At 71.5% G+C, this 115343-nt stretch carries 103 protein-coding genes and 1 pseudogene (1 of these 104 cut by a window edge); 67 read left to right on the top strand and 37 right to left on the bottom strand.

Annotated features, from left to right (window positions below; translation table 11 throughout):
- The first annotated feature begins 208 nt into the window (after positions 1 to 208).
- From sigE to tatB, 4 genes are all read left to right on the top strand, one after another.
- A complete protein-coding gene (sigE, locus tag A4U64_RS16145) occupies positions 209 to 835 on the top strand; it encodes an RNA polymerase sigma factor SigE (RefSeq protein WP_006938796.1) in 627 nt (208 codons plus the stop codon).
- Positions 836 to 851: 16 nt separating this feature from the next.
- Positions 852 to 1205: a zf-HC2 domain-containing protein gene (locus tag A4U64_RS16140; protein WP_029542469.1), complete on the top strand. Its 354-nt coding sequence runs from the start codon at positions 852 to 854 to the stop codon at positions 1203 to 1205.
- A gap of 190 nt (positions 1206 to 1395) precedes the next feature.
- Positions 1396 to 2847: a S1C family serine protease gene (locus tag A4U64_RS16135; RefSeq protein WP_037201547.1), complete on the top strand. Its 1452-nt coding sequence runs from the start codon at positions 1396 to 1398 to the stop codon at positions 2845 to 2847.
- Positions 2848 to 2931: 84 nt separating this feature from the next.
- A complete protein-coding gene (gene tatB, locus A4U64_RS16130) occupies positions 2932 to 3312 on the top strand; it encodes a Sec-independent protein translocase protein TatB (RefSeq protein WP_006938788.1) in 381 nt (126 codons plus the stop codon).
- Positions 3313 to 3382: 70 nt separating this feature from the next.
- On the opposite strand, the gene A4U64_RS16125 is transcribed toward tatB, so the two are convergent.
- From A4U64_RS16125 to A4U64_RS16105, 5 genes are all read right to left on the bottom strand, one after another.
- Entirely contained in the window at positions 3383 to 4516 is a 1134-nt protein-coding gene (locus tag A4U64_RS16125; protein ID WP_006938786.1) for an Mrp/NBP35 family ATP-binding protein, read from the bottom strand.
- Positions 4517 to 4541: 25 nt separating this feature from the next.
- Positions 4542 to 5420 (bottom strand): lytic murein transglycosylase, encoded by an 879-nt coding sequence (locus A4U64_RS16120; protein WP_006938784.1) that lies wholly within the window; start codon positions 5418 to 5420, stop codon positions 4542 to 4544.
- Between the two features lie 159 nt (positions 5421 to 5579).
- Positions 5580 to 6569, bottom strand: coding sequence for a hypothetical protein (locus tag A4U64_RS16115; protein WP_050034866.1), 990 nt, complete (start codon positions 6567 to 6569; stop codon positions 5580 to 5582).
- Between the two features lie 88 nt (positions 6570 to 6657).
- Positions 6658 to 7185, bottom strand: coding sequence for a DUF1003 domain-containing protein (locus A4U64_RS16110; protein WP_006938782.1), 528 nt, complete (start codon positions 7183 to 7185; stop codon positions 6658 to 6660).
- The gene (locus A4U64_RS16105; protein ID WP_029542476.1) at positions 7178 to 8452 is read right to left on the bottom strand and encodes a magnesium transporter MgtE N-terminal domain-containing protein; all 1275 of its coding nucleotides are present in this window, start codon (positions 8450 to 8452) and stop codon (positions 7178 to 7180) included. Before A4U64_RS16105 ends, A4U64_RS16110 begins: the two co-directional genes overlap by 8 nt.
- Before the next feature lie 58 nt (positions 8453 to 8510).
- Between A4U64_RS16105 and A4U64_RS16100 the strand changes: the two genes are divergently transcribed.
- The 7 genes from A4U64_RS16100 to A4U64_RS16070 all read left to right on the top strand — a co-directional run bounded on the left by A4U64_RS16100 (position 8511) and on the right by A4U64_RS16070 (position 15368).
- Entirely contained in the window at positions 8511 to 9467 is a 957-nt protein-coding gene (locus tag A4U64_RS16100) for an HpcH/HpaI aldolase/citrate lyase family protein (RefSeq protein WP_029542478.1), read from the top strand.
- Between the two features lie 131 nt (positions 9468 to 9598).
- Positions 9599 to 10087 (top strand): general stress protein, encoded by a 489-nt coding sequence (locus tag A4U64_RS16095; protein ID WP_003936099.1) that lies wholly within the window; start codon positions 9599 to 9601, stop codon positions 10085 to 10087.
- Positions 10088 to 10223: 136 nt separating this feature from the next.
- Positions 10224 to 11558 carry an ABC transporter substrate-binding protein gene (locus A4U64_RS16090; protein ID WP_065922826.1) on the top strand — a complete coding sequence of 445 codons (1335 nt, stop codon included), beginning with the start codon at positions 10224 to 10226 and terminating at the stop codon, positions 11556 to 11558.
- The gene (locus tag A4U64_RS16085; RefSeq protein WP_006938769.1) at positions 11555 to 12520 is read left to right on the top strand and encodes a carbohydrate ABC transporter permease; all 966 of its coding nucleotides are present in this window, start codon (positions 11555 to 11557) and stop codon (positions 12518 to 12520) included. The genes A4U64_RS16090 and A4U64_RS16085 overlap by 4 nt, the downstream gene beginning before the upstream one ends.
- Position 12521: 1 nt before the next feature.
- Positions 12522 to 13358, top strand: coding sequence for a carbohydrate ABC transporter permease (locus A4U64_RS16080; protein WP_006938767.1), 837 nt, complete (start codon positions 12522 to 12524; stop codon positions 13356 to 13358).
- A 5-nt stretch (positions 13359 to 13363) separates the two neighbouring features.
- On the top strand, positions 13364 to 14533 hold the full coding sequence (locus tag A4U64_RS16075) for an ABC transporter ATP-binding protein (RefSeq protein ID WP_006938765.1): 1170 nt from the start codon (positions 13364 to 13366) through the stop codon (positions 14531 to 14533).
- A gap of 22 nt (positions 14534 to 14555) precedes the next feature.
- Positions 14556 to 15368, top strand: coding sequence for a hypothetical protein (locus tag A4U64_RS16070; protein ID WP_065922825.1), 813 nt, complete (start codon positions 14556 to 14558; stop codon positions 15366 to 15368).
- A gap of 10 nt (positions 15369 to 15378) precedes the next feature.
- Here A4U64_RS16070 and A4U64_RS16065 read toward each other — a convergent pair whose 3' ends face one another.
- On the bottom strand, positions 15379 to 16899 hold the full coding sequence (locus tag A4U64_RS16065) for an MFS transporter (RefSeq protein WP_006938761.1): 1521 nt from the start codon (positions 16897 to 16899) through the stop codon (positions 15379 to 15381).
- 124 nt (positions 16900 to 17023) lie between these two features.
- Here A4U64_RS16065 and A4U64_RS16060 point away from each other — a divergent pair, with 124 nt between their 5' ends.
- Entirely contained in the window at positions 17024 to 18130 is a 1107-nt protein-coding gene (locus A4U64_RS16060; RefSeq protein ID WP_065922824.1) for a winged helix DNA-binding domain-containing protein, read from the top strand.
- A 76-nt stretch (positions 18131 to 18206) separates the two neighbouring features.
- Positions 18207 to 18740, top strand: coding sequence for a DUF1360 domain-containing protein (locus tag A4U64_RS16055; protein WP_006938758.1), 534 nt, complete (start codon positions 18207 to 18209; stop codon positions 18738 to 18740).
- 154 nt (positions 18741 to 18894) lie between these two features.
- Here the strand turns inward: A4U64_RS16055 and A4U64_RS16050 are convergent, their stop codons facing one another.
- Together A4U64_RS16050 and A4U64_RS16045 are read right to left on the bottom strand one after the other, a co-directional pair.
- Entirely contained in the window at positions 18895 to 20598 is a 1704-nt protein-coding gene (locus A4U64_RS16050; protein ID WP_084648655.1) for a RecQ family ATP-dependent DNA helicase, read from the bottom strand.
- 189 nt (positions 20599 to 20787) lie between these two features.
- Positions 20788 to 21633 carry a ParB N-terminal domain-containing protein gene (locus A4U64_RS16045; RefSeq protein ID WP_006938754.1) on the bottom strand — a complete coding sequence of 282 codons (846 nt, stop codon included), beginning with the start codon at positions 21631 to 21633 and terminating at the stop codon, positions 20788 to 20790.
- A 94-nt stretch (positions 21634 to 21727) separates the two neighbouring features.
- Between A4U64_RS16045 and A4U64_RS16040 the strand changes: the two genes are divergently transcribed.
- Positions 21728 to 22315 carry a suppressor of fused domain protein gene (locus tag A4U64_RS16040; RefSeq protein ID WP_006938753.1) on the top strand — a complete coding sequence of 196 codons (588 nt, stop codon included), beginning with the start codon at positions 21728 to 21730 and terminating at the stop codon, positions 22313 to 22315.
- Positions 22316 to 22324: 9 nt separating this feature from the next.
- On the opposite strand, the gene A4U64_RS16035 is transcribed toward A4U64_RS16040, so the two are convergent.
- Together A4U64_RS16035 and corA are read right to left on the bottom strand one after the other, a co-directional pair.
- Positions 22325 to 24139: a hypothetical protein gene (locus A4U64_RS16035; RefSeq protein ID WP_082120213.1), complete on the bottom strand. Its 1815-nt coding sequence runs from the start codon at positions 24137 to 24139 to the stop codon at positions 22325 to 22327.
- Positions 24130 to 25197 carry a magnesium/cobalt transporter CorA gene (gene corA, locus A4U64_RS16030; RefSeq protein WP_029542492.1) on the bottom strand — a complete coding sequence of 356 codons (1068 nt, stop codon included), beginning with the start codon at positions 25195 to 25197 and terminating at the stop codon, positions 24130 to 24132. The genes A4U64_RS16035 and corA overlap by 10 nt, the downstream gene beginning before the upstream one ends.
- Before the next feature lie 123 nt (positions 25198 to 25320).
- Between corA and A4U64_RS16025 the strand changes: the two genes are divergently transcribed.
- The 4 genes from A4U64_RS16025 to A4U64_RS16010 all read left to right on the top strand — a co-directional run bounded on the left by A4U64_RS16025 (position 25321) and on the right by A4U64_RS16010 (position 29258).
- Complete coding sequence (locus A4U64_RS16025; RefSeq protein WP_006938750.1) at positions 25321 to 26175, top strand: PHP domain-containing protein; 855 nt, start codon at positions 25321 to 25323, stop codon at positions 26173 to 26175.
- Positions 26172 to 26591, top strand: coding sequence for a hypothetical protein (locus A4U64_RS16020; protein WP_065922823.1), 420 nt, complete (start codon positions 26172 to 26174; stop codon positions 26589 to 26591). Before A4U64_RS16025 ends, A4U64_RS16020 begins: the two co-directional genes overlap by 4 nt.
- A 445-nt stretch (positions 26592 to 27036) precedes the next feature.
- A complete protein-coding gene (locus A4U64_RS16015; RefSeq protein WP_029542499.1) occupies positions 27037 to 28230 on the top strand; it encodes an NAD(P)-dependent malic enzyme in 1194 nt (397 codons plus the stop codon).
- Between the two features lie 80 nt (positions 28231 to 28310).
- Positions 28311 to 29258 (top strand): glycine betaine ABC transporter substrate-binding protein, encoded by a 948-nt coding sequence (locus tag A4U64_RS16010; protein ID WP_065922822.1) that lies wholly within the window; start codon positions 28311 to 28313, stop codon positions 29256 to 29258.
- Here A4U64_RS16010 and A4U64_RS16005 read toward each other — a convergent pair.
- From A4U64_RS16005 to A4U64_RS15995, 3 genes are read right to left on the bottom strand one after another with little or no spacing between them, the layout of a single operon-like run.
- On the bottom strand, positions 29217 to 30134 hold the full coding sequence (locus A4U64_RS16005; RefSeq protein WP_050034871.1) for an alpha/beta hydrolase: 918 nt from the start codon (positions 30132 to 30134) through the stop codon (positions 29217 to 29219). The two genes, A4U64_RS16010 and A4U64_RS16005, sit on opposite strands and share 42 nt — an antisense overlap.
- Positions 30135 to 30144: 10 nt before the next feature.
- The gene (locus A4U64_RS16000) at positions 30145 to 30972 is read right to left on the bottom strand and encodes an SDR family NAD(P)-dependent oxidoreductase (protein WP_006938739.1); all 828 of its coding nucleotides are present in this window, start codon (positions 30970 to 30972) and stop codon (positions 30145 to 30147) included.
- Entirely contained in the window at positions 30969 to 32552 is a 1584-nt protein-coding gene (locus A4U64_RS15995) for a flavin-containing monooxygenase (protein ID WP_029542501.1), read from the bottom strand. Before A4U64_RS15995 ends, A4U64_RS16000 begins: the two co-directional genes overlap by 4 nt.
- Before the next feature lie 71 nt (positions 32553 to 32623).
- Between A4U64_RS15995 and A4U64_RS15990 the strand changes: the two genes are divergently transcribed.
- On the top strand, positions 32624 to 33256 hold the full coding sequence (locus A4U64_RS15990; RefSeq protein ID WP_065922821.1) for a TetR/AcrR family transcriptional regulator: 633 nt from the start codon (positions 32624 to 32626) through the stop codon (positions 33254 to 33256).
- Positions 33257 to 33374: 118 nt separating this feature from the next.
- Here A4U64_RS15990 and A4U64_RS15985 read toward each other — a convergent pair whose 3' ends face one another.
- From A4U64_RS15985 to A4U64_RS15960, 6 genes are all read right to left on the bottom strand, one after another.
- Entirely contained in the window at positions 33375 to 37145 is a 3771-nt protein-coding gene (locus A4U64_RS15985; RefSeq protein ID WP_084648654.1) for a multifunctional oxoglutarate decarboxylase/oxoglutarate dehydrogenase thiamine pyrophosphate-binding subunit/dihydrolipoyllysine-residue succinyltransferase subunit, read from the bottom strand.
- A gap of 107 nt (positions 37146 to 37252) precedes the next feature.
- Positions 37253 to 41053 (bottom strand): ABC transporter ATP-binding protein, encoded by a 3801-nt coding sequence (locus A4U64_RS15980; protein WP_065922819.1) that lies wholly within the window; start codon positions 41051 to 41053, stop codon positions 37253 to 37255.
- 125 nt (positions 41054 to 41178) lie between these two features.
- Entirely contained in the window at positions 41179 to 41964 is a 786-nt protein-coding gene (locus tag A4U64_RS15975) for an ABC transporter permease (RefSeq protein WP_006938729.1), read from the bottom strand.
- Positions 41961 to 43052, bottom strand: a complete 1092-nt coding sequence (locus A4U64_RS15970; protein WP_050034873.1) for an ABC transporter ATP-binding protein — start codon at positions 43050 to 43052, stop codon at positions 41961 to 41963. The genes A4U64_RS15975 and A4U64_RS15970 overlap by 4 nt, the downstream gene beginning before the upstream one ends.
- Before the next feature lie 43 nt (positions 43053 to 43095).
- Positions 43096 to 43935, bottom strand: coding sequence for an alpha/beta fold hydrolase (locus A4U64_RS15965; protein ID WP_029542505.1), 840 nt, complete (start codon positions 43933 to 43935; stop codon positions 43096 to 43098).
- A 1-nt stretch (position 43936) separates the two neighbouring features.
- Complete coding sequence (locus A4U64_RS15960) at positions 43937 to 44686, bottom strand: hypothetical protein (protein WP_029542508.1); 750 nt, start codon at positions 44684 to 44686, stop codon at positions 43937 to 43939.
- 116 nt (positions 44687 to 44802) lie between these two features.
- On the opposite strand from A4U64_RS15960, the gene A4U64_RS15955 reads away from it, so the two are divergent.
- Together A4U64_RS15955 and A4U64_RS15950 are read left to right on the top strand one after the other, a co-directional pair.
- A complete protein-coding gene (locus A4U64_RS15955) occupies positions 44803 to 45660 on the top strand; it encodes a helix-turn-helix transcriptional regulator (RefSeq protein ID WP_065922818.1) in 858 nt (285 codons plus the stop codon).
- Positions 45657 to 46058: a VOC family protein gene (locus tag A4U64_RS15950; protein ID WP_050034875.1), complete on the top strand. Its 402-nt coding sequence runs from the start codon at positions 45657 to 45659 to the stop codon at positions 46056 to 46058. The genes A4U64_RS15955 and A4U64_RS15950 overlap by 4 nt, the downstream gene beginning before the upstream one ends.
- Before the next feature lies 1 nt (position 46059).
- Here the strand turns inward: A4U64_RS15950 and A4U64_RS15945 are convergent, their stop codons facing one another.
- On the bottom strand, positions 46060 to 47088 hold the full coding sequence (locus A4U64_RS15945) for a glutathione S-transferase family protein (protein WP_006938718.1): 1029 nt from the start codon (positions 47086 to 47088) through the stop codon (positions 46060 to 46062).
- A gap of 28 nt (positions 47089 to 47116) precedes the next feature.
- On the bottom strand, positions 47117 to 47812 hold the full coding sequence (locus A4U64_RS15940; RefSeq protein WP_006938717.1) for a GNAT family N-acetyltransferase: 696 nt from the start codon (positions 47810 to 47812) through the stop codon (positions 47117 to 47119).
- Between the two features lie 38 nt (positions 47813 to 47850).
- Here A4U64_RS15940 and A4U64_RS15935 point away from each other — a divergent pair, with 38 nt between their 5' ends.
- From A4U64_RS15935 to A4U64_RS15915, 5 genes are all read left to right on the top strand, one after another.
- Positions 47851 to 49320 carry a DHA2 family efflux MFS transporter permease subunit gene (locus A4U64_RS15935; protein WP_065923512.1) on the top strand — a complete coding sequence of 490 codons (1470 nt, stop codon included), beginning with the start codon at positions 47851 to 47853 and terminating at the stop codon, positions 49318 to 49320.
- Between the two features lie 10 nt (positions 49321 to 49330).
- Entirely contained in the window at positions 49331 to 50128 is a 798-nt protein-coding gene (locus A4U64_RS15930) for an enoyl-CoA hydratase/isomerase family protein (protein ID WP_006938708.1), read from the top strand.
- A 66-nt stretch (positions 50129 to 50194) separates the two neighbouring features.
- A complete protein-coding gene (locus A4U64_RS15925; RefSeq protein ID WP_029542511.1) occupies positions 50195 to 51250 on the top strand; it encodes a class I adenylate-forming enzyme family protein in 1056 nt (351 codons plus the stop codon).
- Between the two features lie 105 nt (positions 51251 to 51355).
- The gene (locus tag A4U64_RS15920; protein ID WP_006938704.1) at positions 51356 to 52117 is read left to right on the top strand and encodes a crotonase/enoyl-CoA hydratase family protein; all 762 of its coding nucleotides are present in this window, start codon (positions 51356 to 51358) and stop codon (positions 52115 to 52117) included.
- Between the two features lie 55 nt (positions 52118 to 52172).
- Positions 52173 to 53096: an adenosine deaminase gene (locus A4U64_RS15915; RefSeq protein ID WP_029542515.1), complete on the top strand. Its 924-nt coding sequence runs from the start codon at positions 52173 to 52175 to the stop codon at positions 53094 to 53096.
- An 8-nt stretch (positions 53097 to 53104) separates the two neighbouring features.
- On the opposite strand, the gene A4U64_RS15910 is transcribed toward A4U64_RS15915, so the two are convergent.
- A complete protein-coding gene (locus A4U64_RS15910) occupies positions 53105 to 54430 on the bottom strand; it encodes a D-arabinono-1,4-lactone oxidase (protein WP_065922817.1) in 1326 nt (441 codons plus the stop codon).
- Between the two features lie 77 nt (positions 54431 to 54507).
- On the opposite strand from A4U64_RS15910, the gene A4U64_RS15905 reads away from it, so the two are divergent.
- Both A4U64_RS15905 and A4U64_RS15900 read left to right on the top strand, forming a co-directional pair.
- Entirely contained in the window at positions 54508 to 55152 is a 645-nt protein-coding gene (locus A4U64_RS15905; RefSeq protein ID WP_029542519.1) for a TetR/AcrR family transcriptional regulator, read from the top strand.
- 72 nt (positions 55153 to 55224) lie between these two features.
- Positions 55225 to 56400, top strand: coding sequence for an amino acid deaminase/aldolase (locus A4U64_RS15900; protein WP_065922816.1), 1176 nt, complete (start codon positions 55225 to 55227; stop codon positions 56398 to 56400).
- A 1-nt stretch (position 56401) separates the two neighbouring features.
- On the opposite strand, the gene A4U64_RS29015 is transcribed toward A4U64_RS15900, so the two are convergent.
- Entirely contained in the window at positions 56402 to 56701 is a 300-nt protein-coding gene (locus A4U64_RS29015; protein WP_250638188.1) for a DUF2252 family protein, read from the bottom strand.
- 130 nt (positions 56702 to 56831) lie between these two features.
- A pseudogene (locus A4U64_RS15895) lies at positions 56832 to 57584 on the bottom strand (DUF2252 family protein); the annotation flags it as partial.
- Positions 57585 to 57790: 206 nt separating this feature from the next.
- Here A4U64_RS15895 and A4U64_RS15890 point away from each other — a divergent pair.
- The gene (locus A4U64_RS15890; RefSeq protein WP_065922815.1) at positions 57791 to 58435 is read left to right on the top strand and encodes an alpha/beta hydrolase; all 645 of its coding nucleotides are present in this window, start codon (positions 57791 to 57793) and stop codon (positions 58433 to 58435) included.
- 64 nt (positions 58436 to 58499) lie between these two features.
- Here A4U64_RS15890 and A4U64_RS15885 read toward each other — a convergent pair whose 3' ends face one another.
- From A4U64_RS15885 to A4U64_RS15870, 4 genes are all read right to left on the bottom strand, one after another.
- Positions 58500 to 60302: an AMP-dependent synthetase/ligase gene (locus A4U64_RS15885; protein WP_065922814.1), complete on the bottom strand. Its 1803-nt coding sequence runs from the start codon at positions 60300 to 60302 to the stop codon at positions 58500 to 58502.
- Between the two features lie 160 nt (positions 60303 to 60462).
- On the bottom strand, positions 60463 to 61092 hold the full coding sequence (locus tag A4U64_RS15880) for a phosphoribosyltransferase (protein ID WP_065922813.1): 630 nt from the start codon (positions 61090 to 61092) through the stop codon (positions 60463 to 60465).
- 83 nt (positions 61093 to 61175) lie between these two features.
- Positions 61176 to 61607 (bottom strand): hypothetical protein, encoded by a 432-nt coding sequence (locus A4U64_RS15875; RefSeq protein WP_006938685.1) that lies wholly within the window; start codon positions 61605 to 61607, stop codon positions 61176 to 61178.
- 136 nt (positions 61608 to 61743) lie between these two features.
- Positions 61744 to 63018, bottom strand: coding sequence for a TrpB-like pyridoxal phosphate-dependent enzyme (locus A4U64_RS15870; protein WP_006938673.1), 1275 nt, complete (start codon positions 63016 to 63018; stop codon positions 61744 to 61746).
- 122 nt (positions 63019 to 63140) lie between these two features.
- Here A4U64_RS15870 and A4U64_RS15865 point away from each other — a divergent pair, with 122 nt between their 5' ends.
- The 3 genes from A4U64_RS15865 to A4U64_RS15855 all read left to right on the top strand — a co-directional run bounded on the left by A4U64_RS15865 (position 63141) and on the right by A4U64_RS15855 (position 66754).
- Positions 63141 to 63713 carry a TetR/AcrR family transcriptional regulator gene (locus tag A4U64_RS15865; RefSeq protein WP_084648653.1) on the top strand — a complete coding sequence of 191 codons (573 nt, stop codon included), beginning with the start codon at positions 63141 to 63143 and terminating at the stop codon, positions 63711 to 63713.
- Positions 63710 to 64750, top strand: a complete 1041-nt coding sequence (locus tag A4U64_RS15860) for an SDR family oxidoreductase (RefSeq protein WP_065922811.1) — start codon at positions 63710 to 63712, stop codon at positions 64748 to 64750. Before A4U64_RS15865 ends, A4U64_RS15860 begins: the two co-directional genes overlap by 4 nt.
- Positions 64751 to 64819: 69 nt before the next feature.
- Positions 64820 to 66754, top strand: coding sequence for a DEAD/DEAH box helicase (locus tag A4U64_RS15855; protein ID WP_084648652.1), 1935 nt, complete (start codon positions 64820 to 64822; stop codon positions 66752 to 66754).
- Between the two features lie 108 nt (positions 66755 to 66862).
- Here the strand turns inward: A4U64_RS15855 and A4U64_RS15850 are convergent, their stop codons facing one another.
- From A4U64_RS15850 to A4U64_RS15840, 3 genes are all read right to left on the bottom strand, one after another.
- A complete protein-coding gene (locus A4U64_RS15850; protein WP_006938668.1) occupies positions 66863 to 67666 on the bottom strand; it encodes a DUF1206 domain-containing protein in 804 nt (267 codons plus the stop codon).
- Positions 67667 to 67732: 66 nt separating this feature from the next.
- Positions 67733 to 68290 (bottom strand): mycothiol transferase, encoded by a 558-nt coding sequence (locus A4U64_RS15845; protein WP_065922809.1) that lies wholly within the window; start codon positions 68288 to 68290, stop codon positions 67733 to 67735.
- Positions 68287 to 70188: an ABC transporter ATP-binding protein gene (locus A4U64_RS15840; RefSeq protein WP_006938666.1), complete on the bottom strand. Its 1902-nt coding sequence runs from the start codon at positions 70186 to 70188 to the stop codon at positions 68287 to 68289. The genes A4U64_RS15845 and A4U64_RS15840 overlap by 4 nt, the downstream gene beginning before the upstream one ends.
- A gap of 193 nt (positions 70189 to 70381) precedes the next feature.
- Here A4U64_RS15840 and A4U64_RS15835 point away from each other — a divergent pair, with 193 nt between their 5' ends.
- A complete protein-coding gene (locus tag A4U64_RS15835) occupies positions 70382 to 70843 on the top strand; it encodes a PPOX class F420-dependent oxidoreductase (RefSeq protein ID WP_006938665.1) in 462 nt (153 codons plus the stop codon).
- 9 nt (positions 70844 to 70852) lie between these two features.
- Here A4U64_RS15835 and A4U64_RS15830 read toward each other — a convergent pair whose 3' ends face one another.
- The gene (locus tag A4U64_RS15830) at positions 70853 to 71455 is read right to left on the bottom strand and encodes an AMIN-like domain-containing (lipo)protein (protein WP_006938664.1); all 603 of its coding nucleotides are present in this window, start codon (positions 71453 to 71455) and stop codon (positions 70853 to 70855) included.
- 47 nt (positions 71456 to 71502) lie between these two features.
- On the bottom strand, positions 71503 to 72273 hold the full coding sequence (locus A4U64_RS15825) for a deoxyribonuclease IV (protein ID WP_065922808.1): 771 nt from the start codon (positions 72271 to 72273) through the stop codon (positions 71503 to 71505).
- Positions 72274 to 72411: 138 nt separating this feature from the next.
- On the opposite strand from A4U64_RS15825, the gene A4U64_RS15820 reads away from it, so the two are divergent.
- The 10 genes from A4U64_RS15820 to A4U64_RS15775 all read left to right on the top strand — a co-directional run bounded on the left by A4U64_RS15820 (position 72412) and on the right by A4U64_RS15775 (position 83345).
- Positions 72412 to 73170, top strand: coding sequence for an ABC transporter ATP-binding protein (locus A4U64_RS15820; RefSeq protein WP_029542537.1), 759 nt, complete (start codon positions 72412 to 72414; stop codon positions 73168 to 73170).
- Positions 73171 to 73182: 12 nt separating this feature from the next.
- Entirely contained in the window at positions 73183 to 75705 is a 2523-nt protein-coding gene (locus A4U64_RS15815; RefSeq protein WP_006938647.1) for an ABC transporter permease, read from the top strand.
- A gap of 227 nt (positions 75706 to 75932) precedes the next feature.
- Entirely contained in the window at positions 75933 to 77516 is a 1584-nt protein-coding gene (locus tag A4U64_RS15810; RefSeq protein ID WP_065922807.1) for an alpha/beta hydrolase, read from the top strand.
- The gene (locus A4U64_RS15805; RefSeq protein WP_006938643.1) at positions 77513 to 77998 is read left to right on the top strand and encodes an LppA family lipoprotein; all 486 of its coding nucleotides are present in this window, start codon (positions 77513 to 77515) and stop codon (positions 77996 to 77998) included. Before A4U64_RS15810 ends, A4U64_RS15805 begins: the two co-directional genes overlap by 4 nt.
- A gap of 129 nt (positions 77999 to 78127) precedes the next feature.
- Positions 78128 to 78559 (top strand): helix-turn-helix domain-containing protein, encoded by a 432-nt coding sequence (locus A4U64_RS15800; RefSeq protein WP_006938641.1) that lies wholly within the window; start codon positions 78128 to 78130, stop codon positions 78557 to 78559.
- On the top strand, positions 78556 to 79395 hold the full coding sequence (locus A4U64_RS15795; protein WP_006938638.1) for an alpha/beta fold hydrolase: 840 nt from the start codon (positions 78556 to 78558) through the stop codon (positions 79393 to 79395). The genes A4U64_RS15800 and A4U64_RS15795 overlap by 4 nt, the downstream gene beginning before the upstream one ends.
- 352 nt (positions 79396 to 79747) lie before the next feature.
- Positions 79748 to 80926 carry a cytochrome P450 gene (locus tag A4U64_RS15790; protein WP_006938636.1) on the top strand — a complete coding sequence of 393 codons (1179 nt, stop codon included), beginning with the start codon at positions 79748 to 79750 and terminating at the stop codon, positions 80924 to 80926.
- Positions 80923 to 81117, top strand: a complete 195-nt coding sequence (locus tag A4U64_RS15785) for a ferredoxin (RefSeq protein WP_050034893.1) — start codon at positions 80923 to 80925, stop codon at positions 81115 to 81117. The genes A4U64_RS15790 and A4U64_RS15785 overlap by 4 nt, the downstream gene beginning before the upstream one ends.
- A gap of 28 nt (positions 81118 to 81145) precedes the next feature.
- Entirely contained in the window at positions 81146 to 82291 is a 1146-nt protein-coding gene (locus tag A4U64_RS15780; protein WP_084648651.1) for an NAD(P)/FAD-dependent oxidoreductase, read from the top strand.
- Positions 82292 to 82385: 94 nt separating this feature from the next.
- A complete protein-coding gene (locus tag A4U64_RS15775) occupies positions 82386 to 83345 on the top strand; it encodes a LysR family transcriptional regulator (protein WP_065922806.1) in 960 nt (319 codons plus the stop codon).
- 37 nt (positions 83346 to 83382) lie between these two features.
- Here the strand turns inward: A4U64_RS15775 and A4U64_RS15770 are convergent, their stop codons facing one another.
- The gene (locus A4U64_RS15770) at positions 83383 to 83970 is read right to left on the bottom strand and encodes a TetR/AcrR family transcriptional regulator (RefSeq protein WP_050034894.1); all 588 of its coding nucleotides are present in this window, start codon (positions 83968 to 83970) and stop codon (positions 83383 to 83385) included.
- A 148-nt stretch (positions 83971 to 84118) separates the two neighbouring features.
- On the opposite strand from A4U64_RS15770, the gene A4U64_RS15765 reads away from it, so the two are divergent.
- The 7 genes from A4U64_RS15765 (at position 84119) to A4U64_RS15735 (ending at position 92082) form a co-directional block, all read left to right on the top strand.
- Positions 84119 to 85168 carry an aryldialkylphosphatase gene (locus A4U64_RS15765; RefSeq protein ID WP_029542549.1) on the top strand — a complete coding sequence of 350 codons (1050 nt, stop codon included), beginning with the start codon at positions 84119 to 84121 and terminating at the stop codon, positions 85166 to 85168.
- 47 nt (positions 85169 to 85215) lie between these two features.
- Positions 85216 to 86169 (top strand): phosphotriesterase family protein, encoded by a 954-nt coding sequence (locus A4U64_RS15760; protein ID WP_065922805.1) that lies wholly within the window; start codon positions 85216 to 85218, stop codon positions 86167 to 86169.
- 70 nt (positions 86170 to 86239) lie between these two features.
- Positions 86240 to 87367 (top strand): FAD-dependent monooxygenase, encoded by a 1128-nt coding sequence (locus A4U64_RS15755; RefSeq protein ID WP_006938622.1) that lies wholly within the window; start codon positions 86240 to 86242, stop codon positions 87365 to 87367.
- Positions 87368 to 87371: 4 nt separating this feature from the next.
- Positions 87372 to 88313, top strand: coding sequence for an alpha/beta hydrolase (locus A4U64_RS15750; RefSeq protein ID WP_065922804.1), 942 nt, complete (start codon positions 87372 to 87374; stop codon positions 88311 to 88313).
- A gap of 13 nt (positions 88314 to 88326) precedes the next feature.
- Positions 88327 to 89256, top strand: a complete 930-nt coding sequence (locus A4U64_RS15745) for an MBL fold metallo-hydrolase (protein ID WP_232334092.1) — start codon at positions 88327 to 88329, stop codon at positions 89254 to 89256.
- 23 nt (positions 89257 to 89279) lie between these two features.
- Positions 89280 to 91013 carry a CocE/NonD family hydrolase gene (locus A4U64_RS15740; RefSeq protein ID WP_065922802.1) on the top strand — a complete coding sequence of 578 codons (1734 nt, stop codon included), beginning with the start codon at positions 89280 to 89282 and terminating at the stop codon, positions 91011 to 91013.
- A 79-nt stretch (positions 91014 to 91092) separates the two neighbouring features.
- Entirely contained in the window at positions 91093 to 92082 is a 990-nt protein-coding gene (locus A4U64_RS15735) for a hypothetical protein (protein ID WP_065922801.1), read from the top strand.
- Positions 92083 to 92106: 24 nt separating this feature from the next.
- Here A4U64_RS15735 and A4U64_RS15730 read toward each other — a convergent pair whose 3' ends face one another.
- From A4U64_RS15730 to A4U64_RS15720, 3 genes are read right to left on the bottom strand one after another with little or no spacing between them, the layout of a single operon-like run.
- Entirely contained in the window at positions 92107 to 93084 is a 978-nt protein-coding gene (locus A4U64_RS15730; RefSeq protein ID WP_050034900.1) for a glycerate kinase, read from the bottom strand.
- Positions 93066 to 94004, bottom strand: a complete 939-nt coding sequence (locus tag A4U64_RS15725) for a hydroxymethylglutaryl-CoA lyase (protein WP_157127589.1) — start codon at positions 94002 to 94004, stop codon at positions 93066 to 93068. Before A4U64_RS15725 ends, A4U64_RS15730 begins: the two co-directional genes overlap by 19 nt.
- Positions 94001 to 95227, bottom strand: coding sequence for a CaiB/BaiF CoA transferase family protein (locus tag A4U64_RS15720; protein ID WP_006943021.1), 1227 nt, complete (start codon positions 95225 to 95227; stop codon positions 94001 to 94003). Before A4U64_RS15720 ends, A4U64_RS15725 begins: the two co-directional genes overlap by 4 nt.
- A 335-nt stretch (positions 95228 to 95562) precedes the next feature.
- On the opposite strand from A4U64_RS15720, the gene A4U64_RS15715 reads away from it, so the two are divergent.
- The 17 genes from A4U64_RS15715 to A4U64_RS15635 form a co-directional block, all read left to right on the top strand.
- Positions 95563 to 95754, top strand: coding sequence for a hypothetical protein (locus A4U64_RS15715; RefSeq protein ID WP_006941589.1), 192 nt, complete (start codon positions 95563 to 95565; stop codon positions 95752 to 95754).
- Between the two features lie 170 nt (positions 95755 to 95924).
- Positions 95925 to 96167 (top strand): helix-turn-helix transcriptional regulator, encoded by a 243-nt coding sequence (locus A4U64_RS15710; RefSeq protein WP_006941585.1) that lies wholly within the window; start codon positions 95925 to 95927, stop codon positions 96165 to 96167.
- A 5-nt stretch (positions 96168 to 96172) separates the two neighbouring features.
- Complete coding sequence (locus A4U64_RS15705; RefSeq protein ID WP_065923509.1) at positions 96173 to 97408, top strand: type II toxin-antitoxin system HipA family toxin; 1236 nt, start codon at positions 96173 to 96175, stop codon at positions 97406 to 97408.
- Positions 97409 to 97513: 105 nt separating this feature from the next.
- A complete protein-coding gene (locus A4U64_RS15700) occupies positions 97514 to 99598 on the top strand; it encodes a hypothetical protein (protein ID WP_050034901.1) in 2085 nt (694 codons plus the stop codon).
- 4 nt (positions 99599 to 99602) lie between these two features.
- On the top strand, positions 99603 to 101258 hold the full coding sequence (locus A4U64_RS15695; RefSeq protein WP_029542569.1) for a nuclease-related domain-containing DEAD/DEAH box helicase: 1656 nt from the start codon (positions 99603 to 99605) through the stop codon (positions 101256 to 101258).
- Positions 101255 to 101878 (top strand): hypothetical protein, encoded by a 624-nt coding sequence (locus A4U64_RS15690; RefSeq protein ID WP_050034902.1) that lies wholly within the window; start codon positions 101255 to 101257, stop codon positions 101876 to 101878. The genes A4U64_RS15695 and A4U64_RS15690 overlap by 4 nt, the downstream gene beginning before the upstream one ends.
- A 12-nt stretch (positions 101879 to 101890) precedes the next feature.
- Positions 101891 to 102823, top strand: coding sequence for a hypothetical protein (locus A4U64_RS15685; protein ID WP_029542573.1), 933 nt, complete (start codon positions 101891 to 101893; stop codon positions 102821 to 102823).
- Positions 102824 to 102866: 43 nt separating this feature from the next.
- Positions 102867 to 103790 carry a LysR substrate-binding domain-containing protein gene (locus A4U64_RS15680; RefSeq protein WP_006939143.1) on the top strand — a complete coding sequence of 308 codons (924 nt, stop codon included), beginning with the start codon at positions 102867 to 102869 and terminating at the stop codon, positions 103788 to 103790.
- 180 nt (positions 103791 to 103970) lie between these two features.
- Complete coding sequence (locus A4U64_RS15675; RefSeq protein ID WP_050034903.1) at positions 103971 to 105158, top strand: acyl-CoA dehydrogenase family protein; 1188 nt, start codon at positions 103971 to 103973, stop codon at positions 105156 to 105158.
- Positions 105155 to 106408: a CaiB/BaiF CoA transferase family protein gene (locus tag A4U64_RS15670; protein WP_065922800.1), complete on the top strand. Its 1254-nt coding sequence runs from the start codon at positions 105155 to 105157 to the stop codon at positions 106406 to 106408. Before A4U64_RS15675 ends, A4U64_RS15670 begins: the two co-directional genes overlap by 4 nt.
- Complete coding sequence (locus A4U64_RS15665; RefSeq protein WP_006939130.1) at positions 106405 to 107586, top strand: mandelate racemase/muconate lactonizing enzyme family protein; 1182 nt, start codon at positions 106405 to 106407, stop codon at positions 107584 to 107586. The genes A4U64_RS15670 and A4U64_RS15665 overlap by 4 nt, the downstream gene beginning before the upstream one ends.
- 31 nt (positions 107587 to 107617) lie before the next feature.
- Positions 107618 to 108757, top strand: coding sequence for a CaiB/BaiF CoA transferase family protein (locus A4U64_RS15660; protein WP_043799283.1), 1140 nt, complete (start codon positions 107618 to 107620; stop codon positions 108755 to 108757).
- A gap of 317 nt (positions 108758 to 109074) precedes the next feature.
- Complete coding sequence (locus A4U64_RS15655; protein WP_065922799.1) at positions 109075 to 110535, top strand: benzaldehyde dehydrogenase; 1461 nt, start codon at positions 109075 to 109077, stop codon at positions 110533 to 110535.
- Between the two features lie 51 nt (positions 110536 to 110586).
- Complete coding sequence (locus A4U64_RS15650) at positions 110587 to 111912, top strand: MFS transporter (protein ID WP_006939125.1); 1326 nt, start codon at positions 110587 to 110589, stop codon at positions 111910 to 111912.
- A gap of 234 nt (positions 111913 to 112146) precedes the next feature.
- Positions 112147 to 113082, top strand: coding sequence for a LysR family transcriptional regulator (locus A4U64_RS15645; RefSeq protein ID WP_006939123.1), 936 nt, complete (start codon positions 112147 to 112149; stop codon positions 113080 to 113082).
- A 135-nt stretch (positions 113083 to 113217) separates the two neighbouring features.
- The gene (locus A4U64_RS15640) at positions 113218 to 114558 is read left to right on the top strand and encodes an MFS transporter (protein WP_006939122.1); all 1341 of its coding nucleotides are present in this window, start codon (positions 113218 to 113220) and stop codon (positions 114556 to 114558) included.
- A 3-nt stretch (positions 114559 to 114561) separates the two neighbouring features.
- A protein-coding gene (locus A4U64_RS15635; protein WP_029542585.1) for an FAD-dependent monooxygenase crosses the window boundary here: on the top strand, positions 114562 to 115343 show its beginning. The gene runs 1129 nt beyond the window's last position; only the first 782 of its 1911 coding nucleotides appear in the window; the start codon lies at positions 114562 to 114564; its stop codon lies off the right edge, out of view.

Here is a 115343-nt window from a genome sequence, read left to right as displayed (position 1 = left end):
GCAGGCGCGCACGGCGGGTGGATTCTCAGGCGATGCTCAGGTTGCTCATATCGGCACCACATCCCCGTGCGTGAGGGTGTAGATACCACATCAGACCGCACCGACAGCGCGATCGGGGTACCGGGAACAAGCCGGCGCCCTCGGGTGTTGGACGAAGACACCGACACCCACGATCAGCGGTCCCGAAGAGGAGGATCCAGCGATCCACATGGCCGATTCCCCCCAGCTCCCCAGCCCCGACGCCGAGCCCACGGCCGACGTCGAGCTCACCGGCACGGCAGTGTTCGACGCCACCGGTGACCGTGCGGTGATGCCGTCGTGGGACGAGCTGGTGCGCGAGCACGGCGACCGGGTGTACCGGCTCGCCTACCGCTTGTCCGGAAACGCGCAGGACGCCGAGGACCTCACCCAGGACACGTTCATCCGGGTCTTCCGCTCGCTGCAGAACTACCAGCCGGGCACCTTCGAGGGCTGGTTGCACCGCATCACCACCAACCTGTTCCTCGACATGGTCCGGCGCCGCAACCGCATCCGCATGGAGGCGCTGCCCGAGGACTACGACCGCGTGCCCTCCGAGGGCCCCGACCCCGAGCAGATCTACCACGATGCCCGGCTCGGCGCCGACCTGCAGTCCGCCCTGGACTCGCTGGCGCCGGACTATCGTGCTGCTGTCGTCCTGTGTGACATCGAAGGCCTGTCCTACGAGGAGATCGGTGCCACACTGGGAGTCAAGCTCGGCACGGTGCGCAGCCGCATCCATCGCGGACGGCAGGCGCTGCGTGAGCACCTGCGCGAGCATGGGAAGGTCGAAGTCGGTCGAGTCGATGCGGGGTAGCCGCCAGGAGGATTTCATGACGAGGGCACACCCGACCCGCCGGTTCGGTTCCACGGAGCACCTGGCGAGTGAGGCTGTGGCAGCGTACGTGGACGGCGAACTGCGGATGAACGCGTATCTCCGGGCGGCCGAGCACCTGGCCGTGTGCCCGGAGTGCGCCACGGAGGTCGAGGCCCAGCAGCAGGCCCGGCGCGCGTTGCGCGACGCCGCCCGGACGGCGCCGCCCCCGATGCCGAGTTCCCTCCTGGGTGCCCTCGCCGACATCCCGCAGCACCACCAGGACCTGTCCGCGCCCGGCTTCGGGGGAGTGCTGGCGGCCGACCAGTCCTGGCCCGCCGGGCGGCGCTGGCCGATCCGTTGGCGCCGTTGACGGTGCTCGCGTCCTTCCGCGCCGTGATCGACCCGCGACGGTCGGTGGCGGTGCCACCGGTGCCATCGGTGATACTGGGCACCGTGACTGACGGACACGGGGGAGACGGGCACGCGTGACAGCGGAATCAGTGGAGTCCGAGCGCCGGGCCGCCTCGACGTCGGACACGGACGGCGCTCCCGCGCCGGGCGTGTCGCACCGCGCCGACGCCCCGCGCCTGCAGCCCCGCCCGGTCTATCGCCCGGACGTCGACGCCGCCGCCAGCAGCGTCTTCGGTCGGCCGGCCGGTACGACGGGCTCGTTCGGCCGGTCCGCCGAGGAACGGGCCGCGGAGCCGCGGGTCGGCCACGGTGCGCCCGCCGATCCGGTGCTGGCCGAGGCGTTCGGCCGACCCGTGGGCACCTCCGAGATCCTGCAGCGGCCCCCGGCCGACCCGGATGCCGAGACCGATGCGGACGGCCCCGAGCCCGACCCGTGGCGCGACCCCACGACGAACGTGCGCCTGGGCGCGCCTGCGCAGGCCCGCGACGAGCGCCCGCTGCCGCCCGCCCCCAAGCTCACGCTGCGGGAAGTCCTCTTCGGCGGTCGGATCGAGACCCGCGCCCTCGCGACGCTGGCGGCGGTCGCGCTGACCATCGGCATGATCGGCGGTCTCGTCGTCGCGCTGATCACGTCCGACACCGGCTCCCTCACCAGCCGCAGCGTGACGCTGGCCCAGGTGGAGCAGGACGGCGACCTGCCGACCGGGCAGGTGGCACGCGTGGCCGACGCGGTGCTGCCCGCCGTCGTCTCCATCCAGGTCACCGTCGGCGACGAGTCCGGCACCGGGTCCGGTGTCGTGATCGACGGTGCCGGATACATCGTCACCAACAACCACGTGATCTCGATGGCCGCGACCGGTCCGGACGCGAAGATCCAGGTCACCTTCAACGACGGCACCAAGGTGCCCGCACAGATCGTCGGGCGCGACATCAAGACCGACCTGGCAGTGCTCTCCGTCGACGTGGACAACCTCACGGTCGCCGAACTGGGCCGTTCCGGGGACGTGCAGGTCGGTGAGGACGTCATCGCCGTGGGTTCGCCGCTCGGGTTGAGCAAGACCGTCACCCGCGGCATCGTCAGCGCCCTCAACCGGCCGATGCGCCTGGGCGGTCAGGGCACCGACACCGACGCCGTGATCGACGCGGTGCAAACCGACGCCTCCATCAACCCCGGCAACTCCGGCGGCCCGCTCGTCGACGCCGAGGGCCGCGTCATCGGCATCAACTCGGCCATCAAGACCGAGACCGGCGGTTCCGTCGGTCTGGGGTTCGCCATTCCCATCGACGACGTCACCGCCGTCACCCAGGAACTGATCCGCACCGGCGCGATGCGTCACCCGGAGATCGGCGTCAACGCCCGCAGCGTCGTCAACGACGTCGCCAGCGGCGCCGAGGTGGCCAACGTGCAGGAGGGCAGCCCCGCGCAGCAGGCCGGGATCGTCGAGGGCGACGTGATCGTCAAGGTCGGGGACCGCGAGGTCACCAGCGCGGACGAGCTGGTCGTCGCGGTCCACGCCCAGAAGATCGGCGAGCCGGTGACGGTGCAGCTGGTCCGCTCGGGCCGTCTCGTGGACGTGCAGGTGACCCCGCAGTCCGACTGACCGTCGGCTCCCTGTTCGCTGGGAATTCGCTGTGACCTGGGTCCTCCGGGCTGCGAACGGCGCGGCACCACGTACCCTGGAGCGGTGTTCGGCAACATCGGTTGGGGCGAATTCATGGTCCTCCTCGTCGCGGCGCTCGTGGTCCTCGGCCCCGAGCGGCTGCCCGGCGCGGTGTCGTGGGTGACCAAGTCGCTGCGGCAGGTCCGCGACTACGCGTCCGGCGCGAAGGAGCAGCTGAAGGAGGAGCTGGGCCCCGAGTTCGACGACCTGCGTCAACCCCTGTCCGAACTCAACGAGCTGCGCGGCATGACGCCCAAGGCGGTCATCACCAAGCACCTGCTGGACGGCGACGACTCGCTGCTCACCGGCAACTTCGACAAGCCCGGCACCAAGCCGGTGAGCAAGCCCGTCCCGCCGCCGCTGGCGGCCGGGGAGAAGCCCCCCATCGACTCCGACGCGACGTAGGCCGCTGCGCGGCCGGTGTGTCCTTCGGGCGGCAGGAGCAACCTAAAGGGCACACCGGCGCCGCAGGCGCCTACAGGTGGCGGGTGGTGTCGATCCCCAGCGACATGCCGGCCAGGCCGCGGCGCCGCACGGCGAGCTTCTCGGCGATCTCGCGCAGCGCCGTACCCGCAGGCGACTCGGGGGCGCTGAGAACGATCGGGGTGCCGGCGTCGCCGGCCTCGCGCACCGCCGGATCGAGCGGGATCTGGCCCAGCAGCGGGACGGTCGCGCCGACGGCGCGGGTGAGCCGCTCGGAGACGGCCTGACCGCCGCCCGTGCCGAACACGTCCATCCGGGTACCGTCGGGCAGTTCGAGCCACGACATGTTCTCCACGACGCCGACGATGCGCTGGCGGGTCTGCAGCGCGATGGAGCCGGCCCGTTCGGCGACCTCCGCGGCGGCCTGCTGCGGCGTGGTGACGACGAGGATCTCGGCGCCCGGGATCAGCTGCGCGACGGAGATCGCCACGTCGCCGGTGCCGGGCGGCAGGTCGAGCAGCAGCACGTCCAGATCGCCCCAGAACACGTCGGCGAGGAACTGCTGCAGCGCACGGTGCAGCATCGGCCCGCGCCAGACCACGGGCGTGTTGCCCTGGGTGAACTGGGCGATGGAGATCATCTTCACGTCGTGCGCGACGGGCGGCATGATCATCCGCTCCACCTGGGTGGGCTTGGCGTCGGTGCCGAGCATCCGTGGGATGGAATGGCCGTAGATGTCGGCGTCGAGCACGCCGACGGACAGGCCCCGCGCGGCCATCGCGGCGGCGAGGTTGACCGTGACGGAGGACTTGCCGACCCCGCCCTTGCCGGAGGCCACCGCGTAGACGCGGGTGAGCGAGCCGGGCTGGGCGAACGGGATGACCGGCTCGGTGGAGTCGCCGCGCAGCGACTTGCGCAGCTCGGTGCGCTGCTCGTCGGTCATGACGTCGAGTTCGACGCGCACGGCGGAGACCCCGGCGACGTCGGCGACGGCCTTGGTGACGCGGTCGGTGATCTCGGTGCGCAGCGGACAGCCGGCGGTTGTCAGGTAGATGCCGACGTCGACGCTGCCGTCGCCGCCGATCTCGATGCTCTTGACCATGCCGAGCTCGGTGATGGGCTTGCGGATCTCGGGATCCTGGACCCGCGCCAGGGCGCTGCGAACGTCGGACTCGCTGACTGCCATGGCATCAATCGTAGGTGGCGCCCGATCAGTGGATGCGCGGCAGGTCCGCCGCGCTGGGGGTGACACCGGTCGAATAGGCGGCCGACCAGGCGAGCACGTTGGCAACGTATGCCATCGAGTTGTTGTAGCGATGGATGGCCTTGGTGGCCTGCGCGATGTCGTGCATGTTGTTTCCGCCGTCGCACAGGTACTTGGCGGTGGTGAGGGTGGAGTCGTACAGGTTCTGCGGGTCGGCGTCGCCGTCGCCGTCACCGTCACCGGCGTAGAGCTTCCACGTGGACGGGATGAACTGCATGGGGCCGACCGCCCGGTCGTAGACGGTGTCGCCGTCCAGGGTGCCGCCGTCGGTGTCACGGATGACGGCCTGGCCACGCAGGCTGCCGTCGAGCGGCAGGCCGATCACGGGTTCGAGGAGGTTGCCCTTGTCGTCGGCCTTGCCACCCTTGGCGTGGCCGGACTCGACCTGGCCGATGCCGGCGAGCAGCGTCCAGTACATGTTGCAGCCGGGGTTCTCGGCGGCGAGGATCCGCTCGGCGTTCTGGTAGGCGGCGAAGTTGATGCCGGGGATCCCGAGGGGGCCGGGCTGCAGCGGCGCCGGGGCGGCGGGTGCGGGCTCCGGGGCGGGCGCGGGGGCCGCCGCGGGTTCCGCGGTAGGCTCCGGAGCGGTCATGAGGGCGGCTGCGGCGGCGACGTCGCGGGAGACCCCGTCGGCGACGTAGGTGGTCTCGGACGCGGCGGTCACGGGCTCGGCCACCGCTTCGGTGTCCTGGACGCCGAACAGGGTCTTCGGGCTCGCACCGGCGCTGGTGGCGGCGGCGACCACGCCGACCGGAACCAGTCCGGTGAGGGCGATGACCGAATTGCGGCGAAGCTTGGACTCCGAAGGCTTTCTGTGCCGGCCCACTCGATACCTCCTGGGCGCCTACCCCGAGACGCTTTCGTTACATGGCGGTATCGACCATACATGAAGTGATGCGTTTCCGTTACCCTACCGTGATGTAACGCGCTGAGCTGGGCATACGGTGGCAGGGAGGGGTTACCGGGAGATCGAGTCGTGACCGGATCAGGGCACGGGCGGCGCCGGGCACAGCGCCGGGACGAGACACGGCAGCGGCGGCAGCACGGGCGCGGGCGGCGGCGTCCCGACGACCGGCGCGGGGGCGGGGTCCGGCTCGACCGCGGGCGCCGGGACCGGCCCCGGTGGGGGCGCACCGGTGGTCCCGGCGACGGGAGCCGGGACGGTCTCGGCGACGTCGACGGTGTTCGGCAAGGCCGGAACGGCCGGCGTGGCCGACGGCATCGGGGGTGGCACGACGATCCCCGGCGAGACCGCGGCGCCCTTCTCGTAGGCGGCCGACCAGGCCTGCACGTTGGAGACGAACTCGGGCGACGGGTCGAACCGGGCCGCTGCCCGGGCGCGGGCGTCGGGCTCGGCGAGGCGAGCGTCGTCCGAGCACAGCCAGGTGCCGGCCGCCAGGGTGGCGTCGAAGACGTTCTGCGGGTCGGCGGCGCCATCCGCATTGCCGTCCGCCGAGAACTGCGACCACACCGCCGGGGGCAGCTGCATCGGCCCGAGCCTGCCGGTCCCGGGGGCCACGCGCGCGGTGGTGAGGGTGCCGAGCACGTCGGTGCGTCCCGAATCGGCGTGCTGCGAGGTGATCCGTCCGATCGCCGCGAGCAGATGCCACGGCAGCGCGCACCCGGGCTCGCTGATCGCGAGCTGCATCTCGGCCGCCCGGTACGCGTAGAGCACCAGTTCGGGGATCGCCAGGGGGCCCTCACCGGCCATCACGGGAGACGGCTGTCCGGGAGCGACCGTGACCGCGGGCGGTAGGTCCGCGGCGGGATCGGGAGCCGTGCCCGCGGCTCCGCGCACGGGCCGCGGCGACGCCGGATCCGCCGGCAGCACCCCGATCCCGGTGCTGCCGTCCGCCGCCGTCACGGCGACCGGCTCCGTGTTCTCCGTCGCGGCCACCGTCGCCGGCGACGACGCGACCGCCGCGAACCCCGCGCCGAGCACCACCGGCACCGCGATCAGACCCTGCCAGCGCACGCCATCACCCCACAGACCTACTCGTCGCGGACCGTTACCCCACCGACACCATCGACCGGCTGTGATGAACGTTACAGCGAGTCACGTCTCAGCGGCGGGGAGGGCGCGGTTTTCCGGCCGTCGTCGTTGCCGTGTCCTCCTCTTCCGGCTCGATCAGCAGTGCGCGCAGATCGTCGAGTTCGCGGCGCAGATAGTCGCGGGTGGCCACCTCGCCGACGGCCAGCCGCAGCGCCGCCAGCTCACGCGCGAGGAACTCGGTGTCCGCCTTGGTCTGGGCGGCGCGGGCCCGGTCCACCTCGAGGGAGACCCGGTCCCGGTTCTCCTGCCGGTTCTGGGCGAGCAGGATCAGCGGCGCGGCGTACGCGGCCTGCGTGGAGAACGCGAGGTTCAGCAGGATGAACGGGTACGGGTCCCACTGCAGCGCGACGGCGAAGACGTTGAGCAGGATCCACACGATCACCACGACGGTCTGGATGGCCAGATAGCGTCCGGTGCCGAGGAACCGGGCGATCGACTCGCTGACGCGCCCGACGGCCTCGACGTCGAAGTTGACCCGGAAGCGGCCGGTGCGGGGGGTGTCGAGGCGCTGCCGGGCCACGGCGGAACGGTCACTCATCGTCGGCCTCCTCCTCGCGCCAGTCCTCGGGCAGCAGGTGGTCGAGCACGTCGTCGACCGTCACGGCACCGAGCAGGTGCCCCTCGTCGTCCAGCACGGGCCCGCACACCAGGTTGTACGTCGCGAAGTACCGGGTGACCGCGGTGAGCGAGTCGTCCGGGTCCAGTCGCGGCAGGTCGTTGTCGACGATCCCGCCCACCAGGCCGGCCGGCGGCTCCCGGAGCAGCTGCTGCAGGTGCACGCAGCCCAGATACTTGCCCGTCGGGGTCGCGGTGGGCGGCCGCACCACGAACACCATCGACGCGAGCGCCGGCGTGAGGTCCGGGTCGCGGACCCGGGCCAGCGCCTCGGCCACCGTCGTCGCCGGGGTGAGCACCACCGGCTCGGGGGTCATCAGGCCGCCGGCGGTGTCGGGGGAGTGCTCGAGCAACCGCCGCACCGGCTCCGAATCCTCCGGATCCATCAGGCGGAGCAGCGACTCGGCCTCCGAGTCGGGCAGCTCACCGAGCAGATCCGCGGCGTCGTCGGGATCCATCGCCTCGAGCAGGTCCGCGGCGCGTTCCACCTCGAGGTGCATCAGCAGATCGGTCTGGTCGTCGGTGGGCAGCTCCTGCACGACGTCGGCGAGCCGCTCGTCGTCCAGCGCGACCGCCACCTCGTGCCGGCGCTTTTCCGGCAGCTCGCGGAGCGCGTTCGCGACGTCGGCGGCGCGCATGTCCTCGAACTGCAGCAGCAGCTGCGAGACGCCCTGGCCGGGCATCCCGAGGTTGGTGTAGGTCAGACCGTGCACGTGCTGCCAGTCCACGACGTGGATCGCGGACCTCCGGCCCAGCCGGCCGCGGTGCGCGCGCACGGCCACCCGCGAGACCAGCCAGTCCCGGGTGCGGGTCAGTTCGATGCCGAGGTCGACGACGACCACGTCCACGCCCGCGAGCTCGCCCAGCTCGGGATCGTCGACCCGGACCTTCGAATCGAGCACCTGCGCGAGCGCCAGCACCTCGGTCGGCCGCTGCGTGAACCGGCGCAGGCTCACGTTGCCGGTGTTCAGGGTGACGGCGCCCGGCTCGATCGCCGTCACCCGCAGCATCGGCACGAATATTCGCTTGCGCGTTGGCAGTTCGACGACCAGGCCGAGCACCCGGGGCTGCTGCCGGCCGATCCGGATGGTGAGCACGACATCGCGCACCCGGCCGATCGACTCGCCGTCGGGCCCGAGGACCACCAGACCGGCGAGCCTCGCCGCGAATACCTTGCTCACTGCTGCCATGATGGTCAGGCTAGAACGTGCGGTCGTCGATTTCGGAACACGGAGGTCTGCCCAGCCCATGTCGTTCGACTTCAGGCCCCGAAGGTCCGTGCTCGCCGTTCCCGGCAGCAGCCGCAAGATGATCGACAAGGCCAAGGGCCTCGCCGCCGACGAGGTGTTCCTCGACCTCGAGGACGCCGTCTCCCCGCTGGCGAAGGAGCAGGCCCGCACGACGATCGTCGAGGCCCTCAACGAGGACGGATGGGGCGAGCAGCTGAAGGTGGTGCGGGTCAACGACTGGACGACCGACGCCACCTACCTCGACGTCGCCACCGTGGTGGGCGGCGCCGGCGCGCACCTCGACGCGATCCTGCTGCCGAAGGTCCCCGACGCGAGCCACGTGCAGGCGCTCGATCTGCTGCTGACCCAGGTGGAGAAGGCCCACGGCCTCGAGGTGGGCCGCATCGGCATCGAACCGCAGATCGAGGACGCACTCGGGTTGACCAACATCAACGCCATCGCCACGGCGAGCCCGCGCGTCCGGACCCTGGTGTTCGGCCCGGCCGACTTCATGGCGAGCATCAACATGCGCACCCTCGTCGTCGGTGAGCAGCCCGACGGCTACGACCGCGGCGACGCCTACCACCACATCCTCATGACCATCCTCATGGCGGCCCGGGCCCACGGCCTGCAGGCGATCGACGGGCCGTACCTGCAGATCCGCGACGTCGAGGCGTTCCGGCGCTCGGCGCAGCGGACCGCTGCCCTCGGCTTCGACGGCAAGTGGGTGCTGCACCCCAGCCAGATCGACGCCGCGAACGAGGTCTTCAGCCCGCGGCAGGAGGACTACGACAAGGCCGAGATGATCCTCGACGCCTACGAGTGGCACACCTCCGCGGCCGGCGGCGCGCGCGGCGCCGCGATGCTCGGGGACGAGATGATCGACGAGGCCAGCCGCAAGATGGCGCTGGTGATCTCCGCGAAGGGCCGGGCGGCCGGGATGACCCGCACCACGAAGTTCGAGCCGCCGCAGTAGGCGGCTGCGCCGCCGGTGCGTCCTTCGGGCGGCGGAAACAACCCAAAGGACGCACCGGCGCCGAAGGCGCACACGGGCAGAATGGACAGGTGCGCCGGATCGGGGCGCGCAGTCACGAGAAGGAGCCGAAGATGACCAACCCCCTCGGACAGCCGGGACGCGCCACGCCGGGCCTGCCGACTCCGCCGAGCGGCTGGCCGGTCGGTTCGTACACCACCTACGCCGAGGCGCAGCGGGCTGTCGACCACCTCTCGGACCAGTCCTTCCCGGTCGAGGACGTCACCATCGTGGGCGTCGACCTCATGCAGGTCGAGCGGGTCACCGGCCGGTTGACGTGGGCGAAGGTGATCGGGGGCGGCATCGCCTCCGGCGCCTGGCTCGGTCTGTTCTTCGGCCTGCTGCTCGGGATCTTCTCGACCGACTTCCTCGGCCCCCTGCTCGTCGGCATGGTCGGCGGCATCGTCTTCGGCCTGATCTCCACGACGATCCCGTACGCCGCGACGCGCGGCCAGCGTGACTTCTCGTCGACGATGCAGCTGGTGGCCGGCCGTTACGACGTGCTGTGCGCGCCGCGCAACGCCGAACGGGCCCGGGACCTGCTCGCCAAGCTCGCGTTGTAAACCGTTCGATCACAGTTCCGCTCCGGGCGGCAGTTGGGTCGCGCGCCGGCGCCCGGTGCGTTACGTTCGCACCAAGTGTGACGGAAGTCACCGTCGCGCTGGACGACGGGCGGAGGCTGCGGTGCGGAGACGGGCGGTGAGGGTCGGACTGGTGGGTGCCGCGGCGGTGCTCGCGCTGTCGTCGGTCGCGGCGTGCGGCAGCGAGTCGAGCGGGACGGTACTGAGTTTCTACACCGCCGCCGACGGTGCGGAGCAGTACGCCGCCGCGGCGGCGAACTGCACGGCCGCCGCCGGCGGCAGGTACACGATCGAGCAGCGCACCCTGCCGAAGGGCGCCGACGACCAGCGGCTGCAGCTCGCGCGGCGGCTCACCGGCGAGGACGACACGCTGGACCTGATGACCCTCGACGTTGTGTGGACGGCCGAGTTCGCCGAGGCGGGATGGGCGCTGCCGCTGCCGCCGGACGTCGCGGCCTCGGTGTCCGAGGGCACCCTCGCCGGGCCGCTGGCCTCGGCGACGTGGCAGGACACCCTGTACGCGGCTCCGCTGAACACGAACACCCAGTTGCTCTGGTACCGCAAGGACCTGATGCCCGGCGGCCGCCCGCCGCAGACGTGGGACGAGATGATCGACATCGCGAGCGGGCTCGCGGACGAGGGCCGGCCCAGCTGGATCGGGGTACAGGCCCGCCAGTACGAGGGCCTGATGGTGTGGTTCAACACCCTGCTCGCCAGCGCGGGCGGATCCGTCGTCGCCGAGGACGGCACCACCGTCACCGTGGCCGACGGTGACGCCGCCGTGACAGCCCTCGACATCATGAAGCGCGTGGCGACGGCGCCCGGTGCGGACCCGTCGCTGAACCAGTCCGACGAGGCCGCCGCCCGCCTGGGCATGGAGAGCGGCAAGGCCGCCTTCCAGGTGAACTGGCCGTTCGTCTACCCCGGCATCCTCGAGAACGCCGAGAAGGGCTTCCTGCCCTCCATCGACGACAACGGCAACGTGACCGCCGAGAACACCGGAAACACGGTGCTGACGGTGAACGGCGAGCAGAACTTCCTCCCCGCGCCGTACCCGGCGGTGATCGCCGGCACGCCCGCACGGGTCACCATCGGCGGGTTCAACATCGCCGTCGCGCGCACCAGCCGCAACCCCGACCTGGCGTTCGAGGCGATGCAGTGCCTGCGCAACGAGGAGAACCAGCGCAACAACGCCGTCGACGGCGGCGTTCCGCCCACCCTCGCCTCGCTCTACGACGACCCGGAGTTCCAGCAGGCGTACCCCGTCTGGCGGGAGGTGCGCGAGAGCCTCGAGAACGCGGCGGTGCGCCCGGTCTCGCCCGCCTACCAGAGCATTTCGACGCTCATCACCGCCACGCTCAACCCGGTCGACCGGATCGATCCGCCGCGCACGGTCGACGAACTCGCGGAACAGGTTCGCAAGGCGGTCAATTCGGAAGGGCTGATCCCGTGACCACCACGCCCGCAACCAGACCCGTCCCGCCGGCCGAGGGCGCCCGGACCGCACCGTCCCGGCGCGAGAAAGCCCTTCTCTCCGAAGGGAAGAAGGCCGAACGCCGGCTCGGGCTGTGGCTCGTCGCACCCGCGGCGCTGCTGATGCTCGCCGTCACGGCCTACCCGGTGGGGTACGCGGTCTGGCTGAGCCTGCAACGGTACGACCTGCGGTTCCCCGACGAACGCGAGTTCGTCGGACTGGCCAACTACGTCTCGGTCCTCACCGACGCGTTCTGGTGGCAGGCGTTCGCCGTGACCGCCGGGATCACCGTCGTGTCGGTGGCGATCGAGTTCGTCCTCGGCCTGACACTGGCGCTGATCATGCACCGCACCATCGTCGGCAAGGGCACCGTCCGCACCGTGGTGCTGATCCCGTACGGCATCGTCACCGTCGCCGCGGCCTACAGCTGGTACTACGCGTGGACGCCGGGCACCGGTTACCTCGCGAACCTCCTGCCCGAGGGCAGTGCCCCACTGACGCAGCAGCTTCCGTCGCTGGCGATCATCGTGCTCGCCGAGGTGTGGAAGACCACCCCGTTCATGGCGCTGCTGCTGCTCGCCGGGCTGGCCCTCGTCCCGGACGACCTGCTGCGCGCCGCCCAGGTCGACGGCGCCGGCGCATGGACGCGGCTGACCAGGATCATCGTGCCGCTGATGAAGCCGGCGATCCTGGTGGCCCTGCTGTTCCGCACCCTCGACGCCTTCCGCATCTTCGACAACATCTACGTCCTCACGCGCGGATCCAACGGCACGGGCTCGGTGTCGATCCTCGGATACGACAACCTGTTCAAGGCGTTCAACCTCGGGATCGGGTCGGCGATCAGCGTCCTGATCTTCCTGTGCGTGGCCATCATCGCGTTCGTGTTCATCAAGCTGTTCGGGGCGTCCGCACCGGGCTCCGATCCGGAAGGGAAACGGTGACATGACGACGACCGAGACCCCGCGCCGCAAGCTGAGCTGGTCGGTGGTGAACCTGCTCGTCCTGCTGTACGCGCTGATCCCCGTCGTGTGGATCGCCAGCCTGTCGTTCAAGCCGGCCGGCACCATCAAGGACGGCCGGTTCATTCCCCGGGAGTGGACGCTCGACAACTACCGCGGGATCTTCCGCACCGACGCGTTCACCAGCGCCCTGATCAATTCCATCGGTATCGGGCTGATCGCGACGGTGGTCGCCGTGGTCATCGGTACCATGGCGGCCTACGCCATCGCGCGGCTCGACTTCCCGGGCAAGAAGATCCTCGTCGGCGTGGCGCTGCTGATCGCGATGTTCCCGCAGATCTCCCTCGTCAGCCCGCTCTTCGACATCATCCGCAAACTCGGGCTGTTCGACACGTGGGCCGGCCTGATCATCCCGTACATCACCTTCTCCCTGCCCCTGGCGATCTACACGCTCTCGGCGTTCTTCAAGGAGATCCCGTGGGAGCTCGAGAAGGCCGCCAAGATGGACGGCGCCACGCCCGGGCAGGCGTTCCGGAAGGTGGTGGCGCCGCTGGCGGCGCCGGGCATCGTCACCGCCGCGATCCTGGTGTTCATCTTCTGCTGGAACGACCTGTTGTTCGCGATCTCGCTGACCTCCACCGAGCGGTCCATCACCGCGCCCGCGGCGATCGCCAACTTCACCGGGGCCTCGCAGTTCGAGGAGCCCACCGGCTCGATCGCGGCGGCCGCGGTGGTCATCACCATCCCGATCATCGTGTTCGTGCTGATCTTCCAACGTCGCATCGTGGCCGGCCTGACGTCCGGCGCAGTGAAGGGATGACCCAGATGGCTGAAATCGTGCTGGACAAGGTGACCAAGCTCTACCCCGACGGGGCGAAGGCGGTCAGCGACGTGGACGTGACGATCGCCGACGGCGAGTTCATCATCCTGGTCGGTCCCTCGGGCTGCGGGAAGTCGACGACGCTGAACATGATCGCCGGGCTCGAGGACATCTCCTCCGGCGAGTTGCGCATCGGCGGCGAGCGGGTCAACGAGAAGGCGCCCAAGGACCGGGACATCGCGATGGTGTTCCAGTCGTACGCGTTGTACCCGCACATGACGGTGCGGGAGAACATCGCCTTCCCGCTCACCCTCGCCAAGATGCCCAAGGACGAGATCGAGCGGAAGGTCACCGAGGCCGCCAAGATCCTCGACCTGACGGACCATCTCGACCGCAAACCGTCGAATCTGTCCGGCGGGCAGCGTCAGCGGGTGGCGATGGGCCGCGCGATCGTGCGCAACCCCAAGGCGTTCCTCATGGACGAGCCGCTGTCCAACCTCGATGCCAAGCTGCGGGTGCAGATGCGCACCGAGATCGCCCGCCTCCAGAAACGGCTGGGCACCACCACGGTGTACGTCACCCACGATCAGACCGAGGCGATGACCCTCGGCGACCGGGTGGTCGTCCTCCGCGGCGGGCTGGTGCAGCAGATCGGCGCGCCCCAGGAGCTCTACGACCGGCCGAGAAACCTGTTCGTGGCCGGATTCATCGGCTCTCCGTCGATGAACTTCCTGGCCGGCCAGCTCGAGTCGAACGGCGTGCGCACCGTGATCGGCGACTTCACCCTGCCGGCCGAGCGGTGGGCGGCCGTGCAGAAGCACAATCCGGGACGTGACGTCGTCGTCGGCGTCCGGCCCGAACACTTCGAGGACGCCACGCTCCTGGACCCGGCCCAGCGGGAGCAGGGTACGACCTTCACCGTGGACGTCGACGTGCTCGAATCGATGGGGTCGGACAAGTACGCGTACTTCACCGTCGAGTCCCCGGACCTGCATTCGAGCGACCTCGACGACCTGGCGGCCGACGTCGGCGTCGCCGACCTCGCCGGCGGGTCGATGGTCGCGCGGCTGCCCGCCGAGTCCGGCGTCGCGAAGGGCCGGCCCGTCCAGCTGTGGTTCGATCCGGCGAAGATCGCCCTCTTCGACCAGGCGACGGGGGAGAACATCACCCTCTGACCGAGCGGTGCATAGTAGGCCGGTGGACCTCGACGACATCGCCGACGAGCTGTACGGGCTCGATCCGGGCGAGTTCACCGCGGCCCGCAGCGAGCACGTCGCCCGCGCCCGTGAGGCCGGAGACCGCGAGCTCGCGGCGGCCGTCGGCCGGTTGCGCAAGCCGACCGTGTCGGCCTGGCTGGTGAACATGCTCGTCCGCGAGAAGTCCGAGGAGGTCACGGCCCTGCTCGGGCTCGGCGACGCCCTGCGCTCCGCGCAGCGCCAGCTCTCCGGGTCCGAGCTGCGGCGGCTGTCCACGCAGCGACGGCGGGTGATCGGTGCGCTCGAGAAGACCGCGGCCCGCCTCGCCGCCGAGCATGGCCGGCGGGCGTCGGAGGCGGCCCTGCGCGAGGTCGGCCAGACCCTGCACGCCGCCCTCGCCGACGCCGATCTGGCCGAGCAGGTGCGCGGAGGCCGGCTCGAGGCGCCCCTGGACTACAGCGGCTTCGGCCCGGTGGGGCTGTCGGTCGTCCCGCCCCCGCCGGGACGGACGGACACCGAGGCGGACGAGGCCGAGCGCACCCGGCGCGCCGCCGCCCTGGAGACCGCCGTCGCCGAGGCGGAGGCGGCGCGGAACACCGCCGACGAGGCGCAGTCGGTGGCGGCGCGGGCACGCGCGGCGGTCGAGGCACTCGACGGGCACGTCGCGCGGTTGCGCGAGGAGCTGAGCCGGGTGGAGCAGCGGCGCGAGTTCGCGCGACGCACCGCCCGGTCGGCCGACGAGGACGCCGCGAAGGCCGAGGACGCGGCGCGGCAGGCGGAGGAGGCGGTGCGCGCGCTGCGGGAGCAGGACTGACGTCGCCCGATCAGCCCCGACGCGCCGCGGCGGCCTCGGCCTGTTCGTCCGCGACGACGGGCGTGGCGGCGAGACCGGACACCGATCCCCATTCGGCGGCGAGGGCCGTCGCCTCCACCTCGTCCTCCTCGCGGTCGCTGAGCGGACGCGTCGCCGGTTGCCCGCCGACGAGAACGAGCACCGCGGCGGCGGCCGCGGCCGCGGCGCCCAGCGCGAACGCCGCGACGAACGCGCTCTCGCGGACGACGCCGCCGGTGCCGGCGACGGTCAGCGTGGCCAGCAATGTCGTCACCACCGCGCTGCTGAGCGAGCTGCCCGCCGTGCGGGCGATGGAATTGATGCTGTTCGCGACCCCGGTCTGATCGGGGCGCACCTCGGCGACGAGGAGCGCCGGCAGCGCCGCATAGGCGAGACTGACGAAGGTGGTGACGAGGATGCCGGAGACGATCAGCTGCCAGCTCCGGTCGTGCACGACCGCCACCAGGGCGAAGCCGGCGATCCCGAGAACGCACGCTCCGATCAGCACCCAGCGGGCGTCGAACCGGTGGATGAGCCGGCCCGCCAGTGCCGCGGCGACCACACCGACGAGCGCGCCCGGGAGCATGTACACCGCGGTCGCCTCGAGCACGGTGGCGCCGAACCCGTATCCGGCGACGGCGGGCGGGGTCTGCACGAAGTATGCGGTGGCGAGGAAGCTGACGAACATGGCCATGCCGACGAGGAACGCGGCGCCGTGCACCACGAACACCGGCCGGTGGGTGAGCATCCGCGGCGGCACGAGCGGCTCGTCGACGTGCCGTTCGAAGAGGAACCACCCGGTGAGCACGGCCAGGCCGAGGGCGGCGCTCGCGACGGTGGGCGGCGCCGCCCACCCCCACGTTCCGCCCTCGGACAGGGCGAGCAGCACCAGCGCCAGGCCGACGGCGAGCAGCGCCGCGCCGAGCCAGTCGATCCGGCCTCCCTCGGCCCGCCGCCGCTTCGGCACGACGAGGAAGGCGCTCAGCAACGCGACGACGTTGAACGCCGCCACCAGCCAGAACACCCGGCGGTAGTCGCCGCCCGAGACCATCAGGCCGGTGAGCACCATGCCGATCGCACCACCCACGCCGAGCGTGCCCGAGAACAGGCCCATCGCGCCGATCAGCCGCTGCGGCGGCAGTTCGGCGCGCAGCACGGCGATGCCGACGGGGAACAACGCGAACGACACGCCCTGCAGTACCCGGCCGAGAAGCAGAAGCGCGAACGAGTCCGTGGCGGCGCACAGCAGCGAGCCGACGAGCACTACGGCGAGGACGGTGAGCAGAACCGGGCGTTTGCCGCGCAGGTCGGCCAGCCGGCCCAGCAGCGGCGTGGTGACGGCGGCGGCGAGCAGGTTCGCGGTCAGCACCCAGCCGGCGGCGGTCGTGCTCACGCCCAGCTGGTCGCGGATGGTGCCGACGATCGGCACCACGGACGTCTGCATCACGGCGATCGTGGTGATGATGAAGCACAGCACGGGAACCAGCAGCCGCGCACCTCTCGGATCGGACATCGGCTCTCCTCGACGCTGCAACATGAAACTAAATTCAACTAAACATCTACCGGACGCTCGGTCTCGCCGTCCAGGCACATGCGAAACCCGGGCCGCCGTCGGACCGCCGTGGCAGGGTGTCCCCGTGACGCCGCGCACCCTCACCGCCCGCGCGCTCGGCCGCGCCACCCCCGCCCGGCAGCACCTGCTGCGGCGCGGCGACCTGCCCGCGATCGAGCTGGTCGAGCATCTGCTGGGCTTGCAGGCCCAGGCGCCGAGCCCGCCCTACTTCGCGCTGTGGGCGCGGTTGCGGCGGTTCCGGCCGACGGCCCTGGCCGACCTCCTCGAATCACGCGACGTGGTGCGCATCGTGCTCATGCGCGGCACGGTGTTCGCCGTCTCGGCGGCCGACGCGGTGGCCCTGCGGGACTGGATCCAGCCGCTGCTGGACCGGGACCTGACCACCAACACCCAGTATGCGGCCGGTCTGGCGGGGCTGGATCTGCGCGAGCTCGCCGCCGTGGGCCGCGGCCTGTTCCGCGACGGCCCGCGCAGCCTGCAGGAGCTGCGCCCGCTGCTCGCCGAGCGGTTCCCCGGCCGCGACCCGGCCGCGCTCGCCTACGGGCTGCGGAATCTGCTTCCGCTGGTGCAGGTGCCGCCGCGGGGGCTGTGGGGGCGCTCCGGGCAGCCGAGACTCACGCCGCTCGACGAGTGGATCGGTCGCGGCCCGGCACGGGCGGACCCGGCCGTCGTCCTCCGGCGATACCTCGCCGCGTTCGGGCCGGCGAGCGTGCGCGACGCGCAGACCTGGTCGGGGCTGACACGGCTCGGTGAGGTCTTCGAGCGGTTGCGTCCGTCGCTCGAGGTGTTCCGTGACGAGAACGGTGTCGAGGTGTTCGACCTGCCCGACGCCCCGCGACCCGAACCGGCGACGCCGGCGCCGGTGCGGATCCTTGCGCCCTACGACAACGTGCTGCTCTCGCACGCCGACCGGACCCGGATCGTGCCCGACGAGCACCGTCGCCGGATCATGACGCAGAACGGCATCGTGCGCTCGACCTTCCTCGTCGACGGGACCGTCGCCGGGGCCGCGAACTTCATCGTCACGAAGAATTCGGCCGTGCTCGAGGTGACCCCGTGGCAGCGACTGACGGCCACCCGGCGCGCGGCGGTCGAGACGGAAGGTCTGCGGCTGACGAGATTCGCTGCTGCGACCGCCGAAGTGCACGAGGTGCGGTTCGTCGAACAGTAGGCGCGCGGCGGCAGGCGTGGCCCGCCCGCGGACGGGGTATCCGGCGGGCGGACCGAACTACCCGCAGGAGCAGCAGATGAGCAATCAGACCGACACGTCCCTCGACCTCGCGGAGACCGCCCGCAGGCACGCCCGCGAATACACGGCGGGTGAGGACCTCCCGATGCGGGGGTACGCGACGGTCCTTGCCGGGTACAGCACGCTCGTCACCGTCGCCGTGATCGGCGCGCTGGTGACCGGCCGGCGGCTGCCCGACCGGTTGAGCGGCGAGGACCTGATCGTGCTCGCCCTGGGCACGCACAAGCTGTCGCGGACGGTCACGAAGGACGCGGTGACCAGCCCCCTGCGGGCGCCCTTCACCCGGTACACGGGACGGGGCGGCCCCGCCGAGGTGACGGAGGAGGTGCGCGGAACGAACACCCTGCGGCACAGCCTCGGGGAGCTGCTCACCTGCCCGTTCTGCTTCGACGTGTGGGTGGCGACCTTCTTCACGATCGGGATGGTCTTCGCGCCGCGCCCGACGCGGCTCGTCGCCGGGCTGTTCGCGGCCCTGGCCGGCGCGGACTTCCTGCAGTTCGCCTACGCGAAGGCGCAGCAGAGCGTCGGGTGAGCGCCGCGGCCCGTCGCCCCCTGTGCCGTCTCGGGCAGGACGGGCCGTGCAGGATCCACGCGCCGGTTCGGAATCCGCCCGTGCTGCGGCGTGGGCGGATTCCGAAGTCGCGGGCGGATCCACCGGGCGCATCCGCCCGGCCCGCCTGGGGACGTCAGGCGATGTCGGGCTCCGGCTCGGGCTCCGAGTTCTCGGGGCGCAGCAGGTCGTGCTCCTCGACCGCCTCGAGCGAGAGGGTGCGGTAGCCGTATCCGTCGAACAGCACGGTGATCCGGTCCGTCTCCGCGCTCATCACCTCGCCGGCGCCCCACTGCGCGTGCACGACCCGGGTGTGTAGCGGAATCGATTCGTGACGAACATGATTCGCCGGCTCGGGCCGGCTCTCGGGGATCCCCTCGCGGCAGCAGTCGCAGTGGCCGCACGGTTCGATCAGCGACTCGCCGAAGTACCCGAGCAGGAACTGCCTTCGGCAGCCGCGGGTTTCGGCGTAGCCGCGCATCATCTCCACGCGGGAGCGGTCCATCCGTTCGCCCACCGCTGCCACCTCCGCCGCGCGCCGGACGGCGATCTCCACCTCGACGGTGCGTGCGGTGAACCCTTTGCGTCCCGAGGAGACCACCCCGGCCCGTTCGAGCAGGTTGACCGCGTTGGTCAGGGTCCGGCCGCGGGTATCCAGTTCGGCGCGTAGGTCTTTCAGTCGCGTCGGAGCTTTCGCGCGCCGCAGTGCGGTGAACGCCCGGCCGAGCAGTTCCTCGTCCGGGCGGTGGGTCGTGAAGAACTTCGCGAGCGAGAGGTCCTCGGGCCGGTAGAACAGCAGCGCCTTCGCCTCGAGCCCGTCGCGCCCGGCCCGGCCGATCTGCTGGTAGTAGCTGTCCACGGAATCCGGCGCGGAGGCGTGCGCGACGAACCGCACGTCGGGCTTGTCGATGCCCATGCCGAACGCGGAGGTCGCCACCACCACCTCGTACTGGCCGTCGAGGAACCCGTGGTGTACCCGCTCGCGCGTGGCCGACGGCAGGCCGGCGTGGTACGCGGCCGCCCGCTGCCCCCGTTCGGCCAGTTCGGCCGCATAGAACTCGGCGTCCTTGCGCGTCGCGGTGTACAGCAGCCCGGGCGTCTCGAGTCCGGCGACCGTCTCGATCACCGCCCGGCGTTTCTCGGCGTCGGTCGTGTACCGCTCGACGGCCAGATCGATGTTGGGCCGATCGAATCCGCTGGCGATCACCACCGGGTCGCGCAGGCGCAGCTCCTCGACGATCTCCTGCCGCACCGGCGGCGACGCGGTGGCCGTGAGCGCCGCCACCGGCGGCCGGCCGAGCCGGTCGAGCGCGTCGGCCAGGCGCAGGTAGTCGGGCCGGAAGTCGTGGCCCCACGCGGACACACAGTGCGCCTCGTCGACCACCACGAGGGAAACGTGCGCGTCGGCGAGACGGGCCACCACCTCGTCGTTGGCGAGCTGCTCCGGCGCCAGGAAGATGTACTCCACGGTGCGCTCCCGGATCGTCTCCCACGCGGCCGCGGTCTCCGAGGCCCGCTGCCGGGAATTGATCGCGACCGCGTCCGGCGCCGAGGTGGCGTCGAGACCTGCGATCTGATCGTTCTGCAGCGCGATGAGCGGGGAGATCACCAGGGTCGTGCCCTCGATCAGCAACGCCGGCACCTGGTAGATCGCCGACTTGCCCGATCCGGTGGCCATCACCGCGAGCACGTCCCGGCCCCGCACCAGCGGTTCCATCGCGTCGAGCTGGCCGGGACGCAGTTCCTCCCAGCCGAACACGCGGCGCGCGGCCGCCCGTAGCTCGGCCCGGATGTCACGCGGTCCGGTCGTGTCGGCTGCGTCCTGCACGGTCGCCGTCAAGCGTGTCCTCCTGTCGTGGGCCCGGTCCTCCCGACCAGGGTACGGAGCGCATGGAGTCCCCAACCCCAGCGCGGACCGGCGCCGGCACGCTTCTCGACCGGCCCGAGGCACCCGGGCGTTCGGTGGGCGCCCTCGGTGGCTGACCGGGGATACCTCCGGCGCCCCGGGACCAAACCGGTGGGCGTGCGCTCACCGCGGGGCCCGCCGCCGCAGCCGCTCGATGATCTCCTCGTTCCACACGTGCCGCCGCACCAGCCGGTACCGTTCGCCGGCCAGCCACAGATACGCCTCGGCGTCGGTGCGGGTGCGCAGCATCCCCGCCGCCCGCACCATGTCGACCACCGGTACGAACTCCTCGTCGAACCACCGCTGCGCCACCACGTCGCGGGTGAGGAACTCGCCGCGCTCCTGCATGAGCCTGAAGCCCCACGCCTCGATGCACTCGGCCAGTTCCGCGTAGTCCCACGGGTCCCGGACGGTCACCGCATCACGCCGGCTGCCGGTGAGCGGCACCCGGCTGAGGAACATCCGGTAATGGTCCTTGCGCATCAGGTCCGAGTGCTGGGTCACGCCCTCCGGCGAGATCCGGGTGACGATCTCGGTCACGTAGGCGTCGATGGTCGCGTCACCGCGGGCGTAGGCGATGGAGACGCGGTGGTGCCCGTCCACCACGAAATGCATCGTCCCGATGCGGTACACCGTGATCGGCGGCACCGCCTCGCCCCGGCGGCGGGCCGTGGCCAGCTTCTCCCACCGCTGGCGCAGCCGCGCCGACGTGGGCCGGAACCGCCGGTCGAAGTCCTCGGTGCGGTCCACGCTGCCGACGATCGAGGCCACGTCGATGCTCTGCAGGCCCAGGCGCCGTTCCCCGACCCGGCCGAGGGCCCGCACCACGGCGTCGAACGGCAGCACGGCGTTGACGTCCTCGGGTTCGCGGCGCAGCCACGCGATCAGCCGCGCGTACTCGGCGCGCCGCCGCTGCCGGGAGAAGTCGTCGCCGGCGTCGGCGCCGGGGAAGCCGGTGTCTCGCACCATTACACGACGGTACCGGCGGACGGGGCCCCGGTCGGCCGGATCGGCGCAGGCCGCACCGGCGGCGCGGGACCCGCCTCGGGTCTACATTGCAGGGGTGATCGACGCCGTGCTGCCCGCCGTCCGTGCCCATCTCAGCGCCCGCCTCGGGGGCGGCGAGCCGGAGACGGCGTCCGTGACGTTCCTCGGCCTCGAACCCATCGAGGTGCTGCGCTTCCGCGTGGAACAGCCGGACCTGGTGCGGTTCGCGACCCTGGGGTGTTCGCGGCACCCGATGGGCGACCCCACCGCGACGGTCGCCGACCCGACCCGCGGGCCGCGCGCCGAGCTGATCCTCAGCGTGCGCGGCCTCAGCGGCAGTCTCCCGGGACTGGTCCGCACGCTCGCGACGCTCGCCGCCCTGCCCGCGGTGGAGGGCGTCGTCCTCACCGACGACGCCCTGCTCGACCTGGGGGAGCCGCTGTGGCAGGGCGCCACCTTCACCGCGGTGATGCTCGAGCCGAGCGACGTCCCCGACCTGGTGCTGCCCGAGCCCGCCGACCCGGTGCGGTTCTTCGAGGTGATACCGCTGACCGGCACCGAGGCCGCGTGGAAGCGGTTGCGCGGCGGCGCTGCGCTGCGCGAAGCGTGGTCGGAGGCCGGCATCGACGTGCGGGACCCGAACCGCGCCCCGGCCCGCATGTGAATCGCGCCGTCAGCGGGGCACGACGACCCCGATCGGGCCACCGGCGAGGCAGACGTCGAGCCCGGCCGACGCGGAGCGGGCCTGCAGCCCGGTGCCCGCGCCCGGGACCCGCGCGTACACCGTGCCCAGTCCCGCGGTGACCGGCACCCGCACCCGTGGCGCGGCGGGGAAGCCCACCTCGATCTCGCCGTCCGCGGAGGCACGGTAGTTCAGCTGCACCGTCCATTCCCCGCCCACCAGCGCGGTGTCGGCGGGGAGCACGGTCGTCGTCGACGCGGTGAGCAGATGCCCGCAGTCGGGCACCGGCCCGGGCAGCACGTGCCGCACCGGGACGAGACCCGCCGGCACCAGCCGTCCGCCGTCGTCGAGCACCTGCAGTTCGGTGGTGACGGCGCCGATCTCGGCGCGTCCCGGCAGCGGCGAGAACACGCGGCTGAGCAGATTGTGGGGGTGGGTGACCGGCAGGAGCACCCACACCGAGACGGGATGATCGAGGATCGGCATGTCCGGCCGCGCGGTGAGCGCGGACTTCGCGGCGGCCAGGTACGCGCCGGTGGGGTTGTCGGCCCAGGTGCGGGCGAACGTCGCCGTCGACCACAGGCTGCTCGCCGCGAAGGTGACCGCGCACCCGGCCGCGACGAGCCGCCGTGCCGGTTGTGCGGGGGGCGCGTCGCCGCGCGACGGAGCGTGCAGGATCAGCGCCGCGGCGATCGCGACGACGACGGCCGTGTCGGTGTGGTAGCGCAGGGTCTGCGCCAGTTCGTACGTCGTGTCCGGACCGAAGCGGGTGCTGATCATCGCGGCCGTCGAGGCTGCCACGTAGACGGCCGTCGCGGCCCACACCCAGCCCGTGCGCCGGTTCCGCCGCAGCGACCACACCAGGACGGCGAGCACCGCCGCCCAGGCCGCCACGACCAGCCCGGCCGGCGGATCCGCCCACGGCGGGCCCGGATTCCAGCGGTCCCATCGCCACGGCCCGCCCAGCAGGGTCGGCAGCACCCCGAACGAGACGCCGTGGTGCGTCAGCCCGCGCACCATGTCGGCCGTGGGCGCCCCGAACCGGGACTCCACCAGGGACAGGTAGGCGGCTGCCCACCCGGCGAGGGCGAGCGCCGAGCCGAGCCACAGCGGCGCCCCGCGCACCGCCGCGGTGCGCACCGGCCGGCGGCGGCCGTCCAGCCGGTACATCAGGGCGACGGTCGCGAACGCCACCGCCGGCACCAGCACCGACTTCTCGAAGAACAGCAGCGCGACGACGGTGACCGCCGTCCCGCTCAGCGCGTAGCGGATCCGGCCGGTGCGCACCAGCCGGATCGCGTCGCCGGCCACCCACGCCAGGGCCGCCTGCAGTGGCAGCGAATTCAGCCCCGCCGCCCACCACGCGAACGACGGCAGCGTCAGAGGGGTGAACAGGTAGAACAGCAGCGGGCCGAGCAGCGCCGGCCGCGGCCCCAGCAGCAACCACAGCACGCGCAGCACGGCCAGCGACGCCAGCGCCTGGCCGGCCACCAGCGTCGCCGCTGCGGGCCACCACTGCAGCGGCGCGAGGGCCGTGACGACGCCGGCCACCAGGAACCCACCCGGCATGAGATGGCCGTCGTGGTCGTAGCCGAGGAGTTCGAACGACAACAGCGGGTGCATGCCCGAGCGTCCGACCAGAATCAGGTCGTCCCAGTAGAACTCCCCGCGGAAGGCGAGCAGCGAGCGCACCGTCAGCTGCAGGGCGATCAGGACGAGTGCCGCCGCGAGCACCGCCGGGCCGGGTGTGCGCCCGTCGGGGGAGACCGGCGCGAGGCGCTCCCGGGCCGCGGTGATCAGAGCCATTTGTTGCGGCGGAACGTGACGAACAGGCCGACGGTGATCGCGACGATGGCCCCGATGACCACGAAGTATCCGTGCTCCCAGTGCAGTTCGGGCATGTTGTCGAAGTTCATCCCGTAGATCCCGGCGATCATCGTGGGTACGGCCGCGATCGCCACCCATGCCGAGATCCGGCGCATGTCGGTGTTCTGCTGCACCGTCACCTTCGCGATCGCGGCATCGACGAGAGTGCTCAGCGTCTCGTCGTAATCCGCGATGCGCTCGGCCACCTTGGTGTGATGGTCGGCCACGTCCCGGAAGTAGCGCCGGACCTCCTTGGGCACCGGATTGCCCGCGCCGCGGGTCAGCTGGCGCAGCGGCGTCGCGAGGGGGAGCACCGCCCGCCGCAACTCCACGATCTCCCGCTTGAGCAGATAGATCTGTTCCACCGCGATGCGGGTGTCGGGCGTGAACACCAGTTCCTCGAGGTCATCGATGTCCGGCTGCACGGCGTCGACCACGGCGAGGTACGTGTCCACGACGTGGTCGGCGACGGCGTGCAGCACCGACGACGGCCCCAGCGCCAGCCGCTCCGGGGCCGCCTCGAGCCGATGCCGCACGTCCGCCAGCGCCGAGTGGTCGCCGTGGCGGACGCTCACGACGAAGTCCCGGCCGCAGAAGAGCATGATCTCGCCGGTCTCGACGATCTCCTTGGTCGTGGTCACCGACTCGTGCTCGACGTAGTTCACGGTCCGCAGCACCAGGAACGTCACGTCGTCGTAGCGCTCGAGCTTGGGCCGCTGATGTGCGTGCACGGCGTCCTCGACCGTCAGCTCGTGCAGGCCGAACGTGCGGCCCACGCTCGTCATCTGCTGTTCGTCGGGCTCGTGCAGGCCGAGCCACACGAAGCCGGCGCCGCGGCGGCGCACCTCCGCGAGCGCCGCGCCGTGGGCGTAACGGCCCGGCAGCCGCATGCCGTCGACGTAGACGGCGCAGTCCACGACGGCCCGCTCGGCGGGGATCCGCAGGGCGGGCGCCGCGGCGCCGGTGCGTCGCGACGAGTGCGAGGGCAGGTTCGGCATCGGTTCCCTTCCGCGCGGCACGCTCCGGCCCGCACCGGGCGGGTCCGGGCCGTCACTGCGTCATGCTAACCCGCCCCGGGCCGGCCGCCGGGGCTGCGCGACGGCACCTGACACACTGGTGGGGTGCGTATCGACCTGCATGCCCACTCGCTCGCCTCCGACGGGACCGACACCCCGGCGGGGCTCGTCCGCGCGGCCGCCGAGGCCGGGCTCGACGTCGTCGCCCTGACCGACCACGACACCACCGCCGGCTGGGACGCTGCGGCCGACGCCCTGCCCGGGGGACTGCGGCTGATCCGCGGCATGGAGATGTCGTGCACCGGGCGCGGCGAGGACGGCCGGCCCGTGGCGGTGCACCTGCTCGCGTACCTGTTCGACCCGCGGGACGAGGCGTTCGCGGTCGAGCGGGAGCGCCTGCGGGCGGAGCGGGTGGCCCGCATCCGGGCGATGGCCGAGCGGATGGCCGACGACGGGCTGCCCGTCGACCCCGAACGGATCGTCACCGCCGCCGGCCCGGTGGCCGGCCGACCCCACCTGGCGCGTGCGCTGGTGGAGGCGGGTGTCGTCCCGAGCATCGACGCCGCCTTCGCAGACCTGCTCTCGTCGCGGGGCCGCTACTACGTCACCAAGGCGGACACGCCGCTGTCGGACGCCGTGCGCATGGTCGCCGCGGCCGGCGGCGTCACCGTCGTGGCGCATGCCCGTGCCCGCTCGCGCGGGCGGCTGCTTGCGCTCGACCACATCGAGGAGCTCGCCGAGCTGGGCCTCGGGGGCCTCGAGGCGGACCATCCGGACCACGATCCGGCCGACGCGAGGCTCATGCGGGACATGGCGGCGAAGCTCGACCTGTTCGTGACCGGGTCGTCCGACTACCACGGCGGCAACAAGAAAGTCTCCCTCGGCCGGTACACGACGGACCCCGAGGCGCTCGAGGCCCTGACGGCCCGTGCCACCGGGATCGAGGTGCTTGCGGGATGACCACCTGGGGCCGCCCTGCGCGACGTCACGACCGCGCCGACGGGTACGACGACTACTTCGCCGACGACTCCGGCCGCGACCCCTACGGCGCCCCCACGGCGGCGCCGTCCCGCCCGGGTCGCGGGGCGCCGCGGCGGGACGGGCTCGTCGTGCGGGGACTGCGGGCGCTGTCCGGCGTGGTGTGCGGCGCGGTGATCGTCCTGACGGTGGTGGTCTGGGCGGCGCAGTACCTGGGCGACAAGCGGGATTTCCCGGGACCGGGCTCGGCGTCGCTGTCCGCGCACGTCGTCGCGGTGGTCGTCGCGTCGGCCGCGCAGGTGTTCGCGGACCGCCGGCGCGGGCTCGCCGCCGCCGTGGGCGCCGGTGTGGTCTATCTCACGGGCGCGGTCCTGATGTTCACCCAGTGGTGGGGCTGACGTTTCGCGCGCCGTCCGTTACCGGTAGGTAACCGGCCGGCATCTCGGGCTTTTGTCTCGGAACGGCTCCGATCGCGGGGTCGACATTCCGGCTCTGCTGTCCAAACTCACAGGTGAGCGGGGAAAAACGTGAGACATTCGCAAGAAATACCGATTTGATTGTTGGGTTGTGAAGGTGGCAAACTTTTCCTCAATCCGGCGTCGGTGCCACCGCCCCGAAGCCGGACGAAGATGGCAGACCCTGTAGAGGGCTCGTCGCCAGGGCTCACCCGCCTCGGCGCCATCACGCTCCGGAAGTCGTACAGCGTTGTACAGCGGTAACCGTGATCGCGCCCGGAAGCTTCACCGAAATGTCCTTGGCGAAGCGCTGCGCCGGATGTCCGTCGCGCAGCTACTTCGCAGTAACCGGAACCCGAGTGGTTCCGGCTCGAGCAGGAGTGTCATCGTGTCAATCGTGTCTGATGCACCTACCCCCCGGAAGGTCGAATTGACCGACGAGGAAATCTTCAGCAGCCATATCGACGGCAAGCTGTCCGTCGAGCTCACCGCACCCCTGGAGACGCAGCGCGATCTGTCGATCGCCTACACGCCCGGCGTCGCGCAGGTTTCCCGCGCGATCGCGGCCGACGAGACCCTCGCCGACCGCTACACCTGGACCAACCGCCTCGTGGTGGTCGTCTCCGACGGTTCGGCGGTGCTCGGCCTCGGTGACATCGGCCCGCGCGCGTCGCTGCCGGTGATGGAGGGCAAGTCCGCCCTGTTCAAGAAGTTCGCGGGCCTGAACTCGATCCCGCTGGTGCTCGACACCAAGGATCCCGACGAGATCGTCGAGACGCTGATCCGGCTGCGCCCGAGCTTCGGCGCGGTCAACCTCGAGGACATCTCCGCCCCGCGCTGCTTCGAGATCGAACGACGCGTCATCGAGGCGCTGGACTGCCCGGTCATGCACGACGACCAGCACGGCACCGCCATCGTGGCACTCGCCGCGCTCAAGGGCGCCGCCAAGGTGCAGGGCCGCGAGCTGGCCGGCCTGCGCATCGTCATCTCCGGCGCCGGTGCCGCCGGCGTCGCCGTCGCGAACATCCTGCTCGCCGCCGGCGCGGCCGATGTGACCGTGCTGGACTCGAAGGGCATCGTCTCGGCCGAGCGCACCGACCTGAACGAGGTCAAGGTCGACCTGGCCGCGCGGACCAACCCGGCCGGCCGGCACGGCGGGCTGATCGAGGCCCTCGACGGCGCGGACGTGTTCATCGGCGTCTCGGCCGGCACGGTGCCGGAGGAGATCGTCGCTCGGATGGCCGACGGCGCGATCGTGTTCGCGCTGTCGAACCCGGATCCGGAGATCCACCCGGAGGTCGCCGCCAAGCACGCCGCGATCGTCGCGACCGGCCGCAGCGACTTCCCGAACCAGATCAACAACGTGCTGGCCTTCCCCGGTGTGTTCAAGGGCGCGCTCGACGCGGGCGCCCGGCGCATCACCGAGGGCATGAAGCTCGCCGCCGCCGAGGCCATCCTCTCGGTCGTCGGTGACGAGTTGGCCGTGGACAAGATCGTCCCGAGCCCTCTCGATCCGCGGGTGGCGCCCGCCGTCGCCGAGGCCGTCGCGGCCGCGGCGCGGGCCGAGGGCGTCACCGACTGACGCGATCGACCGCACGCCCCGGCCGGAGCCCGCACCCAGGTTCCGGACCGGGGCGTTCGGCTTTCCGGGGATGCGCGAGGATGGGCATCGTGTGGAGCGCGAGGAGCCGGGGACTGCGGGGCGAGGGATTCATTCGGGCGGTGGCCGGGCCGGTGGTCGCCGTCGCGGTGCTGACCGGGTGCGGGCCGTCGGTGGTCGACGAGTCGACGGACGTCGCCACCGTGGTCGTCGGCGCCGGAGACGACGCCGCGAGCGAACTGCTCGCCCGGATCTACGCGGGCGCCCTGGCCGGTAGCGGGACCCGGACCGAACTGCGCACCGGGCTCGGCGGCCGCGCCGACTACCTCGCGGCGCTGGACGCGGCCGAGGTGACCCTCGTGCCGGACTACACCGGACGGCTGTTGCGGTACTTCGCCCCGGCTGCGACGGACACGGACGCCGAGGACGTGTTCGAGGCGCTCGCCCGATCCCTGCCCGACGACATGGCGATCACGGACTATGCTGCCGCACAGGATCGTTCGGTGCTGTTCGTCTCCGACGCCACCGCTGCCCGGCTCGGTACCACCGAGTTGGCCGGGATCGTCGGCCGGTGCGGCGAGCTGACCGTGACGGTCACGGGCGGATTCGAGGAGAACGACGGACTGCGGGACATGGCCGAAAGAGGCTGCGTCCCAGGCCGTGTCGAAACCGACGACGCGCCGGGGCCCGCGGCCGGCGGGGGCGTGGCCGCGCTGACGACCGCCTCGGCCGCCGCGCGCGACGCGACGGGCGTCGCGCTGCAGGATGCGCCGGACCGCGCGCCCGGATCCGGTCCGGAGACCGGAACCGGCACGGAGCCACCGGTGTTCACCGCACAGAACGTCGTCCCGGTGTTCCGCAAGCACGTCCTCGAGGAACGTCAGCTCGAGGCCCTGAGTCTCGTCGCGGGGGAGCTGACCACCGCCGACCTGGCCGAGATGCTCGACCGGATCGGCGGCGGCGAGGACTCAGCCGTCGTCGCGCAGGCGTGGCTCACCGAGCACGTGTGAGCGCAGGAAGGCGCCGAGCTGTGCCACCGCGTCGGCGGCCTCGCCCACCAGCGCGGCCTGCAGATGGGCCACGTGCCACAGTTCGCGCTGCTCGGTGACCGTCACGTCCACCCCCGCCTCACGCAGCTTCCGGGCGAACTCGGTGACCTGCGGGTACAGCATCTCGCCGGTGCCGACGTGGATCAGCGTCGGCGGCAGGCCGGTCAGGTCTCCGCGCAGCGGCGCGTAGCCGGGGTCGGAGGCGTCGCGGTCGCCGAGATACGCCCGCGCCGACGCCGAGATCCAGGCGGCGTTGAGGACCGTGTCCCGGTCGAAGGGGAAGTCCCGCGAGGCGGGATCGACCCAGGGCGCGATCAGCCCCAGGGCGGCGGGCCGCACCCCGTGCCGGTCGATCAGCCGGCGCGCCGCCGCGACCGTCAGGCCGCCCCCGGCCGAGTCGCCGGCGATCGGGGCGGTCTGCGGGGTCACGCCGTGCTCGGTCACCAGCTCGAGGTACGCACCGACCGCGTCGTCCAGTGCGGCGGGGTAGGGGTGTTCCGGGGCCAGCCGGTAGTCGAGCACGTACACCGCCGAACCCGAGGCCGCGGCCAGGTGCGCGGCCAGGGACCGGTGCGTGGCGGGCGAGGCCACCGTGTACCCGCCCCCGTGCAGGTACAGGACCGCGGTGGGACGTTCGGTGGCGCCGACGGTGACGCGTTCGGCGGGCCGGCCCGCGAGCGTGACCTGCTGCACCACCGTGCCCTCGGGCAGGGTCTGGATCGGCGCGACGAGCTCGAGCAGCCGGCGCTGGACGGGGTACGGCAGCCGCGCGTTGAGGGCGAGCCGGTAGGCCGGCCGCACCGCGGCCCGCACGACGGGCAGGGGGAGCTGGGGCATGACCGCGACCCTAGCCCTTCGGCACGAAGCGGCCACTGACGAATGCGACGACACGCTGATAGGACGGGCCCACCACGCGCACCCAGGCGTCGAGGAACTTCGCGTCGGCGCCGATGAGTACCCGGGCCCTGCCCCTGCGCACGCCCTCGACGATGGTGCGGGCCGCGTCCTCCGGGCTGGTGCGGGCCAGCTTGCGGTCGAAGAACTGGGCGAAGGACTCCTGATCGTCGCCGGCCGGGACGGCGGCGTTGCGGGCGATCGCCGTCTTGATGCCGCCGGGGTGCACGCAGGTGACCTTGACGGGGTGCCGGGCGACCAGCATCTCCTGGCGCAGCGCCTCGGTGAAGCCGCGGACGGCGAACTTCGCGGAGTTGTAGGCGCTCTGACCGGGGATGGCCAGCAGCCCGAACAGGCTCGAGACGTTGACGATGTGGCCGTCCCCGGACGCGACGACGTGGGGCAGGAACGCCTTGGTGCCGTTCACCACGCCCCAGAAGTCGACGTCCATGATCCGCTCGATGTCCTTGAACTCCGAGCGTTCGAACTCGCCGTGGTAGGCGATGCCGGCGTTGTTGTAGATCTGGTTGACCTGGCCGAAGTGGACGGCGACGGCGTCGGCGTAGTCGAGCACCGCCTCGCGCTGCGTGACGTCGAGGTGATCGGCCTTGACCTCGGCGCCGAGGTCGCGGGCCCGGCGCACAGTCTCGTCCAGCCCGGCGGTGTCGACGTCGGACAGGGCCAGCCGGGCGCCGCGCCGGGCGAGCTCGAGCGCCAGGGCACGGCCGATGCCCGATCCGGCGCCGGTGATCACGGCGACCTTTCCTGCGAACTCGCTCACTGCGCTGCCACCTTCCGGGTGTCGGTCTCGTCGGAGTCACGGACGGTCGCCGGCGTCTGCGCCGGGACCGGGGGGAGGTCCGCCGCGGCGACGCTGCGGTAGGCGTCCAGGTCGAAATGCTTGGTGATGCGGCGGAATTCGAACGTGAAGCTCGGCCACAGGGTGGTGTTGTTGCCGTGCTTGTCGAGGTACCAGCTGGCGCAGCCGCCGTTGCTCCACACGCTGCGCTTCAGGGCGTCCTGCAGGTTGCGGTTGTATTCGCCCTGCACCTCCGGGCGCACCTCGACGGTGCCGATCCGGTGGCGGTCGATCGTCTCGATCGCGTCCACCAGGTAGTTCAGCTGGGATTCGATCATGTACACCATCGAGGTGTGGCCGAGTCCGGTGTTCGGTCCCACGAGGAAGAACATGTTGGGGAAACCGGCGACGGCGGCGCCCTTGTAGCCCTGCATGCCGGTGGCGTCGAAGACGTCCGCCAGGCTGCGGCCGTCCTTGCCGAAGATGCCGGCGAAGGTGGGCGAGTCGGTGACGTGGAAGCCGGTGGCGACGACGATGGCGTCGACCTGGCGGGTGGTGCCGTCGCGGGTGACGATGCCGTCTGCGGTGACCTCGGCGATGCCGTCGGTGACCAGGTCGACGTTCGGCCGGGCCAGCGCGGGGTAGTAGTTGTTCGAGATGAGCATCCGCTTGCAGCCGATCCGGAAGTTCGGGGTGACCTTGCGGCGCAGCTCGGGGTCGGTGATCTGGCGGCGGATGTGCGCGCGGGCGGCGAGCTCGAGCGGCTTCATGAAGACCGGTGCCTTGGCCAGGCCGACGACCTGCGTCTCGCGGGTGAGGTACTGCAGGGCGCGGGACAGGCGCTGGAACCCGGGTACGCGGCGGAACGCGAGCCGCTCGACGGGGGTGTATTCGCGGTCGGCGCGAGGCAGCACCCAGGGAGCGGTGCGCTGGTAGACGTCGAGGTGGGCGACCTTGCCGGCGATGGCGGGCACGATCTGGATTGCGGAGGCTCCGGTGCCGATCACGGCGACGCGCTTGCCGGTCAGGTCCGCGTCGTGGTTCCACCGGGCGGAGTGGAAGATCTCGCCCCGGAACCCTTCGATGCCCGCGATGTCGGGCAGCGACGGCTCGCACAGCGCCCCGACGGCGGAGACGACGATCCGGGCGTCGAACGCACCCTTGGTGGTCTGCACGTCCCAGCGGTGGGTGGCGGTGTTCCAGCGGACGGTCTGCACGTCGCACCCGAACACGGTGCGGCGGCGTACGTCGTACCTGTCGGCGACCGAGGCGATGTAGGCCTGGATCTCGGGCTGGGGGGAGAAGGACCGCGTCCAGCCGGGGTTGAGGGCGAACGAGTAGGAGTACAGGTTGGACGGGACGTCGCACGCGGCGCCCGGGTACGTGTTGTCGCGCCAGGTGCCGCCGACCTCCGATCCGCGCTCGAGGACCACGAAGTCCTTGCCGGCCCGGGTCAGTCGGACGGCGGCGCCGAGTCCGGCGAACCCGCTGCCGATGATCAGCGTGTCGACCTGACGCGGGTGCGCATCGGTGGCGATGGTGTCTGTAACCGGAAGACTCATGTAAATAAGCGTAGGGCCATATTGAGCGCCGGTCAATAGCCTGTTGACTGCGATTCAACAAGAGTGTTTGCATGGCATCTGTGAAGGGCAACAGCAGCAAGCGCACCAGGCTGAGTCCCGCCGAGCGGCGGGCCCAGCTCGTCGACCTCGGCGTGCAACTGCTCGCCGAACGGCCGCTCGAGCAGATCTCCGTCGAGGACATCGCCGACCAGGCGGGGGTGTCGCGCGGGCTGCTGTTCCACTACTTCGCGTCCAAGCACGACTTCCACGTCGAACTCGTCCGGCACACCAGCCGGGACATGCTCGAGCGCACCGCACCCGACGACAGCCTCGAACCGATGGAGATGCTGCGCGGCACGATCGTCGCGTACGTCGACTACGTCACCGACCACCGCGACGCCTACCTGTCGATGCTGCGCGGCACCGCGAGCGGGGACCCGGACATGCGGCAGGTCTTCGAGGAGACACGCACCGCCATGGTCGATCGCACCGTCGCGTACCTGCCCCGCATCGGCATCGACGCCGGGCCCGCCGTCGCCCTGGCCGTGCGCGGCTGGATCGCGTTCGTCGAGGACACGACGATCGCCTGGCTCCGGGACCCGCAGCTCACCCGCGAGGAGTTCGTCGACCTCGCCGTCGCCGCCCTGCCCGCGCTGGCCCTCGCCGCAGGCGCACCGAATGTCACAGCGGTTCGATCTGAGTGAACGCGTGTGACATTCGGTCACGTCCCGGGGGGGGCGGAAACGGCGCGAGCCGGGCCGGCCGCCCCGAAGGGCAGGCACGACCCGGCTCGCGTGAGAACCGCGGGGCTACCGCCGGTGACTACCGGCCGAACGCCTTCTCCAGGATCTCCTGCTGCTCGACCGCGTGAACCTTGCTCGAGCCGGAGGACGGAGCCGACATCGCGCGCCGCGACGCCCGCTTGATGCCCGACAGCTTCTCGGGCAGCATCTCCGGCAGCGCCAGACCCAGGAACGGCCACGCTCCCTGGTTGGCCGGCTCCTCCTGCACCCAGAAGAACTCGTGCGCGTTCGGGTACCGGTCGAGCGCCTCGGCGATGCGGCGACGCGGCACCGGGTACAACTGCTCGATCCGCAGGATCGCGATGTCGTCCCGCTTCTCCTTGTCCTTCTTCGCCTTCAGCTCCCAGTAGAGCTTGCCGGAGGTCAGCAGGACGCGGGTGACCTTGTCGCGGTCGCCGCCCTCGTTCTCGTACAGCGGCTCCTCGAACACCGAGCGGAACTTGCCGGTGGTGAAGTCCTCGAGGTCGCTGACCGCGGCCTTGTTGCGCAGCATCGACTTCGGCGTGAACACCACCAGCGGGCGGCGGATGCCGTCGAGGTGATGGCGGCGCAACAGGTGGAAGTAGCTCGCGGGCGTCGACGGCATGGCCACCGTCATCGACCCCTCGGCGCACAGCTGCAGGAACCGCTCGATGCGGCCCGAGGTGTGGTCCGGGCCCTGGCCCTCGTGGCCGTGCGGCAGCAGCAGCACCACGTCGGAGAGCTGACCCCACTTGGCCTCGCCGGAGGAGATGAACTCGTCGATGATGGACTGGGCGCCGTTGACGAAGTCACCGAACTGCGCCTCCCACAGCACCAGCGCCTCCGGGTTGCCCACGGAGTAGCCGTACTCGAAGCCCAGGCCCGCGAACTCGGTCAGCGCCGAGTCGTAGACCATGAACTTGCCGCCCTTGCCGCCCTCGGCCGCCACCTGCTGCAGCGGGGTGTACTCGGCACCGGACTTGCGGTCGATGAGCACCGCGTGGCGCTGGGTGAAGGTGCCGCGGCGCGAGTCCTGACCGGCCAGGCGCACCAGGGCACCCTGCTCGACCAGCGAACCGAACGCCAGCAGCTCGGCGTACGCCCAGTCGATGTGGCCCTCGCGGGACATCTCCCGGCGCTTCTCGACGACCGGCTTGACGCGCGGATGCACGGAGAAGCCCTCGGGGACGTTCACGAACGCGTCGCCGATCCGCTCGAGCACCGACTTGTCGACCGCGGTGGTCAGCTTCGCCGGCGGCGTCTGGTCGAGCTCGACCGACTCCGACGGTTCCGGCTTGTACTTCTCGAGCTCGCGGACCTCGTTGAAGACCCGTTCGAGCTGGCCCTGGTAGTCGCGCAGCGCGTCCTCGGCCTCTTTGAGCGAGATGTCGCCACGACCGATGAGGGACTCGGTGTAGCTCTTACGGACGCTGCGCTTGGTGTCGATCACGTCGTACATCGCCGGCTGCGTCATCGACGGGTCGTCGCCCTCGTTGTGGCCGCGACGGCGGTAGCAGATCATGTCGATGACGACGTCCTTGTTGAACTTCTCCCGGAAGTCCACGGCCAGCCGGGCCACCCACACGCACGCCTCCGGGTCGTCCCCGTTGACGTGGAAGATCGGCGCGCCGATCATCTTCGCGACGTCGGTGCAGTACTCCGACGACCGCGAGTGCTCGGGTGCCGTGGTGAAGCCGACCTGGTTGTTGACGACGATGTGCACGGTGCCGCCGGTGCGGTAGCCGCGCAGCAGCGCGAGGTTGAGGGTCTCGGCCACGACGCCCTGGCCGGCGAACGCGGCGTCGCCGTGCAGCAGCAGCGGCATGACGGTGAAGCCGCCCTCGCCCTTGTCGAGGATGTCCTGCTTGGCGCGCACGAGGCCTTCGAGGACCGGGTTGACGGCCTCGAGGTGCGACGGGTTCGCCGTGAGCGACACCTTGATGTCGTTGTCGCCGAACATCTGGATGTAGTTGCCCTCGGCGCCGAGGTGGTACTTGACGTCGCCGGAGCCGTGGGCGGCGGCCGGGTTCAGGTTGCCCTCGAACTCGGTGAAGATCTTCGAGTACGGCTTGCCGACGATGTTGGCCAGCACGTTCAGGCGGCCGCGGTGCGGCATCGCGATGGCGACCTCGTCGAGCTCGTGCTCGGCGGCCTGGTCGATGATCGCGTCCATCATCGGGATGACCGACTCGGCGCCCTCGAGCGAGAACCGCTTCTGGCCGACGTACTTGGTCTGCAGGAAGGTCTCGAACGCCTCGGCGGCGTTGAGGCGGCTGAGGATGTACTTCTGCTGCGCCACGGTCGGCTTGACGTGGTGCGCCTCGACGCGCTCCTGCAGCCACTGCTGCTGCTCGGGATCGAGGATGTGGGTGTACTCCACGCCGACGTGGCGGCAGTAGGCGTCGCGCAGCACCGACAGCACGTCGCGCAGCTTCATGCGCTGCTGACCGTGGAAGCCGCCGACGTTGAACTCGCGGTCGAGGTCCCACAGGGTCAGATCGTGCGTGGTGACGTCGAGGTCCGGGTGCGACCGGAACTTGTCCTTGACGAACTGCAGCGGGTCCGTGTCGGCCATCAGGTGGCCGCGGCTGCGGTAGGCGGCGATCAGCTCGAGGACGCGGGTGCTCTTGTCGACCGCGCCTTCCGGCACGTCCTTGCGCCAGCGGACCGGCTCGTAGGGGATGTGCAGCGTGTGGAAGATCTCGTCGTAGAAATCGTCGCTGATCAGCAGGTTGTGGACGGTCCGCAGGAAGTCGCCGGACTCCGCGCCCTGGATGATGCGGTGATCGTACGTCGAGGTCAGCGTCATCAGCTTGCCGACGCCGAGCTCGGCGATGCGCTCGTCCGAGGCGCCCTGGAACTCGGCGGGGTACTCCATCGCACCGGCACCGATGATGGTGCCCTGACCCGGCATGAGCCGCGGTACCGAGTGCACGGTGCCGATGCCGCCCGGGTTGGTCAGCGAGATGGTGACGCCGGAGAAGTCCTCGGCGGTGAGCTTGCCGTCGCGCGCACGACGGACGATGTCCTCGTACGCGGAGTAGAACTGCGCGAAGTTCATCGACTCGCAGTTCTTGATCGCGGCGACGACGAGCGAACGGTTGCCGTCCTTGCCGGCCAGGTCGATGGCCAGGCCGAGGTTGGTGTGCGCGGGGGTGACCGCGTTCGGCTTGCCGTCGATCTCGGCGAAGTGGCGGTTCATGTTCGGGAACGCCTTCACCGCCTGCACGATGGCGTAGCCGAGCAGGTGAGTGAACGACACCTTGCCGCCGCGGGTACGGGCGAGGTGGTTGTTGATGACGATCCGGTTGTCGACCATCAGCTTCGCAGGGATGGCGCGCACACTGGTGGCGGTCGGGATCGAGAGCGAGGCGTTCATGTTCTTCGCGACGGCAGCGGCAGCGCCACGGAGAACCTTGGACTCTTCCTGGGTGGCCGGCGCGGCGGGCTTCGCGGGGGCCGGCTTGGCGGCGGCGGGCTTCGCGGGGGCCGGCTTGGCGGCGGCGGGCTTGGCCGGTTCCGGAGCGGGAGCCGCCTTGGGTGCCGGTGCGGGCTTCGCCGGGGCAGTAGCGGCCTTCGGCGGAGCCTGGGCCGGGGTGGCCTTCGAGGCGGGGGCGGATTCGGTGGAGGTCGGGGCGGAACTCTGCGCCGGACGCTGGGTCTGCGTGGCGCCGTTCGCGCCACCCGCGACCGCCGCCTCCGGGGAGTAGTCCGTCAGGAATTCGTGCCAGCTGGCGTCCACGGACGACGGATCGTCCTGGAACCGCTGGTACATCTCGTCAACCAACCACTGGTTCTGTCCGAACTGGGAAGTAGAGCTGCTGCTCACGGCAGTTGTTCGCCTCGTTTCTTTCTTCGGTACCCGATCGGAGTGCCTATGTATATGAGGCTAGCCCGCGGCTGTGACGAACAAAAAAGCTCTGCCACGGTCGAGACCTACCTCACAATCTCTGATTCGATGGGATCCCCATCGACGACGGTTCTCGACAGCCGATTATTCCCTGCCCGCATTTGGGCCGCATCACAGAGGGTCGTGTACACGCCTCCGGCGTGCCGCAGTGCGTCGTGCGATCCGGTCTCCACGATGCGCCCGCCGTCGACCACGACGACCAGGTCGGAGCGTGCCGCGGTGGCCAGCCGGTGGGCCACCACCACGGCGGTGCGGCTGCGGGTCACCGACTCGCCCGCCGCGAGCACCGCCCGTTCGGTGCCCGGGTCGAGCGTCGCGGTGGCCTCGTCGAGCAGCAGCAGGTCCGGATCGACGAGTTCGGCCCGGGCCAGCGCCACGAGCTGACGCTGCCCGGCGGACAGGCCCTGCCCGCGCTCGCCGACGGGATGCAGCATGCCGCCGGGCAGCCCGGCGATCATGTCGAGGGCCCCCACCGCGCGTGCGGCGGCCTCGATGTCCGTGCGGTCCGCGTCGGGCCGCCCGTAGGCGATGTTGCTCGCGACGGTGCCGGTGAACAGGTGCGCCTCCTGCGGGACGACGCCGAGCCGGGCCCGGTACTCGGGCAGGCGATACCCGCGCAGGTCGACGTCGTCGACCCGCACCGAGCCGGACGTCGGATCGTAGAACCGGGCCAGCAGCTTGACGATCGTGGACTTGCCGGCGCCGGTGCGGCCGACGAGCGACACCGTGGAGCCGGCGGGGAAGTGCAGGTCCACGCCGGTGAGCGCGTCGGTGTCGGCTCCCGCGTAGCGGAACCCGACGTCGTCGAGGCGCACGTCGCCGCGCAGGTGTCCCGGGACGGGCACCGTGCCGGTGCCGCCCGTCTCGAGGGAACTCTCGGTGCGCAGCAGGTCGCCGATCCGGCGCAGCCCCACCCGGGCCTGCTGGTAGCCGTCGAACACCTGCGACAACTGCTGGATGGGACCGAACAGCAGGCCGAGGTAGAGCACGAACGCGACGAGCACGCCCGCGGTCGTCGCCCCGGAGGCCACCTCCCGGGCTCCGACGAACACCACCGCGGCCAGCGCGAGGTCGGACAGCAGCGCAATGAACGGGAAGTACAGCGAGATGGCCCGCTGGGAGCGCATCCGGCTGCGCCGGTACGCATCGGCGCGCTCGGCGAACCGGCGGGCCGCGAACTCCTCCCGGCGGTAGGCCTGGGCCGCCCGCAGCCCGGTGACGTTCTCCTGGAAGTCCGCGTTGACCAGGGAGATGCGTTCGCGGGAGACCGAGTAGGCCGTGGACGAGACCCGCCGGAACCACAGCGTCGCCGCGAGCAACGGCGGCACCACCGCCAGCGCCACCAGCCCCAGGGTGAGGTCGGTGGCGAGCAGGGCGACCGAGATCCCGACCAGCGTCAGCACGCTCACCACCGCGGTGGACAACCCGGTCTGGATGAACGAGGAGAGCGCGTCGACGTCCGTGGTCATCCGGGTCATGATGCGGCCGGACAGCTCCCGCTCGTAGTAGTCCAGACCCAGCCGCTGCAGGTGCGCGTAGCTGCGCACCCGCAACCCGAACAGCACCCTTTCGCCGGCGCGGGCGGTGAGCACGGTGAGCACCGCGACCACCAGCCAGGCCAGGAGCGCCAGCGCGGCGCCCACGGCGGTGGCCGCCCACAGCCGCGCGGGTTCGCCCGGCGTGACGCCGCGGTCGACGGCGTAACGCACGATCGACGGGAACGCGATCGACGTCAGCGACTCGACCGCCAGGCACAGCACCACCGCCGCCAGCAGCCACCGCACCGGCCGCAGCGTCCGGGAGAGGCGGAACTCGGGGTCGGGGCGCCGCAGCTGTGCCGTGTCCAGCCCCGGTTGCTCGGTGGCCGGGGGCAACGCCTCGACCGCCCGGCGCAGCGCCGGCGTGGGGGCGATCGACCCGAGGGCGCCGCTCATCGGACCGCCGCCGCGGCCACCCCCGCCCGGCCCCGCCTGCGGCGCGGCCGCCCGGACCGCGGCCGGATCGGAGTCGGGCGCCGCCTCCGGCCACAACGCTTCGACGCCGTACCCGTCGGCGCGGTCCGGTTCCGGCGTCTCGTCCTCGGCGCCACTGAGCAGGGCCCGGAACAGGGCGTTGCGCGCCTCGAGTTCGTGGACGGTCCCGGAGTCGACGACGCGACCGCCGTCGAGCACCGCGACCCGGTCGGCGAGCGACAGCGTGGACCGCCGGTGCGCGAGGATCAGCGTGGTGCGCTTCGGGCGCGCCCGCAGCGCCGCGAAGATCGCGGCCTCCGTCTCCGCGTCCACCGCGGAGGTCGCGTCGTCGAGGATCAGCACCCGGGGGTCGAGCAGCAGCGCCCGGGCGAGCGCGACGCGCTGCCGTTGCCCACCCGACAGCGTCAGACCGCGCTCCCCGACGACGGTGTCGTACCCGTCGGGGAGCGCCTCGACGAACTCGTCGGCGCACGCCGCCCGCGCGGCGGCGCGGATCTCCTCGGCGCTCGCCTCGGGCCGGCCCAGCGCGATGTTCGCCGCGATCGTGTCCGAGAACAGGAACGGTTCGTCGAACACCAGGCTCACCGCCTCGCGCAGGTGCTCGGCGCGCAGGGCGGCGACGTCGATCCTGTCGCCGTCGGCGGTGGTGACGTACACGGCGCCGGATTCGGGGGCGTAGAACCGGGGCAGCAGCAGCGACATCGCCGTCTTGCCGGAGCCGGCGGAGCCGACCACGGCGACGGTCTCGCCCGGCGCCAGTTCGAGGTCGAGACCGTCGAGCACGGGCCGGCCGGGCTCGAAACCGAACGTCACCGCGTCGAGGACCAGCCCCAGCGGCCCGTCCGGCAGCGGCACCGGATGCGGCGGGTCGGCGACATCGGGCTCGGTGTCGATCACCTCGTACACCCGCTCGACCGCGGCGCGGGAGAGCTGCGCCATGATCACCACCGAGAACAGCGTGCGCGTCGTCGCGGTCATCGTCGCCAGGTAGGCGGCGAACGCGAGGAACGTGCCGACGGTGACGGTGCCCTGCAGGGCCAGCCAGCCGCCGAGCGCGATCACGGCGACGAGCCCGAGTTGCGGGATGGCACCCATCGGGGCGGCGAACGTGGCGTTGATCCGGGCGGCGCGCATGCGCTCGGCATAGAGGGCGCGGCCGTGCTGTTCGAGCTGGTCCACGGCGCGGGCCTCCTGCCCGAACCCCTTGACCACCCGCACCCCGGTGACGGTCTCCTCCACGTGCTGGGCCAGGTCGGCCGCGCGTTGCTGCGCCGACCACGTCGCCGCGAACAGTTTGGGCCGGACGACGGCGACCACCCCGGCGATCACCGGGACGGTGACGAGGGCGACGAGGGTCAGCAGCGGCGAGAGCACCGCCATGATCACCAGCGCCAGCGCGAACTGCAACAGCGCCCCGGCCGACATGGGGACCATCGCCAGCAGGCCCTGGACGAGTTGCAGGTCGGTGATCGACCGCGACACCACCTGCCCGGTGCGGATCTGGTCCTGGCCGCGCCCGTCGAGCCGCTGCAGCGAGGCGAGCAGCCCGAGCCGCAGGTCGTGCTGCACGTCCAGCGAGAGCCGGCCGGCGAGCATCCGCCGGCCGTACTGACACCCGAACCGCACCAGCGCGCCCACCGCGATCGCCGCCGCCGCCAGCCCGATCAGCTGCAGGTCGTGGCCGTCGGGGTGGGTGGCGCTGTCGAGCGCCAGCTTGGTCAGCAACGGGAACGTGATGTCGATCAGTGCGGCGACGACGGTGACGGTCAGCGCGCCGAGCGCGACGCGGCGATGCTGCCAGGCCTCCGCGCCCAGCCGACGGATCCAACCGGGGGAACGCGCGTCGTGTGCCATCGTCTTCCGACATTAGCGCCGGCCGGGGACACGGGAGGATTCTGCGGCGAGGGGGTGGTTGTTGCGCCCACCACTCGATCGATGCCGCAGCAACCTCCCCTTCGCCGCGAGAACCGCCGTCGGACTCAGACGATGTCGCGGGTCCGGGTGCGCCACCAGCCGAGACCGCAGATCAGCGCGGTCCAGCCGAGCAGCCCCAGCGGCGCCGCCGGCCACGTCACGGCCGGGTCGACCTCCTCGGGCAGGTCGATGACGGTGAAGACCGTGTACCAGGTGAGCTGCCCGGGCAGCAGCCGGGCGAGTGCGCCCGCCCCGAGGCCGTCGAGGATCAGCGAGACGATCAGCTCCCCGAACGGGATCCAGGCGGTGATCGCCAGGACGCTGCCGGCCGTCGACCCGGTGAGCAGGCCGAGCCCGGCGCCCATGAGGGCCCACAGCATCGCGGCGAACAGGCCGGCGCCGAGGACCGCGGCGACACTGCCCGCACCCGAGCCGTCACCGGCGAGACCACCGCCGAACATCAGGATGGTCAGCATCGACACGGCCTCGACCACCACGCAGTACAGCAGCCCGAACGCGACCGCCGTCGTCAGCTTGGCGGCGATCACCCCGTCGCGGCCGCGCGTGGTCAGGAAACTGGTGACGATGGTGCGGTGCTGGAACTCGCTGCCCGTGTTGACCACCCCGAACAGCGCCGCGAACAGGAACACCAGCGCGAGCGCGACGCTCACCCCGATCGCGGCGGCGGCGGTCTCGGCGAAGCTCTCGCCGACGAGGCTCTCGAGCGTGCCGAGGATCGGCAGGGTCAGCGCACCGGAGAACAGGCCCACCACCACCGGGGTGATGCCGAGGATCCACCAGTAGCGCAGGCCCAGGACCTTGCGGAACTCGGCCGTCAGCAACGCGGTCATCGGGGTCCCTCCCAGCCGGTCGGCGAATGCTGTTGCCCGGGCGGGAACGGGCCGGGCGGCGGGAACTGTCCCGGGTAGGGCGGCTGCTGCGGGGGCGTCGGCCCCTGCATGCCCCACCCCGGCGCGGCCCCCACGTACTGCCCGGCCGTCATCGCCAGGAACACCTGTTCGAGGTCGGCGTGCTCGACGCTCGTCCCGAACACCGTCACGCCGTGTCCGGCGGCGAGCGCCGCGACGCGCTCGGGCTCCACCCCGACGATCGCGAGCCGGCCGTCCGGCTGCACCTGCGCGTCGGTGTGGCCCGCCGCGGCCAGCGCCGTCGCCAGGCGGGCCGGGTCGGAGGCGGCGACGAGGACCCGCGCGCGGTGCGCGTGCCGCAGGTCCGCCGTCGTGCCCTGGTGCACGAGCATGCCGCGGCTGATGATCACCAGACGGTCGGCCGTCTGCTCGACCTCCCGCAGGATGTGGCTCGAGATCAGCACGGTGCCCCCGGAACGCGCGTAGCCGAGCAGGAAGTCGCGCAGCCAGGCCATGCCTTCGGGGTCCAGGCCGTTCGCCGGTTCGTCGAGCACGAGGTAGCGCGGTTCGCCGAGCAGCGCGGTGGCCAGGGCCAGCCGCTGCCGCATGCCGAGGGAGAACTCGCCGATCCGCCGTCGGGCGGCCGCGCCGAGCCCGACCAGGTCGAGAACGTGCCGCACCCGGGCCGCCGGCACGCCGATCGCGGCGGCGTACACGTCGAGATGGGTTCCGGCGGTGTGCTTGGGATGGAAGCTCTGCGCGTCCAGCACCGCACCGACCACCCGCGCCGGCTGCGGCAGCGAGGTGAAGGGCATCCCGTCGACGAGCGCGGCACCGGCCGTCGGGCGCACCAGACCGAGCAGCATCCGCAGGGTCGTCGTCTTCCCGGAGCCGTTCGGTCCGAGGAATCCCGTGATCGATCCCGGCGGGACGGAGAACGACAGGTCCGACACCGCCGGCACGTTGCGAAAGGTCTTGCTCAGCCCCTGCACGGCGATGCCCGGCGGCGGCGCGGCCGCGTTCGCGTACCCGGCGCCGGCGACCGGCCCCGTCGGGAACGGCGCTGTCATCGATACCCTCCCTGGTGTGGGCCCCTGCTCGGACCCCGCGAGCCTACGTGCCCGGCGCGGCGGACCGGGAGAAGGACCGGTCGAGGAAGGGAAGCACCAGTTCGAGGAATTCGCTCGGGGCGTCGAGCTGCGGGCAGTGCCCGGCGTCCGGAATGATCGCGACCCGTCGCCGGGCCCCGGTGTTCACCCGGCCCGCGGCGCGCGCCGGGGTGATCAGATCCCGCTCGCCCCACACCAGCAGCGCCGGCACGGTCAGGGAGTTCACCATCTCGGGAATCGGCAGCCGGCCCAGTTCGGGGATCACGGCCCGGCCGACGGCCAGCATGGTCTCGATGCTGCGCCGCGTCGCGTAGTTCGCCGCGAACGCGGTGCGCGTGTCGACGCCCAGCCGGTCCGGGCGGTGCAGCGCCGCGCGGGTGTACAGGGCGGCGACGGCGAACTGCACGAGCGCCGGCGGCACGGGCCGGGACAGCGCGCGCGACACCATGTCCAACGGCAGCCGCGCTCCGCCCAGCCAGCTGCGCGGTATGCCGGCCATCCCCGGCATGTCGGCGAGTACGACGCCGTCCACCCGGCGCGGATACGTCGACGCGAACGCCAGCGACGTCACCGCTCCCAGCGAATTGCCGATCAGCGCAACCGGATCCCGGCAGTCGGCGATCACGTCGGCGACGGTGTCGACGTAGTGGTCCAGTACCGGCGCCCGCCAGTGCCCGGCGCTCCGGCCGAACCCCGGCAGGTCGACGGTCAGGACCCGGTGGCGTTCGGCCAGGGCCGGGGCCACCTTGCACCAGGTGCCCCCGTGGTCGGAGTATCCGTGCAGGAGGACCACGGTGCGCGGGCCGGATCCGCTCTCGCGCACGAACACCGTGCCCGCGGACATCTCACCAGCCGGTCAGGGGAGAGGACAGCGCCTGCCAGTTCGGATCGCCGTCCGGCCCGGTGGCCGGTCCGGCGAGCGGCGGACGCTTCGCCGGCCACTGCGCCGGCGGCGGGCCGAACGCATCGCGCGCGTTCGCGATGACCCGCTTGCCCAGCGCGCGGTTGCCCACGCCGCCGATCGCGGCACCGATCCCGGCCGGCACCAGCTTGCCGAACACGAGGGCGCTGCGCTTGGCGAGGTACTTGCGGACGAACGTCCGCGCGAGCGACTTGTTCACGGACCTCAGCTGGGCGCCGGGGATCTTGCCGGTGATCGCCGACGTCCACGTCTTCGCGGTCGTGCCCGTGGCCCGCTCGACGATCTCCATGCCTGCCTCACCCAGTGCCACGGCGAGCACGAGGGCGCGGCGCTGCTCGTGCTCGTGCGGTTCGATCCCGTGCACCGACGCCACCGCAAGCGTCAGCAGCGCGGCAGCCTCGAGGAAGAACGCGGTTTCGGCGCCGACCGCGGCGATCGATGCGAGCGTGCCGATGCCGGGAACGGTCGCGGCGGCGCCCGCCGCCGTGCCGCTGCCGGTGACTCCGTTGAGGAAGATCTTCTCCAGCCGCGCAATGATCTGCTCCGGAGTCTCGCCGGGATGGGCGCGCCGCGTCAGTTCGACGTAGCGCGCCACCGCGGGCGCCTGCAGCCTGCTGCCGTTGTCCAGGAGCGTGACGAGATACTTCTCCACGCGTCCCACCCTGTCGGTCATCGTTCCGTCCTCGATCCTCCCGGCCCTCCCGGGCCTGCATGCGCCGCCGTGAGTCCACGGCTGCTCACCCCGTGTACCCCATGCGCGTGTCCTCTATCCCTGTTTACCCTGGGACCGTGACCGGCATCTCGGACGGTGCCCGGCGGCGGCCCGCCCCGTCGCTGCGTCCCTACGTGCGCGGTTACGACGGGTACCGGCTGACGGGATTCGCACCCGGCACCCACCTCGGCCTGCCGTCCCCGGACCTGACCGTCGTGCTCACGATCGGCGCACCGCTCGAACTCGCGCGGGCCGCCGCACCGGGCCAGGGGCCCGGCCGGTTCGGTGCGCTCGCGAGCGGGCTGGCCACCACCGCCGTCACCATCGCCCACGACGGCAACCAGCACGGCATCCAGCTCGCACTCACCCCGGCGGGAGCCCGGGTGCTGCTGGGCGTTCCCGCCGGTGCGCTCGGCGCCTGGGTCGTCGACCTCGAGGAGGTGCTCGGCGCCGCCGCCCGCGAGCTCGGCGAACGGATCGCCGCCACCGGGGCGTGGGAGAGCCGGTTCCGGATCCTCGACGAGGTGCTCGGCCGGCGGCTCGCCGGCGGGCGCGGCGAGATCGATCCCCGCCTGCGGCACGCGTGGCGCAGGCTGCAGGACCCGCGTTCGCCGGGGCCGCGGATCACCGATCTGGCCGACGAGATCGGCTGGAGCCGAAGGCATCTGACGTCGCGATTCACCGCCGAGTTCGGGGTCGGGCCCAAGGAGGCGGCACGGGTGATCCGATTCGACCGGTCCCGTCGGCTGCTGCGCAGCCCCGGGCCGCACGTGCTCGCCGACGTGGCCGCCCGGTGCGGGTTCTACGACCAGGCCCACCTCGCGCGGGAATGGCGCGAGATCGCCGGGGTCCCGCCGTCGCGCTGGCTGCGCGACGAGCAGTTCCCAATCGTCCAAGACGGCGACCCGGCCGTCGACGAACACTGGCAGACATGACCACGACAGCACTCACCACAACCGTGTGGCCCTGCCTCTCCTACACCGATGCCCGGGCGGCGATCCGCTTCCTCGTCGACGCGTTCGGCTTCACCGAGAACGCCGTCTACGGCGACGGCGACCGCGTCGACCACGCCGAGCTGAGATGGCCGCACGGCGGCGGCGTCATGCTCGGCTCGGCCGGTCGGGGCGGCCCGATCGAGACGCCCGCCGGCACCGGCTGCATCTACCTCGTCGCCCCCGATGCCACCGCCGTCGACACGCTGCACGAACGCGCCGTGGCCGCGGGCGCCACGATCGTCGTCGCCCTGCACGACACCGACTACGGCTCACACGACTTCACGTGCCGGGACCCGCAGGGGGTGTACTGGAGCTTCGGAACCTATCCGGGCGCGTGAATCACGCGCCGTGACCGGCCGGCACCGCCTCCTGCGCCCGCGGCGGGGGCGGTGGCGTGCCGTCACCGAACGGCTTGCCGCCCAGCTCTTCCCGGCCGTGCGGCGTCAGCCACCCCCTCAGGTCGGGGCCCTTCGGCACGATCTGCGTCGGATTGATGTCGGCGTGCACGATGTAGTAGTGCTCCTTGATCTGCACGAAGTCGATCGTGTCGCCGAAGCCCGGCGTCTGGAACAGGTCCCGGGCGTACCCCCACAGCGCCGGCATCGACGAGAGCAGACCCCGGTTGCACTTGAAGTGCCCGTGGTAGACGGCGTCGAAGCGGGCCAGCGTGGTGAACAGCCGGACATCCGCCTCGGTGATCGTCTCGCCCACCAGGTACCGGCGCGAACTCAGCCGTTCCTCGAGCCAGTCCAGCCGCGCGAACAGCCGGTCGAAGGCGCGGTCGTACGCGCGCTGCGACCCGGCGAACCCGCACCGGTACACGCCGTTGTTGACGTCCTGGTAGACGAGCTGGGCCACCTCGTCGATCTCGTCGCGCAACGGCTCCGGGTAGAGGTCGGGGGCGCCGTCGCGGTGCAGCGCCGTCCACTCCGTGGAGAAGTCCAGGGTCATCTGCGCGTAATCGTTGGTGACCACCCGGCCGGTGGGCACGTCCACGACGGCCGGGACCGTGATGCCCCGTGGGTACTCGGGGTCCCGGGCGAAGTACGCGTCCTGCAACCGCGGGATCTGCAGCACCGGATCCACCCCGCCCGGGTCGAGATCGAACGTCCAGCTGCGCTCGTCGTGCGTGGGCCCGCACAACCCCAGCGACAGCGCGTCCTCGAGCCCCAGCAGCCGGCGCACGATGAGCGTGCGATTCGCCCACGGGCAGGCGCGGGCGGCGATCAGCCGGTACCGGCCCGCCTCCACCGGATACCCGTCGCGCCCGTCGGCGGTGATGCGCGTGGTGATGTAGTGCGTGTCGCGGCTGTACTCGGCGCCGGGCGTGACATACCCGTCGCTGTCGCCTCCGGAGTGCTCGTTCACAGGGCTCCCTTCGCTCGGTGCGGCCCGTTCAGACGCTAGCCGGTACGGCCACCGAGGTGTGGGTACCCAGTTCGGTGTATCCCAGCACCGCGGCCAGGCCACGGCCCGCGGTGTTGTCGCGCCGGGCCCGCCACTGCGGGATCAGCCCGGCGTCGAGCGCGTCGTGCGTCGCGAGCGTCGCGACCGTCGCCGCCAGACCGATCCGGCGGTGCTCCGGCACGGTCAGTGCCGTCACGTCCGCCAGGATCGACTGCACCTCCCGGTACACCGCCCCCGACAGCGGCCGGTGGTCGTCGTCGAGCAGCACGAACGACGAGGCCTCCCCGTTCACATTCTCGAGTCCCGCCTCGGTCGCGTCGTCGGGTGGGCAGCGCCGCAACAGCTCTGCGAGATCGTCGACCTCGTGGGAGATCAGCGGATCGCGCACCCTCGTCGCGTCGACCCAGTCGGCGCAGTAACTCAGCGCGTGGCTGCGCACCGCGCGGCCGCGGGTCAGGTCGAGCAACGCCGACGCGTCCAGCTCCGCGTCGGGCACCGCCGCGACGGCCTCGACCGCCCAGCCCGGACCCACCACCGCGGTGGCCTCACCGAGGCGCAGCACCCGGACCAGCGCGGACGCGTCGTCCACCCGCGTCACCCGTCCCGGCGCGGCGAGCGCTCCGTCGTCGAGCCCGAGTTCGCGGCACCAGGCCAGCCGCACGATGTCCAGGAGATGTCCGTCCACGGCGCTACCGTAGACGCCTACGAGCGGAGGACGTGCGGGTGGAGACCGAGACAAATCCGTGGCCGGCGCTGTGGGCGCTGTGCCTCGGGTTCTTCATGATCCTGGTGGACAGCACCATCGTGGCGGTCGCCAACCCGGCGATCATGCGGGCGCTGGACACCGACATCAACAACGTCGTGTGGGTCACCAGCGCGTACCTGCTGGCATACGCGGTGCCGCTGCTGGTCACCGGCCGCCTCGGCGACCGGTTCGGCCCGAAGCGCGTCTACCTGGCGGGCCTGGTGCTGTTCACCGCGGCGTCGCTGTGGTGCGGATTGTCCGGCACCGTCGCCGCCCTCGTGGTCGCCCGGGTCTTCCAGGGCCTCGGCGCGGCCCTGATGACCCCGCAGACGATGGCGATCATCACCCGCACCTTCCCGCCCGACCGGCGAGGCACCGCGATGGGCCTGTGGGGCGCGGTGGCGGGGGTCGCGACCCTCGTGGGCCCGCTGGCCGGCGGTGTCCTCGTCGACAACCTCGGCTGGGAATGGATCTTCTTCGTGAACGTGCCGGTCGGGATCGTCGGTTTCGTCCTCGCGGCGCGGCTGGTCCCGGCGCTGCCCACCCATCCGCACCGGTTCGACCTCCTCGGCGTGCTGCTCAGCGGCGCGGGCATGTTCTGTCTCGTGTTCGGTATCCAGGAGGGCAACTCCTACGACTGGTCCACTCCCGTGTGGGTGCTGATCGCCGCCGGGGTGGCGCTGCTGGCGGTGTTCGTGTGGTACCAGTCCCGGGGGCGCGGGGAGCCGCTCGTTCCGCTCGGCCTGTTCCACGACCGCAACTTCTCGCTGGCCAACATCGGCATCGCCACGATGGGCTTCTCGGTCACCGCGATGGTGCTGCCGCTGATGTTCTACGCCCAGGGCGTGCGCGGCTGGACACCCACGGAGTCGGCGTTGCTGATGGCCCCGATGGCGGTCCTCACCGGCGTGCTCGCCCCGATGGTCGGGCGGCTCGTGGACCGGACCCATCCGCGCTACATCGCCGGCACCGGATTCGCGCTGCTCGCCGTGTCGCTGGCGTGGCTGGCCGCGGTGATGACGCCCGACTCGCCGGTGTGGCAGCTGCTGCTGCCGATCGCCCTCATGGGCGCCGCGATGGCCGGCATCTGGTCGCCGCTGGCCGCCACCGCGACGCACGGCCTGCCGCCGCATCAGGCGGGGGCCGGGTCGGGTGTCTACAACACCACCCGGCAGGTCGGTGCCGTCCTGGGCAGCGCCGCCGTGGGTGCGCTCATCACGTCCCGCCTCGCCGTGCACGGGTTGGCCGGCGGCGGTGCCGGCGAGGGCGGGACGACGGCCCTGCCCGAGCCGGTGCGCGCTCCGTTCGCCGCCGCCATGGCCGAGTCGACGCTGCTGCCTGCCGCGGTCCTGCTCGTCGGCTTCGCCGCGGCGCTGTTCTTCGCGCGGCCCGTGCGCACCGAGCCGGCGCCGAGACCACCCCTCGAGCAGCGCCGCACGCTCGCCTAGTGTGGCGCGCATGACGCAGACCACACATCCCACCCGCCTCGAGCGCCACACCACCGCGGCCGGTGCCGAGGTCGCCGTGCTCACCGTCGCGCACGGCACGCTGAACCTGTTCGACCGGGCCCTGTTCGACGCCGTGATCGCCGACATCACCGCGCTCGTGGCCGCGCCGCCGCGCGCGGTACTGATCCGCGCGGAAGGCAAGGTCGTCTCCGGCGGGGTGGACGTCCACCTGTTCGACGGCCTCGACGCCGGGCAGGGCGCGCAGCTGTGGCAGGACCTGTTCGCGCAGATCATCCACCCGCTCGAGGCCCTGCCGTGCCCCGTGGTGTTCGCCGCGCACGGGCTCACCCTCACCGCGGCGTTCGAGATCTCCCTCGCCTGCGACATCGTCCTCGCGGCGCCGGGCGCGAAGTTCGGGTTGGTGGAAACCGTCGTCGGTCTGACCCCGTCGATGGGCGGGCCGCAGCGGCTGGCCGAGCGTGCCGGCTCCGGCCGCGCACGCGAACTGGTGATGACCGGCGACCTCTACGACGCCGAGACGCTGCGGTCGTGGGGCGTGGTCAACGCGGTCCACGAGGATGTGGACTCCGCCGCACGCGCCTTGGCGGACCGGCTCGCCGACGGCCCCACCCGCGCCCACGACGCCACCAAGCAGATCATCGGCGCGTGGCGGTCCGGTGGCGTCGCGCACGCCGACTCGGAGACCCCGGACGTCTCCGGCGCGCTGTTCGGCACCGACGACCTGAAGGGTGCCGTGCGCAGCTTCCTCACCGTCGGCCCGGGGAAGGCGTCGTACACCGGAAGGTGAGCCGATCCCGCCCCCAGTTGTGACCCGCGCCATATAGTGCAGGCACACGACGAGGCGGAGGTGACGATGTCGGTGGCGGTGGTCCGGGTTTCGTGCGCAGCGGGGTGGTTCCGTGACGAGCGTGTCAGTCGCCGACTGGACGGTGTCCTGCGGTACGAGGACCTCGAGCCGTGCCTGGCCGAGCTGCTCGACCGCAGCGCGCTGCGGCACTCAGCCCGCGTCGCCGCCGTCGACCGGGCCGGCAACGCCCTCACCTACGGGCAGATGTGGTCGTCGGCGGCACGGGTGGCGGGTGGACTGCTCGATCAGGGCGTGGGCCCGGCCGACCGGGTGGTCGTCCACTATCCGAACGGGTTCCGCTGGCTGTACGCGTTTCTCGGGGTGGTCCTCGCCGGTGGGGTGCCGGTGCTGCCGGATCCGACGTGCAGCGATCCGGAACTCGAGTGGATCGCCGACGACAGCGGCGCCGTCCTGACCCTCGACGGCGAGCTGCCCGACGGGGTGGCGTTCCTGGACGAGGGCGCCGCGCCGGACGAGCTCGCGGTGCTGTACTACGTGCGCAAACGCGGCGGGGGACTGCACGGGGTGGAGCTGACCAACGAGAACATCCTCTCCACGATCGAGGCCGTGGTGCACGCGATGGACCTGACCGCGGAGGGGGCGCGCACGGTGCTCACCGCACCGCTGTCCACGGCGGCGGGCAGCGCCGTGCAGCTGTTGCCCACCCTGGCGGCCGGCGGCACCGTCGTCGCCGCCGGGGCCCGGGGGGTGCGGGTGCCGTGGCGGCACCTGCGCGCGTCGTTCCCCGCGGCGAGGTGCGTACGCGGCTGGGGGGTGGCCGAAACCGGCGGCATCGGGCTGCTGCTGCCCACCGATCAGCGGGCCGCGCACCCGCGCAGCGTCGGAGTTCCGTTCGGCGGCATGGAGGTCGCGCTCCTCGGCCCGGCCGCCGATCAAGGCGTCGGCGAACTGCTGTGCCGCGGTCCCAGCGTCGCGCGCCGCTACTGGAACGACCCGGAATCGACCGCCGAGACCTTCGACGACGGCTGGTTCCACACCGGCGACCAGGTGCACATCGACGGGGACGGCTTCGTCACGCCCGTCGCCGTCCGGGTGTCGTGACACGGCGGTACGGCCGGTCCGCCGCCGCCGGGTTCGGTTGCGGTATAAGCGAATGGACCGCGGTACGCGCGGTCGGCAACCGAATCCTGTGAAAGGTGTGCGCGCATGTCCGACGAGGTCCTGCTCGAGCGTCGCGGTCGAATCCTGGTGATCACCATCAACCGGCCCGAGGCCCGCAATGCCGTCAACGCGGCCGTCAGCCACGCCCTCGCCGCCGCCGTCGACGAACTCGACGCCGATCCCGACCTGTCCGTGGGCGTGCTCACCGGTGCGGGTGGCAACTTCTGTGCCGGCATGGATCTCAAGGCGTTCGTCGCCGGGGAGAACGTCGCGGTGCCGGGCAAGGGCCTCGGCTTCACCGAGGCGCCGCCGCGCAAACCGATCATCGCCGCCGTCGAGGGCTTCGCGCTGGCCGGCGGCACCGAACTCGTCCTCGCCACGGATCTCGTGGTCGCCGCCGCGGACGCCAGGTTCGGCATCCCGGAGGTCAAGCGCGGACTCGTCGCCGCGGGCGGCGGCCTGCTGCGCCTGCCCACCCGGATCCCGTATCAGAAGGCGATGGAACTGGCCCTCACCGGCGACGCGTTCACCGCCGAGGAGGCCCACGGCTACGGCTTCGTCAACGTTCTCACCGAGCCGGGCGGCGCGCTGGAGGGTGCCCTGGCCCTCGCCGAACGGATCACGGCCAACGGCCCGCTCGCCGTGGCGGCCACCAAGGAGGTCATCGCCAAGGCCGCCGACTGGCCGGCGGACGAGGCCTTCGACAGGCAACGCGAGATCGTCGGCCCGGTGTTCGTGTCCGAGGACGCCCGCGAGGGCGCGACGGCGTTCGCGGAGAAGCGTTCCCCGGTCTGGAAGGGCCGCTGACGACCCGCGTCCCTTCCGCGCGGCCGCGGAAGGGACGCGTCGACGAAGGAGGATCGTGCTCGCCGAACTGCACGTCCACATCGAGGGCACTCTCGAACCGGAGCTGATCTTCGCTCTGGCCGAGCGCAACCGGGTCGCGCTCCCGTACGCCGACCTCGCGGAACTGCGCAGCCGGTACGAGTTCACCGATCTGCAGTCCTTCCTCGACCTGTACTACGCGAACATGCAGGTGCTGCGGACGGCCGAGGACTTCGCCGATCTCGCGCGGGCGTACCTGCGCCGGGCGGCGCAGGCCGGCGTGACGCGGGCCGAGTTCTTCTTCGACCCGCAGGCGCACACGAGCCGCGGCGTGCCGCTGACGGAGGTGGTCGAGGGCCTCGCGGACGCCGTCGCGGCGGGCCGGCGAGAGTTCGGCGTCGATGCGGCGATGATCGCCTCCGTCGTGCGGGACCGGCCCGTGCACGAGGCCGAGGAGGTGTTCGGGGAGCTGCTGCGCCTGTCGGCTCCGATCATCGGGCTGGGTCTGGACTCTGCGGAGGTGGGCTATCCGCCGTCGCTGTTCGAGGACGTGTTCGCCCGCGCCCGCGCCGAGGGCCTGCACACGGTCGCCCATGCGGGAGAGGAGGGCCCGCCCGAATACGTGTGGCAGGCACTGGATCTGCTCGGGGCCGAACGCATCGACCACGGCATCCGATCCCTCGAGGACCCCCTCCTCGTCACGCGCCTCGTGGACGAGCAGATTCCGCTCACGGTCTGTCCGCTGTCCAACGTCCGTTTGCGCGTGGTGGATTCGCTCGAGCGGCATCCGCTGCCGCGCATGCTCGAGGCGGGCCTGCTGGTGACCGTCAACTCCGACGATCCGGCGTACTTCGGCGGGTACGTCGACGACACGTTCGCGGCGCTGCGCGATCGGCTCGGGCTCACGTCCGATCAGCGGGAGACGTTGGCGCGCAATTCGATCGCGGCGTCCTTCGGCTAGCCCGCGGCCTACGGGCCGAGCACGCGGTCCAGGTACGGGTTGGCGAAGGTGCGCTGCGGGTCGACGCGGTCGCGGACGGCGAGGAAGTCGTCGAAGCGCGGATACGTCGTGCGCAGGTCGGCCGCGCTGCGGCCGTGCATCTTGCCCCAGTGCGGCCGTCCGTCCACGGCGCGGGCGATCGCCTCGACCGCATCGAAGTACGCCCGGTGCTCGCGCCGGTGGTACTGGTGCACGGCGAGGTACGCGCTGTCGCGGCCGTGTGCCGTCGACAGCCACACGTCGTCGGCGGCGGCGAAGCGTACCTCGACGGGAAAAGCGACACGGAAGTCGTTGCGGGAGAGCCACGCATCGATCTCGGTGAGCACGTCGGTCACCGCGCCGACGGGTACGGCGTACTCCATCTCCCGGAACCGGACCCGGCGCGGGGAGGCGAAGACGCGATAGCTGCGGTCGACGAACTCCCGCGGCGACAGCGTCCGGGCGGCGAACTCGTTGAGCCGCGGGATGGTCGCGGGGGCGCGGGTCGCGACGCGCTGGACGACCTCGAACATGCCGTTGGCGAGCACCTCGTCGTCGACGAAGCCCCGTACCCGGCCCACCGGGGCGCCGGGCGCGTCGGCGGGCAGCCGGGTGTTGCGCTTGGTGAGCACCCGGTCGGTGTGCGGGAACCAGTAGAACTCGAAGTGGTCGACGGCGAGCCGGTCGCGCTCGAGCACGGCGAGGGTGTCGTGCAGCGTGCCGGGCGCTTCCGCGGCGTGCAGCGCGAAGGCGGGCACGCACTCGAGTGTGATCGTGGCGAGGATGCCGACGGCGCCGAGGCCGAGACGGGCGGCCTCGTAGAGTTCCGGGTGGTCGTCGGGGGAGCAGTGCACGACGGAACCGTCGGCGAGCACCACGGTGGCGGCGCGGGCGACGGTGGCGAGGCCCCCGAATCGTGCGCCGGTGCCGTGGGTGCCGGTGGACATCGCGCCGGCGAGCGACTGCACGTCGATGTCCCCGAGGTTGGGCACGGCCAGACCCTGATCCCACAGGAGCCGGTTGAGATCCCGCAGCCGGGTGCCGGCCCGCACGGTGACGAGCGCACCGGCGGAGGTGGGCCGGACGTCCTCGATGCCGGTGAACCGGTCGAGGGAGACGAGCACGCCGTCGGTGACGGCGACGCCGCTGAACGAGTGTCCCGCCCCGACCGCCTTGACGCGCAGGCCCCGCTCGGATGCGCGTGCGGCGAGGGCGGCGATCTCGTCCAGGGATTCCGGAGTCTCGTACGCGCGCGGCGTCGCGGATTCGGTGCGCGCCCAGTTGCGCCAGGTGGCTGCGGGACGGTCGGTGGCCATGGGGCAATCATCGACTTGGACGACCGTCCAGGTCAATAGGGGCCGACGGATCCGGACCGGGTTCTACGATCGGAGGCATGCTGAACCGGTTGCCGGCGGACCAACGTCGAGCCCAACTCGTCGAATCCGCCCTCGCGCTGGCCGAGGGCGGCGGTCTCGGGGCCGTCACAGTGCGTGCCGTCGCCGAGCACGCCGGCGTATCGCTCGGGGTGGTGCACTACTGCTTCGAGAGCAAGGAAGCCCTCGTCGCCGCGATGGGGGAGACGCTGGTGCTCCAGCTCAGCCAGGCGTTGCGCACCGCCTTCACTCTCCCGCAGAACGGGCCGGACCCGCAGGGCCCGCGCGGGCTGCGGCAGCTGCTCTACGCCGGGATCACTGCGATGTGGCCGACGATCGAGGCGACGGCCGACCGTCAGCTGCTCACCTACGAGATCACCACCTATTCGCTGCGCCACCGCGCCGCCGGCGAGCCGCTCGGCGGCAACATCGCCACCGAGCAGTACCGCATCATGGACGTCGAGGCCCAGGCATTTCTCGAGGAGTGCGCCGCCCGCACCGGCACCGAGTGGGTCGAGCCGGTCTCGACCGTCGCGCGCCTGGCGCTGGCCATGCTCGACGGCCTGGTCCTGCGGTGGCTGGTGGATCGTGACAGCGACGCCATCGTCACCGAACTCGACGACATCGCCGCGATCGTCGCCGGCCGGGCCGTGGAAACGACCTGAACCTGGACACAGGTCCAAGTCGGTGCTTGACTGGCCGCGACGACCCGACCTGCCGTGGATTGGACCCCCGCCGTGACCCACCCCCTCGACCGGCTCCACGACGCGACGGCCGACCTGGACCCGCCGCTCGCGGCCGTCGACCTTCCCACACTCCGACGCAACGCCGCCGACCTCGTCCGTCGCGCCGGGGGCACGCCCGTGCGGGTGGCGAGCAAGTCCGTCCGGTGCCGCACGGTCCTCGAGGAGGTGCTCGGCACCGGCCTCACCGCCGACGGCGGTTTCCGCGGGATCATGGCGTACTCGCTGCGCGAAGCGCTCTGGCTGGTCGAGCGCGGCGCCCGCGACGTGCTCCTGGGATACCCGACCGTCGACCGTGCCGCGCTCGCCGAACTCGCCGGCCGGCCGCACGCCCTCGACGCCGTCACCCTCATGGTCGACTCCGCCGCCCAGCTCGGCATCGTCCGCGACGCCCTCGGCACCGCCCGTGTGCGGCCCCGCGTGTGCCTCGACGTGGATGCGTCGCTGCGGCTCGGGCCGGTGCACCTCGGCGTGCGGCGCTCGCCGCTGCGCACGCCCGACGAGGTGGGGCAGCTCGCCCGCTGCGCCACGACCGCCGGCTTCGCCGTCGTCGGAGTGATGTTCTACGAGGCGCAGATCGCCGGTCTGCCCGACACGTCGCTCGCGGTCCGCCTGATCAAGCGCCGGTCGGCCGCCGAGCTGGCCACCCGTCGCAGCGCCGTCGTCGGGGCCGTCCGCGCCGTCGTCGGCGACCTCGAGATCGTCAACAGCGGCGGCACGGGTTCGCTCGAGATCAGTTCCGCGGACCCGGTCGTCACCGAGGTCACCGCCGGCTCCGGCCTCTACGTGCCCACGTTGTTCGACCGATACCGGGCCTTCACACCGCGGCCCGCGCTGTACTTCGCGCTGCCCACGGTGCGCAGGCCCAGTCCCACCATCGCCACGCTCTTCGGTGGCGGTTACATCGCCTCCGGCCCGACGGGTCCGTCCCGGGTACCGCGGCCGGTGCGGCCCGCCGGACTGCGGCTGCTGCGCGCCGAGGGTGCCGGCGAGGTGCAGACCCCGGTCACCGGCCGCGCCGCCGCAGACCTGCCCGTCGGCGGCCGCGTGTGGCTGCGGCATGCCAAGGCGGGGGAGCTGTGCGAGCGGTTCGCGCACCTGCATCTCGTCGACGCCGGCGGCACCCGCACCACCGTCCCCACCTATCGCGGCGAGGGACACTGCTGGTGAGCTACGCCGGTGCCGCGCTGGTGCACAACGCCTTCCAGTCCTGCTCCGTGCGATCGGCGTAGGCGGCGGACCACCGCGCCACCGCCTCGTCGAACACCGTCCCGCGGCCGAGATACCCGGCGACGAACGCGCCGTCCGGGCTCTGGCTGTGGGCGCGGGCGAGCAGCGCTCCGCACAGCCGGCCGTACTGCTCCGATTGTGCGGGCCTGAGCCGTTCCCACTGTACCGATCCCTTCATGTCCCGGAACTGACGGACATAGAAGTCCCGGCGCACGCCGTCGGCGCCGGGGACGCCGGTGATCCAGCCGAGAAGCGGATCCGAGTGGGCCTGCAGGATCCGCTGTGCCCCCCACGACGCGGGCGCCCTGGCCGTGCGCGATGAGGTCGGCCTCGACCCGGTGCGGGGTCTCCCGGATCCCGCCGTGCGTCTCCAACACCGACCGCCCGGCCTCCTTGACCTGGAGAAACAGCGGCTCGTCGGCCGGGCCGAGCAGCAGGACGAGGAAGCACCGGGTGCCCACGCTGCCCACCCCCACGATCCGCATCGCGAAATCCACGACGCGGTACTGGGAAAGCAGCAGCTGGGCATCCGCCCGCACCGTCGCACGGTAGGACGCGACGATCCGCTCGATGGCGTCGAGTGACCCGATGTCGAGGTGGCGGACGATCGGGGGCTGGTCGACGATGCGCGGAACGCCGTCGGCCGTGGTGACCGTCAGTTTCCTCAGGACCTGTTCCGACGTGCGGCTGCGAGCCTTCTGCACGACGGCTCGTATCGCCTCCGGATTCCGCGACGCCTGCTCGATCTCTTCCGCGTCGACCTGGAAGTAGAACCGCTCGGTGGCCGTCAGGCCGGACAGGAACCGGATGGTCTCGCGGTACGAGCACACCGTCGCGAGGGTCGCGTCCCGGCACTGCTGCTCGGTGCAGCCGGTGTGACGGCCGGCCAGCCATACCGAGGCGGCCAGCCGCTTGACGTCCCATTCCCACGGCGCCGGATACGCCTCGTCGAAGTCGTTGAGATCGAACAGGACCTGTCGCTCCGGCGAGGCGTACAGGCCGAAGTTCGCCAGATGGGCGTCGCCCGAGGCCACCACGTGCGGTCCCGTCACGGCCTCGGTGGACAGGTCCGCCGCCATCGCGGCGGCGCTGCCGCGGTAGTAGGCGAACGGGGACTCCGTCATCCGCTCGTACCGGATCGGCACCAGTTCCGGCAGCCGGGTGCGGTTCTGCTGCTCGAAGATCGCCACGGGGTCGCGGTCGGGGCAACGGAATTCGCCGTGCGCACCGCGGGGCACGCGGCTGCGGGCGGCACGCCCCTCGGCTCGACTGCGCTCGGCGGCGGTAGTCGGTGTCATCCCGCGATTGTGCACCGGCGCACAATGACCGCATGCCCTTTTTCGACGGCAGCACCGGCCGTATCCACTACCGACACTGGCCCGTCGACGGCGCGGCGGCCGCCGTCGTCTTCGCCCACGGGATGCGTCAGCACACCGGCCACTACCACCGCTTCGCGGCGGGCCTGGCGACGCACGGCATCGCGTTGTGGGGCATCGATCTCGCCGGGCACGGTCTGTCCGAGGGCAGCCCCGGCGAACCGGGCGTCCTCGACGACCTGGCTGGGGACCTGCTGCGCGTCGCGGAGGTGGCGGACCGTGCCGAGCCGGGGATGCCGCTGGTGGTGATGGGGCATTCGCTCGGCGCGGCGACCGCCCTCACGCTGCTGCGCACCGACGCCGGCCGCTTCCGTGGCGCCGTGCTGTGCGGGACGCCGCGCTCGGCGGCCGTGCCCGCGACGGCCGAGATCCTCGCGGGGGCTCGCATCCCGCTGCTCGCGGTGCACGGCGCCGACGACCGGCTGGCCCCGATCGACCCCGTGCGGGCCTGGGCCCGGACGATCCCGGCCCTGGACCTGCGCGAGTACCCCGACGCGGGCCACGACCTGCTGCACGAACCGGTGCACCGCACGGTGACGCGCGACGTCGCCGAGTTCGTCCGGACCGTGACCGAAGTGCCGGCCCCCCAACAACAGTGAGCGAATGTATCCCTCACTCGATCAGAGGAGATGAAGGATACATTCGCTCACCATGGGCGTGGCCCTACGAGTAGATGGCCTCGATCGCCGTGCCGTGCGCCTCGTGGATGACGTTGCGCTTGAGCTTGAGCGTCGGGGTCAGCTCGCCGGTCTCGATGGTGAAGTCCACTTCGAGGATCCGGTACTTCTTGATCTGCTCGGGGTTGGAGACCTTCCTGTTGCCCTCGGCCACCGCGGCGTCGATCTCCGCGATCAGGTCGGGGTTCTTCAACAGCTCGGACACCGGGGCGTCGGCCGGAATGCCGTGGCGCTCCTTCCAGCCGGGCAGGGCCTCGGGGTCGAGGGTGATCAGCGCGCCGATGAACGGCTTCGCGTCGCCGACGACGATGACCTGGCTGATCAGCGGGTGCGCCCGCAGAGCGTCCTCGAGCACGGCCGGGGCGACGTTCTTGCCGCCGGCGGTGACGATGAGCTCCTTCTTGCGGCCGGTGATGTGGACGAATCCGTCCTCGTCGATCTTGCCGATGTCACCGGTGTGGAACCAGCCGTCGACGATCGCTTCGGCGGTGGCCTTCTCGTTCTTCCAGTAGCCGCCGAACACCGCGGGGCCCTTGAGCAGCAGCTCGCCGTCCTCGGCGATCCGCGCGGCGTGCCCGTTGACCGGCCGGCCGACACTGCCCACCCGCTGGTGCTCGGGGGTGTTGATGGTGACGCCACCGGTGGTCTCGGTCAGGCCGTAGCCCTCGAAGATCGGGATGCCGACGCCGCGGAAGAAGTGGCCCAGGCGCGCGCCGAGGGCGGCGCCGCCGGAAACCGCCTGCTCGCACTCGCCACCGAGGGCCGCGCGCAACTTGCTGTACACCAGCTTGTCGAACACCGCGTGCTTGATCTTCAGGCCCAGACCGGGCCTGCCCTTGTCCAGCGCCTCGCTGTACGCGATGGCGGTATCGGAGGCCTTCTCGAAGATCCGGCCCTTGCCGCCGTCGTACGCCTTCTGCTTGGCCGAGTTGTAGACCTTCTCGAACACGCGCGGCACCGACAGGATGAAATTCGGCTTGAACTCGCCGAGCTGGTCGAGCAGCGTGGTCAGATCGGAGGTGTGCGCGACGGTGACGCCGTGCTCGAACGCGCCGAACGAGATCTCGCGGGCGAACACGTGCGCGAGCGGCAGGAACAGCAGGGTCCGCTTGCCGCTCACCATGGAGTTCGGCAGGGCGAGCTTGACGGCCGCCGCCTCGGCCCACAGGTTGCTGTGGGTCAGCTGCACACCCTTGGGGCGGCCGGTGGTGCCCGATGTGTAGATCAGGGTGGCGGGGGACTCGGCACGCACCTGGTGGCGCCGCTCCTCGAGCTGCGCGTCGGTGATCGCGGCGCCGCGCGCGATCAGTTCGTCGACGGCGCCCTTCGCTCCCGCCGCGCCCTCGATCTGCAGGACCTCGCGCAGGGCCGGCGCGGCCTCGGCCACGGCGGCGACCGTCCGCGCGTGGTTGTCGTTCTCCACGACCAGCAGCGAGGTCCCCGAGTCCTCGAGGATCCACTGGGCCTGGTCGGCCGAGGAGGTCTCGTAGATCGCGACGGTGCAGCCCCCGGCGGCCCAGATCGCGTAGTCGATGAGGACCCATTCGTAGCGGGTGCTCGACAGGATCGCGACCCGGTCGCCGAGTTCGATCCCGGAGGCCATCAGGCCCTTGGCCACCCCGCGGACCTGTGCGGCGAACTCGGCGGCGGTGACGCTGACCCACCGGCCGTCGACCCTGCGCTCGAACGGCACCCAGGTCGGCGACTCCTTCTCGTGCCGGAAGACGGCGTCCGCCATCGATGCGTCCTCGGGAATCGAGAACGACTGTGGCACGGCAAACTCTCTCACGGTGACCCCTCCATCAATTTTTCACTGGTGGATGTGCATTGCATCACACGAGGACGGAAAACGCAGCAACGGGGGTGCCCGATTTGTAGCCTTTTCGCTCTGACCTGTGAAGATACCTGTTAATGATGGACACGGACAACCGTTGTGCGCGGGTGCGTGCTCAGGCGGGCTCGAGCAGCCGGGCGGCCTCGTCGTCGGAGAGCTGATGGAAGTCGTCGTATGCGGCGCCGACGCTGCCCAGGTCCGCGGGCGTGAACGGGCACACCACCTCGTCGGCCACCGCGCCCACGCGACGCGCCGCCTCCGGGGACGCCACGGGCACCGCCAGCACCACCCGTTCGGCACCGGACTCCCGAGCGGCCAGGCAGGCGACGGTTGCGGTCGCGCCGGTGGCCATGCCGTCGTCGACGAGGACCACCGTGCGTCCCGACAGCGACGTGCGCTCCTTGCCGCCGCGCAGCAGCCGGGCGCGACGGTCGAGTTCGGTGCGTTCACGGGCCTCGATCCGTGCGATCGAGTCCTCGGCCACCCGGCCGATCCGGATGACGTCCTCGTTGAGCACGCGGAAGCCGCCCTCGGCGATGGCGCCCATCGCGAGTTCCGGCTGCCACGGCACCCCGAGTTTGCGGACGACGAGCACGTCGAGCGGGGCGTCGAGGGCGCGAGCCACCTCGCGGGCGACGGGGATGCCGCCGCGTGGGAGGGCGAGGACCACGGGGTTCGCGTCGCGCAGGTGGGCGACCGAGCGGGCCAGCCGCCGCCCGGCCTCCGGACGGCCGGAATAACGCATAGGTCGAGTATGCGCCCGGCGGCGGGCGGCCCGGGCGGGTTTGCGTCCGGATCCGGGCCCGCTCAGGCGACGGTGTGCAGGGCTCAGGCGACGGTGTGCAGGGCTCGGGCGGGCCGCAGGGCGTCGAGGAGCGGCTGCCAGGTGGAGGCGTCGCCGCCGCGCCGCTGCCACTCGCCGGCGAGGGTGGTGTCGTCCGTACCGGCGAGGTCGTCGATGGTGTCGACGCCGTGCCGGTACAGGACCTCGGCGGCCAGTTCGACGGTGTCGGCGGCGATGGGGGCCTCGTCGGGGCTGTAGCGGCGACGGTAGTGGCCGACCTTGCCGGCCCACTGGGCGCTGCCGCCGGTCTCCTCGAAGGTGCGCAGGAGCGCGCGGATCCCGTCGCGGCCGGCGTCCGCGCCCTGGGCGGCCCTGTAGGCCCGGTAGCGATCGGTGACGATCCCGGGATCTACGCCTCGGGTGCGGTGCACTGCGTCGAGCAGGCGCAGGGCCAGGTTGTCGGCTGCGTCGGGCATCGGGGCCTCCCGGTGGTGACATGGCGCGGTGGAGCGGTTCCACAGGTGTATCGCTGATGACCGGGCGTGTGTTGCATCACAGAGTTCCTCGGCGTGTCTTCCTCCCCGTCACAGGGGAGGAAGACACGCTCCGGCGCTATCCGAGCTCGCCGTGCAGGTATGCGGCGTAGGCCGGCAGGTCGAGCTGCCCGTGCCCGGACAGTCCGATCACGATCACCTCGGGCCCGGTCACGGTCCGCGCGTACTCGGCGGCCGCCGCGAGGGCGTGGGCCGACTCGGGGGCGGGCACGATGCCCTCGCTGCGGGCGAACTCGACGGCCGCCGCGAAGGCGTCGGTCTGCGCGACGGCCGTGCCCTGCACGTATCCCAGTTCGACGGTGTGGCTGAGCAGCGGCGCCATGCCGTGGTAGCGCAGCCCGCCGGCGTGGATGGGGTCGGGGATGAAGTCCTGACCGAGGGTGTGCATCTTGAGCAGCGGGGTGAGGCCGACGATGTCGCCGTGGTCGTAGCGGTACTCGCCCTGCGTGATGGACGGGCACGCGGCCGGCTCGGCGGCCACCACCCGCGTCGTGGCGCGACCGTGCAGCACCTCGCGCAGGAACGGGAACGACAGGCCGGCCAGGTTGGAGCCGCCGCCGGCGCAGCCGAACACGACGTCGGCCTGCTCCTCGCCGGCGGCGCGCAGCTGGGCGACGGCTTCGAGACCGATCACGGTCTGGTGCAGCACGACGTGGTTGAGCACACTGCCGAGCGCGTACCGGGCGGCGGGGTCGCCGGCGGCGACCTCCACGGCCTCGGACACGGCGATCCCCAGCGAGCCGGGGGTGTCCGGCTGTTCGGCGCGCACCTTGCGGCCGGACGCGGTGAGTTCCGACGGGCTCGAGTGCACGGTGCCGCCGTACACCTCGATGAGGTGCCGGCGGTACGGCTTGGACTCGTACGAGGCGCGCACCTGCCACACCTCGAGATCGATGCCGAACTTGGCGCATGCGAACGACAGCGCGCTGCCCCACTGGCCGGCGCCGGTCTCGGTCGTCAGCTTCTTCACGCCGTCGAGGGAGTTGTAATACGCCTGCGCCAGAGCCGAATTCGTCTTGTGGCTGCCCACCGGGCTCACGCCCTCGTACTTGACGTAGATGCGGGCGGGGGTGCCGAGTGCGCGCTCGAAGGACCGAGCCCGCAGCAGCGGCGTGGTGCGGTAGGTCGCGTACGCCTCCCGGACGGGTTCGGGGATCGCGATGTCGGTCTCGGTGGACAGCTCCTGCTCGATCAGGCCGGCGGCGAACAGCGGTTCGAGGTCGGCGGCCGTGACCGGTTCCCTGGTGCCGGGATGCAGGTGCGGCGGCGGGGCGTCGGGCAGATCTCCCGCGATGTTGTACCAGTGGGTGGGAATGCTGACGAGCTCCGGCACCGGAAGGTCCTTTCGTCTGTCGAGAGTGGAACCGGTTCAGTGTGCCCCCCGTCGCACGTGGCCCGTCCGGCGGAGGGCTCGCGATGTCGACAGAAATATGTAGACCGGTCTATTATTTTGCCGTGACCACCAAGGGAGCACGCACGAAGGCGCGCATGATCGACACCACGCTGGAGCTGATCCAGACCCGCGGCTACCACGGCACCGGCCTCGCCCGCATCACCGACGCCTCCGGTGCGCCCCGGGGCTCGGTGTACTTCCATTTCCCCGGCGGCAAGGACGAGCTCGTCGTGGCGGCGCTGGACCGGGTGGGCGCGGAGTTCACCGGCCTGCTCGAGGCGCTGCTGGCCGAGGGGCGGACCGCCGCCGAGATCGTCGCCGCGGTGTTCGACGACCTCGCCGCCCGGCTCGGGCGATCCGGGTTCGCGGCCGGCTGCGCCGTCGCCTCCGTCGCCGTCGACGCCGCCACCGACAACCCCGTTCTGCAGCAGAGCTGCGCCCGCGTCTACGAGTCGTGGCGGGTGGTCCTCGAGCGGGTGCTCGCCCGCGACGGGATGCCCGATGCCGCCCGACTCGCCGGGGTGATCGTCAGCCTCGTCGAGGGCGCGACCACCGTCGCCCGTGCCCGGCACGACGTGTCCCCTCTGGTGGACGCCCGTGCCGTCGCGCTCGACCTCCTCGGATCCGCGCGATGAGCGCCGCGGTGGTCTTCGGCGCGACGGGGTTCATCGGCCGCGGCCTGCTGCGGGAACTGCTCACCGACCCGGACGGCGACGACCTCGTCGTCGCGGCGGTGCGGACCGCGGAGTCGGGGGCGCGGCTGCGCGACCGGCTCGTGTCCGGCGGGGTGCCGCTGGACCGGCTCTCGGTCCACGTGTTCGATCCGGGCTCCGTCGAGCTCGTCCTGGATCCCGTGGCGGCGGACGTGCGCGACGTCTACAACCTCGCCGCCGCGTTCGCCTTCGGGATGACGGCCCGGGCGGCGCGTGAGGTGAATGTGGTTCTGGCCGAGAAGATCACCCGATTCGCGGTCGCTGCCGGCGCGCGCCGGCTGGTGCACGTCAGCGGATACCGCGTCGCGGCGTACCCGGCCGTGCCGGCGCCGTGGCCGCCCCGGTACCGGCGCCGGATCTACCGGAGGTTCGGCGCGTACGAGGCGTCGAAGATCGAGGCCGACGCGGTGGTGCGTGCACTCGCCGCGGAGCTCGGGGTCCCCCTCACGGTGGTCAACCCCGGAACGGTGATCGGCGACTCCCGGACCGGGGAGGCCGATCAGTACCTGGGTCTCGCGGAGCTGGTCGTGCAGCTCGCCCGCGGGCAGCTGCGCGCCGTGCCCGGCTCGCGGCGCACCGTGCTGCCCGTCGTCACCATCGACCACCTCGCGCGCTTCCTGGCGCTGATGCCGCGGGACCCGGAGACGGCGGGGCGGGCCTACTGGGTCCTCGACGACGCCACGCCGCCGCTGCCCGAGCTGGTCGCGCTGGTCGCCGACGAACTCGGGGTGGCCGCGCCGCGACTGCGGATACCCGTCGCGGCGCTGTGGGCTCTGCCGGCCCGCCTGACCGGGGCGGAGAAGGAGACCCTGAGTTTTCTCAGCGCCGACACCTATCCGACGGCGCCCGCCACCGCCCTCGCGCGCCGGCACGGGCTCGAGTACCCGCCGGTGCGGCCGGCGCTGCGGCTGTGGGCCCGCCACGTGGCGGCGACGGCACCGGATGCGGCGTCCGGATAGGGTGGTCGGGGACCCTTGTCCGGCGCTGTGGAAGGGTCATGGCCGTCCATCCGATAAACTGCAGGTCAAATGAGTGATACTGTGCAAGACCCCGAAGCCGACACCGCTACCCCCACGTTCGCCGATCTGGACATCGACGCCCGTGTGCTGCAAGCGCTTTCGGATGTGGGCTACGAGACCCCGTCGCCGATCCAGGCGGCCACCATCCCGCCGCTGCTGGAGGGGCGCGACGTCGTCGGTCTCGCGCAGACCGGCACCGGCAAGACCGCCGCGTTCGCGGTGCCGATCCTGTCGCGGATCGACACCGCGGTGAAGCGGCCCCAGGCACTGGTCCTGGCTCCCACCCGTGAGCTCGCCCTGCAGGTCGCGGAGGCTTTCGGTAAGTACTCGGCGCACATCCCGGGTCTGCACGTGCTGCCCATCTACGGTGGCCAGAGCTACGGCGTGCAGCTGTCCGGGCTGCGCCGTGGCGCGCACGTCATCGTGGGCACCCCCGGACGTGTGATCGATCACCTCGCCAAGGGCACCCTCGACATCTCCGAGCTCGAGTTCCTCGTGCTCGACGAGGCCGACGAGATGCTCACCATGGGCTTCCAGGAGGACGTCGAACGGATCCTCGCCGACACCCCGGAGACCAAGCAGGTCGCGCTGTTCTCGGCGACCATGCCGGGCGCGATCCGCCGGCTGTCCAAGCAGTACCTGCACGACCCGGTCGAGATCACGGTCAAGTCGAAGACGACGACGTCGGCGAACATCACCCAGCGCTGGGTGCTCGTGTCGCACCAGCGCAAGCTCGACGCCCTGACCCGGATCCTCGAGGTCGAGCAGTTCGAGGCGATGATCCTCTTCGTCCGTACGAAGCAGGCCACCGAGGACCTCGCGGAGCGGCTGCGAGCCCGCGGTTTCTCGGCCGCCGCGATCAACGGTGACATCGTGCAGGCCCAGCGCGAACGCACCATCGGCCAGCTCAAGAGCGGTGCGCTGGACATCCTCGTCGCGACGGACGTGGCGGCCCGCGGTCTGGACGTCGACCGCATCAGCCACGTCGTGAACTACGACATCCCGCACGACACCGAGTCCTACGTGCACCGCATCGGCCGCACCGGCCGCGCCGGGCGCAGCGGTGACGCCCTGCTGTTCGTCGCCCCCCGCGAGCGGCATCTGCTCAAGGCGATCGAGCGGGCCACCCGGCAGCCGCTCACCGAGATCCAGCTGCCGTCGGTGGAGGATGTCAACGCCCAGCGCGTCGAGAAGTTCAACGATTCGATCACCGAGGCGCTCACGTCGGATCACCTGTCGCTGTTCCGCACGTTCGTCGAGGACTACGAGCGCGAGCACGACGTGCCCCTCGCCGACATCGCGGCAGCGCTGGCCGTGCTCTCCCGCGACGGGGAGTCGTTCCTCATGGAGGCCGAACCCGAGCCCGTGGCGCCGCCGCGGCGGGAACGCGAGCCGCGGGAGCGGCCGCCGCGCCGGTTCGACGACGACGGTGCGTCACGCGTCGGGCGCGACGGGCAGGAAATGGCGACCTACCGCATCGCCGTGGGTAAGCGGCACCGGGTGGTGCCCGGCGCGATCGTCGGCGCCATCGCCAACGAGGGCGGCCTGCGCCGCAGCGACTTCGGGCACATCAGCATCCGCCCGGACCACAGCCTCGTCGAGCTGCCGAAGGACCTGTCGCCGGAGACGCTCGAGGCGTTGCGCGGCACCCGCATCTCCGGGGTGCTCATCCAGCTGCAGCCCGACAGCGGCGCACCGGCGGGTCGGCCGTCGACCTACCGTCAGCGCGACGACCGCGGCGAACGCCGTCAGGGTGAGCGCAAGGAGTACGGCGGCAAGAAGGACTGGGGCGATCGCAGCGGCCGCAACAAGGACTTCGGTGGGCGCGGCGACCGGTTCGGCGACAAGCCGAACCGCGGATTCCGTGAACGCTCCGGCGAGCGCGGGCAGTCCGGTGGACACGGCTCGGGCGGCCACAGCGGCGGCTACCGCGGGCGCGACTGAGCACAGCGGCGGCTACCGCGGGCGCGACTGAGCACAGCGGCGGCCACCGCGGGCGCGACTGAGCACAGCGGCGGCCACCGCGGGCGCGACTGAGCACAGCGGCGGGGCTCACATCTTCCCGTACCGCGCGAGGACGAAGCAGTACGCGCCGTACGCGGCGATACCGAGGCCGGCCGCGACGAGCAGGATCTGACCGAACGGGGCGGTGCCCAGCGTCTTGAGGGCACCGTCCAGTCCCGTCGCCTTGGACGGATCGGCGGTGAACGTCGCGACGAGGACCAGGACGCCGGCGCCGGCGATCGCCAGGCCCTTCGCGACGTACCCGACGGCGCCGAGCGGCTCGGCGTACCGGGGCAACCGCGCCCGGTGCAGGTCGTCGAGGAACTTCTTCGCCGCGCCCTTGTAGACGTGGTAGGCGCCGATTCCGATGATCACCAGCCCGGCCGCGACGAGCAGGACCTTGCCGCCTCCGGACTGCATCAAGCGGGCACTGAGTCCGGCGTTCTGTTCACCGCTCGACTTGCCGGTGCCTCGCGCGAACTGGAACGCGGCCAGTGCCAGCGCCAGGTACGCCACGGCGACGCCGACGGTCTTGACCCGGTCCAGGGCGGACGGTTTCTCGACGTCCGAACGTTTGCCCACTGCGGCCTCGACCAGACGCCACAGTGCCAGCGCCGTGAGCGTCACGGCCAGGATCCACAGGACGATCCGGCCGCCGGGCTGGGCGGCGAGCTCGCCGAGGGCACCGGACTGATCGGCACTGGCCGGATCGCCGAACGCGACCTGGACGACGATGTAGGCGATCAGCAGGTGCACGACCCCGCTCGCAGCCTGTCCGACCCGCGCCACCTTCTCGAACATCGGGTGCTGGGCAGCGCCCGCAGCTCCCGTGCTGGTCTGTTGTCCGGTCACGCGACGGCCTCCAGGATCTCGCGGCGACGGCGCCGGGGCGCCCCGGCAGTGGTGCCTACGGCGAGCCTATCGCGCCGGCGGGGCGTCGTCCGGGTTCGCCGGCGCCGGGTACCGGACCCTGCCGGCCAGGACGTCGGCGGTGGCGCCGTCGACGGATTCGCGGATGATGTCGGCGTGGCCGGCGTGCCGGGCCCATTCCTCGATCTGATGCAGGACCAGGAACCGCACGGAGAGCGGCACGCCCTGGTCCAGCCATCGGGCGATGTCCGCCGGCAGTTCCACCACCCGGCCCAGGTCCGGGTCCGCCCGCAGCACGTCGGCGAAGCGGGCCGCGACTGTGTCGAGCCGGGCGAGCTGATCCGCGACGGTCTCGTCGTCGCGCAGCGCCCACCCGGCCGTCCACGCCGCCACCGGGTCCGGCTCGCGGCTCTGCGTCCCGGCGATGCGGTCGGCGGCGGCGACCTCGCCGTCGATCACATGGTTCAACAGCGACGCCAGGCTCATCGCGGAGGCGCTGGGCACGCTGCGCGCCTGGTCCTCGGTCAGGCCGGACAGTGCGTTGCGGAACGCGGCGCGCTGATTGTCGAGAAGCAGGAGCAGCAGATCGGTCTCGTTCGTCGTCATGCGCCCAGTGTGGGAGCCATTGCGGACACCCGCGGTCCTGAATCGGCGAACTGGGTGCGGTACAACTCGCCGTAACGCCCGCCGGCGGCGAGCAGCTCGGAATGGGTGCCGCGCTCGACGATGCGTCCGGCCTCGACCACGAGAATCAGATCCGCCGCGCGGACCGTGGACAACCTGTGTGCGATCACCACGGAGGTCCGTCCGGCCAGCGCCTCCGTGAGCGCCTCCTGCACGGCAGCCTCCGACGTCGAGTCCAGGTGCGCGGTGGCCTCGTCGAGGATGACCACCCGCGGGTGGGCGAGCAGCAGCCGCGCAATGGTCAGCCGCTGGCGCTCACCGCCGGAGAGCCGGTACCCGCGCTCGCCGACGACGGTGTCCAGGCCGTCGGGCAGGGAGCGGATCAGGTCGGTGAGCCGGGCCCGGCCCAGCACCTCCCACAGCTCGTCCTCGGTTGCCTCCGGGCGGGCCAGGAGCAGATTCGCCCGCACGCTCTCGTGGAACAGGTGCCCGTCCTGGGTGACCATGCCGACGGTCCCGCGGATCGACGCGGTGGTGAGCCGGCGCACGTCGACCCCGCCGAGCAGCACGGATCCGGAGTCGGTGTCGTAGAGCCGCGGCACCAGTTGCGCGATCGTGGACTTGCCGGCGCCGGAGGAGCCCACCAGGGCCACCATCTGCCCGGGCTCGGCCCGGAAGCTCACGTCGTGCAGGACCGGTGCGCCGCCGCGGGTGTCGAGCGTGGCCACCTCCTCCAGCGACGCCAGCGAGACCTTGTCGGCGGCGGGGTATGCGAAATCCACGTGCCGGAACTCGACGGCGACCGGGCCGTCGGGGACGGGGCGGGCGTCGGGGGCCTCCTCGATCAGCGGCCGCAGGTCGAGCACCTCGAAGACCCGCTCGAAGCTCACCATCGCGCTCATCACGTCGACGCGGGCGCTCGCGAGTGCCGTCAGCGGCGAGTACAGGCGCGTCAGCAGCATCGCCATCGCCACGACGGCACCCGGCTCGAGCTGGCCGCGCAGCGCGTAGAAGCCGCCGAGGCCGTAGACGAGGGCCAGCGCGAGGGCGGACACGAGGGTCAGGGCTGTGACGAACACCGACTGCAGCATCGCCGTCTTCACCCCGATGTCGCGCACCCGGCGGGCGCGGACGGCGAACTCCGACGACTCCTGCGACGGCCGGCCGAACAGCTTCACCAGCGTCGCGCCGGGCGCGGAGAATCGCTCCGTCATCTGGGTGCTCATCACCGAATTGTGGTTGGCCGCTTCACGATTCAGGCGCGCCAGCCGCACGCCCATGTGCCGGGCGGGCACCACGAAGATCGGCAGCAGTAACAGCGCGAGCAACGTGATCTGCCAGGAGATCCCGATCATCACCACGAGCGTGATCGCGAGGGTGACGAGGTTGCCGACCACGCCGGACAGGGTGTCACTGAACGCCCGTTGGGCGCCGATGACGTCGCTGTTGAGCCGGCTGACAAGGGCGCCGGTGCGGGTGCGGGTGAAGAACGCAATGGGCATGCGCTGCACGTGGTCGAACACGGTGGTGCGCAGGTCGAGGATGAGGTCCTCGCCGATGCTCGCGGACAGCCAGCGGTTCAGGATGCCGAGCCCGGCCTCGACGACGGCGATGGCGGCGATCAGCACCGCCAGCCACGTGATCACCGAGAGGTCGGCGCGGTCGACGATGGCGTCGATCACCCGGCCGGCGAGGACCGGGGTGGCCACGCCGAGTGCGGCGATCACCACGCTCAGCAGCAGGTACATGCCGATGTTGCGGCGGTGGGGGCGGGCGAACTCGGCGATCCGGCGCAGGCTGGCGCGCGAGAACGGACGCCGGTCGCTCTGCGCGTGCATCGCGTTGTACATCGCGTTCCACGCGGTCACTTCCATGCTCATGCGGGAGCCTCCTGAAGTCGGTCGCCCGACCGTAGAACCTCGAGTGGACTCGAGGTCAAGCGTAGGTGCGCGGACTGCTGCGGGCTCGCGAGGCCGGCACCGAGTCTGCCCGTTCGTGTAGAACCCGCCACCGGATTCTGCACGTGACCTCCGACAGGGCCCGTCGTCACGGCCGCGCACGTAGGGTCGGAGCATGGCACCGAAGATCGCAACGGCGGACCGCGTGGACCGCGACCGGCTGCTCGAATTCGTCCGCCCGCGCCACCGCGGCACCCTGGTCACCACCCGGTCCGACGGCCGGCTGCAGATGTCCCCGGTCACGTGCGGGCTGGACGACGCCGGCCGCATCGTGATCGCGACCTACCCGGAACGCGCCAAGGTCGTCAACATCCGCCGCCGCCCGGCCGTGTCGATCCTGATCCACTCCGACGACTGGAACGGGCCCTACGTCCAGGTCGACGGCACCGCCGAGGTGATCGACCTGCCGGACTCGGTCGAGCCCCTCGTCGAGTACTTCCGCGCCGTCGCCGGGGAGCACCCCGACTGGGACGAGTACCGGGAGGCGATGCGCACGCAGGGCAAGTCGCTGATCCGCATCACCGTCGAGGACTGGGGTCCGGTCGCGACGGGCGGTTTCCCGCCCGGCCGGGCCTGAGCCGCCCGATCAGCGAGCGACGTCGACGACCAGCCGCGTCGGGTTCGTCAGCGCGTACACGGCGAACGGCGTGTTCGGCTCCGCGACGCCGACGAACGACTGGGTCACGCCCTCGAAGACGCCGGAGCCGTTGACCTCGACGACCGAGCCGCCCGGCTGCGCGAGCACCGGGTTGGGGCCGGAGTACGGTTCGACCCCGCTGTCGAACGGATACGCGGACCCGTCGATGAGCACCTGCAGGATCGCGCCGCCGGCGACGGCCACGTCGTTGCCGCTGCCGTCCTGCACCGCCCGGTCGACGTATCCGACGCGCCACCCCGGGGTGCCGGTGCCGCCCATCTCGTACACGACCCGGTCGAAGTTCTCGTGCCGGCCGGTGCGGATGTCGGTGACGGTCAGCTTCGCGCCGGCCGAGGCGGGCGACGTCTTGTCCGATGCGTCGGTCGGCGCGGGCTCGGGGGTCGGCGACGAGTCGGCGGACCCCGACCCCGACGAGATCGTGGAGGTGGCGGTGCTCGCCGACGCGGACGGTGCCGGGCTGTCGGCGTCCGAGCAGCCCGCAAGTACCAGCGCGGCGGCGGTGACGGCGAAGGCGATCCGGGCGTGCTTCATGAGCAAGATGTTACGGCTGTGACGGCCCGGTCTCCGGGAGGCGTGCCTCACCCGAGCAGTTCGCGCAGGTAGGCGACATCCTCGGCGATCCCCTCCGCCGGGGTCTCGAGGACGATCGGCGCGTCCGCGGCCCGGCACACCGCCACCAGCAGGCCGGGGTCGATCGTGCCGGCGGCGATGTTGGCGTGCCGGTCCCGGCCGGAGCCGAAGCCGTCGCGGGAATTGTTCAGGTGCACCAGATCGATCCGGCCGGTCGCGGCCCGTACCCGCTCGACGACGTCGACGAGGTCCTCGCCGCCCGCCCACGCGTGGCAGGTGTCGAGGCATAAGCCCACGTCGTAGTCGCCGACGGCATCCCACAACCGCGCGATCGCATCCACGTGCCGGGCCATCGCGAACTCGCCCCCGGCGGTGTTCTCGATCAGGACGGGCACCGCGAACCCGCCCTTGTCCTCCTGTCGCTCGAACAGCTTGCGCCAGTTCTCCACGCCCGCGGCGACCTCCTCGCCGGACCGGACGTGGCCGCCGTGCACCACCAGGCCGAAGGCGCCGATCCGGGCGGCCGCCTCGGCGTGCTCGGCCACGGCCTTGCGCGACGGCATCCGCAGCCGGTTGTTCGTGCTGGCCACGTTGATCACGTAGGGGGAGTGCACCACCACCGCGACGTCGGAATCGCGGATCTGTTCCTCCCGGGGGTGCGGGCCCGGCTTCGTCCACTGCTGGGGATCGCCGAGGAACAGTTGCACCAGGTCTGCGCCGACGCGTTCGCCGCAGCCGATCGGATCGTCGTCCTGCCGGACGTGTGCTCCTATCCGCATGGTCTCGACGGTAGCGCCCGGCGGCGACGCAGGAGAACCTCACCGGGACGTCACCGGGCGCACCCTGAGAACCGTCCGGCGCGGAATCCGGGACGTCCCCGATGGTGCCCTGTCGGAAAAGTCAGGAAGATGGTGGGCATGCCAGCCCACACCGCCACTGCCGCGCGCGCAATCGACCTGAGAAAGATCTACGGAACCGGTGAGACCGCCGTCCACGCCCTCGACGGGGTGAACGCGGAGTTCGCGGCGGGGGAGTTCACCGCCATCATGGGTCCCTCGGGTTCGGGGAAGTCGACGCTGATGCACTGCCTCGCCGGCCTCGACACCGCCACGTCCGGTTCGGTGGTCCTCGGCGACACGGACCTGACCGACCTGTCGGACAAACAGATGACGCAGCTGCGGCGCGACCGCATCGGCTTCGTCTTCCAGGCGTTCAACCTGGTGCCCACGCTCACTGCACTCGAGAACATCACGCTGCCCGTCGACATCGCCGGCCGCAAGGTCGACCGCGAATGGCTGGACACCGTCGTGAACCGCCTGGGACTCGGCGACCGGCTCGACCACCGGCCCGGGGAGTTGTCCGGCGGTCAGCAGCAGCGCGTGGCGTGCGCCCGCGCGCTCGCCGGCCGGCCCGAGATCATCTTCGGCGACGAGCCCACCGGCAACCTCGATTCCCGTTCCTCGGGCGAGGTGATGTCGATCCTGCGGGCCGCGGTCGACGAGTTCGGGCAGACGGTCGTGATCGTCACCCACGATCCGCGTGCGGCCAGCTACGCGGATCGGGTGGTGTTCCTCGCGGACGGGCGCATCGTCGACGAGATGCGCGACCCGACCGCCGACTCGGTCCTCGACCGGATGAAGCAGTTCGACGCCGTCGCCGTTCCCACGGCGAAGTAGGGCGAGCCGATCATGAGCGCGAATCCCATCCGCAGGGTTGCCCTGCGCAATCTCGCCGCCCACAAGGTGCGGCTGCTGCTGACCGTCCTGTCCGTGGTGCTCGGCACCGCGTTCGTCACCGGCTCCTTCGTCTTCACCGACACCCTGCAGCGCACATTCGACAGCATCTTCGCCGACGCCGCCAAGGGCGTCGACGTCCGCGTCAGCAGCGAACAGCAGGGCGCGAGCGGCGTCCCCGACTCCGACGTCGCCGTCGTCGCCGCGGTCCCCGGCGTGCGGACCGTGGTGCCGGCGTTCGGTGGGCCGGTCATCGTCCTCGACTCCGAGGGCGCGGCCATCCAGACCGGCGGCGCCCCCAGCGAGGGCACCGCCTACCTGCCCCCCGACCAGCAGCTCGGCGACCCCAACGAGTTCGTCGCCGGACAACCGCCCGCCGTCGACGGCGAGATCGCGCTCAACTCGAGCGCCGCCGAGCGTGCCGGACTGTCCGTCGGGGACCCGACGAAGATCCTCGCCGCCTCGGCCGGGATCGTCCCGGTCACGGTCAGCGGCATCTACGACGTCGAGACCGACACCGGCGGCTACGTCGGGGCGATGTTCACCGAGAACCAGGCCCGCACCCTGTTCACCGACGGCACGCACGTGCAGTACATCGACGTCGCCGGCGACGGTGTGCCCGCGGACGAGCTGCGGGACCGCATCGCCGCCGCCGTGCCCGGCCAGAAGGTCCAGACGGGCGCCGAGGTCAGCGAGGAGATCAAGACCGAGATCGAGGAGGCGCTGAGCTTCCTGAACTACTTCCTGCTCGCGTTCGGCGCGATCGCGCTGCTGGTGGGCACCTTCATCATCTACAACACCTTCTCGATGATCGTTGCGCAGCGACTGCGGGAGCTCGCGTTGCTGCGGGCGATCGGGGCGAGCCGCAGCCAGGTGGGCCGGTCGGTGAACCTCGAGGCACTGGTCGTCGGGATCGTGGGCAGTGCCCTCGGCATCGCCGGCGGCGTGGCCCTGGCCTACGGGCTGCGCTCCGCGCTCAACGCGTTCGACGTCGGCCTGCCCTCGGGCCCGCTGCAGCTCGCGCCGCGGACCGTGCTCGTGGCCCTGCTCATCGGCGTCGTCGTCACCGTGGTCAGCGCCTACGCGCCGGCCCGCCGCGCGAGCAAGGTCCCGCCGGTCGCGGCCATGCGGGAGGAGTCCACCGCGACCGTCGAGTCGCTGCGGCTGCGGACCGTCATCGGAGCCGTCGCCGCCGTGGCCGGTGCCGTCACCGTCGTCGTCGGCGCCCAGGGCACCGGCGGTGGCGCGGCCTCCACCGTCGGCGTCGGGGCCTTCGCCCTGATCATCGCGGTCCTGCTCGCGGCGCCCGCGCTGTCGCGGCCCTTCGTCGCGGGGCTCGGCGCGGTCTTCGCCCGCCCGTTCGGGGCCGTGGGCCGGCTCGCCCGCACCAACGCGGTGCGCAACCCCCGCCGTACCGCCGCCACCGCCTTCGCGCTCACGCTGGGTCTGATGCTGGTGTCGGTGATCGGGGTGTTCGGCGCGTCCGCCAAGGAGAGCGTCAACTCGCTCGTCGACACCGGCGTCAAGTCCGACTTCATGCTCACCGGACCGCAGATGATCGGGGTGCCCGTGGGGGCCGCCGCCGCGGCGGCGCGGGCCGAGGGCGTGGAGGAGACCATCGCGATGCACGGCGTCCCGGCGCGCATCGGCGACGAGGACACGTTCGGCGTCGCGCTGTCCGGCCCCCTCGGCGACGTGCTCGAGGTCGACGTCACCGAGGGCCGGGAGGACGTCGCCGGCACCGACCTGCTGGTGTCGCAGACCACGGCGGGCGAGAAGGGTTGGAAGGTCGGCGACGCGGTCACCCTCACCAGCCGCGACGGCGAGGACGTCGGCACGACGGTGAGCGGCATCTTCGCCGACAACCAGTTGCTCGGCTCGTGGGTCGTCTCCGAGGAGGTCTACCAGCAGTTCACCCCGCCTGCGTCGCGCTCGGACTTCGTGGTGTTCGTGAACACCGCGGCCGGCAGCGATCCGGAGACGATCCGCACGGCGCTCGAGGACGCCACCAAGCAGTTCGTCGTGGTCCAGGTGCTCGATCGGGAGCAGTTCAAGGGCCAGCAGGCCGCCCAGATCGACACGCTGCTCGCCGTGCTCTACGGGCTCCTGGCGCTGGCGGTGGTCATCGCGGTCCTGGGCATCGTCAACACCCTCGCCCTGTCGGTGGTGGAGCGGCGCCGGGAGATCGGCATGCTCCGCGCGGTCGGCATGCAGCGGGTCCAGGTCCGCCGCACGATCTACATCGAGTCGATGCTCATCGCGGTGTTCGGCGCGGTCGTCGGTCTGGTGCTGGGCCTGGCGTTCGGCTGGGGCTTCGTCCGGACGCTGGCCGACCAGGGCCTCGACAAGATCGCCGTCCCGTGGGGGCAGGTGATCGCCATGCTCGTCGGTTCCGGCGTGGTCGGTGTGCTCGCCGCCCTGTGGCCCGGCGTCCGTGCCGCACGCACGCCGCCGCTCGAGGCGATCTCCGACATCTGACGCGACGGGACCCCCGCCCGTCTCCCTCCGCCCCCGGTGCCCCGCGCGCCGGGGGCGGAACTCGTGCTGCCGCAGGCGCGACCCGGCCGCGGTGACCGGGACCCTCGTCTCCGGACGTGAGTTGTCCACAACCGGCCCGTTCTTCCACAGTTTCACGCCGGCGGCAGTGCGCCCCGCCGCGGCAGGCGCGCAGCGGATTACGCTGCTGCGCCGAGGGGGTGGATCGAATGGATCTTCGGCAGTTGCAGCGGTGGGACCCGGATGCGCTGGACGGTCTCGGCGCGGTGCTGGACCGGCATGCGGGGGAACTCGAGCGGATCGGCGCGCAGATCACCGCGTCGGGACGGTTCGACGGACAGTGGTCGGGGCTCGCGCACGCGGCCGCCGAGCAGCGGCTCGATGACGTCACCGGCGGGATCGTGCGACGGTCCGACGCGTATCGGGAGGTGAGCCGCTGCGCGGCGTGGTGCGCGCCGCGGCTGCGGGCACTGCGCGCGGAACTCGACGACGCGACCCGCTGGGCGCGAGACCGGGCGTTGACCGTGCGGGACGACGGAACCGTCGCGGGCGGACCGGGTACCGACCCGGAGCGGCACGAGGCACAGGCCCGCATCCGTGCGGTCCTCGACCGGGCCGAGACGCTGGATCGGCGGGCCGCAGCCGACCTCGGCCGGGTGCCGGACCAAAGCCCTTCGCGTCCGCTCGGTTTCGGGGGCGTGCGCGCTGCGCCCGCGTCCACCCCGGCGGTGCCGGCGCCCGGGACGGCGGCGGCCCAGGTCGCCGCGTGGTGGGCCGGACTCGACCACGGCGAGCGCACGAAGGTCGTCACCCTGGCACCCGAGCTGATCGGCAACCTCGACGGCGTGCCGGCCGCGGTCCGCGACCTGGCCAACCGCGCGCAACTGGCGGGGGAACGGCGCCGGCTCGAGGAGGTCGCCGCCCGATTGCAGGCCCAGCTCGACGCCGATCCGCTCGGCGGACTGGCGAGCAACGCCGACGCCGGACTCGCCCAGACCCGCAACAAGATCGCCGCGCTCGACGCCATCGAGACGACGCTGGCCCGCGAGGACCGGCGGCTGCTGGGCCTCGATCTGTCGGGCCGGGAAGCGATGGCCGCGGTGGCGGTCGGGGACGTCGACACCGCCGACCACGTCACCGTGTTCACCCCCGGCGCCGGCTCCACGGTGCAGGGCAACCTCGCCGGGTACGACACCCGGATGGCGGCGCTGCGGGAGGAGGCCATGCGCCACCTGCAGGAGGCCGGCCGTGCCGCCGAGTCGGTCGCCGCCGTGACGTGGCTGAACTACCAGGTGCCGCAATGGGGCTGGGGCCTCGCCCGCACCGAGCTGAGCCCGGTGTCGGACCTCGCGGCGGTTCGTGCCGCCCCGCGGCTCGCCGGCTTTCTCGACGGTCTGTACGCCGAGCGGGACCCGCACGTCACCGCCGTCGGTCACTCCTACGGTGCGCTCGCCACCGGCCTGGCGCTGCAGCAGGGTGTCGGGGTGGACGCCGCCGTGTTCCTCGGCGCCCCGGGAATCGGCACCGACGACGTCGCCGAACTCGGTGTGCCGCCGGGCGCGACGTACCTCGTGGAGGCCGACCGCGACCCGGTCGGTGACGTCGGCACGTTCGACGGCGATCCGAGTTTCCTCGACGGCGTGACCCACCTGTCGAGCGACGCCGGGGCGGACGCGTCCGGCCGGCCGCGGCTCGGCTCGACCGGGCACAGCGAGTACCTGAGCGACGGAACGATGAGCCTGTACAACGTCGCCGCGGTCGTCGGCGGCCTCCCGGATCGAGTGGTGCGATGAAGGTTCTGCGCGTCGGTGTGCCGGTGCTGGCCCTGTCGCTCGCGGGGTGCGCGGGCGGGCCGGTCCCCGTCGCCGTGCCCGAGCCGGTGGCGGCGGACCGCGCCGGTGCCGTCGAGTACTACACCCGGGTCCAGCGCGACGCGATGGCCGCCCTGTCGGACGCTTTCCCGGAGATGCAGTTCCGGCAATCGGACCCGGCCACGACGGCCTACTGCGAGATGCCCGACGGATCGGCGGGCACCACGGTGTTCCTCCCGATCCACCTCTCCGATCGGCCGGTGCCGCCGGGGCAACTGGAGCGGGCGGCGCGGGTGTTCGAGGAATCGTTGGCGGGCACCGGTTTCCGCGGTGCCCGGTCGCTGCCGGTCGAGACCGGGCTCCAGATCCGGATGTTCGCCGCGGACGGTTCCTCCATCTCGTTCGGCAGCTATCTCGCCGCGACGGTGGGGCTGACGGTGGGGTGCTACCCGGACCGGCCGTAGTGAACTCCCCGTGCCCGCCGGTGTGCGACGAGGGCAGAAAGGGCCGGGAGGCGAGGAGCGAGGGAGGTTCCTCATACGCACTTGAATATCCCTATTGCGCGGATAGGGAGGGAAGTTTAGGGTATTTATGTGAGTGAACGTCTCTATTCGGTGGACGAGGTGGCCGAAAGCCTGGGTCTGCACGTGCGCACCATCCGCAACTACGTGCGCTCCGGGCGGCTCCCCGCGGTCCGCATCGGCAAGCAGTACCGCATCGCGCAGCAGGACCTCGAGGCCTTCACCGGCCGCCCGATGCCGCCGTCGTCGCGCGAGTCGGCCGGACGCCGGCGGCACACCGACGTGTCGAGCATCGTGGAGATCGACGCGGTCGGCGCCGAGACGGCCCACCGCCTGACCACTCTCGTGACGAGCGCGGCGGGCAACCGCCGTTCGGGCGACGAGCCGCTGCGGATCGAGACGGTGTACGACGAGAGGAGGGCGAGGATGAAGATCGTCATCCTCGGCGGGCTGGCCGACACCGCCCGGCTGTTCGACTACATCGACGGGGTGCTCGAGTCATGACCACGATCTACACGTCCGAGGCCGGCGCCCGCGAGGTCCGGCGGCGCTATCGTGATGCCCTGCGGGACTGGCCGATTCCGGCCGAGCATGTGCGGGTACCCACCCGCCAGGGTGAGACCTTCGTGCTCGTCTCCGGTCCGGACGACGCGCCGCCCGTGCTGCTGCTGCACGGCTCGGGAGCGAACGCGACGATGTGGCGTGACGACATCGGCTCCTGGGCGCGGCATTTCCGAACCTACGCCGTCGACCTCGTCGGTGAACCGGGGGAGAGCGCGCCGTCCCGGCCGCCCCTGGCCTCCGACGCGTACGCGCTGTGGCTCGATGACGTGCTCGAAGGTCTGGGGGTCACGAGCGCTGCGATCGTCGGCGTGTCCCTCGGCGGCTGGATGGCGGTGGACTACGCCACCCGGCGCCCGGAACGGGTGACGCGGCTGGTCCTGCTGTGCCCCGGTGGCCTGGGCCGGCAGCGGATGGGCTGGCTGGTCAAGGCGATGTTCCTGCGTCTTTTCGGGCGCCGGGGGGCACTCCGTTCGGCGGCCGTCGTCACCGGCCTGGACACTCCCGAGACGCGTCCGGTCCTCGACGAGGTGGTGCTGACGTTCGCCCACTTCAAGCCGCGTACGGAGCGGTTGCCCGTGTTCTCCGACGACGCGCTGCGGCGGCTGACCATGCCCGCGCTCGTGATCGTCGGTGGCCGCGACGTCCTGTTCGACTCCGAGGGCACCGCCGACCGCGTGCACCGGTGCCTCCCGCACGCGACCGTCGAGGTGCTACCCGAGGCCGGGCACGCGATCCTCGGCCGGACGGAATCCGTCCTCGAATTCCTGCGCGACTGACTGGCTGTGCCGACGTAGTCCTGCGTGTACTACGTTGCGCTGCTTCGGTTTCTGGGATGCGCATCGGATGCGCAGGAACCGCGGTACCGGCCGGCGGCGACGACCTCGCATTCGACGCGGCGATGGCACCGATGCTGATGGCCGAATCCGTCTGCCGGTCCCTCGCACGCGTACGAGCGGTGGGACGGCAGGGGCTGTCCCGCCTCAACGCCCTCTCCCGCCGGTCGACGGTATCGAGGCGGACCTGGCCTGCTCCCGCCGAGGACAGTCGGACATCACATCAATTGAGTGCATGTACGTGTATGCAAAATATGAGTTGGATTTATGTGAGTGGGGTCACTTCAATGGGTGCATGACCAGCAGCACTCCCGCGCGTTCCGCCATCGACCTCTTCGCCGACGAGGTCCTGACCGACCCCTATCCGACGTACGCCGAACTCCGCGATCTCGGCGCGGTGGTGCATCTGCCCGCCAACGACGTCTATGCCCTCACCCGGTACGACGTCATCCGCGACGCCCTGGCCGACCCCGGCACCTTCTCGTCCCGGACGATCGGCTTCAATCCGATGGTCAACGAGGCGCTCCGAGGCACGTCACTGGCCTCCGACCCGCCGATCCACACCGAACTGCGCGCGGCGCTCACCGAGAATCTCACCCCGCGGGCGCTGAGGGGACTCAAGGGCCAGATCGAGGCCAAGGCCGATGCGCTGGTCGCGGACCTGGTGGCCGAGGGATCGTTCGAGGCCATCGATGCGCTGGCCCGCGCCTTTCCGCTCGAGGTCGTCGCCGACCTGATCGGCTTCACCGGCGCGGCGCGCGACAACATGCTGCGCTGGGGACAGGCCGCGATCGAGGTCATCGGCCCGATGAACCAGCGGACGGCCGAGAACTTCCCGATCGCGGGTGAACTCTACGAATGGTGCGCCGGGGTCCGGGCCGAGGATCTGGCACCGGGGTCGGTGGGTCGCGGGATCTTCGATGCCGAGGCCCGGGGCGTCATTCCCCCCGACACCGCCGGCCACATCATCCACCAGTACCTCGGTGCGGGGGTGGACACCACGATCACCGCGCTCGGCAACATCGTCGCGCTCTTCTCGGCCTTCCCCGACCAGTTCGACCTGGTCCGCCGGAATCCCGCCCTGGTGCCGGCGGCCTTCAACGAGGCACTTCGCTTCTGGGCTCCGATCCATGCCTGGGGCCGCTCGGTCACCGAGGACGTGGAGATCGACGGCACCCTGGTGCCGGCCGGATCCCAGGTGGCGATCCTCTTCGGTGCGGGCAACCGCGACCCGAGGCACTACGAGAACCCGGACGCCTTCCTGGTCGAACGGAACCCGGTCGACCATCTGTCCTTCGGTTACGGTCCGCACGGCTGCGCCGGTCAGGGTCTGGCCCGTCTCGAAGCTCACGCCGTCATCGCGGCACTGGCGAATCACGCGCAGCGGCTCGTGGCCGCCGAGCCGGTTCGCGTGCCCAGCAACATCACCCGTTCCATCGACGAACTCGAGATCCTGAAGGTGGTCCCCGCATGAAGATCGTGCTCGACAGGCCCCGTTGCGAAGGCCACGGACTGTGCGAAGAGGTCGCTCCCGCACTGATGCACCTCGACGACGAGGGCGAACTGATCATCGACGTCGGCGAGCTCCCCGAGGGCAGCACCGAACTCGCCGCCGCAGGTGCCGCCGTCCGGGTCTGCCCCGTGGCCGCCCTCAAACTGGCCTGACACCGACAGCCGCAGGAACGGAACCCACATGAACGGCACCGACATGAACGGCACCGAAGCTCCCCGACGAATCGTGGTCGTCGGCAACGGGATTGCCGGCCAGACGGCCTGTGACAGCCTGCGCGCCGCGGGTTTCGACGGCGACCTGACCATCGTCGGGGACGAACCGCGGGCGGCCTATTCGCGGCCCGCGCTCTCGAAGGCGCTCCTGGTCGACGGTGGTTCCCACGAACTGGCCCCGCCCACGCACGAGGCCACCGAGGTGCTCGGGGTCGCAGCGGTCGGCCTCGACGTCGAGTCCCGCCGCGTGAGTCTCGCCGACGGATCGGAGCTGAGCTTCGACGGACTGGTGATCGCGACGGGTTCGCGGGCCCGGCGCCTCGGTGGTCCCGACAGCCCGGAGCTGACCTTGCGCACCCTCGACGACGCCCTCGCGTTGCGGGAGCGGCTGGCGGCGCGGCCGTCTGTCGTGGTCGTCGGCGCCGGCCCACTGGGCATGGAGATCGCGTCCGCGGCGCTGTCGGCGGGATGCGAGGTCACGCTGGTGGCCGACGGTAGGCCGATGCTCCCGCATCTGGGGCCGTGCCTGTCCGAAGCGTTCACCGCGGCTGCGGTCGCCCAGGGGCTGAAACTGGTCGACGGTACCGCCGCAGGAATCGACGGCGCGCGTGCCGTGGTCCTGAGCGACGGCTCACGGGTCGAGGCCGACCTGATCGTCACCGCGATCGGCGACATTCCCAACACGGAGTGGCTGGCCACCAGCGGACTGATGGTCGACGGCCGCCTCGAGGCGGACTCGCGCGGGCGAGTCGCGCCCGGCATCGTCGCGGCCGGGGACGTCGCGGCGATCCCGACGCGTGGAGGTGTGCGCCGGATTCCGCTGTGGAGCAGCGCGATCGAGCAGGCCAAGGTCGCGGCCGTCGCGCTCCTGGCCGGCGACGCCGCGCCCGAACTCGACCTCGATCCGTACTTCTGGACCGAGCAGTTCGGGTTGAACCTCAAGGCGACCGGCCACCTGCCGGCGGCCGGGGAACCCGAGTTCCTCATCGGTGACAGCCCGCACGGACCGTCGGTGATGCGCTGGACGCACGACGACGGACGCGGCGTCGCGGTGGCCGTCAATCACCGGATCCCGATCCCGAAGCTGCGCCGCATGGCCTCGGCCGACGCGTGACACCGCAGTATCGACTGACGCCGCAGTTTCGACTGACGCCGCAGTTTCGACTGTCGCCGCGGGGTCGGCCGACGGATACGTAGAGTTCGTGTGGATGAACCAACCGCTCGACCACCCGAGCGATCCGGACCTGGGACGGCTCGCCTCGGTCAACCTCAACCTGCTGGTGCCGCTGCTGGCACTGCTCGAGGAGGGGTCCGTCACCCGCGCCGCGGCCCGGGTGGGCATGACCCAGCCCGCGATGAGCCATGCCCTGGGCCGGATGCGCCGGCTGATCGGCGACGACCTGGTGATGCGGCAGGGGAGCGGCCTGGTGCTCACCCCGCGCGCCCTGGAACTGATCGCTCCGCTGCGTGACGTGCTGCGGCAGACCGCGCGGGTGGTGGACTTCCCGGGCTTCGATCCCGCTCGCGACAGCCGCACCATCACGGTGGCGATGACCACCAGCACCGCCTTCGTGGTCGGGCCGAATCTGGCGCGACTGATCGCCGAGCGGGCACCGAATGCGACCCTCCGGATGCACAACTTCGTCGAGCCGCATCCGAGCGACTTCACCGACGACGGGGTGGACGTCGTACTCGTGTCCGAGGCGTTCTCCTCGCCGTACCCGCGCCACCGGCTCTACGAGAACCGCTGGGTGGTGATCGCCCACCCGGACAGCGATCCCGAGGCGTCTGCGCTGGACCTGCTCACCTCGCTGCCCCACGTCACCTACGACTCCCGGCACCGGGTGGCACCGTACGCCGCGATGGACGCGCACGGCGTCCATTACCGGATCGGGCAATTGATCTCGGACCACCTGCTCATCCCGCATCTGGTGGCAACGGCCGGTGGGGTGGCGGTGCACACCTTCCGGGTCGCTGTCGCGATGCGGGAACGGGTGAACCTCCGCATCGAGGAGTTCCCGCTGCCGGTCTCTCCGTTGGGTGTCGACATGGTGTGGAACCCGCGCCTGGCAGATCAGGAGTTCATCGGCTGGTTGCGGGGGATCCTGGTCGACGCGTCCGCCTTCGAGCCGGCGGCACCGACGTCCCGGGCGGCCCGTGACGGGTGATCGTCGGGGACGGACTTCCTCGTGCCGATGCTGAGCCTCAGTCGTCCGATGCGAGCAGGTGGCACCAGGATCCGGTGAGTTCGTCGAGACAGATCTCGCGGGGGGGCCGCCAGCCGACCGAGAAGTAGCGGCGCGAGAGGTACTCGAGCTGGCCGAACGCGAGCACGCAGCGGATCCGGCGACGGTCCGGCGGGAATCGGTTCGCCAGGTTCAGCCCCTCGGTCATCTGGCCGACCGCGTCCTCGAACCACTGCTCGGTCCTGGCCGCGACGTCCGGCTCATGGGCGGCCTGGTAGGACGCGGTGAGGTAGGGCTTGATCTCGTCCCACTGCGAGAACTTGCGGTCCAGCCACTCCTGGATCCGGTCGCGCGAGCCGGAGGCGACCACTGCGGTCAGTGTGGGGTCGTCGGCCGTCGTGAGGATCGCGTCGACCTTCGTCAGCAGTGCGCTCATCACCTCGGCCTTGGACGCGAAGTGCAGGTAGAAGGTGGTCCGGGTCGAGCCGGCGGCGGTGGCGATGTCGTCGATCGTGGTCGCGGCGTAGCCCTTGGTTCCGAACAGCTCGAGTGCCTTCGTGAGGAAGAGCTCGTAGGTCATCTGCTTCTGTGCGGCACGGAGCGACATGGGCTCGGATTCTAGCCGCAGTACAGCCACTGACTTGTCAGCACAGTCACATGTCGATATGCATCGTTACTTGACATGATGTAATGCGAACGCCTACTGTGATACGCACCACGTCGTGCTGACGCGACGCTGACGAAAGGAAGTGCCGATGACTGGCGCCCACACTGCCGAGGGCAACACCGTCCATACCGTCCTCGGCCCCGTTCCCGCCGACGAGTTGGGGGTTGTCTCGGTTCACGAGGCGCTGTTGTCGGTGGTTCCGGGCGCGGAGCACGCATTCGACATCACCATGGACCGCGCCGAGATCTTCGAGACCCTGGCCGCGAAGCTGACCGATTTCCGTGAACACGGCGGACGGACGATCGTCGACAGCACCGGCATGTTCCACGGTCGCGACGTGAAGCTGTACGAGGCACTCTCCCGCACGACAGGCGTGCACATCGTCGCGTCCACCGGCATGGGCCCGGAGAACCTGCTCGGCGGCTACTTCCTCACGCCGCAGACCAACCCGCCCACCCCGTGGCCCGCGGAGAAGTTCGCCGACCTGTTCACCAGGGAGATCACCGAGGGCATGGTGGTTCCCCGCGTCGAGCGCCGCGGCGCCGCAGGCCTGGTGACCACCGCCGCGGATCCCGACGGTATGACCGCCACCGAGGAGAGCCTGTTCCGCGGCGCGGCCCGCACCGCCCTCGCTACGGGAGTCGCGGCCTCGATCCGCTACGGGAACGACGCCGTCCACGACCTCGGGATCGTCCTGGCCGAGAAGCTGCCGGCGGACCGCGTCGTCGTCGGCGGTCTCGACCGCAAGGACGCGATCGCCGCCGGCGCACCGCTCGAGATCGCTCGCCGCGGAGCCTTCGTCGCCCTCGACCACGTGGGCACGGCCGACGACATCCACGTCACCGACGAGGAGCGCGCCGCCGTGATCCGCGAACTGATCGAGGCCGGGCACGGAAACCGAATCCTGCTCTCGTGCAACGCGACCGGCGTGTCGAAGGGCGAACCCGGCGGAGACACGGGCGAACCCGGCGGAGACACGGGCCGGCCCGGCGGAGACACGGGCCGGCCCGGCCGCGACCTGCCGTTCAGCTACGTGCTCTCGACGTTCGTTCCCCTGCTCGCCGCGCAGGGCCTCGGCGACGAGGACATCCAGCGCATCCTCACCGGCAACCCGCGCGACCTGCTGGCCGTGCGCTGACGCCCCACCCGAAACCGCCGAAGAGATTTTCCCGAAGGGGAGTTGTTGTGTCGAGAGTGAACACCGTTCTGGGTCCGATCGCGACCGAGGAACTGGGCATCGTCGCCATCCACGAACACATCGGATACGGCATGCCCGGCTCCGAACTGGACACCCGATGGTGGAAGACCCCCGAGGAGCGCTACGAGGAGACCGTCCCGAAGCTGCGCAGGTTCCACGAATACGGGGGCGGCACCTTCGTCGACGTCACCGGCATCTGCAACGGCCGTGACATCGACTACTACAAGTCGCTGTCCGCCAAGACCGGCGTGAACATCATCGCCTGCACCGGATTCGTCGGCGGCGACACCGCCCTGCCGTTCTTCGAACGGGCGAGCGTGGACTACCTGACCCGGCAGTTCGTGCACGAGATCACCGTCGGCATCGGCGACACCGGCAGCCGCGCCGGCGTCATCAAGGTCGGGGTGAGCCGTGGTGGCCGGATGACGGAGCTGGACAAGCGCATCTACCGTGCTGCCGCTCGCGCCGCGCTGAGCACCGGCGTGCCGATCCTGACCCACCTGGCGATCGACGCCGAGAACGCCATCACCATCTTCAACGAAGAGGGCCTCCCGCTGGACCGCGTGCTGTTCGGGCACGCCGACGACGGCGTGAACGCCGAGAAGACGCGCGACACCTGGATCGCCGAACAGGGTGGCCGCGTCGGCTTCGACACCTTCGGATACGAGACCGAACTCGAGGACCCGCCGTTCTGGGCCCGGCCGCGCAAGGAACGCCTGGACCACTTCCTCCGGTTCCTCGGGGAGGGCCACCTCGACCAGGCACTCGCCGGCGTCGATGCCAACTGCAGCCCGCTCGGGTGGCCGGGTGTCAAGGGCCACACCGTGAACTACCTCTTCGAGGACCTCATCCCGGACCTGCGCGAGGCCGGTCTGGACGAGGCCACGATCACCAAGCTGTTCGTCGAGAACCCGGCCGACTTCCTCACGATCCAGTCCTGATCGCCCAGGACAACTCAGCGCATCCACTCCCAGGGCGCTCCCGTACGCCCGACCCAGAGAGAAGAGACCCATGCAGCCTTCAGACCTGAAGAACCTCCGCGTCGCCATCGTCGGCGCGGGATACGCCGGCGCGGCGGCGGCCAAGGCACTGAGCCTGCTCGGCGCCGATGTCGACGTGTACGAGCAGGCCACCGAGGTCCGGGAGGTCGGCGCCGGCATCGGTCTGCGCCCGTCCAGCATGGACCGCTTCCGCGAATGGGGGATCTTCGACGCGATCGCGAACGTGAGCTCGCCGAGTGACTACTTCGAGATCCTCACCGCCACCGGTGATCCGATCATGAAGGACACCTGGCCGGCTTCCGCCGACCAGACGAAGACCTACCTGATCCACCGCGGTGACTTCATCGACGCTCTCCTGGGCGTGCTCCCCGACGGCATGGTGCACCTCGGTCACAAGCTGCAGACCGTCGAGGACCGGGGCGACCGTTCCGTCCTCACCTTCACGAACGGCACGACCGTCGAGGCCGACCTGGTCGTCGGCGCCGACGGCATCAAGTCGGTGGTGCGCCGGGAGCTGTTCAGCGACAAGGACCCACGGTTCTCCGGCGAGCACGCCTACCGCGCAGTGATCTCCGTCGACGACGCCCACGGGATGGTCACCGACGACAATCTCCGGATGTACATCGGCAAGGGAACGAAGGTCTACCTGCTGCCGCTGCGCCACCGGGGCCAGGTGTCCTTCGACATCACTGCCCTGTGCCCGGACAGCACCTGGGCGCCGCAGATCACCAAGGACGATCTCCTGAGGACCGTCGAAGGCTTCGACGAACGCATCGTGAACATCACACGCGACCTCGACATGGACACCGTGAACATCCGCGCGGTCTACGACATCGACCCGGTCGACACGTGGCACTCGGACTCGGTCGTCCTCGTGGGCGACGCGGCCCACTCGATGCTGCACCACCAGGGCCAGGGCGCGAACTCGGCAATCCTGGACGCCGGCGGTCTCGCCGACGCCCTGCGGGAGGCGGACTCCGTCAGGGAGGCGCTCGCGTCGTACCAGGCAACCCGCAAGCCGGTGACGGACGAGCTGCAGCGCATCTCCCGTCAGGGATGGACCGAGGACGAGGTCAACGACGTCTTCCCCGGGCAGAAGCCGTCGTCCCAGGCGTCCGTCTCCCAGCCGCAGGTCTGACGCCATGGCACTGCATCCTCAGATCGCACAGGTCCTGGCGAACCTGCCGGCCCCGCCCGAGGGCCCGCTCGACCCCGCGGCCATGCGTGCAGCGGAGGAGTCGCAGGTTGCTCCCGTCGAGGAGCGCCTGCCCCTCCATGCCGTCGAGGACACGACCGCGCAGACCGCGTCGGGGGACGTGCCGGTCCGGATCTACACCCCGGTCGACGCCGACTCGTACGGACTGCTGGTGTACTTCCACGGCGGCGCGTTCTTCCTCGGAAGCCTCGACACGCACGACCACGTCGCGCGGAACCTGGCCGAGGAGACCGGGCTGAAGGTCGTCTCCGTCGGCTACCGCCGGGCACCCGAGGCGGCGTTCCCGGCCGGCCTCCAGGACTGCCTCGGGGTGGTCCGGTGGGCCGCCGAGAACGGCGAGGCCCTGAAGTGGAACGGTGAGACCCTTGCGCTGGCCGGTGACAGTTCGGGCGGCACCTTCGTCGCCGCCGTCGCCGCGACGGCCCGCGACGAGGGATTCGACCGCATCACGCATCAGGTCCTGTACTACCCGTCGCTGGATCTGGACTTCGACGTCGACCGCTACGCCTCCCTGCGGGAGAACGCCGAAGGGTACGGCGTGGAGACGGCCGGACTGAAGGGCTTCAACTCCTTCTACGTCGACAGCGGTGCCGACCCGGCCGACCCGCGGGTGTCGCCCATCAAGCGCGAGGATCTCACCGGGCTGCCCCCGGCGCTGATCGTCACCGCCGAGTTCGACCCCATGCGCGACGAGGGCGAGCTCTACGGCCGGCGTCTGACCGAGGCCGGAGTGGACGCGACGGTGCGGCGCTACGCGGGCGCCAATCACGGTTTCGTCCAGAACTTCTCGTGGATCCCGGAGTTCCACCGGGCGTTCGAGGAGACGGCGGAGTTCCTTCGGCAGGCCCGACCCGGCCGGGGGGAGTGACGTGGTGCAGGACGTGAAGATTCATCCGCTCGTCTCGCCGTGGGGTCGATTCGGTCTCTACAGCTTCTTCATCGACGCCCCGGAGCCGGCGATCGTCGACACCGGGATCGCCTCGTCGCCCGCCGAGGGCATGGCTCCTGCGCTCGAGGCTCTCGGGCGCAGGATCGAGGACGTGCGCTGGATCCTGTTGACCCACGGCCACATCGACCACATCGGTGGGGCGCACGCCCTGTGGGAACTCACCGGCAGACGGGCCCGGGTCGTGATCCACGAGGCCGACGCGCACCTGTTGCGCTCGCGGCGGGCCCACGTCGACGAGTACCTGTCGGTGCGTGGGCAGTACCTGCACGATCCCGAGGGCGCTGCGAAGCAGACCGCCACCGCGGAGGCCGTCATCTCCGGGGAGATGGAGCCGACGATGCTGGTGCGGGGCGGCGAAAGGCTGTCCCTCGGCGGCGACGTCACCGTCTCGGTGCATTCCATCCCCGGGCACACCGCAGGATCGGTCGCGTACGTCGTCGAGGGGCAGAACTCCGTGTTCGTCGGCGACGCCGTGCAGGTCCACGGGGCGGCCAACGGCTTCCCCGGCTACGAGGATCCGGACGCGTACCGGTCGAGCCTGCAGTACCTGCGGGACGAGATCCGCCCGAATCACCTGTACCTGGGGCATCCGTACCGTCGGGCGGACGGTGTCGCGTACGGCGTCGAACTCGATCGGGACCAGGCTGCCGAGGCACTCCGGGAGAGTGTGGACATCGAGGGCGGCGTCCGCGGCGCGGCCCATCGGTGCCTGTGCGCCGGTCTGCAGGAGACGGACTCGGCGTACTCGCCGTTCGCGCCGGTGGCGGAGGAACTCGGCTACGAGGGGGATCCGACGCTCGAACCGTCCCCGTTCTTCACGTCGCTGCACGGCTACCGCACACAGTTCACCCAGAAGTCTTGACAGAGGATAGGAGTCGCAGACTCATGGCCGATTTCGAAGAATTCGACGCGGGTGGGCAGACCATCCACATCCACAAGGATCTCCGGGTCCCGATGCGGGACGGGATCGAGCTGGCGGCAGACGCCTACCAGGGTGTCGACGACAAGCCTCGACCGGCGCTGGTCGCGCTGAGCCCCTACGGCAAGGAGCTGCAGGCGCTCGCCCTCACGACGCCGCCGCAGCGTCGCCCCAGCCCGATGTGGGACGGCTGCATCGAAGCCGGGGACATCGCCCGCGTCGTCGCGGAGGGCTACGTTCACGTGATCGGCGACCTGCGCGGCTCCGGCGCCTCCGAGGGCGAACACATCGGCAACTACAACGCCGGCGGCGTGCCGCTGGGGCAGGACGCCTACGACTTCATCGAGTGGGTCGCCGAGCAGCCGTGGTGCGACGGCAACGTCGGCATGATCGGCATCTCCTATTTCGGGTCGATGCAGGTGCTCGCCGCCGCGGAGCGTCCGCCGCATCTGAAGGCGATCTTCGTCAGCGGCGGCCACTACGACTTCTACGAGACCACCTACCACGGCGGCATCATGTGGTTCATGCCGCGGGCCGCCCGCGAGGGCCGCGGCGGCGACTCCGGCTGGGCCTTCACCGACAACGTCAAGTCCCGCATGCTCGAGACGTACTCCCCGGAGGAGATCAGGGAGCGCGTCGCCGAGCGCCTCGAGGATCCGGATGTGGCCGCCTGGCCGAACCTGGTCCACGTGCTGAACTACCCGAAGCACCACGAGGCCTGGTTCGACATCGTGATGAACGAGCTGGACGGCGAGTGGTACGAGGAGCGCAACCCCATCACTCTGGCCCCGAACATCGACATCCCGGTCTATCTGCAGATCGACCAGGGTCGCGGCTGGACGATGGACGGCACGATCGAACTCTTCGACGCGCTGAAGGGTCCGAAGAAGCTGGACATCGGCCCGTACCCGCCCATGCAGTCGCGCCCCTTCATCGAGGAGCACGACAAGATGTTCCGCTGGTACGACTACTGGATCAAGGGCATCGACAACGGGATCATGGACGAGCCCGCGGTGAGCGTCTTCGTCGAGGGCTCGCGTGAGCGGGTGACCGGCAACCAGTGGCCGCCGAAGGACATCGAATACACGTCCCTCTACCTGCGCCCGCGCGGCAAGCTCTCCACCGAGCCGGAGCCGATGGGTGCGCAGTACGCCGCCCCGGACGGCTTCTATCAGGCCCCGCTGACCGTCACCGACAAGGTCGAGATCCTGAGGTGGGAGACCCCGGTGTTCGAGGAGTCCACGGAGATGATCGGCACCGGTGCCGCGCACATCTTCGCGGAAATCGACCAGCCGGACTCGAACTTCATCCTGCGCCTGTGGGACTACGCCCCGGGCGGCAAGCGCCAGCTGATCACCACCGGCTATCTGAAGGCCTCGCACCGCGAGCTGGACGAGCGCACCACCGAGGGCAACCCGTACCACCCGCACACCCGCGCTGTGCCGGTCGAGCCCGGGAAGATCGAGGAGTACGTGCTGCGCCTCTACCCGTTCGCGAACACCTTCCAGCCGGGTCACAAGCTGACCGTGGAGCTGTCCAACGGGGAGCCGCTGGCCGACGAGCACAACGCGCTGCTCCCGCCGGATGCGTTCCACCTGCCGGTGGGCCGCCCGGTCACCCACAAGATCTACCGGGACGCCGCCCACCGGTCCCGGCTCGTGCTGCCGTTCACGACGCGCAGGGCGGGGGAGAAGGAGTAGCGACAGCGGTTTCGGACGCCACGTCCTTCCGCCACGGTGCGTTACGCTCGGGCATCGTCCCGTCGGCGGAAGGGCAGTGATGCGTGCGGTGCTCGGCGTTGCGATCGATGCCGGTGAGGTCTGTGCGGTGCTCGTGGATGCCGACGTTCCGGCGCTCGGACCGTTCGACACGCAGCGGTGGGCCGCCGGCGAAGGCGCGGACGCGGAGGCGGTGCGCCGGGCGCTCGCGGTGATGACCGAGCGGGCCGCGCGGGCCGGGGTGCGGTTCGCCCGCGCCGGACTGGTGGCGTCCGAGGCGGTCGTGCCGGACTCCGCGGTGCCGGTGCAGGCCGTGGGGGTCGACGAGGCCCGGCTGGCCTTCCTCGCCGCGGCCCCGGAACTCGAGGGTGTACGGGTGGTGGCACTGATCGGCCGCGACGATGCGGCCACGACCGCGTCGGTCGCCGACATCCGTTCGGGGGCGGTCCTCGCGTCGGTCGCCGTGGCGGAGGACGACTTCGGTGGGATCGCCCCGGCCTTGCCGGAGGCCGCGGACGAGGCCGTGGCGCGGGCCGGGGTGGCGCCGGAGGCGCTGGCCTTCCTGGACCTGCGACCCGGCGACGCCGCGGTCGCCCGGGAGTTGTCCGCGGTGCTCGGCGTGCCGTTCGTGACCCCGCACGGCGTGCCGTGGCACCGGGCCACCGGAGCCGCGCTCGTGGCCGCCCACACCGATCGGCCGCCGGCCCCGGCACCTTCCCCGGGCCGCCGGGTGGCGGTGCTGGTGTCGGCCCTCGTCGCGCTGGCCGTGCTGCTCGGCGGCGGGCTGGCCGTCGCCATCGGTGGGGCCGGACCGTCCGAGCCGCCGCGCTCGGCCGACGCCGTCCGGTCCGTGCCCGCACCGCAGACCAGCCTCTCGCCGGAGACCGGGACGCCGTCCGCGGTTCCGTGCCTGGGGCGCGACACTCCGGCCGCGCAGGAGCCCCAGATCCGTCCCGCGGGCTGGTCGGTGCGGGCGTCCGACCCCGATCTCGGCCCCCACCCCGGCCCGACGCCGCCGACGACGACCGTCACCGCACCCCCGTGCGAATGACGTTCCCCCGGAATATCGTTCGATTCAGGCGCGGCGTGCGAGCCGGGCGCCGGCCGCACGCATGGCGTCGAGATCGGTGGCGACCATGATCTCCGCGAATCGGTCGCGGTAGTCACCGAGGTCGTCGCCGACGGATCCCACCACCGCCACCACCGGCACCGTGTGGACCCGGGCGAGGATCGCCGAGACGATCTTTCCGGCACGGGACTGTCCGTCGAGGCGGCCCTCGCCGACGACGACGAGGTCGGCGCCGGCGAGGGCCGCCTCGAAACCGACGGCGTCGAGCACGAATTCGGCTCCCGAGCGCAGGTCCGCGCCGAACTGCGCCCACATGCCGCCGGCGAAACCGCCGGCCGCGCCGGTGCCGTCGACCTCGCGCGGATCCCGCGGAAGCGTCACGGCCGCGTCCTCGAGGCGCCGCGTGAGCCGCTCCACGGCCGTCTCGTCGGCGCCCTTCTGCGGGCCGAACACCACGGCGGCGTCGGCGTAGCGGGTGGTCACGTCCGTCAGCACCGTGACGGTGGCGGTGCCCAGGCCGCCGGCCTCCACGATGGCGGTGATCGCGCCGAGCCCGCCGTCGGTCGTGGCCGACCCGCCGGCCGCGACGACGATGTGCGTGGCGCCGCGCCGCAGTGCCTCGACCATCGCCAGCCCGGTGCCGTAGGTGTCCGCCGTCATCGGATCACGGAAGCCCTTGTGCGGTGTGGTGATTCCGCTGAAGGTGGCGAGTTCGACGACTGCGGTGCCGTCCTCGCCGAGTCCGAACGATCCCGAGCACGGTGCTCGCCAGGGGTTCACGGATTCCATCTCGATCGGCTCGAGGCCGAGCGCGCCGGTGAGCACGTCGAGGGTGCCGTCGCCGCCGTCGGCCACCGGCATCCGGATCGCCTCGAGCCCAGCGGATTCCGCGCCGGCCGCCACCTCCTCGGCGACCTCCGCGGCCCGGTACGTGCCCTTGAAACTGTCCGGAGCGATCAGCACCCTCACCGGTTCACCACCCATTCGAACGCCGCGGCCTCGGATCGGGCCCCCTGCGCAGCGCGGGAGCGGTTCGGCTCGCCCAGGTCGGCGACGACGGACTCCCCGAGCCGGACCAGGTCGGCGAACACCGCCGGGGTCAGCCAGGGGGGCCGGGTGGCGAAGAGCAGGTCCTCGCTCGCGGTATTGCCGCTCGCGCCGGGGGCGAACGGGCAGCCGCCGAGACCGCCGAGTGAACCGTCCACCACCGCGGCGCCCGCCCCGATCGCCGCGAGGCTGTTGGCGACGCCCAGACCCCAGGTGTCGTGGCCGTGGAAGACGATGCGGCGGGCGGGGGAGTCGTCGCGCACCCGGGACACCAGCGCCGCGACCTGCGCCGGCACGGCCTGGCCGAGGGTGTCCGCCAGGACGATGTCGGCGGCGCCGTCGGCGCGGGGGTCGCACGCGATCTCGAGCACCCGATCGGGGTCGACAGGCCCGTCGAACGGGCAGGTGAACGCCGTGGCCAGGCAGAGCTGGATGCTGCCGCCGGCAGCGCGGGCGTGCTCCACCGCGGCGGGCATCGCGGCGAGGCTCGCGTCGGCGTCCCGGCCGATGTTGGCACGGTTGTGTGCATCCGACACCGACAGGCAGTACTGGAAGTGCCGGGCGCCGGCGGCGGCCGCCTTCTCCACGTGCCGCGGCGTGGCCACCCAGATGTAGCAGCGGTCGAGTTCCTCGGGCGTGAGCATCCCGATCAGTTCGACGGTGCCGGCCATCGGGGGCACCAGATCGGGCCGGGCCATCGAGCCGATCTCGAGCTGCGGCACGCCGGCGGCCAGCAGGGCACGGACGATCTGTGCCCGGCGCTCGACGGGCAGCACCTTGCCGGTCAGTTGCAGCCCGTCGCGCAGGGTCACGTCGCGCAGTTGCGGTGCCCCGGCCCTCACGACACCACCGCTCACGACACCACCTCCAGGAGCTCGTCGATCTCGGCCTCGGTCCGGCCGAGCAGGCCGCCGAGGATCTCGCGGGTGTGTTCGCCCAGGTCCGGCCCGACGTTGCGGATCGGCAGCGACCGGCCGCCGAGCACGGGCACGATGCCCGGGAACCCGACCTGTTTCGGCTCGTCCTCGCCGACGTCGACGGCGAAGTGCTGGATCATGTTCCGGGCCCGGTACTGCTCGTCGTCGACGATGTCGGCCGCCGTGTAGATCGGCCCGCACGGCACCCCCGCGGCCTCGAGGATCCCGAGCACCTCGTCGCGCGGCCGGCGCCGCGTCCAGTCGGCGATCGCGGCGTCGAGTTCCTCCCGCCGGTCCCACCGCCCGTGGTTGGTGGTCAGGCCGGGATCGTCGGCGAGGTCGGGCCGCTCGATGGTGCGCATGTAGCGCTGGAAGATGGCGTCCGCGTTGCCGGCGATGATCACGGAGGTGCCGTCCGAGCAGGGGTAAGCGTTCGAGGGGGCGATGCCCTCCATGCGGCCGCCGACCCGTTCGCGCCGGACGCCGTAGGCGAGGTAGTCGGGAATCAGCGATTCCATCATCGACAGCATCGACTCGTTCAGGGCGACGTCGACGACCCGGTTCACCATCGGCAGCGACCCGATCAGCTGCCGCTGCAGCAGCGCCGTGACCGAGCCGAAGGCCGCGTACAGCCCGGCGATGGAGTCGCCGATCGACACCCCGACCCGCACCGGCGGCCGGTCCGGGTCCCCGACGAGTTCGCGGAACCCGCCGACGGCCTCGGCGACGGCCGCGAATCCGGGGCGATCCGCGAGGGGCCCCGTCTGGCCGAACGCGGAGATCCGGGTGATCACCAGGTCGGGCTTGATCTCCGACAGCACCTCGGGGCCCATGCCCCACTTCTCCAGGGTGCCCGGCCGGAAATTCTCGAGCAGCACGTCGCAGTGGCGCACCAGATCGAGGATCACGGCCCGGCCCGCGTCGGTACGCAGGTCCACCACGATGGACTTCTTGTTGCGGTTCACCGTGCGGTACAGCATCGACGTGTCCCCGGCGTACAGGCGCCAGTTGCGCAGTTCGTCGCCGGTGCGGGGACGTTCGACCTTGATGACCTCGGCGCCGAAGTCGGCGAGCAGCCGGCCCGCGGTGGGTGCGGCGATGTAGTTGCCGAGTTCGAGGACGCGGATGCCCTCGAGAGGGCGCAGGATCTCCTCCGAGTTCATGGGCAACAGTGTGCCCTGTGCCGCTGCGCGGCGTGTGCCCTGTGCCGCTGCGCGGCGTGTGCCCTGTGCCGCTGCGCGGCGTGTGCCCTGTGCCGCTGCGCGGCGTGTGCCCTGTGCCGCTGCGCGGCGTGTGCCCTGTGCCGCTGCGCGGCGTGTGCCCTGTGCCGCTGCGCGGCGTGTGCCCTGTGCCGCTGCGCGGCGTGTGCCCTGTGCCGCTGCGCGGCGTGTGCCCCGCACCTCCGGCGAGCGGACACGCCGCGCCCCTCCCGCGATCGTGTGACCCAGCGCACTATTCTTCGTAGTCGGGCGGGGGGCCTCGGGAAGGTGCTTGGGTCATGGTGGTCGCGAAAGTCGTTCTGTGGTGTGCGCTGCTGGCGGGTCTGGTCGGCGCCGGGATCGCCGTCAACGCGCTGCACGTGCACGGTGCCGTCGGCTCACTGATCGTGGCGTCGGTCGCGGGCCTGGTGCTGCTGCGGCTTCGGCCCGCGGCCCAGCTCGAGGTCGAGCCGGATCGCGTCACGCCCTGACCGGCCGCACCCCTGGGCTTGCGAGGCCAGGCCGAAGCCACGAACTCCCGTGGACGGGCCGGCTTTGCGACTCTTGAGCTTGCCATTGCAGGCATAGCCCTGGACAACTGCGTGTAGCGACGGCACACTCGACGCAAAGCATGCCGTCGCAAGCACAGGTAGGAGGCGCCGTGGCCACGCCCCGCCGTCGCGCCCGCACGGGACGCGGCGGTCTCGGTGACCACTTCGTCGACCGGCGGCACCGGCTCGGCCTCACCCAGTCCGAGCTGGCCGACCTCGCCGGGGTGTCGCGCTCGAGCGTCCAGTCGCTCGAGTCCGGCCGCGCCACCGTGCAACTCGACCTCGTCGTGGCGATCGCCGACGCGCTGGGCTGCGACCTGACCCTCACCACGCGCGGCGACCGGGCCGGGTGAGCGCGGTGGTCGAACGCCTGGTCGCCGTCGACAGCGCCGACGTGTACAAGGGCGACCGCTTGGCCGGGCACCTCACTCGGGACGGCCACGATGTCGTGTTCCGGTACGCGCAGGACTACCTCGACGATCCGGCCGCTCCCCCCCTCGCGTGGACGGTGCCGAAGACCGGGGAGGAGGTCCGCGCCGGCGGCGGCAGCGTGCCCCCGTTCTTCGCCGGCCTGCTGCCGGAGGGCATCCGGCTCCGCGGCGCCGTCGCCGCCACCAAGACCTCCGAAGACGACCATCTCACCATCCTCATGGCGGTCGGCGCGGACACCATCGGCGATGTGCGGGTGCTCCCCGCCGGCGCTCGGCCCCCGACGTCGACGCTCCTGCTCGACCCGGATGCCGTCCGGCGCGAGGACCTGCACGAGCTGTTCGACCGGATCTCCGGCCACGAGTCCGTCGTCCTCGACCCGACCTCCCTGCCGGGAGTGCAGGCGAAGGTGTCGGCCCAGATGTACTCCGCCCCCGTCGCGACGGTGCAGGGCCCCGCCATCCTCAAACTCGCACCGCCCCGCGGCTACCCCCGCCTGGTCGAGAACGAGCACTTCTTCATGGGTCTCGCGACCGCCTGCGGCCTCGCCGTCGCCGGGCATCAGCTCGTCTACGACCGCAGGGGCAACGCGGGACTGCTCGTCGCCCGCTTCGACCGATGGATCGGTCCCGGCCACACCGTCCACCGCACCGCGCAGGAGGACGCCTGCCAGGTCCTCGGTGTCTACCCGGCGGCCAAGTACCGGCTGAAGACCGAACGCGTCGTCGAGGCGCTGGCCGCCGCGTGCGAGCGCGGCGGCGGATCGGCCCGCGTCGCCACCCTCGAACTGCTGCGGCTCGTGGCCTACTCGTACGCCGTCGGCAACGGCGACCTGCACGGGAAGAACTTCTCCATCCACCTGACCGAGGCCGGGCTGTGGGCCGTCACCCCGGCGTACGACCTCCTGTGCACCCAGCCCTACCTCGGTTGGCGCGACCCGATGGCCCTCGACCTGTACGGCAAGGCCAACAAGCTCACCCGCCGCCACTTCGTCGAGTCCGGTGGCCGGCTCGGCGTGCCCGAACGCGCCGTCGTCCGGATGCTCGACGGGATCCGGCGCGGGATCGCCGGCGGCCTCGACCGCGTCGCCGAGATCGGGTTCGACGACCGGGACACGGCCCGCCTGCGGGACATGCTGGTCCGGCGCGCCGACGAACTCGGCTGATCCGGTCGTCGTACGACGGCCGGACCGCCGGCCGGTAGAGTCCCCGACGGGCGTTCCGCACGAGACCGCGGTCGCCTGTCGCGCATCGAAGAGGAGCACCGGGTCGTGTCGCTGTGGTCGACTGCACTGTCCCCCGGGATGCTCAGCGAGTACGTCTGGCTCGACCTGATGCCGTGGCTCGACCGGTACGGCTCGGCCCGCAACGCGCAACTGGCCGCCCTCGTCCCCGACGAACGCTGGTGGGAACGCCGGTCCCCGGCGGAGACCGCCGCCTCCGCCGACGTCGTGGCGATCTGTGGGGAACTGGCCCGCATCTACGTCACCGAGCACCCCGATCTCGCGTTCTCCACGGGAATCGCCGACACCGTCGACGTCCCCGTCGCGGCGCTCGGGCTCGGCACCCGCGCCGCCGCCACCGTCGCGCGGCTGCCCCGCGCGGCGACCACCGCCGGCCTGCTCGGCTACACGCCCGCCGCCCTGTTCTCCGTGCGCGGTGCGGGCCCGGAGACCGTGCACCAGATCGTGCAGGCCGTCCTCGTCCTCGCGATCCTGCGGGACCCGGCGTCGCTGCGGGTGGCGACCGACGCCCCCACGCTCCCGCCGGCGCTGTCGCTGCTGATCGACGACCTCGTCGCGCTCGCGCGGTGGCGCGGGCTGCGCGCCGACCCCGACCGGCCGTTGGTGCGGGTCGAGCTCGAGGACGGCACCCCCGAGGAGATCCAGCAGGTCGCCGCGCGCATCGCCGCCCTGACCGCGCGTGACCTGCCCGTGCCGGCGCCCCACCGCGCGCTCGACGAACTCGCCGCGTACGTCGCCGGGCTGTCCGCGCCCGAGCGCGACGCGATCCGCCGCCGCGTCCTCGGCGACGAGCCGCCCGACCCGGACGCCCCGTCGACCTTCGCGTTCGGTACCGCCGTCGGCGACCTGCTCGCGGCGCTGCGCGTGGACGTGCGCCCCGTCGCCGCCCTCGACCGGATGCTGGGGTTGCGGCCGGAGCTGGCCCAGCCCGTCCCCGGGCTCGACGTGCCGCTGTGGCGGGCTCTCGCCCGCCTCGACGACCGCTTCGAGGTGGTCGACGGGTGGGTCGCCGTGCCCGGTCTGGCCGAGGCCGAGCGGCGCACCCACGCGCTGCTCGCCGAGTTCGAATCCCCGAACGGGGTCGTCGAACCCGCGGCCGTCGCTGTCGTGTGGGACCTGCCCGCCGCGGAGTTCGCCGCGTGGCTGCGCCGGTGCGGTGTACCGATGTTCGAGGGCCGCGCTCTGACCCGGCGGTCCGCGTTCGCCGATCATGCCGCGGCGGTTCTCGAGGTGATCGGGGATCCGCTGCCGGCCGCGGAGCTCGTCGACCGCATGGGCACCCCCGCGGGTCCCGCCGCCGTGATCGACGCGATCGGCGCAGACGAACGGTTCACGCTCTCCGAGGACGGCAGGTGGTCACTCAGCGAATGGGAGACCGACGAGGCGGGCGCGGTGCGCGGCCGCATCGCCCGGATCGTCGACGCCGACGGCGGATCCGCCGACCTGGACCGCGTCGTCGACCGTCTGGTCGAGCGTTTCGGGGTGTCGCCGACCAGCGCCCGCATCTTCGCCGGCAGCGGTGACTTCGAGATCGTCGACGGCCGGGTGCGCCGGCGCCGCCGCACCCACGTGAGCATCAAGCCGCCGCACCGCACCCGCCGCCTCTACCGCCTCGGCGACGTGTGGCGGCTGCGGGTCACCGCCACGCGTGACCACCTGCGCGGTGCCGACTTCCCGGTGCCGTCCGCGGTCGCGGGGGTCATCGGCTGCGCGCCGGGCCGCGAGGTCTCCCTGTCGTCCCGGCTGGGCACCCAGGTCGTGCGCTGGACCGGCGCGTCCCCCCATCTCGGCAGCGTGCGACGGTTTCTCGAGGACCTCGGGGTGGACGAGGGCAACGAGATGTTCCTCGAGTTCCACCCCGGCGGCCGGTTCGACGTGCTGCCGCTGCGCACCGTCGCCGACAACGCCGAACCGCTGCGCAAGGCGCTCGCCCTCATCGGCCACTCGGCCCCGGAGATCGTGCCGGACGAGGGCGTCGCGCCGGCCTTCGCCGCCGCCGTCGGCCTGGGCGACGAGACCCGGCCGCGCCGGGTGCTCAGCGCCTACCGGGCCCGGCACGAGGCCGAGGTGACCGCATTGCTCGAGCAGGCATGGGTGCGCGTGCCAAGCTGAGCGCATGCCGATCCGCAGACCCGAGCATCCGCTGTTGGCGAACGACGCCGAACGCGTCGTCTGGGACGCGCTCGTCCGGCAGCTCGGCGACGGTGATCTCGTCGCCGCGGGCCTGCGCGTCACCGACCATCTCAAGGACCACGAGATCGACTTCGTCCTAGCCCTCGAGGGCCACGGCATCGCGTGCCTCGAGGTCAAGGGCGGCCAGGTGTGGCACGACGGCTTCCAGTGGGTGCAGGCCCGGCAGGGCAAGGACCGGTCGATCGATCCGGTCCGGCAGGTGATGCAGTCCTGCTACGCGCTGCGCCGCTACGTCGAGGCCGACCCCCGCTGGACGCAGGGCCGGCTGCGCTGGGACCACTTCGTCGTCCTGCCCAACACCGAGGTCCGCGCCGACTTCGCCCTGCCCGAGTGCCCCCGCTGGAAGGTGATCGACCGCAACGACCTCGGCAGCATCGCCGAACGGCTGCGCGCGGTGCTCGACAAGCAGGAACTCGACCGGCCGGCCCTCGTCGCCGACGGCGTCGACCAGTTCGCCGAGGTGCTCGCGGGCCGTGGCCTGCCGCAGCGCGACGTGGTTTCGCGTGCCGTCGCCAACGAGGACGCCGCGGACCGGCTCACCGAGCAGCAGGCCGTCATCCTCGACGCGACCCGCCTGCTGACCCGGGTCGAGGTGCGCGGCGGCGCCGGCACAGGCAAGACGTTCCTCGCCCTCGAGCAGGCCCGGCGCCTCGCCGAGCAGCACCAGCGGGTCGCGCTGATCTGCTATTCGCACGGCCTCGCGTCGTACCTGCAGCGGATCACCGCGACGTGGAACCGGAAGAAGCGGCCCGCATACGTCGGCGAGTTCCACGCCCTCGGCCGGCTGTGGGGGGCCGCCGAGGGTCCCGACGAGGCCCTGCGCACCGCCGACACCGTGCGCTTCTGGGAACACGACCTGCCCGCCCAGATGACCGAGCTGGCCCGGTCGCTGCCGGAGGGACAGCGCTTCGACGCGGTCGTCGTCGACGAGGCGCAGGACTTCGCCGACGCCTGGTGGGATCCGATCATGGCCGCCCTGCGCGACGAGGAGACCAGCGGCATCTACGTGTTCACCGACGAGGCGCAGCGGGTGTTCGACCGGGAGGGCCGGCCCCCGGTGCCGCTGGTTCCGCTGGTGCTCGACCACAACCTGCGCAACACCCGGCAGATCGCGGGGACCTTCGGCCCGCTCGTCGGGCAGCGGATGCGGCTGCTCGGCGGCGACGGCCCCGACGTGCAGTTCGTCGCGTGCCGCGGCGACGAGGCGCTCGCCGTGGCCGACGACCGGATCGACGCCCTGCTCGAGGAGGGCTGGCGGCCCGGCGACGTCGCGCTGCTCGCGACGGGCAGCCGGCACCCGGAGCAGGTGGCGCGCCAGTCCGAGGGCAACTCGGCGTACTGGGACAGCTTCTGGGACACCGAACAGGTCTTCTACGGGCATGTCCTCGGCTTCAAGGGACTCGAGCGCCGGGCGGTGGTGCTCGCGGTGAACGAGACGCAGCCCCAGGAGCGCTCGCGCGAGCGCCTGTACGTGGGGTTGTCCCGGGCCCGCGACCAGCTGGTGGTGTGCGGGGACCCGGACTTCGTCCGGCAGGTCGGCGGTCCGGAGCTGGCGGCACGGCTGGGGATCGGCCGATGAGCCTGCTGCGGGACTGGACGGTGTCGGCGACGGCGGGGGAGTTCGTCGGATTCCTCGTTCCCGCCGTCGTCGGGGCCGTGCTGTTCGACAGTGCCGCGGCGTTGCCGGCGCTGATGGTGGCCGGTGTCGTCGAGGGATCGGTGCTGGGCTGGTCGCAGGCGCGGGTGCTGCGGCACCGGCTGCCGGCGATGTCGGTCCGGCGCTGGGTGCTGGGCACGGGTGTCGCCGCCGCGTGCGCCTACCTGCTGGGGATGTCGCCCTCGACCTTCTACGAGACGTGGTCCGCGTGGCCGGTGGCGATCCCGATCGCGCTCGGTGTCCTCTTCGGCGTGGCGTTGCTGGGTTCGATCGGGGTCGCGCAGTGGCTCGAGCTGCGTCGGCACCTCCCGCGCGCCGGGCGCTGGATCGTGTGGACGGCCGGTGCGTGGCTGGCCGGTCTCACGCTGTTCCTCGTGGTGTGCACGCCGCTGTGGCAGCCCGGCCAGCCGCTGTGGCTCACCGTGGCGATCGGGGCGCTCGGCGGCCTGCTGATGGCGTTTGTGACCGCCCTGGTCACCGGCTTCGGCATCCGTCACCTGCTCGGCACGGAGCATCCTGCTGCGCCCGTCGTGCGCGCGTAGCACCATGGAGCCATGGCCGACGACGCGCACATCGAGGAACCGGGTCCCGCCGACGAAGCCGTCGCCCGCGCCCTGCGGGACGCGATCGTCTCGGTCGAGGCCGCCGTCGCGCGGGTGCACGAGTTCTCCGCGGAGATCTTCGAGCTGGTCGGCGCACCCGGAGGCGGGGACGCCGTCGACCACCACAACGCGCTGACCAGGGTGGCTGGGCTCCTGGACGCCACCGGGCAGCTGCGCGCCACCGACTGGGAATCCGTGCGCGGCCTCGGCGACGTACTCGCCGATCGGGCCGGGCGGCTGCGAGCCCACACCGGAGAAGTGCTCGACGGGCTCGCCGCCGACGCTCCGGCGCAGGACCGGGTGGCCTGCCTGCAGCAGGCCGTGGAGACCGACCGGCTCGGCGAGACGTTGCAGCTGCTCGTCCTCGTCGAGGACTCGCTGAACCTGTGGCAGCGGCTGCGGCTCGCGCGGATCCGCACCACCGAACCGGACCGGCTCGAGCACGAATGCGCGGCGATCGGCACGACGCTCGCCGGGCGCGTCGAGCGGGACGTCGGGCTGCTGCTGCGCGCCCGCGCACGGCTGGCGAGCTACGCCGCGCTCAAGCCGTTCGAGCTGGTGCGATGGCTGTCGACCGCCCGGGTGAAGAAGGACATCGCCCGGCTCCGGGCGGACCTGGACGACGTCGCGGCGGCGCTCGGCAGCGCCGCGGAGCGCGCCCTCGAGGCCGAGGATCCGTCGGTGGCCGAGAACCTGGCGGAGCTGGGCAACCCGGTCCGGGCCGTCAGCGGTGCCCTCGGCGACAGCGCCCGCACCCTCGGCGGCCGGGCCGTCGGGGCGGGCAGCACCGGGGTCGGGAAGCTGGGCCGGGGGCTGCACCGGGTCGCGGAGCCCCGCCGGCGGCCGGGCGGCGACGTGCCGCTGACGACCGCCCCCGACGCCTGACCGCCGCGACGGGCGCGGCGCGGACCGCCCATATGATCGATTCATGAGCAGCGACCGGGCGCCGGCCTTCACCATGCGGCAACTGGTCGCCTTCGTCGCCGTCGCCGAGACCGGGACGATCAGCGCGGCGGCCGACCGGCTGCTGGTGTCGCAGTCGGCGGTGTCGCTGGCGGTCACCGAACTCGAGAAGGCGCTGTCGGCGCAGCTGTGCGTGCGCCGCCGTGCCCACGGCGTGCACCTCACGCCGGCGGGGGAGTCGCTGCTGGCCCGGGCGCGGGCCCTGCTGCAGCAGGCGAGCGAGATCGAGGACGAGATGCTCGGGGCGGGCGGCGAACTCGCCGGCCGGCTCGCCGTCGGGTGTTACACGACGGTCGGGCCGACGATCCTGCCGCCGCTGTTGTCCGAGTTCACCGAGCTTCATCCGCGGGTGTCGCTCGAGTTCCGGGAGGCGATGGCCGACGAGCTGGGCGAGCGGCTCGAGGGCGGGGCGCTGGACGCGGTGATCACCTACGACCTGGAGCTGCCACCGGCATGGCGCACCGCCACGCTGATGACGAGGCGGCCGGCGCTGGTCGTGCAGGCGGGGCACCGGCTGGCGGCCACGCCCGGCCCGGTGGAGCTGGCCTCGGTGCGGGACGAACCGATGGTGTTGCTCGACGCGGTGCCGGCGTCGACACACGCGATGCAGGTGTGTGCGCGGGCCGGGTTCACGCCCCGGATCGAGTACCGGTCGGCGAACTACGAGACCGTGCGGGCGTACGTCGGCCGGGGCCTGGGCTGGACGATCATGCTGCACCAGCCGCAGCTCAACCGCACCTACGGCGGACTGAAGATCGTGCTGTTGCCGATCGACGTCCCCGACCTCGATCCGGTGCGGCTGGTCATCGCCTGGCGTCCCGACGTGGTGCTCAGCCGGGTGGTACGCGAGTTCATCTCGTTCGCAACGGCCCGCGTGGGCGCGCTGTGAGCGGCGCCGCCGACCATTCTTGAGTATTTCTCATATCGATCAGCAGATTCCTGTTCTTTTCTGAGGTTGTGACTGCGGACATACTGGGTTCCGACGCGCTGATCGGCAGCGCGCGGTCCGGGTTCCGTTCCCGGCTCCGATGAGAAGCGCTGATTCACAACCACTTCGAGGAGATCGATAATGTCTGCCACGGACGCCCTGCATCCGCCGGTCCTCTTCGCGCCGGAACACGAGGAGTTCGCCCAGTGGGTCCGCGAGTTCGCGGCACCGCACGCCGAGAGCTACCTCGAACGCGCCCACCGCGAGGAGTTCCCGTGGGACCTCGCCGAGAAGATGGCCGCACAGGGCCTCCTCGGCCTCGGCGTCTCCGAGGAGAACGGCGGTCAGGGCCGCATCGGCGAGGTGCTCACCAAGACGCACCTCGGCATCGCCCACGAGGAACTGGCCTACGCGAACTTCTACCTCAGCCAGCTCGCCTACACGAACAACCTCACCGGCCCGCTGCTCGAGCGCTTCCTCGCCCCCGATGTCGCGAAGGACTGGGTGCGCGGCATCGTCGAGGGCCGCCACGTCGTCGCCCTCGGCCTGACCGAGCCGGGCAGCGGCTCGGACGCGATGGCCATGCGCGCCAAGGCCGAGAAGGTCGACGGCGGCTGGAAGCTCAACGGCGAGAAGACGTCCATCACCTTCGCCCCGCACGCCAAGGCGATGATCACCTTCGTCAAGGCCCGCGGCGCCACCCCGGAGGAATCCGGCGTCACCGCCTTCCTCGTGCCCCTCGACTCCGACGGCGTGAGCATGCAGAAGTTCCCGGACGCCGGCTGGAAGCCGCTCGGCCGGGCCGGTGTGTTCCTCGACGACGTCTTCGTCCCGGACGAGTACGTCATCGGTGGCGTCGGCAACGGATTCCGGCTCGTCATGAGCGAATTCGACTACACCCGTTCGGTCATCGGCCTGATGTCGACCGGAGTCGCCCGCAAGGCCCTCGACATCACCATCGACTACGTCAAGTCCCGCAAGGCGTTCGGCAAGCCGGTCGCCTCGTTCCAGGGTGTGTCCTTCCCGATCGCCGAGAACGCCACCAAGCTCGAGGCGGCCCGCTGGCTCACCTACCGCGCCCTCTCTCTCGCCGACGCCGGCAGGCCCTTCACGAAGGAGGCCGCGATGACCAAGCTCTACGCCACCGACGTCTCGCTGCAGACCATCCGCGACTGCATCGTCGCCCACGGCCACAGCGGCTTCGCCGAGGAACTGCCGCTGCAGGCCATGCTGCGCGACGTCTCCGGACTCGAGATCGGCGAGGGCACCCCGCAGATCCAGAAGGTCGTCATCGGCCGCGCGCTGCTCGGACGGGAGGCCACCGCATGAGCACCAGCCGGCGCCGCGCCCTCGACGGGGTGCGGGTCATCGACCTGACCCAGGCCCTCGCCGGGCCGTTCTGCACGTCGCTGCTCGCCGACCAGGGGGCCGACGTGATCAAGGTGGAGCCGCCGCGCGGCGACTTCCTCCGCTACGCCGGCCCGTTCGCCTCCGACGACGAGCCCCGCGACTACGGCGGAGTGTTCCAGTCGGCCAACCGCAACAAGCGGTCGATCGTGCTGGACCTGAAGAAGCCCGACGCCCGCGACGTGCTGCTGCGCCTGATCGACGACGCCGACATCCTCGTCGAGAACTTCAGCGCCGGCGTCATGGACCGCTTCGGCCTCGACTACGACACCCTCGCCGCGCGCAATCCCCGCCTGGTGTACGCCTCGATCCGCGGATTCGGCGACAAGACCGGCGGGCACAGCCCCTACCGGGACTGGCCGGCCTTCGACATCGTCGCGCAGGCCATGGGTGGGCTCATGTCCATCACCGGTACCGACGCCGAGCACCCCGTCCGGGTGGGTTCCGGTGTCGGCGACACGGTTCCGGGCCTGTTCGCCGCCTTCGGGATCCTCGCCGCCCTGCGCGACGCCGAGCGCACCGGGCAGGGCCAGTACGTCGACGTCGCCATGGCCGACGCCGTCCTCGCGATCTCCGAGGTCGTGGTCAACACCTACGGCCACACCGGCCGGGTCCCCGGCCCGCTCGGCAACCAGCTGCAGGGCTTCGCGCCGTTCGACACGGTGCAGGCACAGGACGGCGTCGTCGCGCTGGGTGCCCCGCACAACCCGCAGTGGGCCAAGCTCGCCGCCGTCATGGGGCAGCCGGAACTCGTCGACGACCCGCGGTTCGCCACCGACCACGACCGGTGGCTCAACCGCGACGCCGTCTACGAGGTGGTCAACGCCTGGACCCGCACCCGCACCGTCGCCGAACTCATCGAGCTGCTCGGCGGCAAGGTGCCGCTCGGCCCGATCCTCGACGCCGCGGACATCTTCGCGGACCCCCACTTCCGGGCCCGCGACATGCTGCCGACCGTCACGCACCCGCACAACGGCCGTGCCGTCACCGTCCCCGGCATCCCCGCCAAGCTCTCCCGCACCCCGGGCGCGGTCGAGCGCCGCGCCCCGCTCGTCGGCGAGCACACCGTCGAGATCCTCCGGGAGGCCGGCCTCGACACCGCCGAACTCACGGCCCTGGCCGACGCCGGCGCCACCGTCATCCCTTCTTCCGCTCAGGAGCACGTCGCATGATCATCACCAAGGTCGAACTGATCCCGGTTTCCACACCGCTGGTCAAGCCGTTTCTCATGCCGGGGACCAGGATCACCCACATCCATTCCGTCGTGCTGAAGCTGCACACCGACGAGGGGATCGTCGGCTACGGCGACAGCGGCGACACCTCCACCTGGTACCGGGGCGAGACCCAGGAATCGATGACGGCGATGATCGCGAACCACATCGCCCCGGCGTTCCTGATCGGCCAGGATCCGCTCAACATCGAGAAGATCGTCGGGCAGATGGACACCTTCGTCCGCGACAACAACCAGGCCAAGGCCCTCGTCGACTTCGCGCTGCACGACCTCAAGGGCAAGGCCCTGGGCGTGCCCGTGTACCAGCTGCTCGGCGGGAAGAACGCCGACGCCTCCGTGCAGGGCTGGGTCGCCTCCGCCGGCCCGGTCGACCAGGTGGTCGCCGAGGCCGTGCAGGCCCACGAGAAGGGCTTCTGCCTGATCAAACTCAAGTCCGACGGCAACTCCGACCACGACGTGGACAACGTCCGCGAGGTCCGTGCCGCACTGGGCGACTCCGCCCGGATCGTGGTCGACGCCAACGGCTTCTGGAACTACGACCAGGCGCTGAAGACGATGCGCCGGCTGGACCGGTACGGCATGGAGTGCATCGAGCAGCCCGTCCCGCACTGGGACATCGAGGGCATGGCGCGCCTGCGCAGCCGCATCGACACGCCGATCTTCGCCGACGAGTCGGCGCAGGAGCTGCACAACATCCGGGAGATCATCGAACGTCGCGCCGCCGACGGCCTGTTCATCAAGATGCAGAAGGCCGGTGGCCTGCTCAAGGCGCAGCGCTGGCTCACGATGGCGCGCCTCGCCGACATGGCCGTCATGAGCGGCTGCATGATCGGCTCGGGCCTCGAGGCCAGCCCCTCGGCGCACCTGATGATCGCCAACAACTGGGCGTCGCAGTTCACCCACGAGAACCTCGGCCCGCTGATCATCAACAACCAGTGGGAGAACGCCGAGCAGAAGATCACGCAGGACATCGCCCTGAACGTGCCGATCTTCGCCGACGGCAAGCTCTACCCGAACGAGGGCCCGGGCTTCGGCATCGAACTGAACGAGGAGTTCATCGCCTCGCACATCACCGAGGGCAAGCAGACCGTCACCGTCGGCGAGCTCGTCGGCGTCTAGCGACGCCGAGAACCTGCAGGAGAAGATCACGATGACCGAACACCGGACGGGCCCGCTGGCCGGCCTGAAGGTCGTGGAACTGGCCGGGCTGGGACCGGCGCCGTTCGCCGCGATGTTCCTCGCCGATCAGGGCGCCGACGTCGTACGCGTCGAGCGTGCCGGCGCCGGGTTCACCATGCCGATCGATCCGCGGCTGGACACCCTCCAGCGCGGCAAGCGGATGATCGGTGCCGACCTGAAGGACCCGGACGGGCTCGCGACGGTGCTCGCGCTGGTCGAGAAGGCCGACGTGCTGATCGAGGGTTACCGGCCCGGTGTCACCGAACGCCTGGGCCTGGGTCCCGAGGACTGCTGGGCGCGCAACCCGAAGCTGGTGTACGGCCGGATGACCGGCTGGGGCCAGGACGGGCCGCTCGCGCAGCGCGCCGGGCACGACCCCACCTATCAGGCCCTGGTCGGATCGCTGCACGCGATCGGCCGGGCCGGCGGACCCCCGCAGCTGCCGCTCAGCCTGGTCGGCGACTTCGGCGGCGGTGCAATGTATCTCGTATCCGGCATCCTCGCCGCGCTGTGGGAGGCGCAGCGCTCCGGGCGCGGCCAGGTCGTCGACGCCGCGATCGTCGACGGCGTCGCGCACCTGATGGCCAACCCGTACTCGATGCTCGCCGGGGGCGCGTGGCAGGACGCGCGCGGCACCAACCTCATCGACTCCGGGGCCCCGTTCGTCGACGTGTACGAGACCTCCGACGGCCGGCACGTCGCGGTCGCGGCCCTCGAACCACCCTTCTACGCGCAGCTTCTCGCGGGGCTCGGCCTCGATACGGCCGGCGAGCTACCGGGGCAGTGGGACCGCCGGCGCTGGCCGGAGCTGCGCGAGCGGATCGCCGCCGCGTTCGCCACCCGCCCGCGCGACGAGTGGGCGGCAGTCTTCCGGGACACGGATGCCTGTGTCGCCCCCATCCTTTCGATGACCGAGGCGCCCGCCGACGCGCACCTCACCGCGCGGGGCACCTTCCTGTACCGGGACGGTCACCCCGAACCTGCGCCCGCGCCTCGCTTCTCGCGCACCCCGGCGGGCGTGCCGGCCGCGCCTCCCGTGCCCGGACGGGACGACCCGTCCGAGATCCTGCGCACGTGGGGCATTCTCGACGCCGTCGCGCCGACCCCCTGAACTGCAGGTTCACCGGATCCGCGGGTGGCGACCGGCTTCGGTGCCGCCCGCGGTCCCGCATGTCACCATTGTTGAGCAGACCTGTGGAATATCACCGGCTAATTCTGCTTTTCACGCCATTGTGACGTGACCCATACTTCAGGGGCCAACGGAGGGCTCGCTCCCCGGCACCGAGCGAGCGTCCAGCCGCCTCGTCCGGCCGCCTCGGCGGTCCTCACCCACGGCCGCCTCGGCGGTCCCCTCATTCACGGCCGCGACCGCCGCGTGCCCCGCTTCGCCCGCCGGCCGGTCCGGCACCCGTACACAAGGAGTTCGTGATGGCACTTCTCGACGAATCCATCTGGCAGGGAAAGATCTTCGCCGGAGACTGGATCCCCGGCGGCGCCGGTGAGATCAAGGTCGTCGAACCGGCGACCGGCGCGACGCTCGGCAGCGTCGGCCTCGCCGACGAGGGCGACCTCGAACGCGCCGTCGACCGTGCCGTCGCGGCCCAGCGCGACTGGGCGGCCCGCCCACACACCGAACGCGCCGCCGTGCTGCGCCGCGCCGGCGACCTGTGGCAGCGGCACGCCGACGAGATCGAGCGCTGGATCATGCGCGAGTCCGGCTCCCTGCGCCCCAAGGCCCAGCTCGAGACGCACGTCGCGGCGCAGGAGTGCTTCGAGGGCGCGGCCCTGCCCTCGCACGCGCTCGGCGAGATCCTGCCCAGCGAGGCACCGCGCCTGAGCATGTCGAAGCGCGTGCCCGTCGGTGTCGTCGGTGTCATCGCGCCGTTCAACTTCCCGCTGATCCTCGCCATCCGATCCGTCGCGCCGGCGCTCGCCCTCGGCAACGCCGTGATCCTAAAGCCCGACCCGCGTACCGCCGTCTGCGGCGGCGTGGCCCTCGCCCGCATCTTCGAACAGGCCGGCCTGCCCGCCGGGGTACTGTCCGTGCTGCCCGCCGGCGCCGACGTCGGCGCCGCCCTCGTCGACGATCCGCGGGTACCGGTCATCTCCTTCACCGGCTCCACCCCGGCCGGCCGCGCCGTCGGCGCCGCCGCGTCCCGCAACCTCAAGAAGGTCCACCTCGAACTCGGCGGCAACTCCGCGATCGTCGTCCTCGACGACGCCGACCTGGCCGCCACGGTGGCCGCCGGTGCCGCCGGTTCCTTCCTGCACCAGGGCCAGGTGTGCATGACCACCGGCCGGCACATCGTGCACGAGTCCGTCTACGACGAGTACGTCGCGCAGCTCGCCGCCAAGGCCGAGGCGCTGCCCGTCGGCGACCCCGCCACCGAGCAGGTCGCGCTCGGGCCGATCATCGACCACGGTCAGCTCGAGAAGATCCACGCTCTGGTCACCGCGTCCGTGGACGCCGGCGCCCGCCTCGTCGCGGGCGGCACGTACGAGGGCCTGTTCTACCGGCCCACCGTCCTCGCCGACGTCCCCGCCGGCGCCCCCGCCTACGCCCGGGAGGTGTTCGGGCCCGTCGCTCCCGTCGTGAAGTTCTCGACCCTCGACGAGGCCGTGGCCCTGGCCACCGACACCGAGTACGGGCTGTCACTCGGCATCTTCACCCGCGACGTCGGCAAGGGCCTCGCCCTCGCCGAGCGGATCCCCACCGGCATCGCCCACATCAACGACCAGACCGTCGGCGACGAGGCGAACATCCCGTTCGGTGGTCTCGGCGCCTCGGGCAACGGCGCCCGATTCGGCGGTGCCGCCAACAGCATCGAGGCGTTCACCGAGTCGCGCTGGATCACCGTCAGCCGCGACGTGCCCGTCTACCCCTTCTGAGCGGCCCCGCCGACCGGATCTAGCATCGTCCTCGCAGAGTAAGGACCCACCATGACCCTCGCAGACCCAGAGCCCGCCGCCATCGTCGCGCCGGCGCAGCGGAACAAGGACATCCGTCGCGTCGTGTTCTCGAGCTACCTCGGGAGCACCGTCGAGTTCTACGACTTCATCCTGTACGCGACCGCCTCCTCGCTCGTGTTCGGCCCCGTGTTCTTCGCGAACCTCAGCCCCGGCCTCGCGCTGATCGCCTCCTACGCGACCTTCGCCATCGGCTACATCTCCCGCCCGCTCGGCGGCATCGTCTTCGGTCACTTCGGCGATCGCATCGGCCGCAAGAAGATGCTCATGCTGTCGATGACGATCATGGGAGTGGCGTCCTTCCTGATCGGCCTCGTCCCGGCGATACCCACCTGGGGCGCCGCGATGCTGATCCTGCTGCGTGCGGTGCAGGGCGTCGCGATCGGCGGCGAGTGGGGCGGGGCGGCCCTGATGTCGCTCGAGCACGTCAAGGGCCGCAACCGCGGCTTCGCGGCGGCGTTCACCAACGCCGGTGGCCCCACCGGCGCCGTGCTCGGCACCGTCGCCCTCTCGCTCGCTGCTCTCCTGCCGGAGGACGACTTCCTCTCGTGGGGCTGGCGCGTGCCGTTCCTGTTCTCGGCCGTCCTGCTTGCCGTCGGCCTGTTCGTGCGGGCCCGCATCGCCGAGAGCCCCGTCTTCGAGGAGGCGCTGCGCGCCGCCGAGGCGAAGAAGGACCGGACCAAGGAGACCATCCCGCTGGTGACGATCCTGCGCGCGCCGCGCACCCTGATCCTCGCCGGACTGGTGTGCACCGCGCCGTTCGTGATCCAGGCCCTGTTCTCGACGTTCGTGATCACCTACGCCGCCGGGAACGGCGTGTCCCGGTCGCAGGGCCTCACCGCCTTCGCGATCTGCCAGTTCGTCGCGATCTTCGGCATCCTGGGCGCCGCCCGGCTGTCGGACACCTACGGGCGCAAGCCCGTCATGATGACCGGCTTCGTCGGCATGGTCGTCCTGGCGTGGCCGCTGTTCCAGCTCGCCTCGTCCGGCAACTTCCTGCTGGTCGTGCTGGCCTTCGTGATCGCCTGCTCGGTCCTGCAGTCGCTGACGTTCGGCCCCATGCCGGCGTTCCTCGCCGAGCAGTTCGGCACCCGCGCCCGCTACACCGGCGCCTCCCTCGGCTACCAGATCGGCAGCCTCCTCGGTGCCGGCTTCACCCCGGTCATCGTGGCCTCGCTGTACGCCGGCTCCGGCACCATCGGCAGCGTGATCGTGTACCTGGTCGCCGGCTGCGCCCTGAGTGCCGTGGTCCTCGCCCGGTTCGTCAAGGAGAGCAAGGACGTCGACCTGAGCGCCTGATCCGCGTCACCGGCGGGGCCGGGCACCGCACAGGTGCCCGGCCCCGCCGCGCGTAGTCGATGTCGCGCGGGACGTCGTGCTGCTGCTGCGCCCGCCCGAGCACCGCGACGGGCGCGGGCCCGTGGGAACGGGAGGTTGTCGCGACCACCGGGCTGTCGCTGCGCCATCCGTCGAGTAGCACCGGCGACAACCTCCCGCTGGGGGTAAAAGCTCCCGCTCGATACCGTTGCCCGCATGACCCGTCCCGACTCGGTGCCCAACTTCACCATGCGCCAGCTCGCGGCGTTCGTCGCGGTTGCCGAGACGGGAACGATCGCCGGCGCCGCCGAGCGGCTGCACCTGTCACAGTCCGCGCTGTCCGCGGCGCTCACCGACCTCGAGAAGTCGCTCCAGACGCAGCTGGCCGTGCGACGGCGGGCGCGCGGCGTGCAGCTGACGGCGATGGGGGAGGCGGTACTGGCCCGCGCCCGGGTGCTGCTGCACCAGGCGAGCGAACTGCAGGCCGACGCGGTGGGGGAGGGCGGCGGTGTGGCCGGCCCCGTCGCCATCGGGTGCTACCCCGCCCTCGGGCCGACGGTGCTGCCCGCGCTGCTCGCCGGATTCACCCACCGCTTCCCGCGCGCGCGGGTCGAGTTCCGGGAAGACACCCAGAACCGGCTGCGCACCCAGCTCGACAACGGCGAGCTCGACCTCGCGATCGTCTACGACCTCGAACTGTCCGCGGAGTGGCGCAAGGCGACGCTGATGACGCGCGAGCCGACGGTGCTGCTCGACGCGAACCACCGTCTCGCCGGCGGGGACGGCCCGGTGCGGCTGGCCGATCTGCGCGACGACCCGATGGTGCTGCTCGACGCGCCGCCGAGCAGCAACCACGCGATGGAGGTGTGCCGGGGCGCCGGGTTCGCGCCGCGCGTGGCCTACCGCACCTCCAACTACGAGACGGCGCGGGCCTTCGTCGGTCGCGGCCTGGGGTGGACCCTGCTGCTGCAGCGGCCCCCGCTCGACGTGACGTACGAGAATCTCCCACTCGTCGTCAGGCCGCTCGTCGATCCGGTTCCCGACTCCGTCGACGTGGTCGTCGCGTGGCATCAGGACTCGATGCTCAGCCGGGTGACACGAGCATTCATTCACTTCGCGTCCACGGGAAGGACACCCACCGCGAGACCCTGACCTGCGGTGATCCGGAGTACCACGGAATTTCCGGGGTATCAGCACGAATAGTTGCGCTTTTCAACCGCTTGTGATGGGGGTCATGCTTGCCCAGTCCGCCGTGACGCGGGCCGCATCGTGAAAGGCAAGCAACACATGACGATTACCACGCCGGCACCGTCGCCGGAGGTACTGCAGCGCAAGGCCCGCAAGGCTGCGCTCGGCAGTTTCGTCGGCACCGCGATCGAGTGGTACGACTTCTTCATCTACGGCACCGCCGCCGCCCTCGTGCTCGGGCCGCAGTTCTTCCCCGGCACGTCCGAACTGGCCGGCACCCTCGCCGCCTTCGCGACCCTCGCCGTCGGCTTCGTGGCCCGCCCCATCGGCGGCATCGTCATGGGCCACTTCGGCGACCGCGTCGGCCGCAAATCGATGCTCGTCACCTCGCTGCTGCTGATGGGCTTCGCGACCGTCGCCATCGGTCTGCTGCCCAACTACGCCGCCATCGGCGTCGCCGCGCCGATCCTGCTGGTGGCCCTGCGCTTCGTCCAGGGCCTCGGCGTGGGCGGCGAATGGGGCGGGGCCGTCCTCGTCGCCACCGAGAACGCGCCCGCGGGCAAGCGCGGCCTCTACGGCGCCGCACCCCAGATCGGCGTTCCCGCGGGCGTCCTCCTCGCCAACCTCGTGTTCCTGCCGCTCACGGCTGTCCTCGACGATGCCGCGTTCGCGGACTGGGGCTGGCGCGTGCCGTTCCTGCTCAGCGCCGCCCTCGTCGGCGTCGCCATGTGGATCCGGCTCGGGCTCGAGGAGAGCGCCGACTTCGAGAAGAGCCGGGACGCGGCCGGGGACGTCAAGCTTCCGCTCGCCGAGGTCCTCGTCAAGCACTGGAAGACCGTGCTGCTCGCCGGCGGCACCTTCGTCGCCACCAACGGCATCGCCTACGCCTACATGGTCTACGTCCTCAAGTACGGAGAGAAGGAACTGGGCTTCGACAAGTCCACGATGCTGTTCCTGCTCATCGCCTCGTGCCCGTTCTGGATGGCCGGCATGGCGATCAGCGCCTACAAGTCCGACATCGTCGGCCGGCGCCGCGTCTACATCGTCAGCTCGATCGCCCTCGTGATCGTCGCGGCCCTGTTCTTCCCGCTGATGGACACCGCGATCCTGCCCGTGATGCTCGTCGCGATGATCGCCCTCGGCTTCGTCCTCGGCGCCTGCGCCGGGCCGCAGTCCGCCCTGTTCGCCGAGCTGTTCCCCGCCCACATCCGCTACAGCGGCGCGTCGCTCGGCTACCAGATCGGCGCGATCCTCGGCGGCGGCCTCGCCCCCATCGTGGCGACCTCCCTCTTCGCGGCCTTCGGCACCTCGCTCGCCGTCACCGCGTACTTCGTGCTGATCGCGCTCGTCAGCCTGATCAGCATCCTCCTTTTGCGCCACCCCCACGACCCGTCGGTCGCGGTGGCGCCCTCCCATCGGTCCGAGCAGGAAGTGGCCTGAGGCATGTCGACCTACTACCAGCCCCCCAAGTACCCCGCATCCGACTTCCCGTCGATGCAGCCCGACGCCGAGGCGCTGCCCGTCGTCGTCGTCGGAGCCGGACCCGTCGGCATGGCCGTCGCCCTCGGTCTCGCGCAGCGCGGCATCCCCGTGACGATCCTCGAGGCGGCGGACCAGGTCTCCTTCGGCAGCCGCGCCATCTGCATCTCCCGGCACAGCCTCGAGGCCGCCGCACGCCTCGGCTTCGGTGCCGAGCTCGAGAAGATCGTCCTGCCCTGGGTCGGTGGCCGCAGCTTCTACCGGGACCAGCAGGTGCTGCACTTCCGGATGCCGCAGCGCGAGTTCGATGTGCGGCCGCCGATGATCAACGTCTCGCAGTCCGAGTACGAGCAGATCGTCGTCGACACCATCGAACAGAACCCGCTCATCACGCTGCACTGGCAGGCGAGCATCGCCGGCATCCTCCGCGGCGACGACGAGGTGACCCTCGAGGTCGACACCGCGTTCGGCAAGCGCCACCTGCGCGCCGCGTGGGTCGTCGCCGCCGACGGCGGCCGCAGCCGCATGCGCGAGCTCGCGGGCCTGCGCCTCGAGGGCACCAACTACGAGGGCCGCTACGTCATCGCCGACATCCACTGGGAGTCGGACCTGCCCGCCGAGCGCATGGTCTGGTTCGATCCGCCGAGCAACCCCGGCTCGACGATCATCATGCACAAGCAGCCGAAGAACATCTGGCGCATCGACTACCAGCTCGACCCGTCCGAGGACGCGGAGATCGAGACCCA

This window comes from Rhodococcus sp. WB1 (assembly GCF_001700945.1).
Lineage (GTDB): Bacteria > Actinomycetota > Actinomycetes > Mycobacteriales > Mycobacteriaceae > Rhodococcus > Rhodococcus aetherivorans.
This window is presented reverse-complemented; position numbering and strand designations above follow the sequence as displayed.

Bases quoted from the DNA above. Each gene is read 5' to 3' on its own strand.
- A4U64_RS15660 (WP_043799283.1), top strand. From the start codon at position 107,618: ATGACCGAACACCGGACGGGCCCGCTGGCCGGCCTGAAGGTCGTGGAA.
- A4U64_RS16075 (WP_006938765.1), top strand. From the start codon at position 13,364: ATGGCTGAAATCGTGCTGGACAAGGTGACCAAGCTCTACCCCGACGGG.
- A4U64_RS15675 (WP_050034903.1), top strand. From the start codon at position 103,971: ATGTCTGCCACGGACGCCCTGCATCCGCCGGTCCTCTTCGCGCCGGAA.
- A4U64_RS15815 (WP_006938647.1), top strand. From the start codon at position 73,183: ATGAGCGCGAATCCCATCCGCAGGGTTGCCCTGCGCAATCTCGCCGCC.
- A4U64_RS15740 (WP_065922802.1), top strand. From the start codon at position 89,280: ATGGCCGATTTCGAAGAATTCGACGCGGGTGGGCAGACCATCCACATC.
- A4U64_RS15775 (WP_065922806.1), top strand. From the start codon at position 82,386: ATGAACCAACCGCTCGACCACCCGAGCGATCCGGACCTGGGACGGCTC.
- A4U64_RS15820 (WP_029542537.1), top strand. From the start codon at position 72,412: ATGCCAGCCCACACCGCCACTGCCGCGCGCGCAATCGACCTGAGAAAG.
- A4U64_RS15715 (WP_006941589.1), top strand. From the start codon at position 95,563: ATGGTGGTCGCGAAAGTCGTTCTGTGGTGTGCGCTGCTGGCGGGTCTG.
- A4U64_RS15965 (WP_029542505.1), bottom strand. From the start codon at position 43,935: ATGTCCGCGGGCACGGTGTTCGTGCGCGAGAGCGGATCCGGCCCGCGC.
- A4U64_RS15795 (WP_006938638.1), top strand. From the start codon at position 78,556: ATGACCACGATCTACACGTCCGAGGCCGGCGCCCGCGAGGTCCGGCGG.
- A4U64_RS15960 (WP_029542508.1), bottom strand. From the start codon at position 44,686: ATGACCGACAGGGTGGGACGCGTGGAGAAGTATCTCGTCACGCTCCTG.
- A4U64_RS15720 (WP_006943021.1), bottom strand. From the start codon at position 95,227: ATGAACTCGGAGGAGATCCTGCGCCCTCTCGAGGGCATCCGCGTCCTC.
- A4U64_RS15695 (WP_029542569.1), top strand. From the start codon at position 99,603: ATGCCGATCCGCAGACCCGAGCATCCGCTGTTGGCGAACGACGCCGAA.
- A4U64_RS15890 (WP_065922815.1), top strand. From the start codon at position 57,791: ATGCCCTTTTTCGACGGCAGCACCGGCCGTATCCACTACCGACACTGG.
- A4U64_RS16055 (WP_006938758.1), top strand. From the start codon at position 18,207: ATGAGCAATCAGACCGACACGTCCCTCGACCTCGCGGAGACCGCCCGC.
- A4U64_RS15905 (WP_029542519.1), top strand. From the start codon at position 54,508: ATGCTGAACCGGTTGCCGGCGGACCAACGTCGAGCCCAACTCGTCGAA.
- A4U64_RS15860 (WP_065922811.1), top strand. From the start codon at position 63,710: ATGAGCGCCGCGGTGGTCTTCGGCGCGACGGGGTTCATCGGCCGCGGC.
- A4U64_RS15970 (WP_050034873.1), bottom strand. From the start codon at position 43,052: ATGACAGCGCCGTTCCCGACGGGGCCGGTCGCCGGCGCCGGGTACGCG.
- A4U64_RS16045 (WP_006938754.1), bottom strand. From the start codon at position 21,633: ATGGTGCGAGACACCGGCTTCCCCGGCGCCGACGCCGGCGACGACTTC.
- A4U64_RS15805 (WP_006938643.1), top strand. From the start codon at position 77,513: ATGAAGGTTCTGCGCGTCGGTGTGCCGGTGCTGGCCCTGTCGCTCGCG.
- A4U64_RS15735 (WP_065922801.1), top strand. From the start codon at position 91,093: ATGCGTGCGGTGCTCGGCGTTGCGATCGATGCCGGTGAGGTCTGTGCG.
- A4U64_RS15830 (WP_006938664.1), bottom strand. From the start codon at position 71,455: ATGAAGCACGCCCGGATCGCCTTCGCCGTCACCGCCGCCGCGCTGGTA.
- A4U64_RS15680 (WP_006939143.1), top strand. From the start codon at position 102,867: ATGAGCAGCGACCGGGCGCCGGCCTTCACCATGCGGCAACTGGTCGCC.
- sigE (WP_006938796.1), top strand. From the start codon at position 209: ATGGCCGATTCCCCCCAGCTCCCCAGCCCCGACGCCGAGCCCACGGCC.
- A4U64_RS15655 (WP_065922799.1), top strand. From the start codon at position 109,075: ATGGCACTTCTCGACGAATCCATCTGGCAGGGAAAGATCTTCGCCGGA.
- A4U64_RS15685 (WP_029542573.1), top strand. From the start codon at position 101,891: ATGGCCGACGACGCGCACATCGAGGAACCGGGTCCCGCCGACGAAGCC.
- A4U64_RS16110 (WP_006938782.1), bottom strand. From the start codon at position 7,185: ATGAGTGACCGTTCCGCCGTGGCCCGGCAGCGCCTCGACACCCCCCGC.
- A4U64_RS15950 (WP_050034875.1), top strand. From the start codon at position 45,657: ATGACCACGACAGCACTCACCACAACCGTGTGGCCCTGCCTCTCCTAC.
- A4U64_RS15765 (WP_029542549.1), top strand. From the start codon at position 84,119: ATGACTGGCGCCCACACTGCCGAGGGCAACACCGTCCATACCGTCCTC.
- A4U64_RS15730 (WP_050034900.1), bottom strand. From the start codon at position 93,084: ATGGGTGGTGAACCGGTGAGGGTGCTGATCGCTCCGGACAGTTTCAAG.
- A4U64_RS16105 (WP_029542476.1), bottom strand. From the start codon at position 8,452: ATGGCAGCAGTGAGCAAGGTATTCGCGGCGAGGCTCGCCGGTCTGGTG.
- A4U64_RS15750 (WP_065922804.1), top strand. From the start codon at position 87,372: ATGGCACTGCATCCTCAGATCGCACAGGTCCTGGCGAACCTGCCGGCC.
- A4U64_RS15920 (WP_006938704.1), top strand. From the start codon at position 51,356: ATGTCCGACGAGGTCCTGCTCGAGCGTCGCGGTCGAATCCTGGTGATC.
- A4U64_RS15855 (WP_084648652.1), top strand. From the start codon at position 64,820: ATGAGTGATACTGTGCAAGACCCCGAAGCCGACACCGCTACCCCCACG.
- A4U64_RS16005 (WP_050034871.1), bottom strand. From the start codon at position 30,134: ATGCCCCAGCTCCCCCTGCCCGTCGTGCGGGCCGCGGTGCGGCCGGCC.
- A4U64_RS15810 (WP_065922807.1), top strand. From the start codon at position 75,933: ATGGATCTTCGGCAGTTGCAGCGGTGGGACCCGGATGCGCTGGACGGT.
- A4U64_RS16020 (WP_065922823.1), top strand. From the start codon at position 26,172: ATGACCACCTGGGGCCGCCCTGCGCGACGTCACGACCGCGCCGACGGG.
- A4U64_RS15995 (WP_029542501.1), bottom strand. From the start codon at position 32,552: ATGAGTCTTCCGGTTACAGACACCATCGCCACCGATGCGCACCCGCGT.
- A4U64_RS15975 (WP_006938729.1), bottom strand. From the start codon at position 41,964: ATGACCGCGTTGCTGACGGCCGAGTTCCGCAAGGTCCTGGGCCTGCGC.
- A4U64_RS15640 (WP_006939122.1), top strand. From the start codon at position 113,218: ATGACGATTACCACGCCGGCACCGTCGCCGGAGGTACTGCAGCGCAAG.
- A4U64_RS16125 (WP_006938786.1), bottom strand. From the start codon at position 4,516: ATGGCAGTCAGCGAGTCCGACGTTCGCAGCGCCCTGGCGCGGGTCCAG.
- A4U64_RS16065 (WP_006938761.1), bottom strand. From the start codon at position 16,899: ATGTCCGATCCGAGAGGTGCGCGGCTGCTGGTTCCCGTGCTGTGCTTC.
- A4U64_RS15825 (WP_065922808.1), bottom strand. From the start codon at position 72,273: ATGCGGATAGGAGCACACGTCCGGCAGGACGACGATCCGATCGGCTGC.
- A4U64_RS15665 (WP_006939130.1), top strand. From the start codon at position 106,405: ATGATCATCACCAAGGTCGAACTGATCCCGGTTTCCACACCGCTGGTC.
- A4U64_RS16095 (WP_003936099.1), top strand. From the start codon at position 9,599: ATGACCAACCCCCTCGGACAGCCGGGACGCGCCACGCCGGGCCTGCCG.
- corA (WP_029542492.1), bottom strand. From the start codon at position 25,197: ATGCCGAACCTGCCCTCGCACTCGTCGCGACGCACCGGCGCCGCGGCG.
- A4U64_RS15990 (WP_065922821.1), top strand. From the start codon at position 32,624: ATGGCATCTGTGAAGGGCAACAGCAGCAAGCGCACCAGGCTGAGTCCC.
- A4U64_RS15770 (WP_050034894.1), bottom strand. From the start codon at position 83,970: ATGTCGCTCCGTGCCGCACAGAAGCAGATGACCTACGAGCTCTTCCTC.
- A4U64_RS15925 (WP_029542511.1), top strand. From the start codon at position 50,195: ATGTCGGTGGCGGTGGTCCGGGTTTCGTGCGCAGCGGGGTGGTTCCGT.
- A4U64_RS15780 (WP_084648651.1), top strand. From the start codon at position 81,146: ATGAACGGCACCGACATGAACGGCACCGAAGCTCCCCGACGAATCGTG.
- A4U64_RS15650 (WP_006939125.1), top strand. From the start codon at position 110,587: ATGACCCTCGCAGACCCAGAGCCCGCCGCCATCGTCGCGCCGGCGCAG.
- A4U64_RS15785 (WP_050034893.1), top strand. From the start codon at position 80,923: ATGAAGATCGTGCTCGACAGGCCCCGTTGCGAAGGCCACGGACTGTGC.
- A4U64_RS15980 (WP_065922819.1), bottom strand. From the start codon at position 41,053: ATGGCACACGACGCGCGTTCCCCCGGTTGGATCCGTCGGCTGGGCGCG.
- A4U64_RS15880 (WP_065922813.1), bottom strand. From the start codon at position 61,092: ATGCGTTATTCCGGCCGTCCGGAGGCCGGGCGGCGGCTGGCCCGCTCG.
- A4U64_RS15930 (WP_006938708.1), top strand. From the start codon at position 49,331: ATGACGCAGACCACACATCCCACCCGCCTCGAGCGCCACACCACCGCG.
- A4U64_RS15875 (WP_006938685.1), bottom strand. From the start codon at position 61,607: ATGCCCGACGCAGCCGACAACCTGGCCCTGCGCCTGCTCGACGCAGTG.
- A4U64_RS16010 (WP_065922822.1), top strand. From the start codon at position 28,311: ATGGGCATCGTGTGGAGCGCGAGGAGCCGGGGACTGCGGGGCGAGGGA.
- A4U64_RS15690 (WP_050034902.1), top strand. From the start codon at position 101,255: ATGAGCCTGCTGCGGGACTGGACGGTGTCGGCGACGGCGGGGGAGTTC.
- A4U64_RS15755 (WP_006938622.1), top strand. From the start codon at position 86,240: ATGCAGCCTTCAGACCTGAAGAACCTCCGCGTCGCCATCGTCGGCGCG.
- A4U64_RS15790 (WP_006938636.1), top strand. From the start codon at position 79,748: ATGACCAGCAGCACTCCCGCGCGTTCCGCCATCGACCTCTTCGCCGAC.
- A4U64_RS15645 (WP_006939123.1), top strand. From the start codon at position 112,147: ATGACCCGTCCCGACTCGGTGCCCAACTTCACCATGCGCCAGCTCGCG.
- A4U64_RS15845 (WP_065922809.1), bottom strand. From the start codon at position 68,290: ATGACGACGAACGAGACCGATCTGCTGCTCCTGCTTCTCGACAATCAG.
- A4U64_RS16080 (WP_006938767.1), top strand. From the start codon at position 12,522: ATGACGACGACCGAGACCCCGCGCCGCAAGCTGAGCTGGTCGGTGGTG.
- A4U64_RS15835 (WP_006938665.1), top strand. From the start codon at position 70,382: ATGGCACCGAAGATCGCAACGGCGGACCGCGTGGACCGCGACCGGCTG.
- A4U64_RS15670 (WP_065922800.1), top strand. From the start codon at position 105,155: ATGAGCACCAGCCGGCGCCGCGCCCTCGACGGGGTGCGGGTCATCGAC.
- A4U64_RS15840 (WP_006938666.1), bottom strand. From the start codon at position 70,188: ATGAGCATGGAAGTGACCGCGTGGAACGCGATGTACAACGCGATGCAC.
- A4U64_RS16035 (WP_082120213.1), bottom strand. From the start codon at position 24,139: ATGGCTCTGATCACCGCGGCCCGGGAGCGCCTCGCGCCGGTCTCCCCC.
- A4U64_RS16140 (WP_029542469.1), top strand. From the start codon at position 852: ATGACGAGGGCACACCCGACCCGCCGGTTCGGTTCCACGGAGCACCTG.
- A4U64_RS15910 (WP_065922817.1), bottom strand. From the start codon at position 54,430: ATGGCCACCGACCGTCCCGCAGCCACCTGGCGCAACTGGGCGCGCACC.
- A4U64_RS16100 (WP_029542478.1), top strand. From the start codon at position 8,511: ATGTCGTTCGACTTCAGGCCCCGAAGGTCCGTGCTCGCCGTTCCCGGC.